This is a genomic window from Chryseobacterium phocaeense (assembly GCF_900169075.1).
GTDB lineage: Bacteria > Bacteroidota > Bacteroidia > Flavobacteriales > Weeksellaceae > Chryseobacterium > Chryseobacterium phocaeense.
In genome coordinates this window covers 3,170,825-3,286,167 of the sequence record NZ_LT827015.1, presented here as the reverse complement: position 1 = coordinate 3,286,167, position 115,343 = coordinate 3,170,825, and the positions used below count along the sequence as shown (strand labels likewise).

94 protein-coding genes, 2 tRNA genes and 1 CRISPR repeat array (2 of these 97 running past the window's edge) are annotated in these 115,343 nt (G+C 37.8%); of the genes, 47 read left to right on the top strand and 49 right to left on the bottom strand.

The genetic code is table 11. From position 1 onward, the window contains the following. The 12 genes from B7E04_RS21660 to cas2 form a co-directional block, all read left to right on the top strand. Positions 1-1,558: the end of a DUF5977 domain-containing protein gene (locus B7E04_RS21660; RefSeq protein ID WP_139785470.1), read on the top strand. 2,183 nt of this gene lie to the left of the window's left edge; 1,558 of the gene's 3,741 nt are visible here — the last part of the coding sequence; its start codon lies beyond the left edge, outside the window; the stop codon is at positions 1,556-1,558. A gap of 6 nt (positions 1,559-1,564) precedes the next feature. Then, a complete protein-coding gene (locus tag B7E04_RS21655) occupies positions 1,565-5,158 on the top strand; it encodes a DUF6443 domain-containing protein (protein ID WP_165439488.1) in 3,594 nt (1,197 codons plus the stop codon). Further along, the gene (locus tag B7E04_RS22045; RefSeq protein WP_139785469.1) at positions 5,155-5,520 is read left to right on the top strand and encodes a hypothetical protein; all 366 of its coding nucleotides are present in this window, start codon (positions 5,155-5,157) and stop codon (positions 5,518-5,520) included. Before B7E04_RS21655 ends, B7E04_RS22045 begins: the two co-directional genes overlap by 4 nt. A 430-nt stretch (positions 5,521-5,950) precedes the next feature. Beyond that, positions 5,951-6,838 (top strand): hypothetical protein, encoded by an 888-nt coding sequence (locus B7E04_RS21645; RefSeq protein WP_080780573.1) that lies wholly within the window; start codon positions 5,951-5,953, stop codon positions 6,836-6,838. Positions 6,839-6,970: 132 nt separating this feature from the next. Further along, positions 6,971-7,249 (top strand): helix-turn-helix transcriptional regulator, encoded by a 279-nt coding sequence (locus B7E04_RS21640; protein ID WP_080780572.1) that lies wholly within the window; start codon positions 6,971-6,973, stop codon positions 7,247-7,249. A gap of 10 nt (positions 7,250-7,259) precedes the next feature. Beyond that, positions 7,260-7,694 carry a hypothetical protein gene (locus B7E04_RS21635; RefSeq protein ID WP_080780571.1) on the top strand — a complete coding sequence of 145 codons (435 nt, stop codon included), beginning with the start codon at positions 7,260-7,262 and terminating at the stop codon, positions 7,692-7,694. A gap of 306 nt (positions 7,695-8,000) precedes the next feature. Further along, positions 8,001-8,813, top strand: coding sequence for a hypothetical protein (locus B7E04_RS21630; protein WP_139785468.1), 813 nt, complete (start codon positions 8,001-8,003; stop codon positions 8,811-8,813). A 119-nt stretch (positions 8,814-8,932) separates the two neighbouring features. Further along, positions 8,933-9,151: a hypothetical protein gene (locus B7E04_RS21625; RefSeq protein ID WP_080780569.1), complete on the top strand. Its 219-nt coding sequence runs from the start codon at positions 8,933-8,935 to the stop codon at positions 9,149-9,151. 274 nt (positions 9,152-9,425) lie between these two features. Beyond that, positions 9,426-10,010 (top strand): hypothetical protein, encoded by a 585-nt coding sequence (locus B7E04_RS21620; RefSeq protein WP_080780568.1) that lies wholly within the window; start codon positions 9,426-9,428, stop codon positions 10,008-10,010. Between the two features lie 272 nt (positions 10,011-10,282). After that, positions 10,283-14,575: a type II CRISPR RNA-guided endonuclease Cas9 gene (gene cas9, locus B7E04_RS21615; RefSeq protein WP_080780771.1), complete on the top strand. Its 4,293-nt coding sequence runs from the start codon at positions 10,283-10,285 to the stop codon at positions 14,573-14,575. Further along, entirely contained in the window at positions 14,572-15,465 is an 894-nt protein-coding gene (cas1, locus tag B7E04_RS21610) for a type II CRISPR-associated endonuclease Cas1 (protein WP_080780567.1), read from the top strand. Before cas9 ends, cas1 begins: the two co-directional genes overlap by 4 nt. After that, complete coding sequence (gene cas2 / locus B7E04_RS21605) at positions 15,462-15,800, top strand: CRISPR-associated endonuclease Cas2 (RefSeq protein ID WP_080780566.1); 339 nt, start codon at positions 15,462-15,464, stop codon at positions 15,798-15,800. The genes cas1 and cas2 overlap by 4 nt, the downstream gene beginning before the upstream one ends. A 57-nt stretch (positions 15,801-15,857) precedes the next feature. After that, a CRISPR array of direct repeats spans positions 15,858-21,910; the repeat unit is 47 nt; unit sequence GCTGTGACTGATCACTAAGATAATAATTTTTGAAAGCAATTCACAAC. Positions 21,911-22,086: 176 nt separating this feature from the next. On the opposite strand, the gene B7E04_RS21600 is transcribed toward cas2, so the two are convergent. Then, positions 22,087-22,157 (bottom strand) — tRNA-Gln (locus B7E04_RS21600). 99 nt (positions 22,158-22,256) lie between these two features. Between B7E04_RS21600 and B7E04_RS21595 the strand changes: the two genes are divergently transcribed. The 4 genes from B7E04_RS21595 to B7E04_RS21580 all read left to right on the top strand — a co-directional run bounded on the left by B7E04_RS21595 (position 22,257) and on the right by B7E04_RS21580 (position 25,568). Next, entirely contained in the window at positions 22,257-23,291 is a 1,035-nt protein-coding gene (locus tag B7E04_RS21595; protein ID WP_080780565.1) for an AMP-binding protein, read from the top strand. 54 nt (positions 23,292-23,345) lie between these two features. Continuing rightward, positions 23,346-23,738: an alternative ribosome rescue aminoacyl-tRNA hydrolase ArfB gene (gene arfB, locus B7E04_RS21590; RefSeq protein WP_080780564.1), complete on the top strand. Its 393-nt coding sequence runs from the start codon at positions 23,346-23,348 to the stop codon at positions 23,736-23,738. Between the two features lie 181 nt (positions 23,739-23,919). Further along, on the top strand, positions 23,920-24,567 hold the full coding sequence (locus tag B7E04_RS21585; RefSeq protein WP_080780563.1) for a hypothetical protein: 648 nt from the start codon (positions 23,920-23,922) through the stop codon (positions 24,565-24,567). A 26-nt stretch (positions 24,568-24,593) separates the two neighbouring features. Continuing rightward, complete coding sequence (locus B7E04_RS21580; protein ID WP_062649895.1) at positions 24,594-25,568, top strand: deoxyhypusine synthase family protein; 975 nt, start codon at positions 24,594-24,596, stop codon at positions 25,566-25,568. 220 nt (positions 25,569-25,788) lie between these two features. Here the strand turns inward: B7E04_RS21580 and B7E04_RS22300 are convergent, their stop codons facing one another. Further along, the gene (locus B7E04_RS22300) at positions 25,789-25,935 is read right to left on the bottom strand and encodes a hypothetical protein (protein ID WP_165439487.1); all 147 of its coding nucleotides are present in this window, start codon (positions 25,933-25,935) and stop codon (positions 25,789-25,791) included. A 114-nt stretch (positions 25,936-26,049) separates the two neighbouring features. On the opposite strand from B7E04_RS22300, the gene B7E04_RS21575 reads away from it, so the two are divergent. Beyond that, on the top strand, positions 26,050-26,346 hold the full coding sequence (locus tag B7E04_RS21575; protein ID WP_080780770.1) for an MGMT family protein: 297 nt from the start codon (positions 26,050-26,052) through the stop codon (positions 26,344-26,346). A gap of 173 nt (positions 26,347-26,519) precedes the next feature. On the opposite strand, the gene B7E04_RS21570 is transcribed toward B7E04_RS21575, so the two are convergent. From B7E04_RS21570 to B7E04_RS21545, 5 genes are all read right to left on the bottom strand, one after another. Beyond that, positions 26,520-26,909 (bottom strand): helix-turn-helix transcriptional regulator, encoded by a 390-nt coding sequence (locus B7E04_RS21570; protein ID WP_080780769.1) that lies wholly within the window; start codon positions 26,907-26,909, stop codon positions 26,520-26,522. Positions 26,910-27,238: 329 nt separating this feature from the next. Then, the gene (gene htpG / locus B7E04_RS21565) at positions 27,239-29,131 is read right to left on the bottom strand and encodes a molecular chaperone HtpG (protein WP_080780768.1); all 1,893 of its coding nucleotides are present in this window, start codon (positions 29,129-29,131) and stop codon (positions 27,239-27,241) included. A gap of 360 nt (positions 29,132-29,491) precedes the next feature. Then, entirely contained in the window at positions 29,492-30,496 is a 1,005-nt protein-coding gene (gene recA, locus B7E04_RS21560) for a recombinase RecA (RefSeq protein ID WP_040997229.1), read from the bottom strand. 203 nt (positions 30,497-30,699) lie between these two features. Next, positions 30,700-31,896 carry an oxygenase MpaB family protein gene (locus B7E04_RS21550; RefSeq protein WP_228440021.1) on the bottom strand — a complete coding sequence of 399 codons (1,197 nt, stop codon included), beginning with the start codon at positions 31,894-31,896 and terminating at the stop codon, positions 30,700-30,702. 232 nt (positions 31,897-32,128) lie between these two features. Next, a complete protein-coding gene (locus tag B7E04_RS21545) occupies positions 32,129-32,902 on the bottom strand; it encodes a LuxR C-terminal-related transcriptional regulator (RefSeq protein WP_080780561.1) in 774 nt (257 codons plus the stop codon). A gap of 422 nt (positions 32,903-33,324) precedes the next feature. Here B7E04_RS21545 and B7E04_RS21540 point away from each other — a divergent pair, with 422 nt between their 5' ends. Further along, on the top strand, positions 33,325-34,605 hold the full coding sequence (locus B7E04_RS21540) for a hypothetical protein (protein ID WP_080780560.1): 1,281 nt from the start codon (positions 33,325-33,327) through the stop codon (positions 34,603-34,605). A gap of 85 nt (positions 34,606-34,690) precedes the next feature. Here B7E04_RS21540 and gap read toward each other — a convergent pair whose 3' ends face one another. The 7 genes from gap to B7E04_RS21510 all read right to left on the bottom strand — a co-directional run bounded on the left by gap (position 34,691) and on the right by B7E04_RS21510 (position 40,522). Further along, a complete protein-coding gene (gap, locus tag B7E04_RS21535) occupies positions 34,691-35,695 on the bottom strand; it encodes a type I glyceraldehyde-3-phosphate dehydrogenase (protein ID WP_080780559.1) in 1,005 nt (334 codons plus the stop codon). 31 nt (positions 35,696-35,726) lie between these two features. Then, positions 35,727-36,713 carry a 6-phosphofructokinase gene (gene pfkA / locus B7E04_RS21530; RefSeq protein WP_080780558.1) on the bottom strand — a complete coding sequence of 329 codons (987 nt, stop codon included), beginning with the start codon at positions 36,711-36,713 and terminating at the stop codon, positions 35,727-35,729. 83 nt (positions 36,714-36,796) lie between these two features. Continuing rightward, positions 36,797-37,669, bottom strand: coding sequence for a DUF4846 domain-containing protein (locus B7E04_RS21525; protein WP_080780557.1), 873 nt, complete (start codon positions 37,667-37,669; stop codon positions 36,797-36,799). Positions 37,670-38,033: 364 nt separating this feature from the next. Continuing rightward, positions 38,034-38,102: a hypothetical protein gene (locus B7E04_RS22590; protein WP_262484675.1), complete on the bottom strand. Its 69-nt coding sequence runs from the start codon at positions 38,100-38,102 to the stop codon at positions 38,034-38,036. Positions 38,103-38,106: 4 nt separating this feature from the next. Continuing rightward, positions 38,107-38,235, bottom strand: a complete 129-nt coding sequence (locus tag B7E04_RS22585; RefSeq protein ID WP_262484674.1) for a hypothetical protein — start codon at positions 38,233-38,235, stop codon at positions 38,107-38,109. 105 nt (positions 38,236-38,340) lie between these two features. After that, entirely contained in the window at positions 38,341-39,099 is a 759-nt protein-coding gene (locus B7E04_RS21515) for a TIGR03915 family putative DNA repair protein (protein ID WP_080780556.1), read from the bottom strand. A gap of 163 nt (positions 39,100-39,262) precedes the next feature. Continuing rightward, positions 39,263-40,522, bottom strand: coding sequence for a putative DNA modification/repair radical SAM protein (locus B7E04_RS21510; protein ID WP_080780555.1), 1,260 nt, complete (start codon positions 40,520-40,522; stop codon positions 39,263-39,265). A gap of 198 nt (positions 40,523-40,720) precedes the next feature. Here B7E04_RS21510 and B7E04_RS21505 point away from each other — a divergent pair, with 198 nt between their 5' ends. The 5 genes from B7E04_RS21505 to sucC all read left to right on the top strand — a co-directional run bounded on the left by B7E04_RS21505 (position 40,721) and on the right by sucC (position 46,513). Then, positions 40,721-42,049 (top strand): hydroxymethylglutaryl-CoA reductase, degradative, encoded by a 1,329-nt coding sequence (locus B7E04_RS21505; protein ID WP_080780554.1) that lies wholly within the window; start codon positions 40,721-40,723, stop codon positions 42,047-42,049. A 166-nt stretch (positions 42,050-42,215) separates the two neighbouring features. Beyond that, positions 42,216-43,295, top strand: a complete 1,080-nt coding sequence (locus tag B7E04_RS21500; protein WP_228440019.1) for a DUF4163 domain-containing protein — start codon at positions 42,216-42,218, stop codon at positions 43,293-43,295. Position 43,296: 1 nt separating this feature from the next. Next, the gene (locus B7E04_RS21495) at positions 43,297-43,677 is read left to right on the top strand and encodes a DUF423 domain-containing protein (protein ID WP_080780552.1); all 381 of its coding nucleotides are present in this window, start codon (positions 43,297-43,299) and stop codon (positions 43,675-43,677) included. A gap of 236 nt (positions 43,678-43,913) precedes the next feature. Next, complete coding sequence (locus B7E04_RS21490; protein WP_080780551.1) at positions 43,914-45,191, top strand: chloride channel protein; 1,278 nt, start codon at positions 43,914-43,916, stop codon at positions 45,189-45,191. 131 nt (positions 45,192-45,322) lie between these two features. Further along, on the top strand, positions 45,323-46,513 hold the full coding sequence (gene sucC, locus B7E04_RS21485) for an ADP-forming succinate--CoA ligase subunit beta (RefSeq protein ID WP_080780550.1): 1,191 nt from the start codon (positions 45,323-45,325) through the stop codon (positions 46,511-46,513). A gap of 373 nt (positions 46,514-46,886) precedes the next feature. Here sucC and B7E04_RS21480 read toward each other — a convergent pair whose 3' ends face one another. Next, positions 46,887-47,771 (bottom strand): mechanosensitive ion channel family protein, encoded by an 885-nt coding sequence (locus B7E04_RS21480; RefSeq protein WP_080780549.1) that lies wholly within the window; start codon positions 47,769-47,771, stop codon positions 46,887-46,889. A gap of 94 nt (positions 47,772-47,865) precedes the next feature. On the opposite strand from B7E04_RS21480, the gene B7E04_RS21475 reads away from it, so the two are divergent. Continuing rightward, a complete protein-coding gene (locus tag B7E04_RS21475) occupies positions 47,866-48,501 on the top strand; it encodes a peroxiredoxin (RefSeq protein ID WP_080780548.1) in 636 nt (211 codons plus the stop codon). A gap of 102 nt (positions 48,502-48,603) precedes the next feature. Here B7E04_RS21475 and B7E04_RS21470 read toward each other — a convergent pair whose 3' ends face one another. Continuing rightward, a complete protein-coding gene (locus tag B7E04_RS21470) occupies positions 48,604-49,194 on the bottom strand; it encodes a hypothetical protein (protein ID WP_080780547.1) in 591 nt (196 codons plus the stop codon). Positions 49,195-49,558: 364 nt separating this feature from the next. Here B7E04_RS21470 and B7E04_RS21465 point away from each other — a divergent pair, with 364 nt between their 5' ends. Beyond that, positions 49,559-50,626 carry a Gfo/Idh/MocA family oxidoreductase gene (locus tag B7E04_RS21465; protein WP_080780546.1) on the top strand — a complete coding sequence of 356 codons (1,068 nt, stop codon included), beginning with the start codon at positions 49,559-49,561 and terminating at the stop codon, positions 50,624-50,626. A 152-nt stretch (positions 50,627-50,778) separates the two neighbouring features. Here the strand turns inward: B7E04_RS21465 and B7E04_RS21460 are convergent, their stop codons facing one another. Then, a complete protein-coding gene (locus B7E04_RS21460) occupies positions 50,779-52,668 on the bottom strand; it encodes an ABC-F family ATP-binding cassette domain-containing protein (RefSeq protein ID WP_080780545.1) in 1,890 nt (629 codons plus the stop codon). Between the two features lie 352 nt (positions 52,669-53,020). Between B7E04_RS21460 and B7E04_RS21455 the strand changes: the two genes are divergently transcribed. After that, positions 53,021-53,533, top strand: coding sequence for a 5' nucleotidase, NT5C type (locus tag B7E04_RS21455; RefSeq protein WP_080780544.1), 513 nt, complete (start codon positions 53,021-53,023; stop codon positions 53,531-53,533). Positions 53,534-53,680: 147 nt separating this feature from the next. Then, positions 53,681-55,327 (top strand): alpha/beta fold hydrolase, encoded by a 1,647-nt coding sequence (locus B7E04_RS21450; RefSeq protein ID WP_080780543.1) that lies wholly within the window; start codon positions 53,681-53,683, stop codon positions 55,325-55,327. Between the two features lie 114 nt (positions 55,328-55,441). On the opposite strand, the gene B7E04_RS21445 is transcribed toward B7E04_RS21450, so the two are convergent. Continuing rightward, positions 55,442-56,305: a glycoside hydrolase family 25 protein gene (locus tag B7E04_RS21445; RefSeq protein ID WP_080780542.1), complete on the bottom strand. Its 864-nt coding sequence runs from the start codon at positions 56,303-56,305 to the stop codon at positions 55,442-55,444. A 65-nt stretch (positions 56,306-56,370) separates the two neighbouring features. Between B7E04_RS21445 and B7E04_RS21440 the strand changes: the two genes are divergently transcribed. From B7E04_RS21440 to deoC, 5 genes are all read left to right on the top strand, one after another. Next, the gene (locus B7E04_RS21440) at positions 56,371-57,633 is read left to right on the top strand and encodes an NAD(P)/FAD-dependent oxidoreductase (RefSeq protein ID WP_080780541.1); all 1,263 of its coding nucleotides are present in this window, start codon (positions 56,371-56,373) and stop codon (positions 57,631-57,633) included. Beyond that, positions 57,630-58,301 (top strand): tRNA (guanosine(37)-N1)-methyltransferase TrmD, encoded by a 672-nt coding sequence (trmD, locus tag B7E04_RS21435; protein WP_080780540.1) that lies wholly within the window; start codon positions 57,630-57,632, stop codon positions 58,299-58,301. The genes B7E04_RS21440 and trmD overlap by 4 nt, the downstream gene beginning before the upstream one ends. 376 nt (positions 58,302-58,677) lie before the next feature. After that, positions 58,678-59,619 carry an endonuclease/exonuclease/phosphatase family protein gene (locus B7E04_RS21430; RefSeq protein ID WP_080780539.1) on the top strand — a complete coding sequence of 314 codons (942 nt, stop codon included), beginning with the start codon at positions 58,678-58,680 and terminating at the stop codon, positions 59,617-59,619. 18 nt (positions 59,620-59,637) lie between these two features. Further along, a complete protein-coding gene (locus B7E04_RS21425; protein WP_062649837.1) occupies positions 59,638-60,108 on the top strand; it encodes an Lrp/AsnC ligand binding domain-containing protein in 471 nt (156 codons plus the stop codon). Between the two features lie 4 nt (positions 60,109-60,112). Next, positions 60,113-60,856, top strand: coding sequence for a deoxyribose-phosphate aldolase (gene deoC / locus B7E04_RS21420; protein WP_080780538.1), 744 nt, complete (start codon positions 60,113-60,115; stop codon positions 60,854-60,856). Between the two features lie 37 nt (positions 60,857-60,893). Here deoC and dusB read toward each other — a convergent pair whose 3' ends face one another. Then, on the bottom strand, positions 60,894-61,892 hold the full coding sequence (gene dusB, locus B7E04_RS21415) for a tRNA dihydrouridine synthase DusB (RefSeq protein WP_062649833.1): 999 nt from the start codon (positions 61,890-61,892) through the stop codon (positions 60,894-60,896). A 246-nt stretch (positions 61,893-62,138) separates the two neighbouring features. Further along, entirely contained in the window at positions 62,139-65,330 is a 3,192-nt protein-coding gene (locus B7E04_RS21410) for a hypothetical protein (protein ID WP_080780537.1), read from the bottom strand. Positions 65,331-65,805: 475 nt separating this feature from the next. On the opposite strand from B7E04_RS21410, the gene B7E04_RS21405 reads away from it, so the two are divergent. Further along, a complete protein-coding gene (locus tag B7E04_RS21405) occupies positions 65,806-66,666 on the top strand; it encodes a T9SS type A sorting domain-containing protein (protein ID WP_080780536.1) in 861 nt (286 codons plus the stop codon). A gap of 312 nt (positions 66,667-66,978) precedes the next feature. On the opposite strand, the gene B7E04_RS21400 is transcribed toward B7E04_RS21405, so the two are convergent. The 8 genes from B7E04_RS21400 to B7E04_RS21365 form a co-directional block, all read right to left on the bottom strand. Continuing rightward, positions 66,979-69,801 carry an aminopeptidase gene (locus B7E04_RS21400; RefSeq protein ID WP_228440017.1) on the bottom strand — a complete coding sequence of 941 codons (2,823 nt, stop codon included), beginning with the start codon at positions 69,799-69,801 and terminating at the stop codon, positions 66,979-66,981. A 54-nt stretch (positions 69,802-69,855) separates the two neighbouring features. Continuing rightward, complete coding sequence (pyrF, locus tag B7E04_RS21395; RefSeq protein WP_080780534.1) at positions 69,856-71,235, bottom strand: orotidine-5'-phosphate decarboxylase; 1,380 nt, start codon at positions 71,233-71,235, stop codon at positions 69,856-69,858. Positions 71,236-71,358: 123 nt separating this feature from the next. After that, positions 71,359-71,700 (bottom strand): YkvA family protein, encoded by a 342-nt coding sequence (locus tag B7E04_RS21390; protein ID WP_062649823.1) that lies wholly within the window; start codon positions 71,698-71,700, stop codon positions 71,359-71,361. A gap of 84 nt (positions 71,701-71,784) precedes the next feature. Next, complete coding sequence (locus B7E04_RS21385) at positions 71,785-72,324, bottom strand: TlpA family protein disulfide reductase (protein WP_062649820.1); 540 nt, start codon at positions 72,322-72,324, stop codon at positions 71,785-71,787. A gap of 47 nt (positions 72,325-72,371) precedes the next feature. Then, positions 72,372-72,935 carry a thioredoxin family protein gene (locus tag B7E04_RS21380; protein WP_080780533.1) on the bottom strand — a complete coding sequence of 188 codons (564 nt, stop codon included), beginning with the start codon at positions 72,933-72,935 and terminating at the stop codon, positions 72,372-72,374. Between the two features lie 17 nt (positions 72,936-72,952). Continuing rightward, complete coding sequence (gene aroC / locus B7E04_RS21375) at positions 72,953-74,023, bottom strand: chorismate synthase (protein WP_080780532.1); 1,071 nt, start codon at positions 74,021-74,023, stop codon at positions 72,953-72,955. A gap of 50 nt (positions 74,024-74,073) precedes the next feature. Further along, entirely contained in the window at positions 74,074-75,708 is a 1,635-nt protein-coding gene (locus B7E04_RS21370; RefSeq protein WP_080780531.1) for an LIC_10190 family membrane protein, read from the bottom strand. 51 nt (positions 75,709-75,759) lie between these two features. Further along, on the bottom strand, positions 75,760-76,311 hold the full coding sequence (locus B7E04_RS21365) for a glycine zipper domain-containing protein (RefSeq protein ID WP_080780530.1): 552 nt from the start codon (positions 76,309-76,311) through the stop codon (positions 75,760-75,762). A 246-nt stretch (positions 76,312-76,557) separates the two neighbouring features. Between B7E04_RS21365 and B7E04_RS21360 the strand changes: the two genes are divergently transcribed. Then, a complete protein-coding gene (locus tag B7E04_RS21360) occupies positions 76,558-77,007 on the top strand; it encodes a hypothetical protein (RefSeq protein WP_080780529.1) in 450 nt (149 codons plus the stop codon). Positions 77,008-77,333: 326 nt separating this feature from the next. On the opposite strand, the gene B7E04_RS21355 is transcribed toward B7E04_RS21360, so the two are convergent. Further along, positions 77,334-78,161, bottom strand: coding sequence for a glycosyltransferase family 2 protein (locus tag B7E04_RS21355; RefSeq protein WP_080780528.1), 828 nt, complete (start codon positions 78,159-78,161; stop codon positions 77,334-77,336). 906 nt (positions 78,162-79,067) lie between these two features. On the opposite strand from B7E04_RS21355, the gene B7E04_RS21350 reads away from it, so the two are divergent. Further along, complete coding sequence (locus tag B7E04_RS21350; RefSeq protein ID WP_139785467.1) at positions 79,068-79,346, top strand: hypothetical protein; 279 nt, start codon at positions 79,068-79,070, stop codon at positions 79,344-79,346. Between the two features lie 253 nt (positions 79,347-79,599). On the opposite strand, the gene B7E04_RS21345 is transcribed toward B7E04_RS21350, so the two are convergent. From B7E04_RS21345 to thrA, 8 genes are all read right to left on the bottom strand, one after another. Further along, positions 79,600-79,845 (bottom strand): hypothetical protein, encoded by a 246-nt coding sequence (locus B7E04_RS21345; protein WP_080780526.1) that lies wholly within the window; start codon positions 79,843-79,845, stop codon positions 79,600-79,602. 265 nt (positions 79,846-80,110) lie between these two features. After that, positions 80,111-80,184: transfer RNA gene (locus tag B7E04_RS21340), tRNA-Cys, on the bottom strand. A 59-nt stretch (positions 80,185-80,243) separates the two neighbouring features. Beyond that, on the bottom strand, positions 80,244-80,732 hold the full coding sequence (locus B7E04_RS21335) for an RDD family protein (protein WP_080780525.1): 489 nt from the start codon (positions 80,730-80,732) through the stop codon (positions 80,244-80,246). A gap of 28 nt (positions 80,733-80,760) precedes the next feature. Then, on the bottom strand, positions 80,761-82,125 hold the full coding sequence (locus B7E04_RS21330) for a DUF4403 family protein (protein WP_080780524.1): 1,365 nt from the start codon (positions 82,123-82,125) through the stop codon (positions 80,761-80,763). 30 nt (positions 82,126-82,155) lie between these two features. Further along, a complete protein-coding gene (gene folB, locus B7E04_RS21325) occupies positions 82,156-82,527 on the bottom strand; it encodes a dihydroneopterin aldolase (RefSeq protein WP_080780523.1) in 372 nt (123 codons plus the stop codon). Further along, complete coding sequence (gene thrC / locus B7E04_RS21320) at positions 82,524-83,837, bottom strand: threonine synthase (RefSeq protein WP_080780522.1); 1,314 nt, start codon at positions 83,835-83,837, stop codon at positions 82,524-82,526. The genes folB and thrC overlap by 4 nt, the downstream gene beginning before the upstream one ends. 17 nt (positions 83,838-83,854) lie before the next feature. Beyond that, a complete protein-coding gene (locus B7E04_RS21315; RefSeq protein ID WP_080780521.1) occupies positions 83,855-84,784 on the bottom strand; it encodes a homoserine kinase in 930 nt (309 codons plus the stop codon). An 11-nt stretch (positions 84,785-84,795) separates the two neighbouring features. After that, the gene (thrA, locus tag B7E04_RS21310) at positions 84,796-87,246 is read right to left on the bottom strand and encodes a bifunctional aspartate kinase/homoserine dehydrogenase I (protein ID WP_080780520.1); all 2,451 of its coding nucleotides are present in this window, start codon (positions 87,244-87,246) and stop codon (positions 84,796-84,798) included. Positions 87,247-87,272: 26 nt separating this feature from the next. Between thrA and B7E04_RS21305 the strand changes: the two genes are divergently transcribed. From B7E04_RS21305 to B7E04_RS22295, 3 genes are all read left to right on the top strand, one after another. Beyond that, positions 87,273-87,515: a hypothetical protein gene (locus tag B7E04_RS21305; RefSeq protein WP_080780519.1), complete on the top strand. Its 243-nt coding sequence runs from the start codon at positions 87,273-87,275 to the stop codon at positions 87,513-87,515. Positions 87,516-87,626: 111 nt separating this feature from the next. After that, positions 87,627-87,824 (top strand): hypothetical protein, encoded by a 198-nt coding sequence (locus B7E04_RS21300; protein ID WP_080780518.1) that lies wholly within the window; start codon positions 87,627-87,629, stop codon positions 87,822-87,824. Between the two features lie 204 nt (positions 87,825-88,028). Continuing rightward, positions 88,029-88,199, top strand: coding sequence for a bacteriocin-like protein (locus B7E04_RS22295; protein ID WP_165439486.1), 171 nt, complete (start codon positions 88,029-88,031; stop codon positions 88,197-88,199). Positions 88,200-88,239: 40 nt separating this feature from the next. Here the strand turns inward: B7E04_RS22295 and nadA are convergent, their stop codons facing one another. The 3 genes from nadA to B7E04_RS21285 form a co-directional block, all read right to left on the bottom strand. Beyond that, complete coding sequence (gene nadA / locus B7E04_RS21295; protein WP_062649784.1) at positions 88,240-89,259, bottom strand: quinolinate synthase NadA; 1,020 nt, start codon at positions 89,257-89,259, stop codon at positions 88,240-88,242. Between the two features lie 119 nt (positions 89,260-89,378). After that, positions 89,379-89,942 carry a guanylate kinase gene (gmk, locus tag B7E04_RS21290; protein WP_080780517.1) on the bottom strand — a complete coding sequence of 188 codons (564 nt, stop codon included), beginning with the start codon at positions 89,940-89,942 and terminating at the stop codon, positions 89,379-89,381. A 108-nt stretch (positions 89,943-90,050) separates the two neighbouring features. Beyond that, the gene (locus B7E04_RS21285) at positions 90,051-90,908 is read right to left on the bottom strand and encodes a YicC/YloC family endoribonuclease (protein ID WP_062649780.1); all 858 of its coding nucleotides are present in this window, start codon (positions 90,906-90,908) and stop codon (positions 90,051-90,053) included. A gap of 132 nt (positions 90,909-91,040) precedes the next feature. Here B7E04_RS21285 and miaA point away from each other — a divergent pair, with 132 nt between their 5' ends. Both miaA and B7E04_RS21275 read left to right on the top strand, forming a co-directional pair. Next, positions 91,041-91,958, top strand: a complete 918-nt coding sequence (gene miaA / locus B7E04_RS21280; RefSeq protein WP_080780516.1) for a tRNA (adenosine(37)-N6)-dimethylallyltransferase MiaA — start codon at positions 91,041-91,043, stop codon at positions 91,956-91,958. A gap of 96 nt (positions 91,959-92,054) precedes the next feature. Beyond that, positions 92,055-92,672: a SixA phosphatase family protein gene (locus B7E04_RS21275; protein ID WP_080780515.1), complete on the top strand. Its 618-nt coding sequence runs from the start codon at positions 92,055-92,057 to the stop codon at positions 92,670-92,672. A 68-nt stretch (positions 92,673-92,740) separates the two neighbouring features. On the opposite strand, the gene B7E04_RS21270 is transcribed toward B7E04_RS21275, so the two are convergent. The 4 genes from B7E04_RS21270 to B7E04_RS21255 form a co-directional block, all read right to left on the bottom strand. Further along, complete coding sequence (locus B7E04_RS21270) at positions 92,741-94,153, bottom strand: efflux transporter outer membrane subunit (protein WP_080780514.1); 1,413 nt, start codon at positions 94,151-94,153, stop codon at positions 92,741-92,743. Positions 94,154-94,431: 278 nt separating this feature from the next. Further along, entirely contained in the window at positions 94,432-97,614 is a 3,183-nt protein-coding gene (locus tag B7E04_RS21265) for an efflux RND transporter permease subunit (protein WP_080780513.1), read from the bottom strand. A 246-nt stretch (positions 97,615-97,860) separates the two neighbouring features. Beyond that, positions 97,861-99,021, bottom strand: coding sequence for an efflux RND transporter periplasmic adaptor subunit (locus B7E04_RS21260; RefSeq protein ID WP_080780512.1), 1,161 nt, complete (start codon positions 99,019-99,021; stop codon positions 97,861-97,863). A gap of 357 nt (positions 99,022-99,378) precedes the next feature. Continuing rightward, complete coding sequence (locus tag B7E04_RS21255; protein WP_080780511.1) at positions 99,379-99,975, bottom strand: TetR/AcrR family transcriptional regulator; 597 nt, start codon at positions 99,973-99,975, stop codon at positions 99,379-99,381. Positions 99,976-100,131: 156 nt separating this feature from the next. On the opposite strand from B7E04_RS21255, the gene B7E04_RS21250 reads away from it, so the two are divergent. Beyond that, positions 100,132-100,686: a thioredoxin family protein gene (locus B7E04_RS21250; protein WP_080780510.1), complete on the top strand. Its 555-nt coding sequence runs from the start codon at positions 100,132-100,134 to the stop codon at positions 100,684-100,686. A 344-nt stretch (positions 100,687-101,030) separates the two neighbouring features. Here the strand turns inward: B7E04_RS21250 and B7E04_RS21245 are convergent, their stop codons facing one another. Beyond that, the gene (locus B7E04_RS21245; RefSeq protein ID WP_062649765.1) at positions 101,031-101,894 is read right to left on the bottom strand and encodes an AraC family transcriptional regulator; all 864 of its coding nucleotides are present in this window, start codon (positions 101,892-101,894) and stop codon (positions 101,031-101,033) included. 123 nt (positions 101,895-102,017) lie between these two features. Here B7E04_RS21245 and B7E04_RS21240 point away from each other — a divergent pair, with 123 nt between their 5' ends. From B7E04_RS21240 to B7E04_RS21230, 3 genes are read left to right on the top strand one after another with little or no spacing between them, the layout of a single operon-like run. After that, a complete protein-coding gene (locus B7E04_RS21240) occupies positions 102,018-103,247 on the top strand; it encodes an MFS transporter (RefSeq protein ID WP_080780766.1) in 1,230 nt (409 codons plus the stop codon). Positions 103,248-103,249: 2 nt separating this feature from the next. Next, a complete protein-coding gene (locus B7E04_RS21235; protein ID WP_080780509.1) occupies positions 103,250-104,728 on the top strand; it encodes a trehalase family glycosidase in 1,479 nt (492 codons plus the stop codon). A 21-nt stretch (positions 104,729-104,749) separates the two neighbouring features. Next, a complete protein-coding gene (locus tag B7E04_RS21230; protein WP_080780508.1) occupies positions 104,750-107,188 on the top strand; it encodes a TonB-dependent receptor in 2,439 nt (812 codons plus the stop codon). Positions 107,189-107,408: 220 nt separating this feature from the next. Here the strand turns inward: B7E04_RS21230 and B7E04_RS21225 are convergent, their stop codons facing one another. Next, the gene (locus tag B7E04_RS21225) at positions 107,409-108,047 is read right to left on the bottom strand and encodes an MBL fold metallo-hydrolase (protein ID WP_080780507.1); all 639 of its coding nucleotides are present in this window, start codon (positions 108,045-108,047) and stop codon (positions 107,409-107,411) included. Between the two features lie 71 nt (positions 108,048-108,118). Between B7E04_RS21225 and B7E04_RS21220 the strand changes: the two genes are divergently transcribed. Continuing rightward, positions 108,119-109,333 carry a type IX secretion system plug protein gene (locus B7E04_RS21220; protein WP_080780506.1) on the top strand — a complete coding sequence of 405 codons (1,215 nt, stop codon included), beginning with the start codon at positions 108,119-108,121 and terminating at the stop codon, positions 109,331-109,333. 549 nt (positions 109,334-109,882) lie between these two features. On the opposite strand, the gene hemH is transcribed toward B7E04_RS21220, so the two are convergent. After that, positions 109,883-110,935 carry a ferrochelatase gene (hemH, locus tag B7E04_RS21215; RefSeq protein ID WP_080780505.1) on the bottom strand — a complete coding sequence of 351 codons (1,053 nt, stop codon included), beginning with the start codon at positions 110,933-110,935 and terminating at the stop codon, positions 109,883-109,885. Between the two features lie 296 nt (positions 110,936-111,231). Next, entirely contained in the window at positions 111,232-112,110 is an 879-nt protein-coding gene (locus B7E04_RS21210) for a NifU family protein (protein ID WP_080780504.1), read from the bottom strand. A gap of 262 nt (positions 112,111-112,372) precedes the next feature. Here B7E04_RS21210 and B7E04_RS21205 point away from each other — a divergent pair, with 262 nt between their 5' ends. After that, the gene (locus B7E04_RS21205) at positions 112,373-112,906 is read left to right on the top strand and encodes a gamma carbonic anhydrase family protein (protein ID WP_080780503.1); all 534 of its coding nucleotides are present in this window, start codon (positions 112,373-112,375) and stop codon (positions 112,904-112,906) included. 270 nt (positions 112,907-113,176) lie between these two features. Here B7E04_RS21205 and B7E04_RS21200 read toward each other — a convergent pair whose 3' ends face one another. Then, positions 113,177-113,626, bottom strand: coding sequence for a hypothetical protein (locus tag B7E04_RS21200; protein ID WP_080780502.1), 450 nt, complete (start codon positions 113,624-113,626; stop codon positions 113,177-113,179). Between the two features lie 85 nt (positions 113,627-113,711). On the opposite strand from B7E04_RS21200, the gene B7E04_RS21195 reads away from it, so the two are divergent. After that, on the top strand, positions 113,712-115,343 hold the 5' portion of the coding sequence (locus B7E04_RS21195) for a helix-turn-helix domain-containing protein (protein ID WP_080780501.1). Its footprint extends 498 nt past the window's final position; 1,632 of the gene's 2,130 nt are visible here — the first part of the coding sequence; its start codon is at positions 113,712-113,714; its stop codon lies beyond the right edge, outside the window.

Here is a 115,343-nt window from a genome sequence, read left to right as displayed (position 1 = left end):
GAATGGACTAGTAAACAGAATAAAGTTATTTGATTCTAATGATACCTTAGTTAGAGAAATTGAGAATGAATATTCAAATTCACTTTCCAGCTTATTCTATGGCTCATCACTTAATATTTATTACAGCACTGCATACACAAATGCCTGTGTAATAGCGAGTTCATGTAATAACAACGGGGTTTATCAGCCTGATCTTGTAGATAATCCAGTCACAGCATTCAGCTTTTATCCTGTTTTTTCAAAACAATCCTTGTTGAAAAAAACGCAAACAAAAGATTATTTAAATAATAAATTACTTTTAACAAAAGTAGATTATATTTATAATAATTACAATTTGTTATGGAAGACAGAGACTCTGACACCTGATTCAGATTTAATTAGTGAATCCGCCGGGCAATCCAGTTCAATGAGTAGATTTCTTCAGGCTAATATTTTATCCGACAATACAGGAACCAGTATGTTTAAGAATGGGGTCCAAATTCTTAACCGTTCAATTAAATTTGATAATCTAACTCATTTCAATCCCACTTCAGTAACTACATATAATTTAAATGATCCAAATATAAACACCCCTGTAGACGGAACTTTTGATAAATATAACTCAAAGGGCAAAATCTTGCAGTATACTACCAAAGAAGGGTCACCAGTTACAGTTATCTGGGGATATAAGCAAACCCATCCAATTGCAAAAATAGAAGGAGGAACTTATTCACAGGTTATGCAGGCTTTTGGATTAGATACTAATGATAACAATTCATACCTGCAATTAAATATCGTTAAAAAATCAGATCTGGATACAGATGAATCTACTGAATCTAGTCTAATTGCTGAATTAGATAATTTTAGAAAGAGGGTGGAGTTTAAAGATTTCAAAATTACCGTGTATACTTATGACCCTTTAATTGGAGTTAAAACAATCACTTCCCCATCTGGCTTCAGAGAATTCTATAAGTATGATGCATCCAACAGGCTTATAAGGGTATTAGATAAAGAAGGTAATATCCTCAAAGATAATAAATACAATTTTACACCAACCAAGCATTATAGTTCAATAAAGAGTGGGACTTTTACACGTAATAATTGTGGTCCCAATGCTATAGGTGGTAACTATACCTATATTGTACCAGAGGGTCAGTATACCTCGATTATCAATCAGGATGATGCAAATCAACAGGCTCAAAATGATGTTAATAGCAACGGGCAAGCAGCTGCAAATCTGTATGGTACCTGTACTACGATGAATTGCTCTGTAACTAAGGGAAGCGGGATCAACCAATTTCATTATGGATCAATTTTTCTAAATAATACAAATGAGTTCAGAGTGCAGATGGGATTCAGATATTTTAGTAATCTTCCTTGGAGCACAGGAGTTGTAGTAGGAAAGATTAGTGGAAACTGTATACCTTCAGGGCAGCGTTCCAGTAGTACTTTTGCTAATGGAGTTTGGTTGTTAACAATTGATCCTAACGGAAATATCACGGCTAAGATCAGTTCTGCATCTCCCTCTCTGGTTAACGACATGAATATGGTTTTTGACTTTACCTTCTCTATAAATTAATTAATGATGAAAAAATTATTAAGTACGCTCATTTTACTCTCTGTTATTGTACAAAGTTATGGGCAAACAGCAACAGAAAATTATATACAATCAAGAAGTTATCTTGAACCTGTAACCGCTACAAGTACAACCGCTAAACAAATTAATACGGTTCAGTATTTTGATGGTTTGGGAAGACCGAAACAAGTGGTTAATGTAAAAGCATCCCCTTTAGGAAGAGATGTAGTTAATCATTTAGAATATGATGAGTTCGGAAGGCAGGTGAAATTTTACCTTCCGGTACCACAGTCGCTGACGCAAGACGGAGAGCTTTATTCTAATCCTTTGAGTAACGCAACACAATCCGATATATATGGATCGGAAAAGATTTATTCCGAGAAAAGGTTAGAAAGTTCTCCACTAGACAAAATGCTTCAGCAGATCAATGTTGGAAATGATTGGTCTTCAAAACCTGTAAAATTCGATTATGATACAAATACAGATGGAGAAGTCAGAAAGTACTTTACCACAACTACATGGGTAGAAAACAGAACCAGCTCTATTTTGAAAGTAGCTGTGACAAATTCATCAAACGGATTTTTTATAGCTCAACAATTATATAAAAATATCACCACAGATGAAGATGGAAATATTAGAATAGAATTTAAAAATCTGGAAGGGCAGACGTTACTTAGTAGAAATGTCTTAAGCCAAACAGAAAATGCAGATACTTATTATGTTTATAATGAGCAGAACCAAATCGCATTTGTAATTCCTCCCAAGGCTTCAGATATGATCAAAAGTTTGAGTCCCGGAACTGTAGTTCCAGATGCTGTTTTAAATGAACTATGCTATCAGTATCGTTATGATAAAAGACTCAGACTCGTTGAGCGAAAACTGCCAAATAAAGGTTTAGAATCCTTTGTTTATGACAGGCAGGATAGATTAGTTGCTACACAAGATGCTAATTTAAGGGAAAAGGGGCAATGGCAGTATTCGAAGTATGATCAGTTTGGAAGAATAGCTATTGTGGGAATTAATACTGGTGGATCAAGAATTGCAGAGCAAGAAATTGCAGACGGTCTAGCGTTTAATAACGTCAATAGATTGAGCACCGCTCTTTTTGAAAGACAGGGTATGCCAGTATACTACGGAAATCCAGATAATACATATCCCAATTCTTCTAAATGGGTTACATTACTTTCTTTAAATTATTATGATTCTTACCCACCATACAGCTTTAACCCGACTTTCCCAACATCTGTTTTAGGCCAGTTATCGTCTACGGATAGCCCTACAGCAGATGTCAGCACAAATAATCTTCCAGTTATGAGTTTTATAAAGAATCTTGAAGATGACAACTGGACAAAGAACTATAACTACTATGATAAAAAAGGCCGTGGAATTGGTACTTATTCCATTAATCATCTGGGAGGTTATACCAAAACAGAATCGAAACTGGATTTTACCGGGGTAGCACAAACTATGGTTACAAAACATAAAAGGCTGGATGCGGACACCGAAAGAGTGATTACTGAAAACTTTACATATGACCATCAGAACAGGCTTCTTGTCCACAAACATAAAGTAGACAGCAATCCTGAAGAAATCCTGGTACAGAATACCTATAATGAGCTTTCTCAGATTTCTAATAAGAAACTGGGAGGTATTACAGCTTCTGCCACACTTCAAAGCATTGATTACAAATACAATATCAGGGGTTGGATGTCCCAGATCAATGATCCGGCTAACCTTAACGGAAAATTATTTGGATATACACTAAGATATACTGATCCTGTTTATTCGACAATTGCTCCCGGCAGATACAATGGAAGTATTGCTGAAATAGACTGGAATGTGTCTACTCTCAATAATCTCAAAAGATATAATTATACTTATGATAAACTTAACAGATTAACTGATGCTGAATATGCAGAGCCAGAGACTACCAACCCGCATAATAAAAATTATGACGAGCGTTTAACCTATGATGTAAACGGAAATATTGCTTCCTTAAAAAGAAATGCAGTTCCTGTTTCCGGCACAACTGCCACAACAGTGGATAACCTAACCTATCAGTATACAGGAAACAGATTGGATAAAGTAACCGAAAGTGCGCTTAATGACACCGGATATGAGGGCGGAAATAACACCATTGATTATGACCTGAATGGTAATATGATCAATATGAAAGACAAAGGAATCCAGAGTATTGTGTACAATTATCTTAACCTGCCGGATAGCTTTTCCATTATCCTTCCCGACCCATTCATGTTGGGACAGCCTTCAAGTGCCACGTTAACTTATCTTTACCGTGCCGATGGAACAAAGCTTCGTAAGAATTATTACAAGCAAGGCCGTAGAGGCGCCTCAGGCTCCACCCATATTACAGATTATCTGGATGGTTTTCAATACAGCTATTTAGAAGGCGGAGGAATATGCCTGACCTGTAAAACGGATAATGCTTTTGAAGAGCAGGCGTACACCAACGTAGCAAAAACTTTTCCTGATATTGACTTAACACCACAATGGAAGCTGGATTTTGTTCCAACAGCAGAAGGATTTTACAGTTTCACGGAAAACCGTTATATTTACCAATACAGAGATCACCTTGGAAATGCCAGGGTAAGCTTTGCAAAAAACAGCGAAGGACTTCTGGAAGTAACGGATAAGAATGACTATTACCCTTTTGGATTGAACCATATTCAGGGGATTTTCGAAGGAGCTAATCTTGGAAGTTATTATAGTTACAAGTATAATGGAAAAGAACTACAAGAAACTGGGATGTATGATTATGGGGCGAGATTTTATATGCCGGATTTGGGTAGATGGGGAGTTGTTGACAATAAAGCAGAAAAATATTTTTCATTATCTCCCTACCATTATGCGGGTAATAATCCAATAATGTATTTTGATATTGATGGTAATGAATTCACAGAAGATGCTTGGATATGGGTTAATAGATTAATTGCTGATATTAATTCTAGGCAAGCCAAAAATAATGTTAAAATAACAGATTTTGAATCTAAAATAGCTGCTGGAGGAAAAGCTGGACAAATTAAGAGATGGAAAAGCAATATAGCTGATTTAAAAGCAAATAATGCTGATTTAGAGTCAGTTAGAGGTGAAACGGCAACTATGGCAGCTTCAAATCAAATTTATGATGTAATTGAAAATGATGACTTGAGTGATTCTAGTTTTAAAACTGGAGCCTTTGGATTTAATTATAATAATGGAAAAGCTTATATGGTACTCCCAAAAAATTCTGGTCTTGCAATGTTTGCCCATGAATTAAAACATGGTTATCAATTTGAAACAGGAGAAAGCGGAAGTGTAACAAGAGATCAAGACGAAAAAGGTGTTGCTTTTTTACATGATAAGACAGATGAAGTTGTTGGTTATCAGAGAGGTAAGTTGTTTGGGCAAAATGATTCATATAGTACAGGAAGTCTACCAGATGCATATAAAAATCTTCCTACTGGTCCAATAAATACAACTAATCACCCAGAAATATCCCGAGCTATGAAACTACCACCTGCTCAACGAAAAGTAGCTTTACAAAATATAGCGAATCAAGGAAAAGCATTTCGTGTTGAGGGGCAAACCTATTATAAAAAATGAGAAAACTAATTTTTATATTATTGTGCATTTTCCTAGTTAATTGTAGTTCACAGTTAAAATTAGGAAAATATGAGAATATATGTTATTCTACGGATGCACCAAGTAATATCTTATCACTAAAAAAAAATAATGTATTTGTATTAACCTATCCGAGTTCTATCGAGAGGTTGTCAGGAATTTGGATGATTAAAAAGGACACTTTATTTTTGAGTTCCCAATATCAGAGTTCATTGAAAGGAAGTGATAGTATTGCTTATGTAGAGGAAAAAAAATTTATTTTAAAAAGAAAAAAATTAATTAATCCTCTAAATGAAAAATGTTATTTAGTTTTAAAAAATAAAACAAACTCTTCACAAAAATAGACTGCACCAAAAGTTTAGACAAATTAAACAATATTTTGACAGAAAAGAGTTCGGTATTCCACCGGGCTCTTTCCTTTTACTTCTTTTTAAACTCTTCGATCTTTGTTAATTTTTTTTTATAAGATTTAGTGTTCTAAAAAAATTCGATTATGAGATTATCTAGGTTGTTCACTTTTCGTTATATACTCTGAATGATTCCTTTTTCTTTAGTATAAAGAGCATTTCGAAAAAATAAATACTTACAAAATAAATCGATTTAGAATCTTGGATAGCACAAACTGAGTCGAGGATTGAACCGCAATCTAAAAAGGAACTAGAAAACATTAACACAGTTCAAATTATGTTAACCGGATCCAAATACTTTTGAAAACTTTTAATGCGACACAGTTTGTCGCATCAGCTATTTAATTTAGTATTCTAAAAATTAAATATGATGAATATACCATTTTATTATTCCTTCAGAGAATTTACAGATCATTATAAAGCTGACCTAAAATATTGGTTAAGAGGGAACAAGGAGAGGAATGAAATAAAATATCTTAAAATCCTTTATTCCAGGGCAGGCTTTTTAGTAGGCTACAGAGAATTTAAATTCAAAGACCCCAAATATGCTGTAATAGATATGTCATTTGGTGTTGAAGGCATTACAACAGAATATGATATTCAGAATTATGTATCTATCTGTATAGGTGTTCTTGAAAGCAATTTTAGGAAAAAGTTCAATTTATGTAATGATAATCGGCTGGTAGAGTTTATTTACGATTTTGAAGATGATTTTATTAATTTTGTTCGGCATGAAAGGTTTTATTTTAATAATACCATTTATCAGCTGCTTCCATTCTTTAAGATAGGTAAGGAGATAGTAGAAGCAAGAGTTGTGTATGACGATAATAATGAACCTGTCAAAGATGGTGAAGGAAATACGATGTTTGAAGAAGGAAGATTTAAAATGGGTGTTATACTCTTTGATTACGATCAATACTTTGCTTTTTTAAATGAAATGAAACTCATCAATACATTTATTTTAGAAAAGATCACTCCTGAAATTAAGGAAGAAGCAGAGATGAAAAGTAACCTGACAATTCCTGAAAAAATAGCTCTTCTGGAGCACTTGGGCATGTTTGCCAAACTTGTTAAGGATGGAGTAAGCTCCGAAAATGAATATAAAATTATTTATAATCTGATTGGAGGAAGCTATACCAATGTAAAAAAATACTGTCTTAACAGAAGGAGCAATAATAAATCTTCCAAAGATTATCAGATAACCGAAAAACATAGAATGAAGATCAAAAATTTCTATAACTCAAAGAGCTACTGAAGCTATATTCTGAAATTATATTAATCCATCTACTACCGCAACACTACCTCAGATCTACCCCTATCAAGTAAAATACAGTAAGCATAATTTTAATCTTTGTATTGTGAAACAGCGATAAAAAATCACAATACAATGGAACAAATTAATTTTATCGGAGTAGAACCCGAAAACTTCATCAATGAAATCGTAAGTAAAGTAAAAGAATCCTTACTTACTGATTTGGAGAAAACCTTCAAAGAAAATGAACCCAAACGCTATCTCTCTGCTGATGAAGTATGTGAGCGTTTTGGTGTGTCTAAACCTACTATTCATGAGTGGCGTAAGCGTGGAATTCTGAAACCCCATAAACTCGGCTCCAGAGTTTACTATAGACTGGATGAGATAGAAAATGCAATGATTGTTAATGATTAAATTTTCTCTCATGCCATACTTAACAAAGAATCGCTATCAAACTATTATCTATAGTCTTGATGAGGTTAAAAAGACCTTCAGGCAATATAGAAGAAAAGATCTGAACTCAACCAGAAAAGATCATTTCCTGCCAGAATTGCTGCGCATTGAAAAGAATAATGGTTACAATACCTTTAGTGGCTTCAATAACCTTTTGAGGCTGCGGGATGCCTCCAGCTGGTCTGTCTGTACACGCCTGGGATTAAGACCTACCGGAGTAGGTAATTTCTATTGTACAGATGTAATTATAGAAGAGAGAAAACTTTTATGTATTGTCTATTATTCTAAAGATAATCAGTTTATTGAACTCAGTATTTTTCCTGAATTTTATCCGTGTGAGAAATCCGTTTTTAAGGAAAAGATAATACGGATTGTTCAAAGTGTAGCCCATAAAAAAGGGATATAAGAAGATATTATATGCCTTTTCGTTATTCAAACCTGACAAAGGTTTAACCTTTTGTCTTTACAAGGAAATGAAATTATGCCGATCGACTTTGTAAAACTCCAATATACAGATAAGAATTATGATCTGCCCACAGACAAAACTGATTTTATTATTACTGTCAATAATGAAACCGGAGAAACCGACAATAAAAAGGAGGGTGAATATTTTGGAATGCAGATCATTAAATATCCTTCCGGACGGATAATCGTAAAGGGTAGCATTCATAAATTTTTTAACCGGACAGATTTTAACGGAAATGATTTTGATTTGCAAAACTTTTCCTCAGCATTACAAAATCTTGAAACAGAACTCAGATTAAAGCCTGGGTATTGCAGACTGGAAAATATTGAAATAGGTGTAAACATTGAGTTACCTTTTGATCCGAATAAAATCCTTCAAAACCTTTTGTTTCACCGATCCGTAGAATTTAATAAAACCATTTCGGGGTCTTTTTATTACCAGTCAGCCAAAACAGAATATATCATTAAAATTTACAATAAAACTGCTCAGTATGAAAAGAAATTAAAGAAGATTGCCCCAAAACCAAATATAAAAAATAAGCAGGAACAGAAAGAAATCAACTTTTTGAAAACAACGATAGAAAAACAATTAAAGCCTAATATTTTACGGTTTGAGATTAAGTTTTTAAAAATGAATATACTAAATGATTTAGGGATTATGCATTTACCGGATGTTTTAAAGCCTGAAATAATTAAACCCCTCAAAAAGCTTTTATTAAAAGAATTTCATGAAGTTTATTTCTATGATTATACAATGGATGAAGCAAAGATGAAGCCCCTGGAGAGGAACAAGCTCAAAGATTATAGAAACCCTAATTACTGGATAAATCTCAGCAAGAAAGACAAATACTACCACAAGAATAGATTTGCGGGAATGACATTGAAATATTCTCAAAATTTAAAAGGCAAGGTTTCGGAATTAATAAAACAAAAAATGGAAGAATTAACAGGAAAAAGTTTAGACTTTTTTACCGATAATTTCAACGAAAACAAAAAACAAAAGTTTGGACTTTTTTACCGTTCAGATATAGGGTCGAAAAGTCCAAATATAATAGTCTGAATTGAAGGAAATGAAAAAGACAATTTCAGTAACGAAAAGAGGAACAAAATAAAGGTGCTGGGAATTATGATTCATCTAAAAATATGCATGAAAATAGTAAAGACCACAAATAGAAATATATGATTGAAAAAAATGAAACTGAGTTTTCAGATTTAGAAGTTGATTTTTTGTTTTTGGTAGACGCGGAAAGGAATATACCAAATATAGATCTACAGGAATTAAATATGGAACTGCCGGAATTGAGTAATAATTTTCCTGGTGTAGAATTCTCAAACATGGATATAGACTTAATGGCTTTACGAGTTGTATTAAACTTTGATATTGAAATTGTATTTTGACTTTATTGCCGATTAATAGGGTGTTTTAGAAATAGAATTAGGAAAAATAGCTGTTTTAAGTAGTTGTTATTTTTGGATATGTTCCAAAATGTCTCAGAAGTATTATGAATAGGGAGTTTGAAATGAAAGCCAAGTAATAGATTTAAAAAGTTCCTTAATAATTTAGGTTATTAATTTTAGTTGGGAAAGAGATGGAAATTTTATTGAGCTTCAGCAAAATTTAATAATGTGAATATAAAAGCAGTGATAAAAAGAATAACAAAAAATATAAATTATGGGAAGATGGAGCAGCAATCCCGATGAGGTTGAAAGTTTGAAACGCATAACTATTAATGATTTGAAAAAGCTGGGTTACTTAAAACCCAATGTGCATCTTAATCAAAATGTTTTCTGGACAGATCGGAATGGAGAAAAGACCAGTTCTATTACCGTTATAATTGAAACCACAGACACAGAAGGTATAGTTACATTTGATTATACCTGGCAACAGTCTCATATTAACTATAAAGTACGACTTATAACAAGACCTTCCAATCTTGGAAACGGACTGTTATGGTTCTTTGTATGTCCAAATACCCAGAAGGTATGTAGAAAGCTACATTTAAACAGTGGGTACTTTCTGCACAGGACAGCATTTAATGATGTCTATTATGAAAAGCAGCTGGAATCTAAAAAATGGAGGGAGTGGGGGAAAGTTTTTGGTCCTTTAGATGATGGAATTTATGAGAAAATATATAAAAAGAATTTTAAGAAATATTACAAAGGTAAGCCTACGAAAAAATATAAACAACTGATGAAAAGGCTGAACTCCAGACAACTTATAGATTTTGAAGATATTGAAAAGTTTTTGTTGGCGTAAAAAATAGTATAGATACTTTAGAAGTTTTAGAATTCCTGAAAAACTCTTATCTTAAGGAAGTAATAGAAGATGAAGTTATATGAAAAATGCCCCGAAGATAGTCGAGGCGCTAAATGTTTTCACAACGGTATAATCCTTATTGTGAATTGCTTTTCAAAATTATTAATACAAATATAAATTAAAAATTATTAGTTGATTTACGGAAACCCATAATTTGGATAACTTTTTTCTTTCTATTTTTATAAGACTATGAAAACTAAATGAATAATCATATGAAGACTATACTTGGATTGGATTTAGGAACAAACTCAATTGGATGGGCATTAATTCAACAGGATTTTGAAAATAAGCAAGGGGAAATTCTTGGAATGGGAAGCAGAATTATTCCCATGTCTCAGGATATTTTAGGTGAATTTGGAAAAGGAAATTCTGTGTCCCAAACGGCAGAGCGTACAGGTTATAGAGGGGTAAGAAGGCTTCGCGAAAGATTTCTATTACGTAGAGAAAGACTTCATCGGATTTTAAATGTCTTAGGATTTTTGCCGGAACATTATGCTGCTCAAATAGATTTTGAAAAGAGATTTGGGAAATTTAAAGCCGAAACAGAGCCAAAATTGGTTTATGATAGGAGTAGATTTATTTTTGAAAATTCTTTTGAAGAGATGCTGTCAGATTTCAAAAAGTATCAGCCTCTGCTTTTAGAAAATAGTAAGAAAATCCCTTATGACTGGACAATTTATTATCTTCGAAAAAAGTCACTTATTCAAAAAATAGAGAAAGAAGAACTGGCTTGGATTCTTTTGAACTTTAATCAAAAGCGAGGATATTACCAATTACGTGGTGAGGAAGAGGAAGAAAATCCTAATAAGTTGGTAGAATTTTATTCTTTAACAATTGTGAATGTTTTAGCTGATGAACCTCAAAGAGGAAAATCAGACATCTGGTATTCATTGATTTTAGAGAACGGATGGATCTATAGACGTTCGAGTAAAATCCCTTTATTTAATTGGAAAGATAAGACAAGAGATTTTATTGTAACTACTGATCTAAATGATGATGGAAGTGTCAAAACAGATAAGGAAGGAAATGAGAAAAGGAGTTTTCGAGCACCAAGTGAAAATGACTGGACGCTTGTTAAAAAGAGAACAGAACAGGAAATCGATAAATCTCATAAAACTGTCGGAACCTATATTTATGATACTTTGATTCAAAACCCCAAGCAAAAAATCAATGGAAAACTAGTTCGTACGATTGAAAGAAAATTCTATAAAGCTGAACTAAAACAAATCTTGGAAAAACAGAAAGAATTTCATTCGGAATTTCAGAATACTGATTTATATGATGACTGTATAAGAGAATTATACCGTAATAATGAGGCTCATCAGCTTACATTAAGCAAAAAAGATTTTGTTCATTTGTTTTTGGATGACATTATTTTCTACCAAAGACCTTTGAGAAGCCAGAAATCATCTGTTTCCAACTGTACTTTAGAGTTCAGAAAATATAAAGATGAAAATGAAGTGGAACAGATACAATATTTGAAAACGATCCCAAAATCAAATCCTTATTATCAGGAATTCCGTATCTGGCAGTGGATATTTAATTTGAACATTTACAAAAAAGATGATGATACGAATGTTACACAAGAGTTTCTGAGTAATACCAAAGACTATGAAGTTCTGTTTAGTTTTTTAAATAACAGGAAGGAAGTTGATCAGAAAGCATTGCTGAAACATTTTAAGTTAAATGAAAAAACACATCGATGGAATTATGTAGAAGACAAAAAATATCCCTGCAATGAAACTAGAACAATGATTTCAACGAGGTTGGAAAAGGTCGAAAATTGTCCGGTCGATTTTATGACAAGAGAAATAGAACAGAGTATTTGGCACATGATCTATTCTGTCAATGATAAAACAGAATATGAAAAAGCATTAAAATCATTTGCTCGTAAGAAGAACTTGGATGGAACATCATTTTTTGAATCTTTTAAAAAGTTTCCTCCTTTTAAAAGTGAATATGGTTCTTTTTCAGAAAAAGCCATCAAGAAACTCTTGCCCTTGATGCGTTTAGGAAAATATTGGAATTGGGAAAGTATTGCTGGAGAATCTCAGAAAAGAATTGAGAAAATAATTACAGGTGAATTTGATGAAAATATTAAAGATAAGGTCAGAGAAAAGGCATTACATCTTACACAAGAAAATCATTTTCAGGGTTTGCCACTATGGCTGGCCCAATATGTAGTTTACGGTCATCATTCAGAAGCTTCTGTTTTAGGAAAATGGAATTCTGCAGATGATTTGGAAGAATTTTTAAAAGGATTCAAACAACATTCACTTCGTAATCCAATTGTAGAGCAGGTAATTATAGAGACCCTTCGTGTTGTAAAAGATATTTGGGTTAAATATGGGAATGGAACAAAAGACTTCTTCAGTGAGATTCATATTGAATTAGGCAGGGAAATGAAAAATACCGCGGAAGAACGTAAAAGATTGACTAACATAGTTACGGAAAATGAAAGTACCAATCTTCGTATCAAAGCTTTGTTAGCCGAAATGATGAATGATAGTGATGTGGAAAATGTTCGTCCTTTTTCACCAATGCAACAGGAAATCCTTAAAATTTATGAGGAAGGAGTTTTAAATTCTGAAATTGAAATTGAAGATGAGTATTTAAAGATAAGTAAAACAGCACAGCCATCTTCGTCAGATTTAAAAAGGTATAAGCTTTGGCTCGAGCAAAAATATCGTTCGCCCTACACTGGAGAAATTATTCCATTGAATAAATTATTTACAACGGAATATGAAATTGAGCATATTATCCCCCAAAGTCGTTATTTCGATGATAGCTTTAACAATAAAATTATCTGCGAATCTGCAGTTAATAAATTAAAAGATAACTATATCGGACTAGGTTTTATAAAACAATTTCATGGAGTTACTGTAGAATGTGGCTTTGGAAAAACTGTGAGGGTATTTGAAGTGGAAGCTTATGAAGATTTTGTAAAGAAGCATTATGCTAAAAACCGGAGTAAAAGAACCAAGCTTCTTTTAGAGGAAATTCCTGAAAAAATGATTGAGCGTCAATTAAATGATACACGACATATCAGTAAATATATTTCAGGCGTACTTTCCAATATTGTTCGGGTAGAAGATGGAACTGATGAGAGTGTAAATTCTAAAAATATTATTCCAGGAAATGGAAAGATTACAACACAACTGAAACAAGATTGGGGTTTGAATGATATATGGAACGAATTAATACTTCCTCGTTTTGAAAGGATGAATCAATTGACTAATTCCAATAATTTTACAGCGTGGAATGAAAGCCACCAGAAATTCTTACCTACTGTTCCTATTGAGCTTTCAAAAGGTTTCTCTAAGAAAAGAATAGACCATCGTCATCATGCCATGGATGCTTTGATAATTGCATGTGCAACCAAAGATCATATTAATCTCCTTAATAACCAATCAGCTAAATCTGATATAAAAAGATATGATTTAAAAAGAAAGCTGATGAAGTTTGAAAAAGTAATTTATAATCATCCTCAAACTGGCAAAAAAACGGAGAAAGAAGTTCCTAAGCAGTTTTGGAAACCTTGGGATAATTTTACTGTTGATGCTAAAAATAAATTAGAGGCCATAATTATCAGTTTTAAACAGAACTTAAGAGTGATTAATAAAGCTACTAATTATTACGAAAAATGGGTTGAAAGAGAGGGAAGAAAAACAAAAGAATTAATAAAACAGGAAGGAATAAATTGGGCAGTACGAAAGCCCATGCATAAAGAAACTGTTTCGGGAAAGGTATATTTACCTTGGGTTAAAGTTCCCAAAGGAAAAATATTAACAGCAACAAGAAGGAGTTTGGATACTTCATTTGATGTGAAAACAATCAATTCAATTACAGATACCGGAATTCAAAAGATTCTAAAGAATTATTTAGAATTTAAAGGGAGCTCTGAAGTAGCATTCTCGCCGGAAGGAATTGAAGATCTGAATAAGAACATTGAAAAATTTAATGATGGCAAACCACATCAGCCCATTAATAAAGTTAGGGTTTTTGAATTGGGAAGCAAATTTCCTGTAGGCCAAACAGGAAATAAAAAGGCTAAATACGTAGAAGCAGCCAAAGGGACAAATCTTTTTTTTGCTGTATATACAGATGATAGAGGAAAAAGAAGCTATGAAACCATACCTCTGAATGAAGTCATTGAAAGGCAAAAGCAAGGGTTGGCTCCTGTTTCATTTAAGAATAAAGAAGATTTTTTACTTTCTCCAAATGATTTGGTCTATATTCCTTCGGAAGATGAGTTTGAAAATATGCATAATATCGATTTTAAGAATTTAGTAAAAGAGAAGCAAAAGAACATTTATAAAGTAGTCAGTTTTTCAGGAAGTCAAATATTTTTTATTAGACAAGATGTTGCCACATCTATTGCTAACAAGTTAGAATTCTCAACTTTAAATAAAATGGAACGTGCAATCGACGGATCAATGATTAAAGAGAATTGTATTAAGCTGAGAATAGATCGTCTTGGTAATATCTCAAAACATAATAAATGATTACCCGTACAATCTATATAGGAAATCCGGCATATCTGAAACTCAAAGATGAGCAGATGAAAATTCTTTGTCCTGAAACGAAATCGGAGAAAGGAAGTGTTCCTGTAGAAGATTTAGGATTATTGATGTTAGATCATTTTCAAATTACAATTTCACATAATCTAATTCAGAAAATGATGGGAAATAATGTTGTAATAATAAGTTGTGACGTTCATCATTTACCACACGGAATTATGTTGCCGCTTTATGGACATACGGAACATTCAGATCGGGTAAAAGATCAATTGGAAGCAAGTGAGCCACTTAAAAAACAGCTTTGGAAACAAACTATTGAATGTAAAATTGAAAATCAGAAAAATGTTTTGCTAAAGTTGGGGAATTATTACGAACCAATGATTGATTATCAAAATAACGTTAAAAGTGGTGATATTACCAACATGGAAGGGATTGCAGCACAGCATTACTGGAAATATCTTATTAGTCTGGATTTTTTAAGGCAGCGTTTCGGAGATTCACCAAATCAGTTTTTTAATTTCGGTTATGCGGTACTCAGAAGTATTGTAGCTAGAGCCATCGTTGAAACGGGTTTGCTGCCTGTTCTTGGGATTTTTCATAAAAATAAATACAATCCATATTGTTTGGCAGACGATCTCATGGAACCTTATCGTCCGTTTGTAGATTTACTGGTAGTTCAATGGTTGAAAATGAATCCTGAAACAGAGGAATTGACAAAAGAGTTTAAAGCTCATATTCTTCAGATAGCCACAAAAGATGTCCATATCGATGGTAAAACCAGGCTTTTGTTAGTTGCTGTTAAGACAACTGCATCATCCCTTTACAAATGCTACACAGGAGAAAAACGTCTGATCTCTTATCCTGAACTGATATGAATGCCGAAAGGTTTAATGCATACCGAATTATGTGGGTTTTAGTACTATATGATCTGCCAACTCAGACCAAAGCTAATATGAGGGATGTTAACCGTTTCCGGAAAGCGCTTATTGATGATGGATTTACATTGTTTCAATTCTCAATGTACGTGCGCCATTGTCCAAGTCGAGAAAATGCCGAGGTCCACATTAAAAGAGTAAAATTTGCACTTCCTAAAGCCGGAAAAGTAGCCATTATGTGTATTACAGATAAACAATTTGGTGACATTGAAATCTTTTTTGCCAGAAATAAAGAAGAGCCACCAGCAACCTTCCAACAGCTTGAATTATTTTAATTTTCAAATCCTAAATAAGAAATAAACCCACTGAATAACAGTGGGTTGTGTTTTGAGGCTGTGACTGATCACTAAGATAATAATTTTTGAAAGCAATTCACAACCAAAGAAGCGTATCAAAGAATTATGGCGATGCTGTGACTGATCACTAAGATAATAATTTTTGAAAGCAATTCACAACTGAATTCCAGCACACCCGAAAACAATCAATGCTGTGACTGATCACTAAGATAATAATTTTTGAAAGCAATTCACAACATTCTTCATTTTGCAGCTTTTTAACCTCAAGCTGTGACTGATCACTAAGATAATAATTTTTGAAAGCAATTCACAACTAATATTTTGACCGTTAATTTTTATGAAAAGCTGTGACTGATCACTAAGATAATAATTTTTGAAAGCAATTCACAACACAATTTTACGTCACGAAATTTAAGCTTCAGCTGTGACTGATCACTAAGATAATAATTTTTGAAAGCAATTCACAACGTGAAAGTATACCTATAAACAGAAGTTCAAGCTGTGACTGATCACTAAGATAATAATTTTTGAAAGCAATTCACAACATAGAATGAATGCTGGTGCAAGGTTTGTGAGCTGTGACTGATCACTAAGATAATAATTTTTGAAAGCAATTCACAACTGGAACGCATCCGGGAACCGAAAAAGAAGCGCTGTGACTGATCACTAAGATAATAATTTTTGAAAGCAATTCACAACAGATTTATATATTTTTCATATCTGAAATAAGCTGTGACTGATCACTAAGATAATAATTTTTGAAAGCAATTCACAACTCCCTTTCGGCATATAAACCTTCAGCCACTGCTGTGACTGATCACTAAGATAATAATTTTTGAAAGCAATTCACAACACAAAATTCATATACCTATTGATATTCATTGCTGTGACTGATCACTAAGATAATAATTTTTGAAAGCAATTCACAACAGGCATCGCTCATATTTGTAGACCACATCGGCTGTGACTGATCACTAAGATAATAATTTTTGAAAGCAATTCACAACGCTGTTTCCGGGTATTTATCAGAAAATTCTGCTGTGACTGATCACTAAGATAATAATTTTTGAAAGCAATTCACAACCATTTTGATAAGCAAGACAATACAAGCTATGCTGTGACTGATCACTAAGATAATAATTTTTGAAAGCAATTCACAACGGTAGTGTACTTCCAATGCGGGTTATTTCGGCTGTGACTGATCACTAAGATAATAATTTTTGAAAGCAATTCACAACACGCACTCATACCAATCCGCAACGCCATCAGCTGTGACTGATCACTAAGATAATAATTTTTGAAAGCAATTCACAACGCAGGAGGATTACGTAGAAGCGTACAGGGTGCTGTGACTGATCACTAAGATAATAATTTTTGAAAGCAATTCACAACTGGAACAAGCTCAGACACTCGCTAATGTAAGCTGTGACTGATCACTAAGATAATAATTTTTGAAAGCAATTCACAACACACCCTTTTTAAATGGTTTTGTGCTGAAAGCTGTGACTGATCACTAAGATAATAATTTTTGAAAGCAATTCACAACAGCATGGAGAGCGATATATCTGGACAGGCAGCTGTGACTGATCACTAAGATAATAATTTTTGAAAGCAATTCACAACAATTTGCGACACTGTAGACGTGCCAATATTGCTGTGACTGATCACTAAGATAATAATTTTTGAAAGCAATTCACAACAATCTTTCCCATGATAAAATAAAAAACCATGCTGTGACTGATCACTAAGATAATAATTTTTGAAAGCAATTCACAACAATATGATGGTTTGGCATAATGTCAACATTGCTGTGACTGATCACTAAGATAATAATTTTTGAAAGCAATTCACAACCCGGGGCGGGCTTATCTACTGGCATTTCAAGCTGTGACTGATCACTAAGATAATAATTTTTGAAAGCAATTCACAACTATCTCGAAGAGCATCTGACAGTAATCCAAGCTGTGACTGATCACTAAGATAATAATTTTTGAAAGCAATTCACAACTTTCACGATATGTTAATGGGTTATGGGATGGCTGTGACTGATCACTAAGATAATAATTTTTGAAAGCAATTCACAACCAATGGACATCGCTGAAAAACTTAAAAAAAGCTGTGACTGATCACTAAGATAATAATTTTTGAAAGCAATTCACAACCGTGTACGGCTGCAATCCGAAGAAATTATTGCTGTGACTGATCACTAAGATAATAATTTTTGAAAGCAATTCACAACCATTTTCCGTTCCTTCTGATCTGAATTTCTGCTGTGACTGATCACTAAGATAATAATTTTTGAAAGCAATTCACAACGGCGGTTCGCTTATCCTGTGCGTCTTCCATGCTGTGACTGATCACTAAGATAATAATTTTTGAAAGCAATTCACAACGTCGAATTGAAGCTGTGCTTCTTCCTTCGCGCTGTGACTGATCACTAAGATAATAATTTTTGAAAGCAATTCACAACCGATGTTTATGGGAAAGCGAGCCGAAGACGGCTGTGACTGATCACTAAGATAATAATTTTTGAAAGCAATTCACAACGATACTGATTAGTTTGAGCATAATCGCATGGCTGTGACTGATCACTAAGATAATAATTTTTGAAAGCAATTCACAACTAATTACGCCGATTGATAACTGGACGAATGGCTGTGACTGATCACTAAGATAATAATTTTTGAAAGCAATTCACAACATGCTTAATGTACCATTCAATCGTTTCCAAGCTGTGACTGATCACTAAGATAATAATTTTTGAAAGCAATTCACAACACATCGAAAGGGCAAACAAGCAAAAAGAACGCTGTGACTGATCACTAAGATAATAATTTTTGAAAGCAATTCACAACATAAATTGGCGTTCCACGGTATTCCTATTAGCTGTGACTGATCACTAAGATAATAATTTTTGAAAGCAATTCACAACTAATAGAAGTTTTGGCAGCTTTTTTCCTTAGCTGTGACTGATCACTAAGATAATAATTTTTGAAAGCAATTCACAACTAGAGATACAGATGAATTAGTAGATCTGGAGCTGTGACTGATCACTAAGATAATAATTTTTGAAAGCAATTCACAACAACATCTACTAAAACAACTACTGTACCATTGCTGTGACTGATCACTAAGATAATAATTTTTGAAAGCAATTCACAACAGTATCAGAGGAGTACAGCGATAGATTCCAGCTGTGACTGATCACTAAGATAATAATTTTTGAAAGCAATTCACAACCATCGTAGCCTGCTAATAAGCAGCTCGAATGCTGTGACTGATCACTAAGATAATAATTTTTGAAAGCAATTCACAACTAGAAAACATACTACCTGAATGGGAAGTAAGCTGTGACTGATCACTAAGATAATAATTTTTGAAAGCAATTCACAACAAGGTGCAGGAGAGGACGCCGGGGGATCAGGCTGTGACTGATCACTAAGATAATAATTTTTGAAAGCAATTCACAACAGCAGGAGAACCGGAATCTAAATACATTAAGCTGTGACTGATCACTAAGATAATAATTTTTGAAAGCAATTCACAACTAACGCTGCTATACTCCATGCTACCCATAAGCTGTGACTGATCACTAAGATAATAATTTTTGAAAGCAATTCACAACCCAAAGTAGATACATACGGCGGAAAGTTAGGCTGTGACTGATCACTAAGATAATAATTTTTGAAAGCAATTCACAACGTTTGGAGATCCTACCCCTCCTGGGGATGTGCTGTGACTGATCACTAAGATAATAATTTTTGAAAGCAATTCACAACGTTTCCTGAAAGCAATATTTATTCTCAAAAGCTGTGACTGATCACTAAGATAATAATTTTTGAAAGCAATTCACAACTAAAGGCTTTACCGTACTGCAGATGTATGGGCTGTGACTGATCACTAAGATAATAATTTTTGAAAGCAATTCACAACACAAAAGAACAAGCATTAGAAAAATTTTAAGCTGTGACTGATCACTAAGATAATAATTTTTGAAAGCAATTCACAACGACATGTGAGAATACCACAACTTACATTAAGCTGTGACTGATCACTAAGATAATAATTTTTGAAAGCAATTCACAACAATGAAACCCTATAAATGGGCTTTCATTGTGCTGTGACTGATCACTAAGATAATAATTTTTGAAAGCAATTCACAACTATTGGTGGTAAGACCTGGCTCAGTCGTCAGCTGTGACTGATCACTAAGATAATAATTTTTGAAAGCAATTCACAACAGTTTCCAGTAATAGGGATAATTCCAGTTCGCTGTGACTGATCACTAAGATAATAATTTTTGAAAGCAATTCACAACGGAATGAAGGTTTCCATGTTTCCCTTTGTGGCTGTGACTGATCACTAAGATAATAATTTTTGAAAGCAATTCACAACCAGATCCGTCCGCAAGACGTGTTTTAGAAAGCTGTGACTGATCACTAAGATAATAATTTTTGAAAGCAATTCACAACGTAAGTCCTCCACAGATATATCCCATGTAGGCTGTGACTGATCACTAAGATAATAATTTTTGAAAGCAATTCACAACACTCAGAAATAGAGCTTGGCAACATGATTAGCTGTGACTGATCACTAAGATAATAATTTTTGAAAGCAATTCACAACTCTTTGTCCCCCATAGAATTATATGGCAAGGCTGTGACTGATCACTAAGATAATAATTTTTGAAAGCAATTCACAACGTTATGGCAAGATTCAAACGCCGAGGCCGTGCTGTGACTGATCACTAAGATAATAATTTTTGAAAGCAATTCACAACCCCAATCTTGCCATATAATTCTATGGGGGAGCTGTGACTGATCACTAAGATAATAATTTTTGAAAGCAATTCACAACATGAAGCGATGAAGGAATATGAAACTAAAAGCTGTGACTGATCACTAAGATAATAATTTTTGAAAGCAATTCACAACCCGGAAGATTGCGGTCCGGGTTTCCGCTTTGCTGTGACTGATCACTAAGATAATAATTTTTGAAAGCAATTCACAACTCTCTGGACGGCCAGATGACAATTAATCTTGCTGTGACTGATCACTAAGATAATAATTTTTGAAAGCAATTCACAACACTAATTTGTCTTTGTACTCAGGAAAAACAGCTGTGACTGATCACTAAGATAATAATTTTTGAAAGCAATTCACAACCCATGTTGGCAATTGAGACTAAAACAAAGTGCTGTGACTGATCACTAAGATAATAATTTTTGAAAGCAATTCACAACACAATACAGTAAACAGTATAGATGTAAATAGCTGTGACTGATCACTAAGATAATAATTTTTGAAAGCAATTCACAACAGAACGATTAAAATTCCGAGGAGACTATTCGCTGTGACTGATCACTAAGATAATAATTTTTGAAAGCAATTCACAACCTAAGTCGCCGATATTAAATTTCATTTTATGCTGTGACTGATCACTAAGATAATAATTTTTGAAAGCAATTCACAACAGTCGTCATCTTCATCTAATTTTCCGGTTTGCTGTGACTGATCACTAAGATAATAATTTTTGAAAGCAATTCACAACAAAACTAATTGACATATGTCTATTAATAAAGCTGTGACTGATCACTAAGATAATAATTTTTGAAAGCAATTCACAACTAGGAGATTTCACAACTACACAGTTGGTTAGCTGTGACTGATCACTAAGATAATAATTTTTGAAAGCAATTCACAACTAATTATAACGTCACAAAACAAGGTAAAAAGCTGTGACTGATCACTAAGATAATAATTTTTGAAAGCAATTCACAACCACCTCTTTTATTCATCTTTCCAGCTGATAGCTGTGACTGATCACTAAGATAATAATTTTTGAAAGCAATTCACAACGCCCTATATAGACTGGGATTTTAACGACACGCTGTGACTGATCACTAAGATAATAATTTTTGAAAGCAATTCACAACTTAAATACTCAACGAAATAGCTGTACTGCTGCTGTGACTGATTACTAAGATAATAATTTTTGAAAGCAATTCACAACGCCATGCACTCGTTACAGGTGGACAGAGCAGTTGTGATTGATCACTAAGATAATAATCTTTGAAAGCAATTCAAAATAATGCGTCAAGTTCTGTCATCTAATGTTTTGTTGTGACCAAGATAAGCAAATTCTTAAAAAGACTGTAATGTAAATTTTGAATTTATTAAAATCATCTCAAAAATAAACTTATTGACTATGTGTTGACTAGAAAAATAAAAAAGCCTTGAAAATCAAATGATTAACAAGACTTTTGTAGACCCATAGGGATTCGAACCCCAGATGACTGAACCAAAATCAGTAGTGTTACCGCTACACCATGGGTCTTTGTTATTTCAGTGGGGCAAATTTACAGCTTTTTTCTCTAGATACAAGAACTTTTTAAACTTTTTTTTAAATTTACACTGGTTTTTATTTTACACAATCATGCTGCTAGACTTCAATAATCTCAATATTAATAATTTATCTTTTCAAACCGATTTTGAATATAGTATCAAAAATTTTTTAGAGGAATGGTTTTCTAATGGTGATCGGGTAAAAGTGCAGACTTCGGGTTCTACCGGCACTCCGAAAATTTTTGAAATTGAGAAAAAGAGAATGATCAATTCAGCTGTGATGACCTGTAATTTTCTGGGGTTAAAGGAAGGAGATAAAGCATTGCTATGCCTGCCGGTAGAATATATTGCGGGAAAAATGATGATTGTACGTTCCGCGGAAAGAAAATTAAAATTACAGATTACAAATCCCTCTTTGAAACCGCTTGAACATTTAAATGAGGAAATAGACTTCTGTGCGATGACGCCCCTTCAGGTGGAACATTCACTGGATAAATTACACTTGATTAAAAATCTTATCATCGGGGGAGCAGCGGTTTCCGAAAGTCTGAAGCAGAAAATGATCGATAATAAACAATTGTCCGGCACCGCAAACCGTTTTTTTGAAACATACGGAATGTCTGAAACACTTTCCCACATTGCCCTCAAGAAGCTGATGCCGGAACCTGAGGAAGTATTCACCGTTTTTGAAAACGTTTCCATTAGTCTGGATGAAAGGGGATGCCTGAAAATTTATGCTCCCGATCTGAATGCTGAGGTTCTGCAGACTAATGATTTAGTTGAAATTAAAAATGAAAACCAGTTTAAATTCCTGGGGCGCATTGATAATGTCATTAATTCAGGAGGCGTGAAAATTTTCCCTGAAAGTCTGGAAAATTTAGTAAAAAAAGAAATTCCCAATGAAGCCGTTTTTGTGGGAATAAAGGATGAAAGTTTGGGCCAGAAATTGATACTGGTTATTGAAGGTGAAGAGTCCGGGGATATAGCAGAAAGAATATCAGCCATTCCATTTGAGAAAAAATTTCACAAGCCGAAAGAAATAATTTTCATCGAGAAAATTCCCAGAACCCCAAACGGAAAAGTAAGTAGGATGGAACTCCATAAAATAATAGCCCATGGTTCATAATTATTACCTAAGTTGTATCTTGGTTCTTGATTCTTGATTCTCAAATAAAAAAACATGAAAGATTTTTCAAAGGAACTTAGTTTCAGAACTTCCCGGAGCAGCGGGGCAGGAGGGCAGAATGTCAATAAAGTGGAAACTTCTGTTACCGTGCTGTGGCCTGTTGCAGCATCTGAGTTTTTCAATGAACACCAGAAGGAATTAATTCTGAATAAATTAAAAAACAGGATCAATGCTGAAGGCTACTTATTTCTAACGGTTTCAGAGAGCAGAACCCAGCTGATGAACAAGAATAAAGCCACTGAAAAGATACTGGAACTTGTAGACAAAGCTTTAATCGTTCCCAAGAAAAGAGTGCCTACCAAACCTTCAAAAGGGCAAAAACAGAAACGGCTGGATACCAAAAAGAAAATTTCTGAGAAGAAAGAGAACAGGAAGTTTAGGTTTTAGGGAAGAGATATGAGGAATTAGGGTTAAGAATTAGAGAATTATCAACTATAGCTGCTTCGTTTGGTAAAATTATATTTCTTTTTTGATGATTTTAGGTGGATAAAAATAATCAAAATAGAGTTTGTTTTCTGGTTGTATTTTTTTGATCAATAAAAATCTTATTTTTGGGCGAAAATTTCAAATGATGATTAAAAAAACACTAACATTCGTATTCTTTTCTTTCTCTGTAATGTCTTTTGCCCAGCAAAAATTTTCAATTGTACCGTCTGTAGGCTATGCCTGGAGAACAGCTTCTATGCCTAAAGGAATCAGCAGAGAAGAAAGAGAGTATATTAAGGGGCTGAAAAGTGGAGTGAACTTCGATGTTGCGGCCTACTATAATCTGAAAAATATTGGAATTGGTTTCAGATATTCCAATTACAGTGCTTCAAGCGACGGCATATTAAGGGTGCAGGGACAGAATGGAAATACAGTTTCAGCTAATGTAAGCACAAAAGATCATATTACCTTTTTTGGGCCTTCAATAATGTATTCCAACTACAATGAGGATACAAGGCATAAATTATTTATGGATTTCGGGCTGGGTGTCATTTCTTATAAGACCGTTACCGGATCTGTTAACGGAAAAGGATCCAGCTTAGGTTTGGAAGCCGATTTCGGGTATCAGTATGCTGTGACAGACAATATTCTAATTGGGCCGAAACTTGGATTTACGGCCGGAACTTTATCCAGCATGACATTCAATGGTACGAAAGTTGAGTTTCCGGAAGATCAAAAAGAAGGTTTACACAGAGTTTCTTTAAGTGCGGCTGTCTCATTCCGTTTTTAAGTTTTATCTTTGCAAAAAATAAAATAATGAGCAAACCGATTTCTGAATTTATAGAGAAATATTACCTGCACTTCAATGCGGCTGCATTGGTGGATGCATCTAAGGGGTATGTTGCACATCTTAAAGATGGCGGAAAAATGATGATCACTTTGGCGGGAGCAATGTCTACTGCCGAATTGGGAAAGATTCTTGCAGAAATGATCCGTCAGGGAAAAGTTGATTTTATCTCTTGTACAGGAGCCAACCTTGAGGAAGACCTGATGAACCTTGTGGCACACTCTCACTACGAAAGAGTTCCTCATTACAGAGACCTTACAGCCCAGGATGAGTGGGACCTTTTAGAAAGAGGCCTGAACAGGGTTACAGATACATGTATTCCTGAAGAAGAAGCATTCAGAAGACTTCAGAAGCATATTGTGGATATCTGGAAAGATGCGGAAGCCAAAGGTGAGCGTTATTTCCCACACGAATTTATGTACAAAATGATCCTTTCAGGGGTGCTTGAGCAGTATTACGAAATTCCAAGAGAAAATTCCTGGATGATTGCAGCAGCAGAGAAAAACCTTCCGATTGTAGTTCCGGGCTGGGAAGATTCTACCATGGGTAATATCTTCGCTTCTTACTGTATCAAAGGGGAACTGAAAGCAACCACGATGAAATCAGGGATCGAATATATGATGTATCTTGCAGACTGGTATACTAAGAATTCAGCTGGAAAAGGAGTTGGTTTCTTCCAGATCGGGGGAGGAATTGCAGGAGATTTCCCTATCTGTGTGGTACCGATGCTTTATCAGGATATGGAAATGCATGATGTTCCTTTCTGGTCTTATTTCTGCCAGATTTCTGATTCTACAACATCATACGGTTCTTATTCAGGAGCAGTTCCCAATGAGAAAATTACCTGGGGTAAACTGGATATCACCACACCGAAATTCATCGTTGAGAGTGATGCAACCATCTGTGCTCCATTGATGTTCTCTTACATTTTAGAAAATTCTTAAGAATTTAATTTCTTATTAAAATACAAAGCGTTTCAATTGAGTTGGAGCGCTTTTGTTTTTCACCACGGATGGTACATTTACACAGATAATAACCATGTTGGGCGTGTCCCTCGCCATCTTATCTCCCACATCCCGGGTCGGGCTGTTCCGGGCTCCACTTCGTTCCGGTACACAGTACCGCTTGCTTACGCTCGCGCCCTCCATATCCCTAACGCGAAGGTCAGTCTAGAGAATTCACCAGCACGAAATACCGGTAAGCCAGAATTCCCTTTTCAATTTTAGTTAGATGGTTCGGATCTTTGTTACTAAGCTTGGGAAGCACCTTTTTATTCACTGTATTCAGCAGTTTGAAAAATGATTTTTTCATATCTTTATATTTAAAATGAAACATCATTGAGCGGTTTAGAATCCAAAAATGATGCAGAACTGCTTATCAATTCAGAAAAACAGTGTTTCAATAACAAAAACAGGTTACAGAACAATGGATGAAATTTTCAAACAACAGGTATACGAGGTCTCAAGGCTGATTCCCAAAGGCCGGGTTTCCTCTTACGGAGCCATTGCAAAAGCTGTGGGATACCCGAACCACTCCCGCCATGTTGGAAAAGCTATGGGAGGATGCCCTGAAGATGTGCCCGCACACCGCGTCATATCCAGTTCCGGGGTTTTGTCCGTTCCTGAATTCCAGAAAAGATTGGAAGCAGAAGGAATTGTTGTAGAAAATCTGAGGATAAAAAACTTTAAAAAACGGTTCTGGGACCCGATGGAAGAGCTGTGAGAGTGAGAGGGCTTAAGGGAAGGAGTGTTTGTAATTCTGGTTATGAGTTATGAGTTATGAGTTGCGGGTTTGTAATTGCAATTTCATTGGTTTCCATCAACAAAAAATGCCATTCATGTTTTTCTCATGATGACATTGATTATCGACATAATAAAAGGGCAGGGTTTAATCTGCTACTTTTTGCTTTTTAAACTTTTCAGTTCTTCTTTAAGTCTGTCATTTTCTTCTTTTAATAAAGCGATGTAGCCTTGAAGATTTTCAATAACATCTCCCGGAATATTATCATAATTATTCTGGTTGGTGATTGATCCCGCGGAAATAGACTTGTCATTAAAAACAGGATGATCATAATTAACCACAACCTTTGCTTCTTCATCTTCATAAATTTCCTCCACGGGAACTTCCAGAAAACGGGCAATTTTATCCCATTCATCCCGGACGATCTTTACATCACCGCTTTCCTTTCTGCTGTAGTTGGATACATCCGTTGCGATAATATCAGCGATCTGCTGCTGGGTATAGCCTTTTTGTTTTCTAATAGTGCGTAGTTTTTCTTTTTGCATATCCGGCATTTTATACAAAAATGGAAAAAAAGCACAATGTGTACAATAAAAAACATAAAAAATGTACACTAAAACCCTGGAGTATTTAAGTAATAACAGAAATTTTATCCGGGATTATATTTAAATTTTTAAATTAAAGATTTATCATTTAAAATAAAAACCATTAAAAAATAGTTTAGAGGTTAAGAATATTATGATATTTCTTCTCTTTGCCATATTGACTTACCGTGTACAAATTCGTCGGGATACAATCTATTCGTCCTAAAAAACAGTACACAAAAAAGACTGCTCCCATAATGAGAACAGTCTTATTTTTACTGTATGATGTATTATTTCTCCAGCTGCTTATAGCTTCTCTGGATAAAATCTGTCAGGTCTTTTCCTTTCAATAGGTTTTGGGAAAGCTTGGCAAGATCCAAAGCGTGTTTGATCAGCGTTTCCTTTTCTTCAGAATTTTCTGTCTTTAAGATCTGGTTGGAAAGTTCACTGTTGGAATTCACCACCAGGTTGTACATTTCCGGGAATCCTCCCATTCCGAACATTCCGCCGCCGCCGGTTGCCTGCATCTCTTTCATTCTTCTCATGAATTCGGGCTGGGTAATGGTAAACGGAGCATCACTGCTGTCAAGGTCTTCAAGCTGTACCGTGAATTTTGCGTCTTTCACAGCATCTTCCACATCTTTCTTTAAAGATTCTTTTTCAGTTTCGGTTAATTTTGAAATTACGGGTTCGTCTTTTTTGATCAGATTATTGATGTGGTCTGCATCTACTCTTGCAAATGAGATCTTCTCTTTTGTAGTTTCCAGCTTCTGGATCACGTGGGAAATTACCGGGGAATCCAACAACAGAACGTCATAACCTTTATCATTCGCTGCCTGAATGTAGCTGTGTTGTTCATCCGCATTGGTGGCATACAGGATGACCGTATTACCGTCTTTATCGGTGTGCAAAGGCTGGATTTTTTCCATTAATTCATTCCACAGGAAGTATTTTCCGTCTGTAGTAGGATATAGCGTGAACTTATCAGCTTTTTCAGCGAATTTCTCTTCAGTGATGATTCCATATTCAATGACAATCTTAATGTCATTCCATTTTTTCTCATAATCCTCACGGTTTTCGTTGATCAGGGAAGACATTTTATCAGCCACTTTTTTAGTGATGTAAGAAGAGATCTTTTTCACTGCGCCGTCTGCCTGAAGATAAGAACGGGAAACATTCAGCGGAATATCCGGAGAATCAATTACCCCTCTTAAAAGCATCAGGAAGTCAGGAACAATGCCTTTCACTTCATCCGTTACGAATACCTGGTTCTGGTACAGCTGGATTTTATCCTTATCGATATTCAGATTATTGCTCAGTTTAGGGAAGAATAGAATTCCGGTAAGGTTGAAAGGATAGTCCACATTCAGATGAATATTGAATAAAGGCTCCTCAAATTGCATTGGATAAAGCTCGTGATAGAACTTCATATAATCCTCACTGTTCAGTTCGCTTGGCGCAATCGTCCATGCCGGTGTAGGATTGTTGATGATATTGTCTACTTCCTCAGTTTCTGCAACTGCATCTTCCGGTGCGTCCTCAGGTAATGGAAGCGTATGTGTTTTTGTTCCGAATTTAATAGGAACAGGCATAAATTTATTATATTTTGAAAGCAGCTCACGGATCTTCGTTTCTTCTAAAAATTCTGTAGAATCTTCTGCAATATGAAGAATGATTTCCGTTCCTCTGTCTGTTTTATCCGTTGTTTCCTCAAGTGTGAATTCAGGGCTTCCGTCGCAGATCCAACGAACTGCCGGCTCATCTTTATAAGACTTGGTAAGAATTTCCACTTTTTCCGCTACCATAAACGCGGAGTAGAACCCAAGGCCGAAATGACCGATAATTCCAGAGTCTTTGGCCGTATCTTTATACTTTTCAAGGAATTCTTCAGCTCCGGAAAAAGCAACCTGGTTGATGTACTTTTCAACTTCTTCACCTGTCATCCCGATTCCCTGGTCGATAATACGTAGCGTTTTCTGCTCTTTATCGATTTTCACCTCAAGTTTAGGATTTCCGTATTCCAGTTGAGCTTCCCCGATGCTGGTCAGATGTTTTAATTTTAAAGTAGCGTCAGTAGCGTTGGAGATCAGTTCTCTTAAAAATATTTCGTGATCACTGTAAAGAAATTTTTTAATAAGTGGGAAAATGTTTTCCACCGATACATTAATATTTCCTTTAGTCATAATAATTTTTGTTTTTAATTTTCTATTCCAGCTCAAAAAAAATACCATGCAGGAGAATGTGACAGAATGGCATAAGAGTTTTTTTAATTAAAAGATTAAAAGATTAAAAGATTAAAAGATTAAAAGATTAAAAGATTAAATGATTAAATGATTAAATCACTGTCATAAAATTCAATCGGGGCGGGCTTTAGTCCGACTTCACAAATACAATTTCGACAAGTTTTAGCCGAAACTTAAGTTGAAAAGCTCAAACTTCACAAATGTTTCAGCGTATTATTCGGATTTATATAATTTAGAGATTCAGTTCAACAAAAAAAGACAGCCCGAAAGCTGCCTTTTAATATTGTAGAATCTGAAGAATTATTTCTTATTCTTCATTTCTTCTTTGATTTTGTTTTCCAGTTCCTCAGCAAGTTCAGGATTATCTCTTAAAACATCCTTCACTGCATCACGTCCCTGACCTAATTTAGTCTCTTCATAGCTGAACCATGAACCGCTTTTCTTCACAACGCCCATGTCCACAGCAGTATCAAGGATTTCTCCTACTTTTGAAACCCCTTCACCGTACATAATGTCAAATTCTGCCTGTTTGAATGGAGGAGCTACTTTGTTTTTCACAATCTTCACTTTCACGCGGCTTCCGATAGCTTCATCACCGTTTTTAATAGGTGCACTTGCTTTTCTGATATCCAGTCTTACAGAAGCATAGAATTTCAGGGCATTACCACCGGTTGTAGTTTCCGGATTCCCGAACATTACCCCGATTTTCTCTCTCAGCTGGTTGATGAAGATTACCGTACATTTTGTTCTTGAAATAGTAGCGGTAAGCTTTCTTAGTGCCTGTGACATTAATCTGGCGTGAAGACCCATTTTGGAATCTCCCATTTCCCCTTCAATTTCTGCCTTTGGCGTAAGAGCAGCTACCGAGTCAATAACCACGATATCAATAGCGCCCGAACGGATCAGGTTATCGGCAATTTCCAATGCCTGCTCTCCGTTGTCCGGTTGTGAAATAATAAGGTTTTCCAGATCAATTCCCAGCTTGGCAGCATACGTTCTGTCGAAAGCGTGCTCCGCATCAATAAATGCCGCAATACCCCCTGCTTTCTGAGCTTCAGCAATAGCGTGAAGGGTTAATGTTGTTTTACCGGAAGATTCAGGACCATATATTTCAATGATTCTTCCTCTCGGGTAACCGCCAACGCCTAATGCGATGTCAAGTCCTAAAGATCCTGAAGGAATTACCTCTATCGTATTGTCTACAGAGTCATCTCCCAGCGTCATTACAGTTCCCTTTCCGTATGTTTTATCTAGCTTGTCAAGCACCAGTGCCAGTGCTTTTTTCTTATCATCAATGTTACTCATCTCTATTAAAATAATTTCTCAAAAATACATAATTTTAAGATCAAAAGCTAATATTATTTGGAGTGAAAACAGGTTTTTAGAGTTAAAAAATAATAAAATTTTACAACTGATATTATTCATTACTAACGGGATGCAGGATTTTATGATCCTGAACATAAAAACGAAATTTTTTGCTCCTCAGTATATTTTTTATTCAGTATTGATTAATGGAAATTTGAATTTTTTGTGATCTTCAGATAGTCTTCCAGTACTTTCATCTGGTCTTTATCTCCTTTTCTTATCCGGGCATCGCGGCTTACCAGACGGTCATAAATTGTATTGATGAAAATCTTTGTTTTTGGAAACAGGTTCTTGTTGGAGACTTCAGGAATCTGTAATCTTTTGCATACTTCATCGTCCAGAAGAAACCATGTACAGCAAATGTGGAGATACCTTAAATTTTTTCTTTGAAATTTAAATTTTAAAATTGGATTTTCCAGAGATTCATCCAACAATGAATGAGCCAGCAGAATAGAATCTTTATCCGAAGGCGGCTGTACCGATGTCCAAAGATAAAAATATTCCGTTGCTTGTTTTTTGTTGTCCGGAAGAATATGTTCAGGAATTCCCAGTAAGTATCCCACATATTTCCATAGGTGAAAAATTCCTTGTTCCTCCTCAATGGAGAACGTATTGCCCAGCTTTTGAAGGCTGTGAAGAAAAACCAGACTGAATCCGATATAAGTAGCCATCATATCCCATGAATTGATGGGCTCGCCCCAGTTTTCCGTGTCCCACTGCTTATAATGCTTCTTAATGGAAAGCCTCGCATAGGAATGGATAAGCCGTGTTTTTATGGCAAATTCATACCCTTTTGCATGGAGCTCCAAGGCATTATAACGGGTGGCATTCACCCAAAAGTCCAGCGTTTCGGAAAGGCGTTTCACCGCGCCTTTTTTCAGGGCTTCCGTAGCTGTAAGCGGTTTATTGAGGTAAGAGTAATCGTAACCTCCCATGAGACAGTAATCTCTTAGTGAGATCAGTGAGTCCAGGTTGCTTCGCATGCACAGCTCGGCACCGCTTTTCAGGAGATTGTAATCAAGCCAGTCGGGAACATTTTCTGTTTGGGCAAAAAGCTTTTTTACACTGTCTGGAACCTGATCTGCTTCTGTAACTCCATTTCGTATATAGCCCTCAATTTCTCTGGATGCTTCGTGGAATTTTTTGACAAAGTAGACGTCCTTCACTACCTGATCACCCATCTCGTCTACATGGTAAAAATAGGATGAAAATTTTTCAAAGTCTTTGAAGCTTACTTCGGCACCGGAAAAATCAATCAGCTGTTTTCCATTACCATTTTCCCAAAAACTTCTGAAGTGGGGCGCATCTTTAAAACGGGGTTGTATGGGTATTCGTTCCATGGATTATAAAAATACAAGTTTTGCGCCGGAATTCCCTGGTGAGATTTATCAGTCTTTCATCGGAACTGAAAAAAACGAAGCAACAAAGAGCCAGGACGTCTGAAGCATGATGAGGGAAGTATAGAAGTTCAAAGATTGAGATGCAGGCTGGCTTTATTGAAACGGATTCAATAAATATGATTGACAAATACTAACTTCCAGCCTCCTTCTTCCGGCTTCCATCCTGATACTCTTAAATAAGCCCTTTTTCAAAAGCTTTTTTTACCAGCTCTTTACTGTTTCTGGAATCTGTTTTCCGGAGGATATTTTTCCTGTGTGTACGTATGGTATGTTCAGACAGAATGAGGGCCTGGGCTATTTCGGGAGCGGAGTAGCCTTTGGCGATCAGGGCAAGAATTTCCATTTCTCTTTTGGTTAAATGTTCAGAAAAATTCTCAGGCTCTGAAAAGCAGTCGAATTTCACCTGGTGAAAATCATTTCTCGGACCTATCCCGGAAACCAGAACGGTATACGGATTTATTTTTGTAATATGGTTAATGTTGGTATGTATATTTATGGCCTGTATCGGGATGCCGGTCTCATCTTCCATCGTGATGACCGACTGATGGTGGAAGAGCTCGTATTTTCCTTCTGCAGTTCTCATTCTGAAGCAGTAGCTGCATTTGATATAAAGCTGGTGCTCAAGACCTATCTCTGTCATTTTGTCAATCAGGGTCTGTTCGGCTTTTATTACAAATTCAATATCATCAGGGTGGGTAAGATCAATCACCTCCTTTAAATTTTCAGGATAGGAAGACAGTCCATGGAGCCTGAGAATATTTTCATGATGGTGGGAAAGGGTACTGTTGGTAAGGTTTAAAGCATAATAATAAAACTCGCCGATGGCGAACATTTCACCAATAATCCTTTCTACAGGTGGTTTATCCAGAATCTTTCTGTCTCTTCTTGTACCAGGGTACGTATTCCAGACCTCAATAAGAGGGTGCTTTTTTTCTGAATTTTCCATGGATAATAGTTTTATGCTAAAATAACCAAAATACTTACAAAATACCACAAAAGGGGGATTTTTTTACTTTGATAAAATTCCAAACTTTGTAGTAACTAATAACCATGAAACGCTCATTTTAATCTGTCCCGTTTTGTTTTTATGATTTAATATTTTACTCTGCTACTAAGAAGGATATTGATCACCAGATAATTGGAAACTGTCCGTACAGACAGTTCTTACCGTAAATTTATTAATGAATGTTATAAAATCAGTTTACTCTTTTTCTTTTTAGTTGTTTGAAAATGATAAACGAATTGCCTCCCGTTGCTGTGGAGGCATTTTCTTTTTACAGAACAACCCTCTTTTGAGCATCAAAATCACCCGAAAGGGTAATTTACTTGTCTTTATATATTTCCAAACTTTGTACAAAACTAATAACCATGAAAACTTATGTATTACTGCTGTTCCTGCTTTGGATGGGGATGGCAAATGGACAACAGAAAAAAGATACAATAAATCTTAACAATGTTCTTGAGAGACTGGTGAAAGCGGATAAGGAATATATTACAACCAGTGAGTCTCTTGTGTCTACCTATACATTTACACAACTGGTAAAAAAAGATTTTTCTTTGCTGGTAACAGGGTCTGCGGAAAACACCCAAGTGGGAAAATATGCAGCACTTTCTGTTGATAGAAATGAACAAAGCTTCGCATTTAGTCCCATTAATTTTATTGTTAATGAGAATAATCCAACAAAACCGTTTAGGCATGTATTGGCAATTAATGCCAGTGGCAAACTAAACAATAATGGTTTTTTTGATTTTTCTGATAGAAAAAAATTACAGGTAGGAGGGAGCTGGACAGCTTTATGGTTCTCAGGATATAATTTTCCTACTAAATTCACTCCTTACCTGGAGATATTTGATCTAGCGAAGGATAAAGTAACAGGCCAATTTAATAGTGATAAAAAATTCAGGGACATTCAAAAAAAAGAAACAGATACAGTCTATTATAAAAAACTATATCATCAGGAAGCAGAAAAATATGAAAATGAAGCCTATAAAAGTATCTGGACTTCGAAATTTCTCATCTGGACAAAACTTGATATTGGATATGCCGAAGATAGACTTAAAATAATAGATAGCATTAATGTCCAAAATTCAGTTGTTGAACCTATGACAAAAGGTATAAGCGGAGGTTACTTTTCATTATCAGGAAATCTTTTTTATGGGCTGAGAAATGGGTTTGGAGTTTATATTAACGCCCAGCTTTCTTACTCGAAAAAAACTTCTCTTTCGGAAATATTTTCAACAGTAGAATGGAATAAGGTTCAATATGAAAGCGGAACCAACAATACCGTTTATTATGATGTGGAAGAGCAGAGTGTATATATTATCAATATGAATACGCTTAAACAAAAGTATAAAAGGGATATATCTGTGCAGATTTTGGGGTTTATACCTCTGGGCCAGAATAATTTAATAGGTTTGGATATAGGCTACCAGAATAAAGAATTTATTACACCGGGGACCACCACTTTTACAAGCAACAAAAATATTCTCAGTGTAGGCATTATGTTCCCGTTGCGGGATAAGAATGGAAAAACTACGATCAATATAGAACCTTTCTGGAGAAATACATCTTTTACCAATTATGATGAAGGAAAAGAAGAAAGTTTCTGGGGCGTGAAATTCGGAGTTCCTTTGAATCAACTTTTCTAGACCCTGATTTCACTACGATATAACAACAAAAAACCTTCCCATCGGGAAGGTTTTATATTACTCATTGCTTATCGCTCATTACTGATTACAAAGAAGCAGCGTGTACAAGCATATCTACCAGTTTGTTGGAATACCCCATTTCATTGTCATACCAAGAAACAAGTTTTACAAAGTTTGGAGAAAGCATGATACCGGCATCTTTATCGAAGATAGAAGTTCTCTTATCTCCTACGAAATCCTGAGAAACCACTGCATCTTCAGTGTATCCTAAAATTCCTTTCAATTCACCTTCAGAAGCCGCTTTAATTACTGAACAGATTTCTTCATAAGAAGCCGCCTTTTCAATTCTCACGGTTAAATCTACTACAGAAACGTCAACAGTTGGTACTCTGAAAGACATACCTGTTAATTTTCCGTTTAATGAAGGGATTACTTTTCCTACTGCTTTGGCAGCACCTGTAGAAGAAGGGATAATGTTGTTCAGAGCAGCTCTACCTCCTCTCCAGTCTTTCATTGAAGGACCGTCAACTGTTTTCTGAGTCGCTGTTGTAGCGTGTACTGTCGTCATAAGACCCTCAACGATCCCGAAGTTATCGTGGATTACTTTAGCTAAAGGAGCCAAACAGTTGGTTGTACAAGAAGCGTTTGATAAAATTTTGATATCGTCAGTAAGTTCTTTGTGGTTTACACCCATAACGAACATTGGCGTATCGTCTTTAGATGGAGCAGAAAGGATTACTTTTTTGGCACCGGCGTTTAAGTGAGCAGCAGCACTTTCTTTATCAAGGAATAAACCTGTAGATTCTACTACATAATCAGCACCTACTTCGTTCCACTTTAGGTTGTTCGGGTCTCTCTCGGCAGTTACTCTGATTCTTTTTCCGTTGACCACAAGGTCGTTACCTTCTACAGAAACTTCTCCCGGGAAAATACCGTGTACAGAATCATATTTTAACATGTAAGCCATGTATTCTGCGTTGATTAGGTCATTGATTCCTACTACTTCAATGTTATCTCTTTCAGTCATTGCTCTGAAAACAAGACGTCCAATTCTACCAAAACCGTTGATACCTACTTTGATTGTTGACATAATACTTTGTTTTAGATTATATAAAAAATAATTAGATTGCTAAAATTTCGGAAATCAGTAAAAGATCTTTATTGATTTCGTTATGTTTTTTAATGGCTTCTTCAATAGCGGTATACACCACATCATTGGAACGCATTCCTGCCATTACATTGGTTTTTCCTTCCATTAATCCAGTGACTGCACCGTAGCCTAATCTGCTTGCCAGCACCCGGTCTGCACAGCTTGGAGAACCTCCTCTCTGCATATGTCCCAAAATCGCTACACGAATGTCATAGTCAGGGAAGGTCTGTTTTGTTTTTTCTGCAAGTTCATAAACGTTGGCTAGTTTTTCACCTTCCGCTACCACTACAATACTGGATGCTTTTCCGGTTTTCTCTGCACTTCTGAATTTCGTGAAAAGCTCATCAATGCTATCTTTTTTCTCTGGAATTAAAATATCCAGTGCTCCTGTGGCCAATCCGCTGTTTAAAGCAATAAAACCGGCATCACGGCCCATTACCTCCACAAAGAAAACTCTGTTGTGGGATGTTGCTGTATCACGGATTTTATCAATGGCATCCATTGCAGTATTCAGTGCAGTATCATATCCGATGGTATTATCCGTTCCGAAAATATCATTGTCGATAGTTCCCGGTACTCCAATCACTCTGATTCCGAATTCTTCATTAAAGATTTTTGCACCTGTGAATGTTCCGTCTCCTCCAATACATACCAATCCGTCTATTCCCAGCTTTAAGCAGTTGTCATACGCTTTCTGACGGCCTTCTTTAGTTCTGAATTCAGCGGATCTGGCAGACTTTAGAATGGTTCCACCCTGGTTGATTATATTTTTTACGGAACGGGGACCCATTTTAAGGAAATCATCATGGATAAGGCCGTTATAGCCTTCCCTTACTCCGTAGCATTCAATATTATAATAGTTTGCGGTTCTCACTACCGCCCTTAATGCCGCATTCATACCCGGAGCGTCACCTCCTGAAGTAAGAACTGCAATTTTTTTTACAGCACTCTCTTTCATCAAGTAAAAAGTTTCGATCACAAATTTACAAAAACAAGTTCAGATAATGGCAGTAAGTTGAGAAGAGTTTTGAATATATATAATTAAAAGCTCCTGAAATTTGTAGGCTTGAAAAAATATCTCGCAGTTTTTGTTTCATCCTCATTTACATCTAGATCGTACCACGGCGAAATATTTTTATCAAAAGGATTGGAAAGAGTATGGATAGATTGGGCAGGAGTAAAGCCTTCGCTTAATAAAAATAACTTTTCCCCTTGTTGATTCCTGCATACCCCGGAAATAAAAACAATATGCCCGGGACTTCCCGGTGTGATGAGAATATCACCCGTTTTAAGATCTGAAGTTTTGGTGACCGGTTTTGTTTCTTTGTTTAATGAAATGGTTCCGGCATAATTAAAGATCAGATCAAGATAATTCCTGAAACTCGGGTAAGAATCATCAAAACCGGCCGTCTTTCTGAAACTGACGGAATTTCCCTTGACGAAAGCCCGGATACCGCTCTTGTAATCGTTCCATGAAACCAGATCTCCGCTTGTAAAATGAAATTTAATCTCATCAAACCTTTTGGCTTTATACAGGTATTCCGCTCTCAGGCGGATGGCGGCATCAGCACACTGCTGCAGGTCTTTGGTTCCTGTATCAATATCAAATACAGCTTCATGAAGGTCCTGTGTAGCGATAGGTGTCCCGTCGTATTTCAGGATCTGGCTGCCGTAAGGTTTCAGTTTAAAGTTTTCAATGAAATATCCAAAGGAATCAGGTTTTTCCTCACTCCAGGTGTAGCCTTCAGGTGTAGAAAATCTTTCTTTTAAAGTATTTTTATCTTTATTGATCTGAACATGTTTTTCAGCAACAGCTACGCCGGCCATTGTAGTTTTACTTCCTGACACGGCTTTGTCATTGCTGCAGGCTGAGGTCATGAAGGCAACCGTGAGGATGGAAATAGTTTTTTTCATGTGATTATATTGGACTATAAATATCCGGGTTTTTCTTCTGTAAACAATAAATTTTCTCACAGATAACACAAATTCCCACAGATGTTTACGTTTTTTTCACAATTATCTGTGAAAATCTGAACAATCCCGTTGGAGATAAAATTATTAACCACAAAAGTGACAAAAGTTTTTAAACACTTTAGTAATTTGAAGTTTAATATTAGAGTGCATAAAAGTTCACATAAGCTTTAGAAAAAATCAAAGATTTTTAATCAGATCAGACCTTATATTCAACATTTGGAAAATCTGCGCTATCTGCCTGATCAGCGAGAAAAAACATTCTGTCATCAACATTTTTATAAACAGTCTGTGCTTAGAAGAAAGATTAAACTTCAGTATTTTCCGGAATCAAAAGCTTTCCCCAATCGTTCAGCTTCCAAAGAATCTGTTCCAGTTTTTCACCAGGCTCCGTCAGCGTATAATTCCACTCTCGGTAGCAGTTCGTTGAAAGATGCTTTTATTAAAATCCCATCATTCACCATTTCACTCAGTTGCTGGTTTAAAGCCCTCCGGTCTAATTTTGCAATGCCACGCAGAAATTCACTGGGACGTTTTTTTCCTTCATGGACATCAATACATTAACGTACCATCAAATCGTCACATTAACAAATCATCTCATCATCACATCAAATTCACCATTTCTCCGTCAGATACTTCCAGTACCGTTTCGGGACATGCTGGGTATGCAGTTTTAAATTTTTTCTTTCTGTGATATTGGTCCGGGTAAAATACCGTTGCCACAGCGTCTGGTAATTTTGTTCCTCATCATGGAACTTCTGCCGGTACTGGTGAAGATCCAGTTTTTTCTCAGGATAAAAGAAATCGCAGTTTTCCATGTCATAAAGTATTCCGTAATTTCTTCTGAGGTCATAAATCATCCATTTCTGATCCCGGTAGCGGTCTTTGAAATGTTTCCGGATGAGTGGAAGAACATCAAAGTCCGGATCTGTTTTTGCAAAGTAAACACCGTCCTGCATTTTTTCAAACCTTACAAATGCGGTCATTCTGTGGCTTTCCCGGCCCACAGATTTATTGATTTTTGAAATTTTCAGCATATCCGGATCTGCATAGTTTTGAAGAATATTTTCTCCCGGATGCTGAACAGACTGTTTCACTGCGGATAAAATCAACTGTTCCAGTTCGGAATCTTCAGACAAATAAACTTTCAGCAGCTGATGAATTCCCTGTCTGCCTATATTCTGTTCCAGTTTATTTAAAACACGTTCTGCTTTTTCATGTTGGGTAATAACTTCGTGAATGTCTGCAAATATATTTTCCTGATGGAATCTGTCCTTGCTTACAATGTCCACATCTTTATAACGGTATTCGAAAACTTCAAATATCGCGGTGAAAAGGCCGTCAAAACTTCCGTCGTAGAGGAGTGTAGTCATGGTGATGATGGGGTGATGAGATGATTTGTCGATGCGTTGATGGGTGAATTTGAAAATTTGAAAATGAATTAATTTGAAAATGAAATGATGGTCAGGTCAATAAATTTTCGGCCCATAATTTCTAAATTTCTGAATCTTTTAATCTTCAAATTTTTTAATTAATTTAAAACAAACTCAGCTGTTGTGAAAACTGATTGTGAAATTTAGAAGAGCTTCCACCTACCAGGAGCTTTCTGAAATTTTTATCCGTTAAATATTTCAAATAGGCATTCCCGGCATTAAAATCAATAAAATATTTTGCACGGTTGACAGCGGCGCCCAGTTTTTTCAAATGATCCATATTTAAAACCTGGAAACGTCTGGCCTGAACGATCTTTTGCGCGGTTTTTACCCCGATGCCCGGAATTCTTAAAATCATCTGATAATCGGCGGTCTGAAGGTTAACCGGAAACTGATGGAGATGTCTCAGTGCCCAGCTGAGTTTGGGATCAACTTCCAGATCCAGGAACGGCATATCCGGATCCAGGATTTCCTCTGCTTTAAAACCGTAAAATCTCATCAGCCAGTCCGATTGATACAGCCGGTTTTCACGAAGCATGGGAACCTCTGTTGTCAGGGCGGGCAGTCTTTTATCTTCCAGAACAGGAACATACCCGGAGTAATAGACTCTTTTCAGGCTGAAGTTTTTGTAAAAATGATCCGCTACTTTGATGATCTGCAGATCGTTTTCCTGGGTGGCTCCCACAATCACCTGTGTAGATTGTCCTGCCGGAGCGAACTTCGGAACTTTTCGGAAAATTTTCTTTTCATCTTTATATTGGGCAATTCCGTTTTGGATATACTTCATAGGGTTCAGCATATCCTGACGGTTTTTTTCAGGAGCCAGTAGTTTCAGTCCGCTTTCCGTAGGGATCTCAAGGTTTACGGAGAGCCGGTCTGCATACAAAGCAGCCTCCTGCATCAGCTCATCGCTGGCTCCGGGAATAGATTTTAAGTGAATGTAACCGTTGAAATTTTCTTCCAGCCTAAGTTTTTTGGCTACCCTCACGAGACGTTCCATCGTGGTGTCCGCATTTTTGAAAATACCGGAACTCAGGAAAAGTCCTTCAATATAATTCCTTCTGTAAAAATTAATCGTTAAATCCACCACTTCTTCTACTGTGAAAGCTGCTCTTTTGATATCATTGGAGCTTCTTGATACACAATAGGCGCAATCGTAGATGCAGTGATTGGTCAGGAGTATTTTAAGCAGGGAAACACACCGCCCGTCTTCCGTATAGGTATGACAAATCCCGCTTGCAGAGCTGTCTCCCAGGCCACCTTTTTTGTTCTTTCTGGTTCCTCCGCTGGATGAACAGGAAACATCATATTTCGCGGCATCAGCAAGGATCTCAAGCTTTTCTTTCAGACGTTCAAAGTTCATGTTTTTTGGAGGATGTTATAATTTGTATCTAAATTGATGTCAAAAATAGTTCCAAAATTGATAAATATCAACCTTTTTCGATTGAAGTTATCAACAATTAACACTTACAAAATTACTATCTTTACGCATATTAATTTATGAGTGAAATCGCAAATCTGCGGTGACCTCTTACCTGTAATACAAAATAAACTTATCTGTATGAATCATAAACCGGTAGAAGGTTTCTCCAAGCTGACCAAGCAGGGGAAAATAGATTGGCTTGTCAACGAATATCTTGAAGGAAACGAGGAATATCAAAATATATTAAAACAATACTGGAACGAAAATGCTGAGCTTCAGAAGCTTCATGAGGAATTTTCTGAGAACACAATTTCCAATTTCTATATGCCTTACGGAATTGCCCCGAATTTCCTGATTGACGGGAAATTATTTGCCCTTCCGATGGCGGTTGAAGAAAGTTCAGTAGTGGCTGCCGCTTCAAAGGCTGCTAAATTCTGGATCGATAAAGGCGGTTTTAAAACAACCATCATCAACAATGAAAAACTGGGCCATACCCATTTTATATTCAATGTGGAATCCCATAAGCTTCTTCATTTCTTTAATTTCAATTTAAAGAAGAAATTACTGAGCGCTACTGAAGATATTACGGCCAATATGAGAAAACGTGGCGGCGGGATTTTAGACATTAAATTAGTGGATAAAACTGCTGAAATGCCTAACTATTATCAGCTTAAAGCAAGTTTTGATACCGTAGATTCCATGGGTGCGAATTTTATCAATTCATGTCTGGAACAGTTCGGTAAAACCATGAAGCAGGAAATTGCTGTCAGTGAAGATTTCACACAGGAAGAAAAAAACTCACTGCAGATTGTAATGAATATCCTTTCCAATTTTACGCCCGATTGTCTTGTAAGAGCTGAGGTATCCTGTAAAATTGAAGATTTAAAGGATGACAGCGGAATTTCCAATGAAGAATTTGCCGCAAAATTCAAACAGGCAGTGACCATCGCTGAAATCGAGCCTTTCCGTGCAACGACCCATAATAAAGGAATCATGAATGGAGTAGATGCCGTAGTGATTGCAACAGGAAATGATTTCAGGGCAACGGAAGCCTGTGCCCATGCCTATGCAGCGAGAGACGGACAGTATAGATCACTTACGCACTGTACCATAGATAACGGAATTTTCAGATTCTGGATCGATCTTCCGATTTCTGTCGGGGTAGTAGGAGGGCTTACGAATCTCCATCCTCTTGTAAAATTTTCTCTGGCGCTTCTTGGAAAGCCTTCCGCGCAGGAACTGATGAGTATTCTTGCCGTTTCCGGTCTGGCTCAGAACTTTGGTGCACTTCGTTCTCTGGTCACTACAGGGATTCAAAAAGGCCACATGAAAATGCACCTGCTGAATATTCTCAACCAGATGGGCGCTACAGAAGACGAAAAACAGCACTTTGTAACGTATTTTAAAGATAAAACGGTGAGCCACCATGAGGTGATCAGTGAGTTTAACAGATTAAGAGGCCAGTAATGCTGCAGATTATTTTACCCGTTATCTTCATCATCTTTGGAGTCTTTTTAAAGAAGACCACCCTAAGAGGCTTTCAGGGATCAAAAAGATTTTCCACAATGTTTATCATATTGGGAATATCAACACTGGTGGCAAAAATGATTTTAATCTACATGCATTCGAAATAATGAAAAAAATAGTATTCTTCCTTTTGATTTCAGGATTAAGTTTTTCCCAGCAGAAAAATGTAAAAATCACGAATCTGCTGCCGGAATCCGGAGATACTGTTTTCCCTGTGGTTACCTCCTCGGGAAATCCTCTGGTAGGAAAAAAGATCAATGCTTTTTTACAGGTTGATCAGCTGGAATTTGTCCCGGAATCAGGCGGAAATCCTTTTAAGAAGGTTTCTGCAGGAAACACCTCGTATTCCAGCTATGTGCATTTTTATAGCTGGGAAAAGATGGACAGTCCAAAGAATATTCTGAGTATTACAATGGAGGGGGAAGCTTCAGGAGCGTATCCTGAGAGTTTTTTTATTGCCAGGAATTTTGACCTGAGGACCGGAAATTACATCAATGTACAGGATCTTTTCAAACCGGATGCCTTAAAAGTAATTCAGGATCTCATTAAGAAAGAAATCAGGAAGCAGGTTGCTGACTTTCTGGCCATTCTAAAAGCGGAAAAGAATCCTTCAAATGAGGTGCTGGGGCAGATTGGTCTTTACGAGGGCTGCTATACGGATTATGGTTTAGACTCTATGGAATATTATTTCGGAAATGGTAAGCTGAAGTTTATTGCCCCACGATGTGCCAATCACGCCATGAGAGCACTGGATGAGCTGGATAGTCATGTGGTTGAATTTCATTATCAGACCCTGGAAAAATACTGGAGTCCGTATGCAAAAAATTTAGTGTCCGGTTCTGAGCAGACAGATCAGACAAGCGTCAGGAATAAGCTGTACAAAGGGAAAATTGATGGAAAATACCCGGTTACAGTTTTGATTAAGCGTTTGTATGATGAAAAAGATGGTGAGGCCAGCTTCAGCGCATCGTACTGGTATGATAAAAACAAAAAGCTGATAGAATGGAACGGGAATATAAAAGGAAATCATATCTCTGCTACCGAAAGTGAATACTACAGCGAGGAAGCCAGACAGTGGATGGTGACAGGTCTTGTAGAAGCCGATATTAATGGAAAAAAGATCACCGGTACCTGGCAGGATTATAAAACAAAAAAATATTTAAATCTCGAATTAGAAGAATTATAAAATGAAAACAATTACTTTAATTTTTGGTGCTGCATATGGAATGCTGTCTGTTATTTTAGGAGCTTTCGGGGCACATGCTTTAAAAAAGATCCTTTCGGTGGAAAGACTGGAAAGTTTTGAAACGGGAGTACGATATCAGATGTACGCTGCATTTTTTCTACTCATTATCGGGTATATTTTAAAATTTGAAACTTCATCTGAAAAATGGACATCCATTCTGATGATTGCAGGAACCATGCTGTTTTCTTTCAGTATTTATTTTCTGAGTCTGCAGGATTATCTGGGTGCAAACCTGAAATTTTTAGGGCCAATCACCCCGCTGGGAGGTCTTTTGATGATCCTGAGCTGGGGAATGCTTATTCTCTATTTTGCTAAAAAATAAAATTTAAAATAAAATATAAAACTTCCTGTTTGTAAACTATTCGGGAAGTATTGTATTTAGACCTAAAATACTGATGTTTTTAAAACACAAATAGCACAAATAATTCACTACGATCACTATTAAGAGACAGCATATTTGTGGAATTTGTGAAAAAACTAGTGGCATTAGTGTTTTGAAACATACATAAGGGTCAGAAATTAAGGCACAAATGATGACCACATTCAAAATCAATTTAAATGAAAATCAATAGAAGAAGACGGTTAATAAGAACATTCAATCTTCTGGATCAACCTATAAGATTTAATCCTTTTGTATTCAGCCGTACCTTTTTCATGTGGGCCTTCACCGGTCTTGTAGGCGGTGCTATTGCGGGTGGCTACTGGATTGTGCTGGAACATTTTACTGAGTTTTTAACGGAGTTTCAGGGCTGGATGGTGATTCCAACCATGGCCATTTGTGGTCTGATGGCCGGGCTGGTGATTCATTTTATCGGAGATCCCGGGGAAATTCACCTGATTGTTAACAATATCCGTTTTAATAAAGGGAAATTAGACCCTAAAAATAATCCTTCGATGATTCTTTCGTCACTATTTTGTGTGGCATCGGGAGGAAGCCTTGGGCCGGAAGCTCCATTGGTTCAGGTCACAGGTTCTACGGGGACCTATCTCGGGAAATTATTCAGGTTGAAAGGAGAAGAGCTCCGTTCGTTGAGTATTGCCGGGATGGCTTCTGGCTTCACCGCTCTTTTTGGAGCGCCGCTGGGGGGAAGTCTTTTTTCACTTGAAATCCTTCACCACAAGCATGCGGTGGAATATTATAAAGCCATTATCCCTGCCTTAGTAGCCAGCTGTTTCAGCTATGTGATGTTTGCGCTGATCATTCATCTGGGGATAGGTGCCACATGGAATCTGAAAGCCTATCATTACTCAGGAGTGTATGATTTCATCTATGCATTTTTATTCGGGGTAGTAGCTACTGTTTTTGGATGGATCTTTATTTTTGTGGTAAAATTTTTCAAAAAAGTTTTTGAATACAGATCATTCCCGATTTACATTAAAACCCTGACCGGAGGAATTATTCTGGGAATTATTGCCTATTATTTCCCGCTTACCAGATACTTCGGGCATCACGAAATCAATGAACTGATCAACGGGAATTTTGCGCTGAACTTTTTGATTCTGATTCTGGTGTTTAAAATCATTGCTATTGCTGTCACGGTAACTTCCGGATGGAGAGGCGGTTTCATTATTCCTTTGTTTTTCGTGGGAACTACTTTAGGATTAATCATTCATCAGTTATTTCCCAATGTAGATACCACTCTGGCGATTGTAAGCTGTATGGCCGCTATTAATGCCTGCGTAACAAGAACTCCGATGAGTACTACCATTATTCTGGGAACTTTAACGGGATTTACTTATTTTGTGCCGATCCTGTTCGCGAGCTTAACCGGCTATTTCCTTGCTCCGAAAATTCCGTTTATCGGCTCGCAGTCTGAGAAATTATCCGAAGAATAAGGCAGATTTCGCAGACATGTTAAAAATCAAGTTTCTTCCACTTTAATTTTTAAGTCAATAAACTTGAACTTCCATGTCTTTTTAGTAAATTTGTCAACCTTTAAATTTTAAAATAAAATAATAAAAATAATATGAATCTTCACGAGTATCAATCAAAAGAGATTTTATCAAAGTATGGAGTAGCTATCCAACGTGGTTTCGTTGCAAATAACGTAGACGAAGCTGTAGCTGCTGCTGAAAAGCTGACTGCTGAAACCGGAGCTCAGGGATGGGTTGTAAAAGCACAGATCCACGCAGGTGGACGTGGTAAAGGTGGTGGTGTAAAGTTTTCTCCAAACATGGATAAATTAAAAGAAAACGCTCAGAACATCATCGGAATGCAGCTTATTACCCCTCAGACTTCTGCTGAAGGTAAAAAAGTAAATTCTGTTTTGGTTGCAGAGGATGTATATTATCCGGGAGAATCTGAAACAAAGGAATTCTATGTTTCCATTCTTTTAGACAGAGCTGAAGGTAAAAATACCATCGTATATTCTACTGAAGGCGGGATGGATATCGAGCACGTAGCTGAAGTTACTCCTCATTTGATCCACAAAGAAATTATTGATCCGGCTTTAGGTCTTCAGGGATTCCAGGCCAGAAAAATTGCTTTCAACTTAGGTCTTGAGGGAAATGCGTTCAAAGAATTCACAAAATTCATCGCGTCTCTTTACAATGCTTATACAGGAATTGATGCTTCTCTTTTCGAGATCAACCCTGTGTTGAAAACTTCTGATAATAAAATTATCGCTGTAGATGCTAAAGTTACTTTGGATGACAACTCATTGTTCCGTCACAAAGATTTAGCTGAACTTAGAGATACAAGAGAAGAAGATCCAATGGACGTAGAAGCTGGTGAAGCTGGTCTTAACTTCGTAAAACTTGACGGTAACGTTGCCTGTATGGTAAACGGTGCCGGTCTTGCAATGGCAACTATGGATATCATCAAATTATCAGGTGGTAACCCAGCCAACTTCCTTGACGTAGGTGGTACTGCTGATGCTCAGAGAGTACAGACGGCTTTCGGAATTATCCTTAGAGATCCGAATGTAAAAGCGATCCTGATCAACATCTTCGGAGGTATCGTAAGATGTGACAGAGTGGCTCAGGGAGTTGTAGATGCTTACAGAGCAATGGGTAGCCTTCCGGTTCCATTGATCGTAAGATTACAGGGAACAAACGCTGTAGAAGCTAAACAATTAATTGACGAATCAGGTCTTCCTGTACATTCTGCAATTACTCTGGAAGAAGCAGCCAACAAAGTAAAAGAAGTTTTAGCATAAGCCTGAACTTTTAAATAATACAGAAAACCGTTTCATTTTTGGAACGGTTTTTTCTTTTTCTTTTTAACCGCAAAAGTCACAAAAGTTTTTAATGTTCAACACTTTAGAACATTTTAGTTTTAAAAGTTTTTTATCGTTCCTGAAAATCAATAAGATCACATAAGCAGAAAATCAAAGATTTTCATAAGTACTTATGTGTACTTCTATGTGTACTCTACTTATCTTTAAAATAACTTACGTGTCAAAAAACTTTTGTGACTTTTGTGGTTAAAAATATCTTTTTGTCATATGAACAGCCAAAGAAGGATCATTCAAAGGCACAAAAGAAACAAATGAAGTAAAAAAACCGCTTAAAAAAAGCGGTTGATATTTGTTATTTATCCTGATGTTCGGGGGGAAGACTTTCACCATTGGTAATGCTGATGCTTGTAGGCGTTACCAACTGAATATTATCCGCATCCAGGCGTTCCTTGATCTTCAGATAGGCCTCGCTTTTCAGCTGAACGATATTGGCCCCTATTTTCATCCAGAATTTAGCCTGTAAATTGAAATTTCCCTGCTTCAGATCTGTAAAAATAACCTCAGAAGTATCCAGCCGGTCTACACCCTCCAGATTTTTAATCACATCCAGCATTCCTTTCTGGGCTTTCGTGATATCTTCATCGGCAGGAATTTCAAAATTTAAGATAATCCTGCGCTGAGGTGATGCGGTGATGTTGTAAAACGGTGCATTAAAAATCACCTGATTGGGGATGTATGCCTTTTTGCCATCGTCAGTAATAATTTTGGTGGTTAAAAATCCTATTTCCTGAACCGTTCCCGAATGATTCCCGATGGTAATATAATCACCCACTTTAAAAGCTTTATCAATCCCGATCAGCATTCCTGAAAAAATGCTGGATACCAGATCCTTCAAAGCCACCCCGGCAATAACCCCGGCTACCCCTAAACTTCCGATAAACTTCCACAGGAAGCCGCTGAAGCCCATAATTTCAAGGGCAATAAAGGTCCCCATCAGCATAATCAGAAATCTGAAAACGCCTATCAGAGTAACCAGAGAACTTTCTTTTTTGCTTTTCGGGAAAAACTTGTGAAATAATCTTACGGCGCCTAAACTTAGGTATTTACTGGTAATAAGAAAAAAAGAGAAAACCAGAATCCCCACGATCAATTTAGGGGTAAGCTCGGCAAACCTCATGTACCAGCTTTCCAAAACCCTGTAAATAACGTCTACATAGCTGTGCTCAATGTTCTGCATGAATAAAATTTTGATTAAATATATAAATTTTCAACAAAAATTTTGCCAGTTTCAAAAAGTCTACTAAATTTGTAGACTAACAAAGCAGAATATTATGTCAATCAAACTAGGAGATACCGCACCGGACTTTCAGGCAGAGACGTCTTTAGGGGATATTAAATTTCATGATTTTTTAGGAGATTCCTGGGGAATCTTATTCTCACATCCTGCAGATTATACGCCTGTATGCACTACAGAGCTGGGTTACACTTCAAAACTGAAATCGGAATTTGATAAAAGAGGAACCAAAGTTATTGCTTTAAGTGTAGATGGAGTAGAAGACCATCAGAACTGGATTAAGGATATTAACGAAACCCAGGATACAGAAGTGCAGTTTCCCATTATTGCAGATAAAGACAGGAACATTTCAGAATTGTATGATTTTATTCACCCGAATGCATCGGTAACCGCTACAGTACGCTCATTATTGATTATAGATCCGAACAAAAAAGTAAGGCTTATCATTACCTATCCGGCGTCTACCGGAAGGAATTTTAATGAGATCCTGCGTGTACTGGATTCTCTTCAGCTGGTTGATTCGCATAGTATAGCTACTCCTGTCAACTGGGAACAGGGTGAAGATGTGATTGTACCGCCTGCCATTTCTACAGAAGATGCCAGAAAAATATTTCCGAAAGGAGTGACCGAGATAAAGCCGTATCTGAGATATACGCCCCAACCCAATACATGATTTATTTGATTTTTTATAGTTTAGTTTTAATTTGTACGAAAATCGCCCCGAAAAATTTTTCGGGGCGATTTCAATTTTTTTATTTCGGTAAATGTAAAGTGACTAGTTTACGTCTCTTGCAATGTCTTTAGCCTTCGAAGTCGGTAAATAAATACTGAATCCTACGTTGAACGTAATATTGGAGTTAAGACCTTCGCTACCAAATCCGGTTTGACCCTGATATTTAACAAGACCTTCAAGACCAATGTTTGGAGTGATAAAGTAAGAGTAACCAGGACCTACACCAAAGTCAAGACCTGTTGTAGAATTACCATTTTCAACAGATGATCCTCCGATACCTACGTTACCTTCAAAGAACCAACGTCCGTGATTCAATAAATTATCTACTCCTTTTTCACCCGGAGAAAGATAGTAACGGCCTAAACCACCTACTGCATAGTCAAATCTTGTAGGGCTTCCATTGGTTACTTTGCTGATTCCTAAATTAACATATCCACCCACGGCAACATTGTCTTCTATGAAATAAGCTCCTTTAGGCTGAATGGCAATACTGTATCCTCCACCGGTGTTTAAACCGAAGTTACTTGTTAAAAGGCTACTTCCTACCAGCCAGTTACCTTTTTGAATCTGAGCGTTAGCAGTTGCAGTTAATCCTGATACTGCCAATATTCCTGCAAAAATTAGTTTTTTCATAATTTATTATTTTAATAATTAAATGTTATCATTTGTAGATTAAAGAAAAGACAAGAAATGTGCCAGACTTCTTAATTTAAGATAAAAACTCAGAATATGTGTTAATTCCGGGATGATAGGAATGTGAATTATTTGGTCATTATTTTAACGATAATATAATTCTAATAAATCAGACGGACACCGGAATGATAAGGGCTGCAACGGTAAATCTGATTCTTCTTTCAGACTTACTTATTTAGGACTAACCGGAGGATGTAAAATACCGATAACTTTATCGCTTTTTTACAGCAGAAAATTATTTCTATACAGCTCAGATGATGGATCAGGTTTCTTTTATGAATATATTTGTTTAAAAATTAAACATATGCAATTGGTAAAAGCAGGACTTTGTGCCTTTGGAATGAGCGGAAAAGTGTTCCACGCTCCGTTTTTGAAAGAACATCCCGGATTTTTTATGGCGGCGGTAGTAGAAAGAAGCAAAGATGAATCTAAGGAAAAATACCCTGAAGCTACGATTTACCGTTCCGTAGAAGAAATGCTTCAGAGTGCAGATATAGAACTGGTGATCATCAATACTCCCGTGCAGACCCATTATGAATATGCAAAGATGGCTCTTGAGGCGGGGAAAAATATAATTGTTGAGAAACCTTTTACCGTAAGTGTTTCGGAAGCAGAAGAGCTTGTGAATCTGGCGGAATCCAAAGGACTGTTTTTAAGTGTGTATCAGAACAGAAGATTTGACCGTGATTTTTTACAGGTGCATAAAATTCTTAATGACGGAACACTGGGAAGCATCAAAGAAGCAGAGATCCGTTTTGACAGATTCCGGACCACACCAAGCGGAAAACAGCATAAAGAAGACCCTCAGCAGACAGGTTCTGGTTCCCTGCACGATCTTGGAGCCCATCTTGTAGACCAGGCGGTACAGTATTTCGGATATCCTGAAAAGCTTTTTGCCGATGTGTTTTCCATGAAAGGAGAAGAATATGCGAACGATTATTTTGAAATTCTGTTATACTATAAAGATAACCTAAGGGTAAGACTTAAATCATCTGTTTTCACCAAAGAAGCACATTATGCGTATTCTGTTCACGGAGAAAAAGGGAGCTTCCTTCAGGAAAGAACCGATAATCAGGAAAACGAACTGGTGGCCGGTGTAATTCCTGTATATGGAACAGAATGGACCGAGCCTTTGCAAGGAACGGATGGAATCCTGAATTTTTTAAACGAAAATTCAGAGACAGAAAGAATTCTTACCTCCAGTGAACCCGGAAATTATATGAATTATTATCAGCAGATCTACGAATATATCGTCTTCGGATATGCGCTGCCGTCCCAGGGAAGGGAAGTGGTGCAGAATATGAAGATCATTGATGCCTCGCTGGAAAGCTCAAAAGGAGGGAAAATAGTGTATTTAAGTGATGAGTTATAAGTTATGAGATTCTGGATTGAGATTCTGGTTAACAAAAAGGAAAATTTATAAATTTATGTGAGAGTTTAAAAATGCTTTAAACTCTCATTTTATATCTTGAAAACCTCTATTTTCTATAACTTATAACTCATAATTTATAACTTCTAACTTTTTTAAATCTCCTGAAGCTCCAGCCATCTCATCTCATATTCCTCAAGCTTTTCAGAAACAGTCTCCAGCTCGGCGGAAAGTTGGGCTACTTTCTCATATTCTGTTTCGTTATTCAATTGGTCCATGATCTTTGCGCGCTGTTGTTCAAGTTCAGGCATTTCCTTTTCTATGGTTTCCAGTTCCCTCTGTTCCTTAAAGGTCATTTTTCTTTTTTTCGCAGAAGCCTGGGAAACTTCCGGAGCTGCTACAGTTTCTTTTACCGGTTCCGGTTTGGATGCTGTATTTTTTTCCATAGCATCTTCGCGGCTCTTGGCTTCCCTGTATTCCGAAAAGGTTCCAACAAAATCCCTGATCTTTCCGTTGCCCTCAAAGGCGAGAACGTGATCTACAATTCTGTCCATGAAATACCTGTCGTGAGAAACAATGATCAGTGAACCCTGGAACTGCTGAAGGAAGTTCTCAAGAACGGTCAGCGTAGGAAGATCAAGATCATTCGTAGGCTCATCAAAAATAAGGAAATTAGGATTCTGATACAGGATGTACATCAGGTGAAGCCTCCTTTTTTCGCCGCCGGATAATTTGGAAATCGGCGAATACTGGGTCTGGTCATCAAACAGGAATAATCTCAAAAACTGTGATGCGGAAAGACTTTTTCCGTTGGCAAGAGGGTAATATTCTGCAATTTCTTTGATGAAATCTATCACACGCTCATCCTCTTTATACGTAAGTCCCTTTTGCGAAAAATACCCGAAAGAAATTGTTTCTCCTGTTTCAATAGCACCGCTGTCATATTGTTCAAGTCCCTGGATAATATTTAACAGTGTGGATTTTCCCGCACCGTTTTTTCCTACAATTCCAACCTTTTCGCCGCGCTGGAACTGGTAGCTGAAATCCTTTAGTAATAGTTTGTCTCCAAAGCTTTTGTCGATATTTTTCAACTCAAGGATCTTATTCCCGAGGCGTTTCATTTCAAAATCCAGTTCAAGTCCCTGTTTGCTGGTGTCAGTTTTAGCTACTTTTTCTGTTTCATAGAAAGCATCAATCCTACTTTTTGACTTTGTGGTACGGGCTTTCGGCTGTCTGCGCATCCATTCCAGTTCCTTTCTGTAAAGGTTGTTGGCCTTGTCGATGGTCGCATTCATATTATCCTCGCGGATCATCTTATTTTCAAGATAGGTTGCATAAGATCCGTTGTGAAGATAAAGGTTCTGATCTTCCATTTCCCAGATAATATCGCAAACGCTGTCCAGGAAATAACGGTCGTGAGTAACCAGCAATAAGGTAATTTTTGCTTTGGTTAAATAATTTTCAAGCCATTCTACCATTTCCACATCCAGGTGGTTGGTGGGCTCATCCATAATCAGAAGGGTATGCTTGTGTTCCGCTCTGGTTTCCGTTAGAAGTTTGGCCAGGGCCACACGTTTTACCTGTCCTCCGGAAAGGGTTCCCATTTTAGCCTCAAGATTGGTGATTTTAAGCTGGGAAAGGATCTGCTTCATTTCGTTTTCAAGATCCCAGGCTTTGTGGGCTTCCATATCATTCAGTGCCTTTTCAATAAAAGCATCATCAGTAGAATGAAGGGATTTGTGGTAGTTTTTAAGCGCAAGAATCGGTTCCGAATCCAGCGTCATCATAAACTCATCAATCGTAAGATCAGGATTAAAATCAATTTCCTGGTCAAACAAAACCACCTGGATATCCTTATTAATAGCTACCGTTCCACTGTCTGCAATTTCTTTCCCCATTAATATTTTAAGGAGGGTAGATTTTCCGCTTCCGTTTTTGGCAACAATGGCTATTTTGTCTCCTTCATTAATGTGAAAGGAGATGTTTTTAAATAAAAATTTGATGCCGTAAGATTTGGTAAGATTTTCTGCAGAAACGTAATTCATTGGAAGGTAGGGTTTGATATTGATTTTGTATCGAGCCGCAAAAATACGAAAATGTACGCAGAAAAGTTTTACAGAATTCAATTTGTCAGGAAGTTCGAAGAAAGAGGGCTATTGGATAATGATATCGGAACTTTATCATAGTTTATTAAACTTTAAATACGGATCCGTAGACCTGTATATCAAGTGTTACAATTGACTGCAAAGCAACTTCCAGCCTCCTTCTTCCCACTTCCAGTCATTAATTTTTAAGATTTATTTAATACCTGAAAACCGATATTTTGAAAAGACATTAACTACATTTGAAAGAGCATTTGCTCAAATTTTAATAGAATACTAAATCAGAGGTCAGAAAATGAAAAAAGTAATTGTAGATATGGACGGGGTAATGGCGGATGTCTACCACCAGCTTGTGCAGTTTGAAAAAAGAGATTCAGGTACTGAAATAGAAATCAGCCGTCTGAAGGGACAACCGGAATTAGAATCTTTTCCCAACGGTAAAAAACACGTGAATGAGATCGGTTTTTTCAGAACGCTTCCTGTTATGGAAGGAAGCCGTGAAGCGTTGGAATATTTAAATAATAAATACGAACTGTATATTGTTTCCGCAGGAATGGAGTTTCCCAACAGCTTACGGGAGAAATTCGACTGGCTGGCGGAACATTTTCCTTTCATCAGCTGGGAACAGATTGTTCTCTGCGGCAGTAAAAAAGTAGTACATGGCGATGTCATGATTGATGATTATCCTAAAAACCTGGATCATTTTGCAGGAGAAAAACTTATTTTTACCCAGCCGCACAACGAGCTGATTGAAAATGAAAATTACAGAAGGGTGCACTCCTGGGAAGAAATTATGAATATTCTTTAAAAACAGAAAAAGTTTATCATTTTTTTAGAATTACTGTCACGAACAGAAACTGTTTTACCATAAATTTAACTAAACCGGTTTAAATTTTAATAAGGTATTGTGAGTATTCAAGGGAGGAAATAAAGAATTTTGCACCAAACTTATACTATGAAAAAACTCAATACCTTACTATTCCTTTTAGGGGTTTATTCTTTCAATGCCCAGGTGATTTCCGGAACTATCATTTCCAAAAATGAGAACAGACCGGTTCCTTACGTAAAGATTGGTGTGGAAAAGGAAAATGCCGGAACAGTTTCCGATGAAAAGGGAAATTATTCCATTGACCTTACCAGATTTGATGCCTCAGGGAAAATTAAGATAGAGGTTCCCGGATATGAACCGTACATCCAAACCGTAGAGTTTTTCAGAAAGCAGGATAAGCAACAGATATTTTTAAAAGAAAAGACTAAAAATATTAAGGAGGTCAGCATTAAAGTTAAAAAGCTGGTAGATAAAAACTGGGGAGTAAATACCAAAACAAAACATGTTCTGTATTCCGTGAATCCCCAATTCAGAAGGGAGGATTTTCTTGGAGAGACTGCATTGGAATTCAATGCCAGCAAAAGATCCAAAATTAAAAATATCAATCTGAATATTGCCAGCTATACTTCCGACAGGCCAGTATTGATGAGGTACAGTATCTACTCAGAAAAAGATGGTTTCCCGGATAAAAATATCCTGGATGAAGAAATCACTGTAGAACTTACGCAGGATATGATCAAAGACGGAACCTATACCCTGGACGTTAATCATCATAATATCTGGGTGCAGGGGAAATTTTTTATCGGAATCCAGTTTCTGAAAGAATTTGAAGGCAAGATTAATATCAGTGCAGCCCTTTTCAGAACAGGATTCATGAGAAAATTTTACGGGGACTGGCATAAAATGACTCTGGCAGCACCGGCCATTAATATTGATGTAAAAGTGGATAAAAGCGCAAAGAATATTAAAGATGAAACAGCAGCCGGAGGAGATGACCTTGAAGGCCTGATCTCAGATGTTTCACAATATCAAACGGAATCAGGGAATTCTATCTACGGGAAAAATACTGCTGCAGGCGCCTATCTTCCCTTAAAAGATACCCGGCTTTATTACGAAGTTTACGGCGAAGGAGAGCCGCTTTTCCTGCTTCATGGAAATTCCGGCAGCATCAGGGATTTTTACCAGCAGATTCCGGTGCTGGCCAAACAGTTTAAAGTGATTGCAGTAGATACCCGCGGGCAGGGGAAAAGTATCGATACATCCAAAAAAGATTTCAACTACACTCAGTTTGCAGAGGATGTGAAAGCCCTTGCAGATCAGCTGGGTCTCAAAAAAATAAATATTGCAGGATGGAGCGACGGCGGGATCACAGGCCTTGAATTCGCTTTAAAATATCCTGAAACCTGTCAAAAAGTGATTGCCATCGGTGCCAATGCCTTTCCCGAAGGTGTTGATGAAAGACTTGTTTTGCATATGAAAAACCAGTTGTTGGTACTTCAGGCTGAGAATGATCCTCAGAAGTTCAATGAAAAAAGACTGGTGAAAATCATGCTGAACGAACCTCATATCTCTGAAAAAGACCTTACAAAGATCAAAAGTCCGGTATTGGTAATTGCAGGGGATAAAGACGTTATTAAGCAGGAGCATTCGGAAATGATGGCAAAACAAATCCCGAATGCAGAACTCAAAATCTACAAAGATGCAACCCATATGATTCCATTTGAGAAAGCGGATGAGCTGAATGCGGATATTGTGAGGTTTTTAGAGAAATAGCGAATAGGCGAATTTGCAAAAGGGCGAAAAGGCAAAAAAGCAAAAGGGCGAAAAGGCTAAAAGGCAAATGCGTGAGTGATCATCATTTATCATCCATCAATCATCAATCATCATTTAGTCCAGTGTCAACCTCTTCAAGGACCAGGAATTTCCGTTGTAAATGTCCAAATCTACTTTCGTATTAATGCCGTGAACGATGCCGTTTTCCGTGAACTGCCAGAAATCCCAGTGGTCATCGGGAGTGGGAGCGGGAACGTCATTGTAATTGGCCAGCCATAGTGGATAATCATCAAATTCTCCTTTCAGAAAATCCTTGTAGTAATGGTAGTACGTGTAGATAATTGGTTTTTCCCCATAAGTTTCCTCTACGATTTTGCACCATACTTTAAGGTCTTCTAGCAGTTTTTTATTGGTTTTTCGTTTGGGGATTTTTTCAATATCTAAAATAGGAGGAAGGTCGCCGCTTTCCAGTTTTACATTCGCTAAAAAATTATTGGCCTGGATTACGGGATCTTCATCTGCTCTGTAAAAATGATAGGCTCCGCGGATCAGATTGTGTTTTTGAGCTTTTGCCCAGAATTCATCAAAATGTTTGTCTGCATTGCGGTTTCCCATTGTGGCACGCATCACTACAAATTCCAGGGGAATTGTTTTGTTTCCGATGCTCAGGCTGTCCCATTTGATATCTTCCCTGTTCTGGTAATGGGAAATATCAAATCCGTAGGTTTTATCCAGGTTGTTGGTGAGGATCTTTTGAATCCTGGCCGCTTCCACTTCGCTGTTATGAAGCTTTTTATGACTGAATTTATTAAAGTATAAGGCGTAGTAATAACTGATCGATTGCTTCAGGTAAAAGCCGGTACCTATTAATGCCACAATCAAAACAGCCAATATCACTTTTCTCCGGAAAAAATAATTCTTCCGGCGGGTTTCATGCACTTTTTTGGCAGTTTTTTTGGTATACTTTTTTGGGGTCATAAAGTTTTGCAAAACTAACTTATTTCACTACTAAATGCTAAATAAAATCAGTAAATTTGTGTATTATGGAAACACGCGAAAAAATCATCATTATAGGAGGAGGATTTGCGGGGCTGCAGCTTGCAAAAACATTGAATAACAGGAACAAAAAAGTAATCGTTCTGGACCGGGTGAATCATCATATGTTTCAGCCGCTTTTTTATCAGGTTGCATGTGGGAGGATAGAACCCTCCAATATTTCCTTCCCGTTCCGGAAGATTTTTCAGCAATCCAGAAATACGCAGTTTCGTCTTACCGAAGTGAAAGAAATTGATCCTGTACACAACAGGGTGATCACTGATGAAGCTGAATTTACCTATGACAAACTGATCATTGCAACAGGATGTAAAACGAATTTCTTCGGAAACAAAGAACTGGAATCAAGAGCTTTCGGGATGAAAAATACCCAGGAAGCGATAGGCATCAGAAATCATGTGCTGATGACGTTTGAAAAGCTGATTCTGGAAAAAAGCAGAAGTGATGACGGGAACTGGAATATTGTCATCGTAGGAAGCGGCCCAACCGGTGTAGAACTGGCCGGTGCTTTTGCTGAAATGAAAAAAGAAATTCTTCCGAGAGACTATCCGTATATGAATTTTGATCATCTTAAAATTATTCTGGTGAGTTCCACCGAAAAGCCTCTTGCTGTGATGAGCAGTGAAGCCCAGGAAAAGTCTGAAAAATATCTGAAGGATCTTGGCGTGACTTTCATGAGTGGGGAGGTAGTTACAGAATATGATGGTGATAAGGTACACATGAAAAGCGGAAAAACAATTCCATCCAATAATGTGATCTGGGCAGCCGGGGTTACAGGAAATGTGGTGGCAGGATTTCCGGAAGAAAAATTAGTAAGAAACAGGTATATAGTAGACCGGTTCAATAAAATAAAAGGTTACGACAATATTTATGCAGTAGGGGATATCGCTTATATGGAAACTCCCAAGTATCCGCAGGGACATCCGCAGGTGGCCAACGTAGCCATTAATCAGGCGAAAAATTTAGGGAAAAATTTTCTGAAGAAAAATGCAGGTGACTGGGTAGAGTACGAATACAAAGACCAGGGCTCACTAGCAACCATAGGAAAACACAGAGCTGTGGTGGATCTTCCGTTTATCAAGTTCCAGGGATTCCTGGCGTGGTATTTTTGGATGTTTTTGCACCTGATGCTCATTCTGAGTGTAAGGAATAAACTTGCCGTCTTTTTCAACTGGATGTGGAGCTATTTCAATAAAGACTCTTCCTTAAGATTAATTATTTCGCCTAATAAGAAAAACAGTACAGTACAATGAGAATTGATATTATAAGCGTGCTTCCGGAATTAATGGAAAGTCCGTTTCAAGCTTCTATTTTGAGAAGAGCAGTGGATAAAGGAATCGTAGAAGTTCATTTTCACCATTTGAGAGACTGGGCTATTAATAAGCACAGACAGATTGATGATGAGCCTTATGGAGGTGGTGCAGGAATGGTGATGATGATAGAACCGCTGGATAAATGCATTTCTGAACTTAAAGCTCAAAGGGAGTATGATGAGGTGATCTATCTTACCCCGGACGGCGTTACGCTGAACCAGAAAATTGCCAATTCTCTTTCGATTAAAAAAAACCTGATCTTTTTGTGTGGTCATTACAAAGGGATCGACCAGAGGGTGCGTGATCTTCATATCACCAAAGAAATTTCAATCGGGGATTATGTTCTTACGGGAGGTGAGCTGGCGGCATGCGTGCTGGCCGATTCCATCATAAGACTGGTTCCCGGAGTTCTGAATGATGAGCAGAGTGCACTGACAGACAGTTTCCAGGATGATCTTCTCTCTCCACCTATTTATACAAGGCCTGAAGTGTACAAAGGTCTGGAGGTTCCCAAAGTACTTTTAAGTGGAAATTTTGCGAGGATTGAAGAATGGCGGCATGAAGAAGCGGTAAGAATCACACAAGAGAGACGTCCTGATTTACTTTAAAAAAGATAACTGAAACCAATCAATCCTATGCTTTTTTTTTCGCATATCTGTAAAGTTGTGGGAAAAATGGAATAAGTAGGGATACAAAAGTTAAAATAACAGAAAAATATTAGCTTATTTCTATTTTTTTTGTAGATTTATTCTTTTTAATTTAAAAAACAAGTATCGTTTTAATGTCCTTTTGGACTTAGACAGCTTTAAAAAGTTTAAATTTTTAACCATGAAATGCTTTTCTGGTAATGTTTTTTATTCACTTGTTATATTTATTGTATAAGATTAGTTTAAAAATATTATAAATAAATTAACGTCATTTGAAAAAAAATAATAAATTTACAACGGAAAAGAAAATGATAATTTTAAGATAGCAATTGTGCAGATGGAGATGTTCTCTTTTTACAATGTCGAAAATCTATTTTTACCTGATCCCAAACCTGTTCACAGGTTAGATCCTACAAGATCGGGACTGAGGAACTGGGACGAGAAGAGATATAAGAATAAGCTGTTTAAAATTTCACATGTTTTCCAATTGATGAAGGAGGAAAATGGTGTTCTTCCATTTTTAATCGGTTTGTCCGAAGTTTCCGGAAGGAAAGTACTGGAAGACCTGGTAGAAATGGAACCTTTTAATTCGGAATATGGAATTGTACATTATAATTCTATGGATGAGAGAAAGGTAGATGTTGCACTGTTATATGATAAGAGCAAAGTAGAAATTATAGATTCAGAAACTATTACCTTCTTCTTTGAAATTATAAATAAAAAAAACACAGAAAATTACGACACAACCAGAGACGTATTATTTTCTAAAATTAAATATAAAGGAACTGTTATTAATGTTTTTATCGCCCATCTTCCCTCCAAGCGAGAAAAAGACGTTAATAAACCCAAAAGAGACTTTATTCTTAATGAGATCCAGGCAAGGATCGTGAAAATTATACATGAAGAAAAGGAACATGTGATATTGTGTGGTGATTTTAACGAAAACCCTGATGATGAAAAATTAGTAAAAATTCTCTATGACAACGATCATGAGAAGGTCTTGGTAAACCCTTTTCTAGAGTTGTTCTCTACAAGAAATTATTCTACTTTTCATTATAAGTCGGGTCTGCTTTATGATCAGATTATCATGTCCGAATCCCTCTTTGGTAATGATACCCTGGTGTTTCAGAATGCACAGATTTTTAATTCTGAAAAAATAAGCAGCCGGACAAGAAATTTTGAAGGACGACCCTTCCGAACCTATGCCGGTACACGGTACTTGGGCGGATATAGCGACCACTTTCCGGTTTTTGTAAAATTTAAAGAAGCAAAAACATAAATAATAAAAAAGTAGAAAATGAAAAATTCAAGCAACACAAGTTATCATTTAGATTCAATTGACAAAGAGATCATTTACATGCTCATGGATAATGCGAAAACTTCGCTGGCCCACATTTCAAAAAATGTTGGAATTTCCACCACAGCTGTACATCAAAGAATCAAAAAACTGGAGCACGCCGGAGTTATCGAGAACTCTATTTCTTTTCTTAATCCTAAAAAGATCGGGTATAAGGTCATTTCGTATATCGGGGTATTTTTAGACCAGCCAAGTCATTATCCCGAAGTTGTAAAATCCCTGCATGATGTGAATGAGGTTGTAGAAGCTCATTATACAACAGGAAACTACACGATATTTTTAAAAGTCCTTTGTAAGGATAATGACCATCTGATGCAGATTCTGAACAAACTTCAGAAGCTGAAGGGGGTAACAAGAACTGAAACTTTCATATCTTTGGAGCAAGGTATTTACAGACAACTGAAAGTATAACGATATGAACATTGCCCAATATTTGGATTCCACCTATTTGAAAACACCTGCACAGTCAGGAATCTCAAACGAAGAAACATTACAAGTAGATAAAGATCTTGCTCAGGAAGCCATAGACCATGGTATTTTTGCAGTGATGATCCGGCCGGAGTATGTAGCGGATATTAAAAAGTATATTCAGGGAAAAAATTCAAATGTTGCGGTAGGCACCGTGATAGGTTTTCATGAAGGAACCTATACGATTGACGAGAAGCTTGCGGAAGCCTCAAAAGCAATTGAAGACGGAGCAGATGAACTGGATTTTGTTATTAATTACAAAGCCTATCTTGAAGGAAATTCCGGACAGGTAAAAGAAGAGTTTGTGAAATGTACGCAGCTTGGTCTTAAGCATCATAAAGTGGTGAAATGGATCATTGAAATAGCGGCACTCACAGACGGACAGATAGCAGATATAACCAAAAATATTTCAAACTGGGCAGAAGAAAATTTCTCTGAAGCCGATCTTCCGAATATTTTTGTGAAATCTTCTACAGGCTTTTATCAGACAGAAGGTGGAAAACCCAACGGAGCTACCTTTGAAGGCATTAAAATCATGCTGGATAACGCAGGGAAACTTCCTGTAAAAGCGGCCGGAGGAGTAAGAACCCCCGGAGATGCTGAAAAAATGATCAGCATGGGAGTGAAAAGAATAGGAACTTCCTCCGCACTGGCACTTATTAAAAACGAATCCTCATCAGACGGATATTAGAACATAAAAAAATCATCAGATTCTGATGGTTTTTTTATTATGCCTGTTGTGCCATGTATTCTTCGTAAAACTGCTGCGTTTCTTTAATCAAGGCATCCATTTCTTCCAAAGTAAAAACTTCCAGGAATTTTTTCCGGAATTCTTTAAAATGAGGAACACCACGGAAATAATTGCTGTAATGCTGTCTCATTTCAATAAGTCCTAATTTTTCCCCTTTCCATTCTGCACTCCATTCCGCATGCTGGCGGACAGCCAGTAAACGGTCTGCTATAACAGGTTCAGGCAGATGCTCTCCTGTTTTGAAAAAATGTTTGATCTCATTAAAAATCCATGGATATCCAATAGCTGCACGGCCAATCATGATCCCGTCGCAAGCATATTTCTGCTTGTATTCAAGGGCTTTTTCAGGAGAATCGATATCTCCGTTCCCGAAAATAGGGATCTCAATATTAGGATTCTGTTTAATTCTTGAAATATGTTCCCAGTCTGCTTCCCCTTTGTACATTTGCGCACGGGTTCTTGCATGTATGGTGAGTGCTTTAATGCCGGTTTCCTGCAAACGTTCCGCAACTTCATCAATATTGATGCTGGTGCTGTCCCATCCCAAACGGGTTTTTACAGTAACTGGCAGATGGGTAGAACTTACAACCGCTTTCGTAAGACGTACCATAAGGTCAATATCCTTAAGAACTCCTGCTCCCGCTCCCTTACATACTACTTTTTTTACAGGACATCCGAAATTAATATCCACCAGATCCGGATTTACCGTCTCTACAATTCTTGCGGACATCGCCATTGCTTCCTCATCACCGCCAAAGATTTGAATACCTACCGGTCTTTCATAATCGAAAATATCCAGCTTCTTGCGGCTTTTCATTGCATCACGGATCAAGCCCTCAGACGAAATAAATTCTGAGTACATCAGATCTGCCCCATGCATCTTGCACAGCCGTCTGAACGGAGGATCACTTACATCTTCCATCGGAGCCAGCAAAAGCGGAAATTCCGGCAGTTCTATATTGCCTATTTTTACCATGCCGCAAATTTACGAAATTCTAAACATTTAGGAGTATGATAATATCTATGGTGTGGATAGAGTGGAAAAGAGGGGGATGGAGAGTAATGAACCAAGATTTTAGATGAGATATTAGATATCAGATAACAGACATCAGATTTCAGACCGGAGTATGATAGAAAAAGTTGTATTGATTTTAAAAACTTATAACTCATAACTCATACTTCATAACTCTAAAACGCTAACACCCTCAAAATCTCAAACCCGTTAAAAACTCGCTTTCACCTGCATACTTCCGATATGAATGGTTCTGTCCCCGGAATTTCTGCCTTCATAATTTAAATTCAGCTGAAGGAAAGAATTGATGGCCTGCTGAATAAAGACGCTCCATACCTGGTTTTTTCCCGGTTTAAGACCGTCCAGCATCTGGTTTCCTACAATACTGAAATTGTTCCCCGTAAAATCGTTGTTGATAAAAGAGAAGTTCCCTCTGATAGAAGTTTTCTTTCGCTCCCATTGAATGGTTCCTGTAATATCAAAAGCTTTCAGGAGTTCTTCTCCGTCTGCTCTCTTTTTCTGACGGTAGGCCGAGGAAAGTTCAGCCTGGATGGCATCTGTGAATTTATAGGTTGCTTTCGGTTTCGTTTCAATATTATTCAAACGGTAATCCCTTGTTGCAAATAGCTGGGACGAGTTTTTAAGTTCATGGACTGAGTTTTCCCAATCCACCCTGAATTCTTTATTGAACCAATAGCCAATATTGACAAAATGAGACGTCTGCTGACGTTCCTCATTACTGAAGTTGGCATTAATGAGATTGTCGTTCGTAATGAAACGGTAATTTCCATTCCATCCGGATTTTTCAGTTGGGTTAAACTGTACGGAAGCTAAAATATTCTGATTTTTAAGGATCTGGTCACTGTTCTTTTCAAAAGGATTCAGGACCAGAACCTTGTCTTTCTTGTAAAATGAGTTTTGCGAATTTAAGGAAACATTGAAATTCCAGCGCTTTAAAAATGCATTCTCGGAATTAAAAACAATAGATGGATTCACAAATAAAGCGAGCTGAATTTTATTTTTATTGGAAGGAATATACCTTACCGAATTCGTATAAATCCTGATGTACTGGGCCAGATCGGAATATTCTGCAATTTCAAATTCATCCAGCTGCTGGATGCCGTCGCCATTGTAATCGGTCCATTTATAAACACCCTGTCCGTCCGTTACTTTAAGGTATTGGAATTCTCTTTGAGCCTCCTGTCCGTTTCCAAGCTCATAAAATGCCTGAAGACGCATCCCGTTTCTGAACAGCTGCTGGTTATAAAGAATATTTCCTACCACAAAATCATTATTTCGTGTCATGTCCGCGTCGTCACTTTGGTAGAAGAACTTTCTGTAATGGATCAATGCATTTAAGGTGGTTTTATCCGTTTTAATAAGCTGGCTTTCTGCCATAATCCCCAGAATATTGTTCATACTCTCAAGCCTGTTGTTACGCACGGAATCATTGTCCCTCATATAAACCTTTGCAAGTAATTTGGTACGTGTACTGTCACCTATTTTTTTCTGCACGAAAAGTTCTTTCCAGCTGAAACTGGTGACATCCATGAGCTGGGTATCATTATATTTTTTCTCGTTATGTTCCATGCTTCCACCTACAGCCCAACTTCCTTTTTTGCCGGTAAACTCTGTGGAAACCCCACCCCGGATAAATTTAGTATCCTGAAGGGTGGCGGTGGTATTCAGATAGGAAAGGTTTCCTTTTGTGAAGAATTTTCCGGTGATCCAGCCAAAATCAAGATCATTTTTTATTCCTTTGTACGTATCCTGCTCATCCAGATAATTGATCCTGTAATTTAAGGTAGACTTATTATTCCATTTATTTAAAAAACTGAAGATAAACCTGTTTTGAGTCCTTTGGCTGAACTCCTGAACCAGGTTAAAATCCCTTGAGAATTCCACATCATTGATACGGTCTAAAATATGGAACTGCTTATCAATATATTGGTATTCAAAACTTGGAGTTCCTTTCCATGTGTTTTTTGTAAAGGTCTTATTTCCGAAAACACGCCATGCATAACCTATATTCTCGGCTGCATCCTTTGAGGAAAACAGGTTCAGGTCATAATTGCTCAAAGAGAAATCAGCCCCTATTTTCCCTTCCTTTAAAAGATATTCGGAATTCACTGAGTATACCTGCGATTTTTGTGGGGAAGGGAGTTTCCGTACAGCTTTGTAATCTCCAAGATTAGTTCCTACGTACTCGAAAACACGACCATTGTTGGTGGTTTGCGTAATTTTATAATCTCCCTGATTGATCCCAAAATAGGTGAAAGATACCTGATAAAGTGTTTCATTCTGATCCGTGGAAAATTCATAGAAGTTTCCGGCAGGATTTAAACGATATAAGATTTTGTTGACATCATATTCAGTTACCACTCCGGACGGCGCGTACATTAAATTAGGGTCATTCCCGGCATTGGCAAGAATCTGCTCATCTTCTTTTGAAAGGTTTAAAGAAAGCGGAGCATTTTTGTTGTCATTCTCCATGAACCAATTCAATCCTACTTTAAATTTCTCTCTCTGATGTTCAAGTTTCCCCGTAAACAGGTATCTTGAATAATTTCTGTTTGTATAGTTATAGGAAATGGTAATGAAATTCTGCTGGAAAATCGGACGGAAACTGGTAAAAGTTACTTCTCCGGTATTATAATTAATAATATAATCCTGGTTTTCTCCACGCTTCATCAGGATACCGTCAATAAAGACCTGCTCTGAACCTGAGATCAGGGTGATAAACTGCTCACCGTTTTTACCGGTTAAACGGTAAGGTCCCTGGTTTCCTTCCACCCCCTGGAAACGGACCCTGTGGAATTCACTTCGCGCCACCCCCATAGAAACATCTACAAAAGTCTTATTGTCCTTTCCGAATTCTGTCTGGAATTCAAGACCCATGCTTCGTCTCTGGAATTTTGCAAAATAGGTTTTGGAGTCTACAAGATCAAGATGTCCTGCTCTAAGGATTGATTTATCCTTAATATTGAGCTGCATATAGATCTTGTCAAATTCTTCCAGAGTCTGTGTATATCCGTCAGCCTGAATCGGTAAATTATGATCCGAAATACTGGCTAAAATAGTAACGTCCTTTGAAAGACGGCCTGAAATCTGTAGGTCCATGGAACTCTGTACAGACTGTCCCTGGTTATTCCCGAAAGTAATTCCGCGGATAATGGAACCTTTGGAATTCAGTTCTCCTAAAAATCTTTTTTTGTCGTTTTTGGCCAGTACTGCTTCGTCTACAATTATTTTATTGTTGGTTTTTACAAAATCAAGGGTGTCTTTTGCAAAAATATCCTGTTCAAACCTGGCGGCAAGAATGCTGTCTTTTTTTATACTGTCCTCAGGAATGTTTGGGTTTTTCCATGAAAATATCTGCGCATGAGCCGAAAATATGCCCATGAAAAACAAACCGATCAGAAGAAAAAGATTGCGCAAGCCTTTCAAAATAATTCGTAAAAATAACTAAAAAATGTTAATGGAAATAGGTTTCGCATTATTAACAGAAAATTAATGCAATTATTGTAAATACTTGAAAATTACAGTTGATTTTAGAGTGTAAATTATGAATGATAAAATTTCATAACCCTGAACATTGCGGACAGAAAAAATATTTTTTAAGCACAATCGGTGGTTACGATTTTCAGTCTAAACCTTGCAGTATGCTCAATTGATGAATTGATGACAGGAGAATCTTATAGATGATTAGATCCTTGTAGTGGGATTTATATGACGGCTAAAAATATGAATGTTAATGCGGTTTTTGAGAGAATATTTAAAAAAGTAATTTTAACTTATTGTTAATTATATACCACTATTTTACTAGAGTGATGGTTTTTTTGTACTTTTACCCAGTAAATAAAAAAAACTTTTTGTAATGAAAAAAATCTTTACTATTTTGGGGATAGCAGCGCTATCGACGATGAATGCACAAAGCTTTACGGCTACTTATGATTTTGAAGGGACACCTCCTCCAACAACAGGAGCTGTAGCAGGAGCCGGAAGTTCCAATATTGCTGCCGGAAACTTTACAACAACAGGATATACACAAACGGGAACGGGAAACAGATTTGCCCATAGCAATGCTCCTACAGCAACGAACCCTGACCTTTCAAAGTATTTACAGGTTACTATAACTCCTAATGCAGGTGTAAGCCTTTCCGTATCTTCTGTTACGTTCAGAAGCCAGAGATCAGGAACAGGACCTAGATTCTATGTGGTAAGATCAAATGCAGATTCTTATGCTGCTAACTTACCGGCATCAATCAGCCCGGCTAATGCAGAACTGGAAGTGGTAGGAACCAATGAATTTCATTTTGTAAATGACTGTTCAAGCTGTACAGGACAAAATGGAAATACTTTAGCGACGGCTATTTCCAATGTAACCACCCCTGTAACTCTAAGATTCTATTTTTACGGAGCTGAAGCTTCCGGAGGAACGTTCAGTGTTGATGATGTTATCATCAGCGGAACTGCTACAACAGGAGCATTAGGTACTTCTGAAAACTTCAGAACCAAACTGAACCTTGTAAAAAACACTTTCGTGAAAAGCGACGAGATTACTTTCGGTGCTGATGTGAAAGATGTTAAAGTATACAATATGATGGGACAGGTAGTGAAGTCTGCTTCTGTAAAAGAAAACGGTACGGTTAACGTTTCTGACCTTTCAAAAGGAAACTATATCGTGACAGGAACAGTAAACAACGAGCCTGTATCTCAGAAGATCCTGAAAGACTAATTTTTCAGTTTCTTTATAATATATGAGTTGCGGCCATTTCGAAGAAATGGCCGCAACTTTTTTGTGTAATTATTTGTCATATTGTTGTTTTCATTGACATAATTCAAATAATTCAGTGAATTTGTAAGTTGTTTTTTGTTTTGTGCGTAAATCTTTAGTCAGTTTAATTTTGTGGTATTCTTTTTGATATTTAAGTAATATAGGATAAGCGGATTCAATATTGATAAACCACTTATTTCTTATAAAGGCAAAAGTTAGTTTTCAATATAACATGTTAAAAGAAGCAGCTGTATTCTCAGTTGCTTTTTTATTTTAGTACCAGCCTCTTCTGGCAGCATTGATCACTGCTCCAAGATTAAGTACTAAAGTATATCTGATCCGTTTCGCATAATCCTTAAAAGAAGGCTCAAAGCCCAGCGAAGATTGAATAGGGAAATAAATCTCAAGGAAATCCGGAATCAGTCTCACTTTAATCCCGCTGTCCCAGATAAACTCTGCAGGACGGTTTTTATTTTTATAAATTCCGGCATCTGCATACACATGGAATATTTTCCATACACTGGAATCCACATTGAAAGAAGTGATCCACTGATTAACAGATCCGGGAATAAAAGATTTAAAACCACCGTCAGCAAGGATAAACTGTTGGGATAAAAGACCGCTGTTCGCACTTTCCCCCAAAAGATTATAAGAGAAAGAATAATTCGATACCCTCGAAATCCCGTAATTGAATGTATTGTTCCGGGTTTCGTTTCTTAAAAAATAACCGGCGAATAACCTGACACTCAGTTTCTGTTTAGGTGCAAACTCCCACCGGTAGAATCCTTCAGCAGTTATCTTGTTGAAATCTTCCATTCCTTGGGTGCTGAGACTTAAACTTTTTTCGTGAATCATCTGGCTGTCACTGTAGCCATATCCTGCGCTCCACAGATTATATTTCTTGTAATCTCTGTTAGCGATCATTCTTGGGCTCAGATCTCGTTCCAGATAATTGTAAGAAAGTCCGATACTTCTGCTCACTGTACTTCTCGGGTTTTTCCTGAAATTGAAATTGGAAAATAGGGAAGTTTTGGTATAAGCCAATCCGTAATCATAATGGAAATAAGATCCTGACACTCCAAACGTAATACTTCTGAAAACACTTTCAGCAGGGAGAAAAGAGTAGGAGATCGCTCCCGACCCTGTCAGCTTTCCGGTTCCGGTACTGTAGGTTGGGGTAAATGAATACAGGAACTTTTGATCAAAGAAGGACTGGTTCTTCAGGTTCACTCCAAGGAGGAATTTATCATAAGTATTATTAAAACGCACCCTTGGACTGATGTATACTTCGTTGTATTCAGGATTCGGAATATCCTTGACCAGTTTGAATTTTATCTTTTTTGCATTCGAGAACAGACCTTTCGCATATAAAAAGTTGTCCCGGTATTTGGATTCAGGGAAAATATAATCTGTATTGAGGGTCACTTTATGAATCTCTTCTGAAGCGGGAAGCACAAAATTGGTCGTCCTTTCATTTTCTTCCGTCTCTATCCAGTAATATTTCTTTTCGCCTTCCCGGGTTTGGGTCTCAAGTTTTACGGGAATGGAAGAGTCTGTGTTTTTTCCGATTCTGATGTTCAGGGATTCATCGTCTTTCCGTACATTTTTGAGTCTGAAATTAACCCTGTTTTTATGCTTTAGAAAATCAGAGAGATAACCTGAATTTTTATCTTTTTCAGCCAGCTCTTTAAGGAACTCTTCCGGATCAATCTTCTTGTCTGTATTTTTGAAGATATAATCTTTTAAAATAGTATCGAAATGATCGTAGCCCATTTTCTGTGCCGTATAATTAAACAGGCTTCCTGTTTCAAAGCTGCTCACTGCCATAACATTGAAGTTGCTCAGGACCGCAAACTTCTCGTCGATCTTCTGGTCAAGATTCTGGGACATGATATATTGATAAGACAGTCCATAACGGTCAATAAGCTTTACCTGTGATGCATGGAAGAGTTTCAGGGGCTTAACCCCGAAAATGCGTGTTTCCGGTAAGTTGCCCAATAATTTGGTCTCTTTATAAAACTTTTGAAGATATTGAATTTCCAGATAAGATTTTAAACCGTTTTTAAACCAGTGATTGGTCTGTTTATCGGCAATAATGCCTTCATCAAGCACTTTTTTTGCAATAATTCCGAAGTAATCAAGATCTGTTTTCTCAGCATCCGTGAACAGTTGAAACCGGAATTTCCAAAAACTAATATCATTATTTCCGAAAAAGTCTTCCGAAGATCTGAATTTTTCAGAAATAAAAAGATTTCTCGGCAGGAAACCGGTTTTTTCCTTGACGAATTTTAAATGCAGGGGAAGATAGAACTCCAGATTCTGTTTTTCTTCCGGTTTCAGATTGTATCCGAATTTGACCTCAGTATCATCTCCATCCACATTAACTTTTATTGAAGGAAGTCCGTTTTGTGCAATCACAAATTCAGGATCAGAATCAAGATAACCTTTAAATGCATTCATCTGGATCTGAGGAAGATTACTTTCGATAAAACTGTTGGGAGGAAGGTCAAAATTTACAGTCCAGTACGTATTGAAATTTACCGACTCTTCAATGTCGTGATAATTTCTTTTGGAAATATTGTCCGGATCAAAATGATCCGGAACAATAAAGAAATATTTTAATGCCGTCAGTTGATCGGATGTTCCGTAGCCCGTAAATTTCTTATCGGGAAGCTCCATCTTATACTGAAGCTTTAATTTAATGCTTTCACCAGGCCTTAAAGCCTCTGTCAGGGGAAGAAAAAGGTTCTCATCGGCCATAGATTTAACCGGAACGGACTCCTGTGCTGAAGTTTTAATCTCCAGGTTAAGAAGCTTACCCAGCTGTTCCTGTTTTGCAAAATGCAGGTCGCTACTTCTGTCCTCCAGCTTTCTGTAGACCAGGGATGTTCCTCTTTTATGATAAGCGGAAACCCAGTTGAGGAGTTTCACCGAATGAAGGTCCTTATCCGAATGATTGTAGTACACAATCTCCTGATTCACCTCCAGTATTTTTCTGTCGGCAGATAATTTTGCTTCAATATAAATGCTGTCTTTCTGCCCGGAAACCTGTACAATTCCCCAAAACAAAACTAGGCAAGTGGTGATCTTTTTCAATATCCTGTGATAAAGCCCAAATATAAACTTATTTTGAATAAATTCAACAGGGTTTTAACCTTGGATGGTGTTTTTTTGCAAAGAATTAACATACGCATTCCAACCTGTATTTTTGTAGGTAATGGCGGCGGTTTCCGGATCTGCAGATTTATAAATTCCTCTTCCCACGATAATGAAGTCGGTATGAAGCATTTTGAAAACATGCTCAGGAGTGTTATACTGCTGGCCCTTTCCGTCTCCCGAATCTGCAAGATTAACACCCGGAGTGAAAAGAAGAAGTTCCTCTGGAAGCTGGTTCTGGGATACTCCGCCAATCACGTTTGGATGGGATAAGGCCACTTTTAATGCTTCCTCACGGTAGTTCGCGGTAGTAAGCGTTCCTTTGGAAGACATTCCAACAATAGCAACTACGCCTACATTTTTAAAGCAATCTAAAGATTCAAATCCTCCGATGACCTGTGAGGTTACGAAATCTGCCCAGTTTGTAATTTTAAATACACCGCTGGTAAACTGAAGTTCCTGGGTGTTGCCGATGTCAGCAAACTTTCGGTCTTCCATCAGTAAAAATCTGTGCTTTTCAGCCAGTGCTTTAAGAGGAGTAATGGTTTTTTCGTAGTCAAAATCCGAAATGATATCAATATGCGTTTTCAGTGCAATCACGTGTGGGCCAACTTTTTCAGCTAAATCAAGCAATTCCTGTGTTGTGGTCACATCCGCAGATGCAATCAGGTTTGATTGTTTTGCCAGCGCCGTTTCTAACAGCTTTTTAGAAACTGAATGTTGCGCGTGCTCTAATTTTTGCTCGTAAGAACTTCTCGTTTTTTCTTCAAACTGGATATGGTTTCCCTGAAGAAAATCCTGGATTCTTTTTACTTCTTCGTCAGACAGTTCCCCGGTTTCCTGAAGAATAGCACATACTTCCGAAATATTGAAAAGCGTATGAACTCTGTAACCTTTGCTTTCCAGCAGCTGTTTTCCGCCCTGTTCCCTGTCAAGAACCACCACGATATCTGCTACCTTAAGGTCTTCCTGTTCTACCTCTGCAATAGTTTCTACAAGAGATTTTCCTGAGGTGATCACGTCTTCAACCAAAAGACAGTTCTGGCCTTTCTGGTAAATTCCTTCGATCAGTTTTTTAGTTCCGTAATTTTTGGCTTCCTTTCTTTTAATAATTAATGGAATATAACTTTCCAAAGACATTGCAGTAGCCATCGGAAGGGCTGCATAAGGCACTCCGCAGATCAAATCGAAATTATCCAGTGGAAGCATTTCCAATAAATAATTGGCCAGATTTTTTAAGATTTTAGGGTCCGAAGCCAAAGGTCTCAGGTCTACATAAAACGGACTTTCGATCCCGCTTTTCAAGGTAAACCTTCCAAATTTGATGATGCCCAGCTTGTAGCATTCTAAGAAAAATTCTTTTTTACTTTCCATTATTTTTTATTAGATACTGCAAATTTAATCATTTGAAATAAGGCTTAAAAATTTATCAGCAATTTGTAAATAAAAAACCATCCCGAACGTTTCAGGATGGCTTAAGAATATTTCTGTAAATTATTATTTTACAATTTCTGCGTCAATGACTTTTGTGCCGTTCAGCCTTTGTTCTGCTTCCCACAGGAGGAATTTATCCACTTCCTTGATCAGCTTTGGAATCGTAAGTGATAATACCGCAAGGTCATCCATGACACCCAGTACAGGTACGGCAAACTCAGGAAGAAGGTCTATAGGTGAGATCACATACAAAATCCCGAGTAATGGAAGGATAATGTCAATAGATTTCATCGGGTAAAGACCTTTTCTCCAAAATTTTACCATTCTGAAAATATCAGGGATTTTTTTTACGAAACCTTTATGGCTGATGGCTTCTTTTGCAAGATTCAATTTAGAATATTTCATTTTGTGTTTAGTTTTAATGAGTTCTTCAACGGAGTAAATTTCGCAAATTTTATACCAATAAACTATAAAATTTAGTTAAAAAAATTACTTAATTATATTGTCAATGAACTGATGCACAGTCTCTGTGTTCCAATCTCTGTAGGCATCCTCCTTAATGATAATTCTTCCATGCTGGTCTATCAGGAAAGTAGTAGGGAATACTTTCGGAAGAATTTTTTCGGAAATAGGGCTTTGCGCAATGTAAACAGGAACCGTATAATTATTTTCCTTTAAAAATGCTCTTACCGCATCTTCCTTGTCATTCATAGCAATCAGGATAAAATCTACATTTCCTTTTCTGGAATCATATAATTTCTGAATGGTAGGCCATTCTTTTCTGCACGGCGGGCACCATGTTCCCCAGAAATTCAGGAAAACAGGTTTATTTTTAAAAGCTTTAAGATTGGTACTCGGCGCATTGATCCCCTTCAGTTCAATGTCATAATCCTCCTCACTTACATGTACCGCATTTTCAATGGTAGCGATCGGGAAAAACTGGTCTCTCAGGTATTCTTTTACACCAGGAACAAAAGCCACCACTCCAATAATGATGATAAGCACAAGATAAATGATATTCTTTTTCATGGGTTGATCTTTACTGTTATTTTTACTGTAAGGGATTCAATGTTAAATTACAATAATTCCAGGATCTCCCGGATGGAGTCTTTGCCTCTGTTTTTTGCATAATACAGCTGCAGGTCATTGTAAAAGTTATCTTTCGGATAAGCCTCAGGGTCTGCTTTATGCTTCATTAATAATTCATAGCCATATTTCGGACGCGGGCCCCAGGAATTTTTTACGTTGAAATCTTTATCCAGGATAATCACTTTAGGGATAGATTCCGTACCGTTTGTCAGGAATTGATTAATCAGGCTTTTGTCACTGTCTCTCAGGAAAACTCTTACTTCATTGTGTCCTTTGAAAAAAGTAACAAGGGCCGGGACGGTGGCACTGGCGTCTCCGCACCATGCTTCTGAAATGATCAGGATTTTTCCGTCAAAATTCTTAGCAGCCAATTCTTTCAGCTGTTCTTCATCCGGAACATACTTTTTTAATGTTCTGTCCATCCTCTGAAGCCCAAGCTCATAATATTGTTTGTATTCTGTCTCCTGCTGACTGGAAGGATGTTCTAATCTTTCTCTTCCAATGCGGATATATTCTTCAAAAGAAATACCCTGATCCCAGTAATTTTTCATTACTAAAAATATTTTTGTTAAAAATTATTGATGTTTCTTGTCTTGTTGATTAAAAACAGATCAGCCAGTACAAATGCCGCCAGACTTTCCACAATAGGAACAGCTCTTGGCACTACACATGGATCATGACGGCCCTTTCCTTCTACGGTAACAGGATTTCCATATTTATCAACACTTTCCTGAGGTCTTAAAATAGTGGCCACAGGCTTGAATGCCGCACGGAAATAAATATCCATACCGTTTGAAATGCCCCCCTGAATTCCTCCGGAAAGATTGGATTTTGTGGTGAAATCCGTATTGAAAGCATCATTATGCTCTTTTCCGGTCATTTTTGCACCGCAGAAACCGCTTCCGTACTCAAATCCTTTGCAGGCATTGATGTTCAGCATTGCTTTACCCAGCTCAGCCTGGAGTTTGGAAAATATAGGCTCGCCGATTCCTACGGGAACATTTTTAATGACACAGGTCACTGTTCCGCCAATCGTGTTGCCTTCTTTTTTGATCTCTTTAATTCTTTCGATCATTTTTTCGGCAGTTTCGGCATCCGGACAACGTACCGCATTGCTTTCTGTCTTCGAAAAATCCAGAGCCTGATATGGCTTTTCACAGAAAATCTCACCTACGGAAGAAACGTAAGCATTGATCTCAATACCGGACAGCAGCTGTTTCGCCAAAGCACCGGCTACCACCCAATTGATGGTTTCCCTTGCTGAAGATTTTCCGCCTCCGCGATGGTCCCTGATTCCGAATTTCTGATCATACGTGAAATCTGCATGGCTCGGACGGAACGAATCAGCAATATGATCGTAGTCCTTGGATTTCTGATTTTCATTTTCGATGATAAAACCGATAGGGGTACCCGTTGTTTTTCCTTCAAAGATTCCGGAAAGAAATTTTACTGTGTCACTTTCTTTTCTTTGCGTGACAATAGCAGACTGGCCAGGTTTCCTCCGATCCAATTCATATTGAATTTTATCGAAATCTACCGTTAAACCTGCCGGGAAATTAGTGATGATACCGCCGTAAGCCACACCGTGACTTTCTCCAAATGTTGTAAGACTGAGAAGATTACCTAATGTATTGAACATAGTACAAAATTACCTATTTTTCTCCAGATAATAAAGTTTTGGGATTTGTTCTATTTATCAGTGTTTTTGATGGTATTGATAATGTGTTCGGTTTCCGTTTCTTCCCGGGGAGTAAGTTTTCTCCACATAAATCCTTTTCTGATGTTTTTTTCATCCACATACTGCGGGAAAATTCCTGATTGTATATCGTCCAGAACATATCCTGATGAAATGGCAGGAAGGGGAGTGTCAAAATTAAAAGGATAATCTTTTGATATATTGAATTTTAAATTTCCGGTTTGGAAGGTATCAAACTTATTGTAATGATAGGCCGAAGGTTGGCACAGCTGTTCTTTCTTTAATCCGGTCATAAAACTTCCGGGCCTGAAACTTGGAATGTATTTCTGTATAAAGCCAGGGAAACTTAAAATTCCAATTACGGCTAAGCTTAAAACGGAAAAAACGGCAAGTGATTTCTTTTGGCTAAAGTGAATCAATAAAATAAAAATTAACACAAAAAACACATCAATAAAAAAACGGTATTGTGCTGAAAAGCCCAGAACGAGTATGCTTTTAACGGCTATGGAAATAAAGACCAGCGTTATGATCTTTTTCTTTTTAATGAAGGCGAAAACAGCCAATCCCACCAGACTTATAATGAAGAGGATATTGATCTTGGATTTAATTCCTTCGAGGGTCAGCCAGTTTTTCACACTATCATAAGTAGAAAACTTTTGAATTTCTTCGTAGCTGTACTGCATATCATAGGTTTTCTGAACGGCATATTCCGACGAAATTTTCAGTACTTCAGAATTTGGTCTCCAGCTGAACCCAAAATCAGCCACAGCAACTGGAAAAATCGGGTATCCGAATGTCCAGATATTTTTAATGATAAAAAGCAGAAGAATAATTCCTCCAAATATCATAGTCTTAAAACTGGTTTTATAGTGAAAAGCGGAGCAAAGAACTCCCAGTAACGGAAGCCAGATCATAGTAGGTTTTATTGAAAAAACAAAAACAGAATAGGCAAACAGGAGCGGTATATTTTTATTTCGGGATAAAATTTCATTTAAAATAATCAGTGAGAATGTGATCACCGGAAGGTCAGGGCTTGGTGACTGTGAAAAAAGCAGAAGCACCGGAATAAAGCACACCTGGATCCAGCTTTTCCGTTCAAAAATATACAACGTATATATAATAAGAAGAATAGCATTAATCCTTAGAAACGGATCTGAAAAATTGGAAAATCCTGCCTGAAAAATATGCCATACCGACATTTGCCCCAGAGTAAGGTCAAGGTTGGAAATGCCTCTCACCAGACCATACTCTGTAAGCCACTTAATCGTAGGAACATAATATCCGAAATGATCTAAAATAAAGGGATAAAAAGAACTGCTGAATATAATAATCACGGAAATACCGCTTATTAAAATAGCTTCTTTTTTTGAAAAACGACTAAATTCATGGTATAACCTTTCTTTGAAAAAGAAGAAAATTCCGGTGAGAATCACAGGGATTTCTGCATATAAATCAAGAGGGATAAAAAATGCCAGAACCGTCCAGATCAAGCTGAGTCCTAATATCCCGGTCAGGATATTTCCTGAAATCCCGCAAGACAAAAAGTTCCCGGTATATTTTTCCATGATCTTTCCCCAGCCGGCAAGAACTGATAGAATAAGGGCCGAGGAAAACAGAAGTAATATCATAAAAAAAGATTGCCTAAAAATAAGCAATCTTTAAATGGTATCGTGAAAATATTAATTACGCGGCTGAACTCTTCCATCTTTTCTGTCTCCTGCTCTACCGATCGTATAACCGGTTGCACCACCTACTACACCACCAATCACGGCGCCAAGACCTCTGTTTTTCTTAGCAACAATAGCTCCTAATGCAGCACCACCCACGGCACCAATGGCAGTTCCCTTAGCGGCCTTACTCCATCCTTTCTTCTGTTGTGCGGTTGTTCCCTGTGAAGAGCTGTTTCCGTTATTTGCATAAGTTCCGCCTCCTGAATTAGAGTTGGATCCTCTGTCTCTGTATACTGTTTTTGTTTCTCTTATGATCTGAGGTTTTGAATTGGCTGCAGCCGTTGCTTTGGATTTGCTTTCTGCAATGCTGTCTGCTTTTTTCTGGGCCTCATATACTATTCTTTCTTTCTCAATAGCCAGTTTTTGTTTTTCTATATCAAGCTGTCTTGCCTGAAATTCAAGCTTTTGCTGTTCTAAAGATTTTTCAGCTGTCCTGTCGTCTTTTTTGCAGGCAGTCATTAAAAAGACTGATAAAAAACCTGCTAATACTATCTTTCTCATAATTCAAATTTTAATAAGTCTAAGCCAAAACGGCGGCAACTTTCTATGTATTTTCAATTATGAAGCCAAAATTAAGTTAAGAAACGTTAAAATAATGAATATGAAGTTAAACTTCCTTTTAGATGGAAGATAAGGAATAACTGAAGCCGCTTATTGATGGGGATGTAATGTAATTTTGAGTTAATTTATGATTTTTATACAGTTCATATGAATTGGTTACTTTTGAAATACCAAAATTACATTCTTATGAAAATATCAATTTTAAAAACAATGGCTTCGGCAATTTTTCTGGCCGCTGCTGTTTCATGCTCTTCTCATGATGAGATGATGGCGGACGCCCAGACACAGACAAAATCTGATTCTTCCAAAGAAGCTTTAAAGACAAAAACCTATAAACTGAGATTCGGGCTTATTTCTTTAGATGGGACCAAAACTCTTTCAGGAAATCACGACGTAGGAAGCTTTCTGGCTGAGAATACAGTGACAGGAGAGGTATATGACACGTATTATGGAGGTGGATTTCAGACTCTTCCGGGGTATTATGACGGAATTCCGGCCGGTGATTATACGTTTTCTGCAATGCAGGGTCAGGGAGGCTGGACTGGCTACGGATCTGTGACAGGAACCGTATCTGATGCCCAGGTAGATGCGGATGGCTATGTTACGGTATACATTCCGGTAACCTGGGCTGAATAGTTGTGACATGATTTAGCGTTGATGTCATCAATTTCAACTCAATTTTTATATGAATTTAGCAGTTCGTAGATTGTATTTACATCGCGTGGAAATTTGTGTTAAATTTAAAATATAAAATGAAAGAAACTGGTTTAAGAATCTATCATTCTTATTAAAACCGGAAAAATATTAGGACAGTATTGTCTACGAGATTCTGTTTGGATTTTTCTAAATAGATTTTTTCATCATTTGTGTTTTTAGGCCTCCTTACCAGAGGCCGTTTTTATTTCTTAAGTTGAAAAGGAAAAGCTTCCCATTTCTGAGAAGCCTTTATTAAATATTGAATGTTAAATATTGAATGTTACTTTTACTTTATTAATGATCCTGTGAAGTTTTTGAGTCTGGTAATTCAGGAGCTCATAGATTTCGTAAGGGCTGGTGTATTCTTCCGGGACTGTTCTGTTGTTTATTTTTGTAATCCCCCGTCTTTTCATGGTATCATGAATTACGCGGGCAAAAGATTCTTTGGCTCCCTGTTTGGAAGAGTGCTGTGAAATTCCGTTAGAATGCAGACGATATAAGTAAAGAGGTTCTTTAATATATTTTACGCTGCCATGCTCCAGGATCTTCAGGTAGAGATCCTGGTCTACAGCACTTTTCAGATTGGGATTGATGCCGGAAGTTTTCAGATAAGTTTCTTTTTTAAAGGTGAAGAAATGTGCAAACTGGGTAGGGCAGTTGAAAAAATACCTGTTGTTACAGATCTGCTTAGTACTTGCAAAAACTTTTTCCGGAGTCAGGTTTTCATTGCAGAGCATCATCTGAGAATAGGCAGCTGCAATATCGTTTTTAGCAAATTCTTCAGTCATTTTTTTCAGGGTATCCGTATACAGGGCGTCATCAGGATCCAGATAAGCACACAGTTCTCCTTCTGCATATTTCATGCATTCTCTTTTTGTATAGCCGCAGCCTTGATTTGTGGCATTCCTGTACAGCCTGAACCGTGAGTCATTCTTAATAATATCCTCTATTATTTCCAAAGAATTATCTGTAGATGCATCATCAACAATAATGACCTCCCAGTTTTCATAAGTCTGGGCAATCAGTGAGTTATAGCAATCTCTGAAGTATTTACCATTATTGTAGTGGGCTACAAGAATAGAGAATTTGATCACGGTTTATTGAATTAAATTAGTAGTGAATAAAACTAAGCAATAAAACATTGAGAAAATTTAACATAGATCATAGGATATGTGATTAATTTTTCATATAATTAACCATTATGTTGAGTAATTTTTATTTTAAATATTTTATTAATGTAAATATTTAAAGTGATAAATGTTCACCAGTATATTGATTTGATAACAAAAAATGAACTTTATGACTGCAAGCATAAAATGGTAGCCTGAAAGGGATTAAATTTGGGTTCAAGATTAAACGATAGATAATTATTTATAAATTATAAAAATTTTTTTTTCATCATTTGTGTTTTTGAGGCCTCCATTATGGGGGCTTTTTTTGTCTTGATATTTGAATTTTAATAAATCCTGTAAAAAATAAAACTCTCCGTGAAAGGAGAGTCAAAAAAGTATATGGCTAAAAAAAGTATCCTGTAACAATTACATTTCTTGGTGTGTTGTAAGTATATTCAAATATAGATGAAAAGAACAGCCGGATATATGATCCTGATCATAAGACTAAATAATGCATTATTTTAAATTTGAAATTGGACCAGAATATCATAAGTTTTCATCATTTATTATCATACTTAAGCTTCCCTTTTATCGGGGAAGTTTTCTGTTTTTAAGATAGAACCAGTCTTGTTGTTCGAATCGTCTGATAAATAAACGATTAGAAAAAATATGAAAAAGTATTTTAATTCAAAACAACTTTGGCACGATTTTTCAATATATGAAGCAACTCATGTTTAATTTGAGTTTTCATGGTTATTAGTTTTTATCCTCAGAGCAATCTGGGGATTTTTTTTTGCAAAACTTTAATTCGTAAAATTATCAATCAATGTTAACGCAATGAATACTAAGATTCAAAAAGAAGATCTGAAGAAAATTATTCTTATTTTAATGAATAAACTGGAAACTTCAACAGAGGATACCTTTATATTGGATGAGGATTTGTATTGGAACATTTTGGATGAAGAATTGTACGATCCATATAAAAAACCGGAGAATTTTACCATGGGAAGCCTTGCAGATGATTGGGCTTTTTTGCAAAATGTGCTAGAAGGGAATAGAGAAATGATTAATTATGACCTGGTTAAAATTGCGGCCATCCTGAAATTTTTAGCACAAAAATATTGTGAAAATAGAAAACGCAACCTTATGATCAGAGTCATAATTTAAGATTCAGAAACTGGCTATATTTAAAAATCTTAAATACATTCATATTTCTGAAATTTACACTTTTCACCTCTTGCCTTTTGCGGGAGGTTTTTTAATGCTGAAAATAAAACCTTTCTTTGATAGGTAAGTAAAGAACAACTCATTATTAACTGAATTATGAACGTCAAAAAGCCTCTCGTTATGAAAGGCTTTTATGAACTGAACTGAATTGAAAATAGAAAGTATATAATAGTATTTGGTGTGTCGGTTAGGGTTAATATAACATATGATCACCTGCTTTTCCGGTCAAATTAATGCCTGACAGGACTTTGTGACCTAAATAGAAAAGCAAATGGACCGAATCTTTTGGAATATGCAGCTGTAAATTATGTGAACTGATCATTTCAAATTTCCATTGATACTGCATGCAGTGAATCATCATTTCTTGTAAATCTTTATCCAACAGCGCAAGCGTTACAGTAACCTCATTATTGTTTAATGCTTCTTGACTCGGTTTCATTATTATTTCCAATTATGTTTTATGCAGTAACAAGCAATATGCCACAACAGGGAGAAATTTTGTGACGTGGTATCTGTTTTTTTATTTTTTTGCCGGAGTAGAAATAAAAAATGAAACGATATATGCTTATAAGGATCAGTAGGTATTTTTAAACTGTAGCTGATAAAATTTTTACACTCAAACTTACAGCTTATATTCAGATGATTGATATAAAAGAAAAAACCTTTCTATAGTCCACTGAAATTCAGTTTTATATAGAAAGGTTTGGAGGTACCTAGCGGATTCGAACCGCTGTAGATGGTGTTGCAGACCACTGCCTAGCCGCTCGGCCAAAGTACCATTTTTACCATTTTTGAGGTGTGCAAATATAGCAAAAATTCTTTATGGACCAAAGTTTTTTATACAATTTCTTTAGTTCCGATGCTGTTGATATCGCTTTTTAGCTGTCTTTCAGCTTCATAATCTTTTATCTTTATAACACAGGTATTGCTCCAGCTGTCATGGAATCCGTTTTCACTCAGAAAAGACAATTGATCAATCAGAATTACTCCCCTGATAATATTTCTTAAAAAATAGTTTCCCGCAGAAGGTTTCTGCCCGTCTGTCATAATGACTCTGGTACCAGTGATCAGTTTTCCAAGGCTTCTTCCACCCGTTACGGTTTCCATAAAAAAGCAAAATAAAAGGTAAGAAGTGATTCCCATCAGCCTTTGCGTGATATCGCTGCTATTGGCAACCCAGCCTCTGTAAGCGGGACTGATGATCATAAGCAAAGTAAGGATCATAAAAAATACGATGTAAAAGGCCACAAGGTCAATTAAATAATTTGCCAGCCTCGTTCCTTTTGAAGCTCGATGTCTGTCGACGATCTGTAAATACGGTCTCATTGATTTTAGTTATTAGTTTTTTATAAATTTAAATTCCGTTAAGCGTTAATTTTAAAGTTGCGTTGGTTTCTATTACTGCTGTGATGCCATATTCGTTGAGAAGAACGCTGCCAGGCTTCAGGTTGAAAACTCTTCCGTTCATTTTTAAGCCTTTGTAATATTCTTTGTTGAAAGCTTCCTCTATGCTTTTCTTCGAGGCCAGCTCCAGGTCCTGAGTCGGAATTCCGTATTCCTCTTCGATCATTTTTACAATTTTTCCTTTAAAAATAAGGGTAGCAGTTTTCTGGAGGATATTGGCTGTCTTTAAATTGAATTTAGTGGCAGACAGAACAATTTTCTTTTTTGTCTCGTCATACACCGGAATTCCTGAAATAATGGCTTTTCCATTCACATAGCCTTCCGTTTCCGCTTCGATGATCACCCTGTCGTCTGCTCCGTATACCCGGATGTCTTTGATCTTTACTTTAGAGCCGCGGACATCGTATTCCTTATTCATAAACATATTCCTGGCAATATTCGTTGCTTCGGAAAAAGGAACATTGGCAGTGGTCTGCAGAAGGAATTTATCCGCCAGTACCGGAACCACTGCGAAATTATTGACGGATTTTACTGTGGCTGAGGCCGCCGGTTTGCTCCCCGTAAAGGTTTCCGAATAAATATCCATTCCGATATTCGTAGTGATTTCATTTCCGTAGAATTTCAAAGGAGTGATGTTCACACCCACCGGGCTGATTTTAAGCCACGTGTTGTATTCCTCCGAAATATTAAAAGGTTGTGAAAAAACATTCCACGCCATGACCGCATACTTCTGAAAATTCAGCTGGGTAGCCATTTGCTGGTCAATGGTTTTAGCAAATTTTTCCTGCTGTTCCCTAAGACTTTTTTCTACGAGGGAGGTAATAGGAATCTGTATTCTTCCGTAATCCAGAACCGGTTTCGTAACCCATCTGAAACCATTGGGCTGTGTGGTAGTAACGATGGTCCAGTTATTTTTAAAACTTAGTGTTGTGTTAAAAGACATGACCGTTTCAAAGGTAGTGTTCTGATAGGAATATACCCCAAGGGTACCGATTCCTTTCTCAGCCCATATTTTTAAAGGAACCTCAATCAGGAGATTCTGGGTGGTTCCGCCTACCAGACGGATAGGGCGGGTTTTCCATACCTTCACTTTAAACTGGTCATTATTATTATCCGTATAAGAATCATCCTGATATACCAGCTCCTTTACCGATGCATTGATCATATTGCTGATCTCTGAAAGCGGGATGGTTACAGGCATCGTGATGCTGGATTTTATCTTTGGAAAATTGTAAACAGGGGATGGGGTATCAACCGCAGTCTGGCCAAAAACCATGGCACAACTCAATAAAAAAAATAATTTGATGGATTTCAATTCTTTATGTTTTTGTTGTCAGTAATAGATTTAATGCTCATCAGGTTTGAAGCTTTTTTCCAGTTCAATACTTGCGCCCTTCATTTCACCTTGCATCGGTGGGGAAGTCTTCGTAATCTTCAGTTTAATGTACGAAATCTGTGGAAAAGCGCGATGAATTCCGGTGATCATTCTCCCTGCCACGTGTTCCAGCAATTTGGATTTAATGGACATTTCCTTATGCAGGATAGCATTAATATCTGCATAGCTGATCGTGTCATTCAGATCATCTGTTTCTGCAGCTTTCCAGAGATCGGTGTGCAGTTCTGCATTTAAAATATAGTAAGTCCCGATGATATTTTCTTCGGGAAGAACGCCGTGATAAGCATATATTTTTACCTCTTCAAGAAAGATCTTACTCATTGTTCCTGATTTTTATTCAGCAAAAATCGCTTTAATTCTTCAAAATCTGCATGTATTTCTATAGTTTTTTTCTCTGTATTCATCAGATCTTTTAATCCGGAAGGAATCTCCACTTTAATATTTGTTGCTTTCTCCACAGCATCAGGGAATTTCACCGGATGTGCAGTTCCGAGGATCAGGCCTTTTTTGCCCGGATGTTCAATCAAGTATTGTTCCAGAGATGCATATGCTACGGCACCGTGGGGTTCCAGAAGGTATCCGTATTTTTTATGAACCTCCTGTATGGTCTGTAAGGTGAGTTCATCGTTAATGGAATACCCCGAAATCATATCTTTCAGCTGCTCAAACTGCTGCCCGAAAAGTTCCAGAATTCTTGTGAAATTGCTGGGATCTCCCACGTCCATAGCATTTGAAAGTGTGGATAAGGCTTTCTTAGGATGATACTGCCGGGTTTTCAGATAATCCGGAACAACATCATTCTCATTGCAGGCTGCGATGAAATGCTCTGCGGGAAGCCCCCGGAAATGAGCCAGAAGTCCCGCACAGATATTTCCGAAATTTCCACTCGGGACGCAGATGACAGGATTTGTGTTTTCATGCTGTTGCCAATGTTTTAAAGCCAATAAATAATAGATCTGCTGCGGAAGCCATCTCGCAATATTGATAGAGTTGGCTGAAGTGAGAAACAATTCGGAGTTAATACTTTTATCTGCGAAGGCCTGCTTGACAAGACGCTGACAATCATCAAAACTGCCATTGACTTCCAGTGAAGAAATATTTCCACCCAGTGCCGTAAGCTGTTTTTCCTGAACCGGACTTACTCTGTTTTTAGGATAAAGAATCACCACGTTAATGCCCGGAATATTATAAAATCCATGGGCAACGGCTCCTCCCGTATCCCCGGAAGTGGCCACAAGAACCGTTACTTTTTTGTTTTCATCTTTTAAAAAGTACGAAAGGCAGAGGCTCATAAACCTTGCCCCCACATCTTTAAATGCTAAAGTAGGCCCGTGAAAAAGCTCCAGCACAGCAATATTTTCATTGATTTTTTTTAAAGGGATCTCAAAACTGATGGTTTCCGCAGCAATTTTCCTTAAAATTTCTTCAGGAATTTCATCGCCTGCAAAGTCTTTCATACACCTGAAAGCGATTTCTTGGTCAGAATATAAATGAAGGTTTTGAATAAAATCATCATCAAACTTGGGAATATATTCAGGAAAAAATAACCCTTTGTGGTTCCCCTGGCTTTTTATAGAGGCCGTTTTGAAATCAACAACCTCTTCTTTATCTTTTAAATTATAATAATTCATTGTCTTTAATTTCCTTTTTAATATTCTTTTTCTACGATTTCGATTCCTACAGGATTTATTTTTGATACATAGATAAGACTTTCAACCTCAATGTCATCATATACTGATTTCATCATGCGGGCAATATCCTGAGCGGCTTGTTTTCTTTCAGTCAGCATAAAAATGGAAGGCCCCGAGCCGGAAATTCCTCCTCCAAGCGCACCCATCTTAAGACTTTTAGCTTTGATTTCTTCAAATTTTGGAATCAGAATGCTTCTTACCGGTTCTATGATGACATCATTAAGGCTTCTCCCGATCAGCGGAATATCATTTTTAAGAATTCCTGTGACTAATCCTGCAATATTTCCCCACTGTTCAATGGCGTCTTTCAACAGGATATTTTTCTTTAGGATCTGTCGGGCATCTGAAGTTTTGACTTCTACCTGCGGATGCACGGCAGCCACAAATAAATCCGGAGTGCTCAGCGGAATAATATCAATAGGAGATGAGGACTTTACAAGGGTAATTCCGCCATAAATACAAGGTGCAATATTATCTGCATGCCGTACCCCGGAAGCAAGTTCCTCCCCGAACATCGCAAAATGAACCATTTCCTCTTTGGATAAAATGTTTCCCAGTAATGCATTGGCCCCGAAAGCAGCTCCGGCGGCACTTGCCGCACTGGAGCCGAGCCCGCTTCCCGGCTTGATATGTTTACGGATCGTTACTTCAAAACCCGTAGCCAGTTTCAAATGCTGCTGAATATGTTGAAGGACAACACCTGCTACATTGTTTGACGGATCTTCCGGAAGCCCGAACCGGTCTTCATGTTTAATGATAATCTCCGGACTGTCCAGTAATTTCAGTTCCATTTCGTCATAAGGTTCATGGATGGCCATTCCGAGGATATCAAATCCGCAGACCATATTGGCAACGGTGGCCGGAACTTTTATTTTTATTTTTTTCATATTTTTTTAATTTAAACGGATCGGATAATATCTGCAAAAACACCGCTGGCGGTCACTTCAGCGCCGGCACCGGCTCCTTTTACGACAAGAGGCTGCTCAGAGTATCTCAAGGTTTTGAAAATAACGATATTGTCTTTGCCATACAGATGAAACAGGTCGCTGTCCGGTGCTACATGCTGAAGGCCTACTTTTGCTTTTCCATCTTTAAATTCGGCGGTATATTTTAAAATCTTCCCGTTTTTTTGCGCATCATCCACCAGCTTTTTAAAGTGATCTTCATACTCGCCCAGCTTTTGATAGAAATCCTCCACGCTTCCCTGGAGGCATTCTTCAGGCAGGAAACCTTGATTCTCAATATCCCCGAACTGAAGCGGATAACCGGCTTCCCTTGCTAAAATCAGGATCTTGCGCGCTACATCTGTTCCGGTAAGATCCAGGCGGGGATCCGGTTCTGTGAAACCTTCTTTCTGCGCCTGAGCTACGACTTCTGAAAACGGCCTGCTTCCGTCATAATTATTGAAGACAAAATTCAGGGTTCCGCTTAATACCGCCTGGATCGAAGTGATTTTGTCACCGCTTTTGATAAGGTCATTAATGGTCCCGATTACAGGAAGTCCTGCGCCTACATTGGTTTCAAAATAAAAACGGCAGCTATGGTTTCGGGCTGTATTTTTTAAGGTTTTATAAATTTCAAAATCTGAGGAAGCCGCAATTTTATTACAGGCTACAATATTGATGCTTCTTTTGAGCAGACGTTCATATATTTCCGGAACTTCCTGACTGGCAGTGATATCAATGAAAATTGAATTCCTCAGATTTCTTGAAATGATCTCCTCTGCAAACCCATGAATGGAAGCCGGGACCCCTTTTTCGCTCCAGCTGTCATAATCTTTTTCAGAAATTCCCTGGTCTGAAAAAAACATTTTTCTGCTGTTGGAAAGCCCTGCGATCCTTAAATTGATCAGGTTGTTTTCCCGAAGGTAGGCATTCTGCTCAAAAATCTGCTCTACCAGCTTTGAACCTACATTTCCGGTTCCGCACAGATAAAGATGCACCTGCTTGATTTCAGATTCAAAGAATTCTTCATGAAGAACATTGACCGCTTTTTTTGTATCCTTTTCTGAAATTACAATGCTGATATTCCTTTCAGATGATCCCTGCGCAATGGCTCTGATATTAATGCCATTATTTCCCAGGCATCCGAACATCTTCGAACTGATCCCACTTCTGTTTTTCATATTTTCTCCTACCAGTGCGACAATTGAAAGCCCGGTTTCTATTTTTACCGGAGCAGTTCTCTGAAGTTTGATATCATCTGCAAATGAAGAATTGACCGCTTGTTCCGCATGGTACACCTCTTTTTCATCAACGGCTACAGTAATGGAATGCTCAGAAGATCCCTGGGTAATGAGGATAACATTTATTTTTTCATTGCTGAGACACTGAAAAAGCCTGGCGGAAGTTCCGGGAATTCCTACCATGCCGCTGCCTTCCAGAGTAAGAAGAGCAATTTGGCTCATATTGGAAACTCCAACCGCAGCTTCCCGGTTTTCATCCATGGATTTTTTTAAGTGGTGAGAAACCAGAGTTCCAGGAGCATCAGGATCAAAAGTGTTTTTGATTTTCAAGTCTATGTTTTTTGCCATAACAGGCTGTATGGATGGCGGATACAATACTTTTGCCCCAAAATGGGACAGTTCCATCGCTTCATGGTAAGAAATTTCCGGGATAGGTTTTGCATGGGAAGCAAGTCTCGGATCAGCAGTCATCATACCGCTGACATCTGTCCAGATTTGGAGTTCTCCGGCAGAAAGAGCAGCGGCGATAATAGCAGCCGTATAATCCGAGCCGCCTCTTCCTAATGTGGTGGCATTTCCGTTCTGGTCTTTCGCAATAAAACCGGGTGCTATAATGATCTGGTTTGGATTCTTGGCTGCAAAATTCTTTATATTGTTCTCAGTAACTTCAAAATCTACTTTTGCATGGGTAAAATTACTGTCTGTCCTGATCTGCTCTGCGGAATTCATCCAAAGGCAGTCCAGGCCTTCATACTGAAGTCTGGCTGCGATGATATTGGACGAAAGGAATTCGCCATATGACGTGATTCTGTCTCTGATTTTGTCTGTGAATTCACCCAATACAAAGATTCCGTTGTAGATATCTTCTATGTCGTTAAAATGTTTTTTCACGAAACTTAGCCAGGAGCTCTGGGCTGAAATGGGGATAAGTTCTTTGACGAGTTCCAGGTGTTTTTCTTCCAGTCCTTTTATGACCGGGATATAAGCCGCATCTTTAGAAGAAGCATACTCAGCCGATCTGATCAGATTGTCTGTTACACCGTGAAGGGCTGAAACTACAACAATAATTCTGCTCTGTAAAGATTCTTTTTTAAGAATATGTTCTGCCAGAAGGATATTCCGGGCGTTGGCAACAGAGCTGCCACCGAATTTTAAGATTTTCATCTGTTATTTATTTGAATTTGGGAAAAATGAGATTTTTACTCTTTAAAAAAAGAGTACACGGGACGGAAATAATATGTGAAAATATACCCCGTTATGGGGTAGTAGTTGTAGTTGTAGTTGTAGTTGTAGTTGTAGTTGTAGTCGTGAAAATGGAAACAGCAGAAATGCCCGGAATAAGTAATTCAGGTGCAGAAATATCTGATATGTTTCTTAGAAAGTTCATTCTTGACAGGACAAATGTACAAATTATTTGGAAACAACAAAATTAATTGGTCATCATTTCAATATGTTAATAATTCATAATCTTGAGATTTATTCCGTGTGAAACTCCTTTTTTTATCCATAGAATAAGTATATTTAGATGCTAAAATAAAATTGCTATGAAAAATTTAAAGAAAATGACCCGAAAAGATTTAGGAATGATTAACGGAGCTGTTTCCAACTGTAACGGATGTCCTAAAGGTGGATATGGTCCGGGTGGTACTTCTGCAGGATATGATTTTTCTTGTGAAGATTACTATGTACTTCCTGGCCGATGCAAAAGCTGCGTTTTTGTGAGTTCCGAATGTCTTCAATAATCTGGAGAAGAAAGAATGGTAAGAGCTGTCAGTAAAGATGGCTCTTTTTTATGCCGATTAACAGAAACCATTTGAAAAGACTCACTTACTCAAAATCTAGCTGCATCTGCTAGTTTATGTTTTGTTTTTCAAACTTTACCGCTCATATTTGTTGAGCCTATCAAAGGTAGAGGCAGCAAAATTTAATAATCAAATCTAAAACATATGAAAAATTTAAAAAGACTTTCGAGAGAAGAAAAAAGCAAGATCAGTGGCGGATTTACAGAGTTTCAGATCGAGACTTGTGGTGGAGCTGCCTATGTATGTTTCCGTGGAGGCGGAGCTTGGGGCTGCTGGAGAAATCCTGGCGGTACCTGCTATCCACCAATGGTGTAATAAAAAGAGGCTGACTCATTTTGAGGCAGCCCCTTTTTTGCTATTTTATGCTTTTTGAAAGATCCAGCATGGCTTCAATCGGTTTCAGGGCTTTTAAACGAAGCTCTTCGTCGATAAGGATTTCCGGAAGCTCATATTTCATACATAGGTACAATTTTTCCATTGTGTTGCGTTTCATGTAGAAACATTCCGAGCAGTTACAACTTTCATCAAAAACAAGGGCGGGAATAAGCTCTTTATGCGGTGCACGTTTTTTCATTTCGTGAAGAATACCTTCCTCAGTGGCGATAATGAATTTCTGGCAGTCATCTTTCTCCACAAAATTCAGCAGGGCTGAAGTGGAGCCAATAAAGTGTGCCAGTTTTAAAACGGCTTCCTCACTTTCCGGGTGGGCAATTAATTTCGCATCAGGGTTGTCAGCAAGCTGCTGGGCAATTCTTTCCATAGAAAATGCTTCATGCACGATGCAGCTTCCATCCCAAAGGATCATGTCACGCCCGGTTTTCTTAGATAAATATCTTCCCAGATTTTTATCCGGTGCGAAAATAATAGGTCTGTCTTTTGGTAGGGCTTCAATCACGGTTTCAGCATTGGAACTGGTTACGATGATATCACTTTCTGCTTTCGTTTCAGCGTTGCAGTTGATATAGGTGGCAATCAGAGCATTGGGATGCTGTTCGCGCATTTTTCTGAGGCCTTCTCCCGAGCATCCGTCCGCCAGAGAGCATCCTGCCATGGTATCAGGAAGCACTACTTTTTTCGTTGGATTCAGGATTTTAGCTGCTTCTGCCATGAAATGTACCCCGCAGAATACAATCATGTCTGCATTGGTGTCTTTGGCCTGTCTTGCCAGCTGAAGAGAATCTCCCAGGAAATCTGCGATATCCTGAATTTCTCCCGGCTGATAATAATGGGCAAGGATCACCGCATTTTTTTCTTCTTTAAGTTTCAGAATGGCTTTTACCAGTTCTTCTCCTTGAGGGATTGCTATATCTTTTATATCCAGAAACCCTCTTACAGGGATGGCAGATTTAGCTTTTTCTAATGTTTCGGTACTCATATCAACCTCAATTTTTTTTTCATCAGAAACTAGAAGTTAGAAATTAGAAGTTAGATGGGGGAGCTTGAATTATTACAACTTTTCAAAACTTTCATCTTCAGACTTCCATCTTCCATTCCTTAATTCCCAATAAATTTTTTTATTAAACTTTCTATTTCTTTTTTTGCTTCGTCAAGATCGGTATTGATGACGATCCTGTCAAATTCTTTTGCAAAGGTCATTTCTTCTCCTGCCTTTGCTACACGGGTTTTGATGGTTTCCGCATCATCCGTGTTTCTGGAGATCAATCTTCGTTCCAATTCTTCAATGGAAGGCGGTTCAATGAAAATAGAAAGGGCTTTTTCTCCAAAATATTTTTTTAAAGAAATTCCTCCTTTCACATCCACATCAAAGATCACCACTTTTTCCTGATTCCAGATTTTTTCCACTTCAGATTTTAAAGTCCCGTAATATTTGTCAGTATACACTTCTTCATATTCTACAAAAGCGTCTTCTGCTATTTTCTGTCTGAATTCATCAGGACTCAGAAAATGATAGTCCACAGCATGCATTTCACTTCCTCTGGGCTGTCTTGTGGTGCAGGAGATGGAAAATGCCAGTTCAGGAAATGTTTCCAGCGCATGTTTTACCAATGTAGTTTTTCCGCTTCCGGATGGTGCTGAAAATATGATTACTTTATTCATTTATTAATAGTTATGAATTATGAGTTATGAACTATGAGTTATTTTCAATCTGCAACAATAGCAAGTGATGCAGGAAACTTATAACTCATCATTGACAACTTATAACTTTTACAAAACGTTTAACGTCTGTTCTTTTATTTTTTCCAAATCATCTTTCATCATCACTACCAGCTTCTGGATCTCGGCATGATTGGCTTTTGAACCTAATGTATTGATTTCTCTTCCGATTTCCTGAGAAATAAATCCAAGTTTTTTCCCGTTGAAATCTTCATTGTCCATTACTTCCTGATAGTATTTAAGATGCTGGGTCAACCTTACCTTTTCTTCTGCAATATCAAGTTTTTCAGTAAAATAGGCCATTTCCTGGTAAAAACGGGTTTCGTCTACATTTTCAAATTCCTTTAAAGATTTCTGATACCGCTCTTTTACCGCAGTGATTCTTTCTTCTTCAAAAGGAATAACCGCCGAAAGATACTGGTCAATATTCTGGATATTTCTGGCCAGCTCTTCATGAAGAATTGTTCCTTCTGTTTTTCTGAATTCCGTAAAACGGTCCACTGCCGCATGAACGATAGCTGCGAGAGCTTCCCATTCTCCTTCTGTCAGTTCGTCAGGTCTTGAAGTGATAGCATCCGGAAGCCTTACCGCCATTTTCAGGTATTCGAAGTCCGGGCCGTCTGAAGCGATGTTGCGAAGCTCATTGATATAAGAATCTATTAAACTCTTATTGATTTTCACATCATTCGATTCTTCAAGGTTCTCCAGATTGATGTAGCAATCCACCTTTCCACGGATAATTCTGTCGTTAAGAATTTTTCTGATCTCGAATTCTTTTTCCTTATACCGTAAAGGTACTTTGATATTTAAATCAAAGCTTTTGCTGTTCAGTGATTTAATATCTATTGAGATCTTTTTACCTTCAAAAACACCTTCGGCTCTGCCGAATCCCGTCATTGATAAAATCATAGTTTTTTATTGTTGTACAAAGATAAACATTTAAATTAGCACAGTGAAATTGCAGTGGTTGGGAAACCACAAATAAATGCTGAAGATTTAAGATTCCCCATGACCTTTAGAAAACAAACAGATGCGCTACATATGAAAAATTTGATTTCTGTTGTAGGCCCCACCGGAATAGGCAAAACGAGACTGGCCATTGATCTGGCCAACCATTTCAGGACAGAAATTGTTTCCTGTGATTCCCGGCAGTTTTTTAAGGAAATGAAAATCGGTACGGCATCGCCTTCTGAAGAAGAGCTGGCCCAGGCTCCCCATCATTTTATCGGAAATCTTTCAGTAGAGGAATATTACTCTATCGGGCAGTATGAAGAAGATGCCCTGAAAAAACTCAGCGAGCTTTTCCTGAATCATGATACCGTTATTTTAGTGGGTGGAAGCATGATGTACGAAAAAGCGGTTATTGAAGGCCTGAATGATCTCCCGGAAGCGGATGAAACCAATCAGAAAAGGCTTCAGGCAATTTTTGAAACCGATGGGATTGAAAAACTGCAGGATATTTTAAAGGAACTTGATCCCGAATATTTTGAAGTGGTGGATTTTCACAATCACAGAAGGCTTTTACGCGCTATTGACGTGATCTGGCAGACGAATAAAAAATATTCCGAACAGATTGCCGTTTCACAGGATTCCCGGGATTTCAATGTGATCCGAATCGGAATTGAAGCGCCTAGGGAAGAACTGTATGACCGGATCAACAGAAGGGTGGATATTATGATGGAGAAAGGGTTGCTGGCTGAAGCAGAAGGTCTGGAGAAGTTTAAACATTTAACTGCTTTAAATACTGTTGGGTACTCAGAACTTTTCAAATATTTTGACGGAGAATGGGACCTGGATTTTGCCGTTTCCGAGATTAAAAAAAACAGCCGCAGATATGCAAAACGTCAGCTGACATGGTACCGGAAGGCAGATGATATTCACTACTTGCCATTAGGATATTCTCAGGACGATTTTGACAAATTAATTGAATTTATTTCTATATCTAATCAGAAAGATTAATTCTATTTTTTACCATAATCTTATTTATAAAAGTTTTGTCATTTTTTAGTTAAATTGTGTTTAAAAATATTGACAATTTCTAAACACAATTTAATTATGAAAAAACTAATTATATCGGCTTTGGTTCCTATAATATTTTTCACGAGCTGGGAAAGAGTTTCCGGCCAGGAAACCCAAAAGGAAAATCCTGGAAATAATGTTCAAAACACTGACAATCCACTAGGAATTCCGCTTCCTTCAGAAATCAGGAGTACAGAAACAGTGTGTATTCTGTTGCGTCATGCAGAAAAGGAAAATTCCGGAACTGATCCTGATCTCAGCGCTGCCGGTAAGCAGAGGGCAGAAGAATTGAAACGTCTGCTGGAAAATGTTCATATCGATCATATTTATACGACGGCATATAACCGGACACAGCAAACCGCCATTCCAGTGGCCGTAAGTAAAGGAATTGTTATTAAAGAATATGTGCCGGCTGCCACTATTGCTGCCACTCAATTATTTATCAACAACATTCTTGCAGAGAATCAGGGAAAAATTGTGGTTATTGTTGGTCATTCCAATACCATTCCTGAAATGGTAAAAGTTTTGAGTAATAATACGTTGAATGTGACCATTAGTGAGACGCAGTTTGACAATATATTTATCACGAAAAACTCGGCAGCAGCGGGATCGGTGTTTGCTGTTCAGAAAAAGTACGGGCAGAGTACACCATAAAATTTTAGGTATTAAAAAACGGTCCCTGAAAATCAGAGACCGCACTAAAAACAATATAATTAAATTTACTACTTCCAACCGCCGCCAAGCGCTCTGTACAGATCTACAATGCTGCTCAGTCTCTGTCTTTTTACGGAGGCCAGATTCAGTTCAGCCTGCAGGGAATTTCCCTGAGCTGTAATCACTTCCAGATAATTGGCCATACCGCCTTTGTAAAGCATTTCGGCACTTTTTATTCCGTTTTTTAAGGTAGCTACCTGTTCTGTTGCTTTTTGTTCCTGAACTTTCAGGCTCTCATTGGAAACCATCGCATCAGAAACCTCACCTACTGCATTTAATACAGACTGGCGGAAAGCCAGCACGTTTTTCTCTCTCTGGATCTTAGCCACATTAAGATCCGTTTTCAATTGTCTCTTCTGGAAAATAGGCTGGGTAATTCCTCCCAATACAGACCCGAACAAAGATGCAGGGATCTGGAACCAGTTATCAAATTTGAAAGAATTCACTCCTCCGCTGGCTGTAATTTTTAAAGCCGGATACATATTGGCCTGGGCAATTCCCACCATTGAGTTGGACTCCAGAAGAACCAGTTCCTGCTGACGGACATCCGGACGACGGCTTACCATGGCTGCGGGAAGTCCCGCGGAAATTTTCTGCGGAAGGGAAGTATCAGACATTTCAATCGTTCTGCTGATTTTTGTCGGATTTTCGCCTACCAGAATACTCAAAGCATTTTCCTGGATGGCAATATTCTGCTCCAGCTGAGCGATTAAAAGTTCAGTGGACTGCTTTTGTGCTGTTGCCTGCTGAACACCCAGAGAAGTGGTATCACCGCTTTGCCACATTTTTTCTGTGATAGAAAGGGTATTGGTGCTTAATTCCAGGTTGGCTTTTGCGATCTGGATCTGCTTGTCAAGCATCAGCAAGTTATAGTAACCCTGCGCAATGGCTGCTACCACCTGGGTCTGTACTGCTTTTGTCGCTTCATAAGTCTGCAGGTACTGCATTCTGGAAACTTCCTGCTGGTTTTTGATTTTCCCCCAGATATCAGCTTCCCATGAAAGGTTGAATGCTGCATTGTAATCTTCCACGTGGCTTTGGCCTAAAAATGAATTTAAGCTTTTCCCGTTCATGCTGTTCTCAGAAGGTTTTGAAATCTGTGCAGAAACAGCGAAACCTACATCAGGGTACTGAAGAAATTTAGCCTGTTTTAACTTTTCCTGCGAAGATGCGACCTGTTTTAATGCAATTTGAAGATCATAATTGTTCTTTATTCCTTTTTCGATCAGATCCTGTAAAATAGGATCGTTGAAAAACTGTTTCCATTGCAGGTTGGCGATGCTTGCTGTATCAGCAGTAGCCGTGTACTGGAATTTTTCCGGAAGCTGCAGATCCGGCTCCGTGTAGGCCAGTTTAGACACACACGAAACCGAGGCTACAGCCAATATAAAAGTTAGAAAAATATTCTTTATTCTTTTCATAGTTTTTAATCTACTTTTAATTGAATACAAAACTTTGAGAAACCGTTTGTCAAAGCTGTCTTTAGTAGGAGAGTGCTTTGTTTTTTTTTATTTGACCACAGATGATACAGATTTTCACAGATGCTTATGTAGATGATTCTGATAAAAATCTTTGATTTTTTTAAACTTATGTGAGCTTCTATTCATTTCAATAGTAAACTTCAGATAACTTAATGTTTAAAAAATTTGTGTGGCTTTTGTGGTTTAAAATGTTCCCAAAGTTTTGTAAATCATTTTTATTAATGAGCCGTTGCTAAAAGTTCCTCCTCCTGTAATTTTTTCAGAAGTCTTTTCTTTTTTCTGCTCGGCATTTTTTCATGCAAATACTGGAAGATCACATACATTACCGGAATAATAAAAATCCCGAAAACTACTCCTGTAAACATTCCTCCCACGGTACTGATCCCGATGGAGTGGTTACCTTTTGCCGCTGCACCCTGAGTCCATACCAATGGAAGCATCCCGATGATAAAGGCAAATGAGGTCATCAAAATTGGTCTCAAACGTAATCTTGAAGCCTGAAGTGCTGATTCAACCAGGGTTTTCCCTGCTTTTCTTCTCTGAACGGCAAATTCCACAATCAAAATCGCGTTCTTCGCCAATAGTCCGACAAGCATGATCAAACCTACCTGAACGTAAATATTGTTATCAATTCCAGCTAATCCCGTGAATGCGAATACCCCGAAAATCCCAGTAGGAACTGTAAGAATTACTGCAAACGGAAGAATATAGCTTTCGTACTGTGCTGCTAACAGGAAGTACACGAATAATATACTTAAAAGGAAGACAAATGCAGTCTGACCACCTGTTTTAATCTCTTCACGCGTAATTCCGGTCCATTCATAGCCAAAACCTCTTGGCAGTGATTTCTGGGCAACTTCTTCCACCGCTTTAATGGCATCTCCGGTACTGTAACCAGGTTTCGGAGTTCCGTTAATGGTAACGGCAGTAAACAGGTTGTTTCTCGTCACGGTTTCAGGTCCGAAAGTTCTTTTTAATGTCACTAAGGTCTTTACAGGAACCATTTCACCGGCATTGTTTTTCACATAAATTCCTTCCAGGGAATTGGCATCCGTACGGTAAGGAACATCAGCCTGAGCCATTACCCTGTAGTATTTCCCGAATCTGTTGAAATCCGAAACGAAGCTACTTCCGTAATAGATCTGCATCGTCTGCATCAGTTCTGTGACGGAAACTCCCAGCTGATTGGCCTTATCGGTATCCACATCAATGGTGTACTGCGGATTTCCGGCGGCATACGTGGTAAATGCAAAAGCAATTTCCGGACGTTTCATCAGTTCCCCGATGAATGCCTGAGTGGTGGTTCCTAATTTTTCGTAAGAGCCATTGGTTTTATCCTGAAGCATGAACTCAAAACCGGAAACGTTACCAAATCCCTGTACAGTAGGGAAGTTGAAGAAGAAAGCATTGGCATCTTTCACCTGGGCAACTTTTCCTGTCAGTGCAGCGGCAATCTGATCGGGATCTTTCATGTCACCACGGTCTTTATAATCTTTAAGTTTAATGAAACCTGCAGAATAAGGGGAGGCATTGGCATTACTGATGAAGTTCATACCATCGGCTACCCAAAGGTGATTCATGGCTTTTTCGCTTTTTACGATCTTATCAATCTGCTCTGTTGCTCTGTTGGTTCTTTCAAGTGAACTTCCTGGAGGCGTATTCACGGCATAGAGAACAAATCCCTGGTCTTCCGTTGGAATAAATCCTGTAGGAGCCTTTTTAATCAGGAAAATGCTGGCTGCAATAATTACGGCTAAACCTCCTACAGCTACCCATTTGTTTTTAATTAAAAATTTAAGGCTGTAGATATATTTTCGGGTCATATTGTTAAAGGCCACATTGAAAGCGTTGAAAAATCTCGCACCAAAACCTTTTTTCTGACCGTGTTCTCCATGTTCTCCCTGAGGATCATTCAGGAACAGAGCACATAAAGCAGGGCTTAATGTCAATGCGTTCACTGCGGAAATCATAATGGCAATTACCAGGGTGAAGGCAAACTGTCTGTAGAAAACTCCCGCAGGACCCTGCATGAAGCCCACCGGAATAAATACCGCACACATCACCAGGGTAATGGATATAATAGCTCCGGAAATTTCACTCATAGAATGGGTGGTTGCCTGCTCTACCGGCATTCCCGTATGCTCCATTTTGGAATGGACGGCTTCCACCACCACAATGGCATCATCCACTACAATACCGATGGCGAGCACCAGGGCAAACAGAGTTAGCATATTGATGCTGAAACCGAATAACTGCAGGAAAAAGAAGGTACCGATAATGGCCACCGGAACCGCAATGGCCGGAATCAATGTAGATCTGAAATCCTGAAGGAAGATATACACCACAATAAATACGAGGATAAATGCAATCACCAAAGTTTCAACAACCTGGTGAATAGAAGCATCCAGGAAGTCTTTGGAGTTGTACATAATGATCGGTTTTACGCCTTTCGGGAGGGTAGTGGAAAACTGATCTACCTGTTTTTCAATCTCAGTCAGGATGTCATTCGCGTTGGAACCTGCGGTCTGCAAGATTGCGAAACCTGCTACAGGTTTTCCGTCAACTCTGTTGGTTGCCGTATAGGTATAGGAACCGAATTCTACTCTGGCCACATCTTTTAATCTCAGGAATGAACCGTCATTATTAGCTTTGATGGCAATATTTTCATAGTCTCCGTTCTGGTTTAATTTACCTTTATACTTTAAAATATATTCGTAGGTTTCCTTACTTCCCTGTCCAAGACGTCCCGGTGCAGCTTCAAGGTTATGGTCTTTGATGGCCGCCATCACTTCCTGTGGAGAGAGGTTATTGGCTGCCAGACGGTCCGGCTTCAGCCATATTCTCATGGAATAGTCCATGGTTCCGAACACCTGTGCCTGTGCAACCCCCGGGATACGCTGTATCTGCGGGATGATGTTTATTTTAAGGTAGTTTTGCAGGAAAAGTTCGTCATACTGTTTAGGATCGTCACTGGATAATCCCATGAACATGATCATACTGTTCTGCACTTTCTGCGTGGAAATTCCGGCCTGAACAACCTCCTGCGGAAGCTGGCTCATAGCTTTGGATACCCGGTTCTGAACGTTTACAGCAGCATTGTCAGGATCTGATCCCTGCTTGAAGAATACGCTAAGGGTCATGGTTCCGTCGTTACTTGAGTTGGAAGTCATGTACGTCATGTTCTCAACCCCGTTTACGGCCTCTTCAATAGGCGTTGCTACTGATCTTGCCACTACTTCCGCGTTCGCTCCCGGATAAAAGGCCGTTACCTGAACACTTGGCGGTGCAATGTCCGGAAACAGCGTAATCGGCAGGTTGAAAACCGAAAGAGCTCCCAGCAATAGCAGTATGATGGAGATGACCGTTGAAAGTACCGGTCTTTCTATAAATTGTTTTAACATAAGAAGTTTATTTTTTTATTTGCTTAAACTTTTATCAATTGATTTTATAAGACTTAAATTTTCTTAGTTTTAAAAATGTGAATCTGGAGTACAGATGAAAACCGGAGATTTTCGAAAACTTATGTGTTCTTAGCTAGTTCATCAGATTTACTTAAAAAAACTAAAGTGTTTAAAAGCTTTTGTGACTTTTGTGGTTACAATTGATAAGTTTAAGCCGTTCTTATACATAGTTCGTATCAGGAATACTTACAAAGGCTTAGCTCTCAGCAGGCTGTCAGATGAAATCGCTTTCGGCTTGATGGAAGCGCCATCTTTTAATGCTCCGATTCCGGTGTATACGATTTTCTCTCCGGGAGTAATCCCTTCTGAAATAAAATAGTAGCTTTCGGTTTTTCCTGAGATTGTCACAGGTTTGCTGGTCACTTTGTTATCCTTTCCTACGATATATACATAGGTTTTATCCTGAATCTCAAACGTTGATTCCTGTGGAATAATCAAGGCGTTGGAAAGCATCTGAGGCATACGCACCCTTCCCGTATTTCCTGTTCTCAAAGCACCCTGTGCATTAGGGAAAACAGCACGGACACTTATGGCTCCAGTGGTTTTATCAAACTGCCCGTCTACAATGCTCATCTTTCCTTTTTCAGGATAAATGCTGTTGTCTGCGATTACCAGGTCTACCATTGGCATATTTTTCAGTTTTTCATCCAGACTTGCCCCGGGATATTTTTTCTGAAACGCGATAAAATCCAGTTCGCTTAAAGAGAAATACGCGTAGATCTCACTGATATCGGATAATAATGTTAATGGATTAACGTCTGTTCTTGAGATAAGACTTCCTTTTTTGTAAGGAATCCTTCCGATATATCCGCTTACCGGTGCTGTAATCGTTGTAAATCCTATGTTGATTCTCGCGTTTCCTACCGAAGCTCTGGCCTGAGAGGCAGCAGCTACAGCGGCGGAATAATTAGCTTTTGCCGTTTTTAGCTGTACATCAGAAACTACTTTTGCAGCTACCAGTGGCTGAAGTCTGTCTACTTCCACTCTTGCCTTTTCAATATTGGCATTGGCAGCCTGCAGATTGGCCTGCGCCATGTTCACCTGTTCGCCATAGCTTCTTGAATCTATTTTAAACAGGGGCTGTCCTGCTCTTACGTAAGCGCCTTCCTCTACATAGATCCTGTCCAGGTATCCGTCTACCTGAGACCTGATCTCTACGTTATTTTTACCTTCCAGTGCGGTAGGGAATTCCTGATATGTTGTCGCTGGAGAGGTGATCACGGTATAAACCGGCAGCTCCGGGGCAGGCGGTGCCGCATTGGAACCTTCTGCTGCTTTGGTGCAGTTCTGCAAAAGGATAATACTTGATATAAGTACGATGAACCTTATTTTTCCAGGTATTTTCATTGTGGGTTTAATTTTTTTAATGAAGTGTTAGATTTAAGTAATAGTGTTCTTTTAAATAAATTCGTTATTTTTCCTAACAGTGTTAATAATCAGTTCAAAAAAAAATTCAGAATTTTTAATACAGAAGTCAGAACGTCATTTTCATAATAGTTGTCTGTTTTTAATGTTGATATGTATATATAATGAGGTGTATTAATTGTGCGTTAATTTATCTAACGGTGTTAAGTAAGTGTCAGGAACTTTCCGGAGAATTATGAATGATCGTTTCCATGGTTATTTTTTAGTTTTTAAATTGAATTTATACTGATATTCAATGTTATTTTTCCTAACGGTGTTAATTTTGAATTCAAAAAAAATTTACAAAGACTTAACGAAAGCAGAAACTGTCTCGTCCAAAGTTGTTTTATTCATTGTAGAAGGTATATCTGCATTTCTCATCATCATAATGGAGATCAGTCCGTGCACCGCTGAAAATAAAGCATGTGACATATGGCAGGCATTCTCCGTATTGTTTCCGTTCTTCTTGATAATGTTGTAGGTACACTCATAAATCAGGTCCTGAAATGAAGAAAATTCTTCTTTCATCTGGCCCTTACCGCTGCACTGCATTCCCAAACCAAACATCAGCTGATAGTATTCTTTATTTTTAAAAGCAAAATTCCAGTAGGCATCTACTATAGCAGTAAGCTGCTCTTCCGGAGTATCAAATTTTCTCTGTGCTTTTAATAATTCTATATGAAGACAGTGGAAACCATTAATGGAAATTTCATACAAAATGGCTTCTTTGTTTTCAAAATAATCATACACCACGGGAGCACTGTACTCAATAGCATCTGCTATTTTACGCATCGAAAGTGAAGCCCAGCCCTCTGTTTTAGCCAAACCAAAGGCAGCCTGCAAAATATTTGCACGGATGGATTCTTTTTCTCGTTGACGGCGTTCATGTAAGCCCATGATTTTTATTTACTAACAGTGTTAGCAAAACTACAAACTTTTTAATATATCTTCCAAATGGTATTTGATATTTAACATTTAACGCAAGTTTATAAATTCCTGAATTGGCTTATATTAAAAGAAATTTTATCTTTGCGTATAAAGAAAATAAAGGATATGAATACGCCCTCAAATATGCTGGCCCTAGGAACCAAAGCTCCGTTTTTTGAGCTTCCGAATCCATCAAAAACCAATGAAATTCAGTCTCTGGACGAGCTGAAAGGAGAAAAAGGAACCCTGGTGATCTTCATGTGCAACCATTGTCCGTTTGTTCTTCATGTGATTGACAAGATCAATGAATTGTATGAAGATTATAATGATAAAGGAATTGAATTTATTGCCATCAATGCCAATGATGTAGAAAAATATCCGGCGGACGCCCCGGAAAAAATGATCGAATTCCAGATTGAAAGAAAATTTGATTTCCCCTATTTATATGATGAAAGCCAGGCCGTAGCTAAGGCTTATGATGCAGCATGCACCCCGGATTTCTATTTCTTTGATGATAAACTGGACCTGATCTACAGAGGACAAATGGATGATTCAAGACCCGGAAACAGTAAGGATGTCACCGGAGAAGACCTGATCATTGCTTTTGAAAACCTTTTGCTGGGAGAATCTCAGGAGGAAATCCAGAGACCGAGTATGGGATGCAATATCAAGTGGAAATAATAAGGTTTAAGGTTTAAGGTTTAAAGTTTAAAGTTTTTGGCCGATACATATATAAGCTGTTCTTTTGGGAGCAGCTTTTTTATTTTGTATCATGGAGTACTTATAGTATTAGCAATGTCATGCTGAGTGTATTTACCATTCTTAAGAGCAATCCGCTTAATCTGCAAAATCTGCGTGAAATTGCTGACTTCGCAGATTATGCAGATTTTTATTCTCAAGCATCCGCGTGATCTGCGGGAAATAAATACCATGATTTTACTATATATGAAATGCTACGTGAACCTCCGTTCGCAGATCTTCTATCTGTGCTCAGCATGACATTTTATAATCATCAGTGGCATAACTCACACACTCACCTTATTATGCGAATAATTTTTAATAAACTCAGAAGGCGTTTTCTCCGTATATTTTTTAAACATCCTGTTAAAATACGTCACATTATTAAAACCACAGCTGTAACTGCATTCCGAAATACTTTTATCCTGTGCCATCAGCAGGCAGGCTTTATTAATTCGGTAACGGTTGACAAATTCCGTAAAAGTAATCTGAGTGGCTTTTTTGAAAAAATTGCAGAAAGCCGGCAACGTAAGATTGGCAAGCTTTGCCACATCTTCTATATTGATTTCTTTATCGTAATGATGTTCTACGTACGTGAAAATATTTTCCAGCCTTGTTTTATTCTTTGAAATAATGGTGTACGGCATAATTTCCTTGTTAAGAAGATCATAATCTTTACATTTCGAAAGCTCAAACAGGATTTCGAGGAGGAGCAGATATCTTTTATAGCCTTCGGATTCCAGCATCAGTTTCAGTTTGGGAAGCATCAGTTTTTTGATCTTATGATGAAAGTGAATCCCATATTTTGAAAGCTCCAACAGGTTTTTTATAGACCGGGCTTCCACTTCCTGCTGGGGAAACTGAAGAATCTCTTCCCTGAACTGAAGTACAATTTCCTCATGTGGATCGGTAGAGTTCAGTCCGAAGCCGGAATGCGGAATATTGGACCCAATTAATACCAGATCACCATTAGTATAATTGCTTTTATGGTAGCCCACATGGCGGGTTCCGTTTCCGGAAATAACGCAGACCAGCTCAATCTCCGGATGATAATGATATTCCCATTTGAACTCGCAGATCGGGGAATTGTTGTGAAGCGTACGAAAAGAGCTTTTCTCACTGGGAATTATTCGTTCAAAACTAACTTTCATCTCATTAATCGTATTTATTCAATAAAAATACTAAATATATTAATATTGTTCAAATATTGATTTATTGTGTTAAATTAATGTTAAGTGAAATGCTTTTATCTTAGCCGACAAGAAATGATCTCCATGAAAAATTTCAACATTAAGGCTGTTTTGTTCTTGAACTATTTTGTTTTCGCGATTCTTTTGAATTCCGTGGGAACAGTGATTTTACAGGTTCAGCAGAACTTCGGCATTTCAAAATCTTCAGCCAGTGTGCTCGAAGGTTTTAAAGACCTTCCGATTGCCATCTGCTCATTTATCCTTGCATCATTTCTGCCCAAAATCGGGATCAAAAATTCCATGCTGATTGCCCTTTTTCTGGTGAGCTGCATGTGTTTTGTGATGCCTTTTGCCGATGATTTCTGGTTTTTCAAATTACTGTTTGCTATTGTAGGAATTTCTTTTGCTTTAATCAAAATCTCGGTTTTTACTTCTATAGGCCTTGTAACCAATACGGATAAAGAACATTCAAGCTTTATGGGATTCCTGGAAGGTTTCTTTATGATCGGGGTTTTGGCGGGAAATGTCCTTTTCAGCTTATTTATTGATGATCACAATCCCAAATCTACCCATTGGATGAATGTATATTGGGTGCTGGGAGCACTTTCTGCCTTATCATTCCTGTTTTTATTCTTTTCAAAACTAAATGAGAGTGAAGCAAAAAGTGAAAAAACGGATTTGTTAGGAGATTTAAGGAACAGCATCAGCTTATTCAGCTATAAGAAAGTACTGTTTTTTCTGCTGTGTGCCTTCCTGTTTGTTCTGGTAGAGCAAAGTTTTCAGACCTGGACACCTACTTTTTATAAAGAAATTCTGAAACTTCCTACCTCAATGAGTATCCAGGCAGGAGCGGTTTTAGCAGGAGCTTTTGCACTGGGAAGATTTTTATCAGGCTTTTTCTCGAAGAAATTCAGCTGGATCTATGTGGTTTCGTTTTGTGTGATAGGCTTTGCAGTAAGCATTCTTCTGGTTCTGCCTTTAACCCATAATATTCAGATCAATAAAGGAACGGGCTGGTTCAATGCCCCGCTGGTAGTCTATTTATTCCCATTGATGGGCGGTTTGCTGGCACCGATTTATCCAAGCATCAATTCTGTGATCCTGGCATCCATTCCAAAATATTTACACAGCGCCATGTCCGGACTTATCGTGGTGTTCTCTGCCATCGGGGGAACCATCGGGTCTATGATTACAGGTTTTGTGTTCCAGGAATTCAGCGGCCAGCAGGCGTTTTATCTTTCATTGATACCGCTTTCACTGCTGATCATTTCCGCTATTTTCATGAATCAGTTAAAAATAAATCCTAAGAAATAATAATGAATAAGCAGCTATACATTAACGAAATCCAGGTTCTTTTTGATGATGTTCAGAGAGCCAGAATCTTTGAAGACCAGAAGATGATGACCGATGCGGTTCCTTTGTTTCCTGTTTCGGAGATCAATGCGAAGTATGAAAAGAAGAAGGGAAATGAAGGATTTGATCTGAAAGATTTTGTCATGACCAATTTTGATTTCCTGGGTGCCAGAGTTTCAATCCGGAGAGAAGAGCAGCTGCCGATACAGCAACACATTGAAAAACTTTGGGATGAACTGACCCGTACGGCGTATGAGGAAAAAGGAACATTGCTGAAGCTTCCGAAGCCATACATTGTTCCCGGAGGCCGTTTTAACGAATTTTTCTACTGGGACAGCTATTTTATTATGTTGGGGCTGCAGGTTTCCGGAAGAACGGAAATGATGGAAAATATTATTGAGAACTGTTCCTATCTGATTCAGAATGTAGGTTTTGTTCCCAATGCAAGCAGAACCCATTTCCTGAGCCGTTCGCAGCCGCCATATTTTTCGCTGATGCTGGACCTGCTTTTTGAAACAACGGGTGATGAAAGCATTTATAGTAAATACCATGATACTTTAGAGAAAGAACATGCTTTCTGGATGAATGGTGAAGAATGGCTGGAAAATGATTCCACCGTGAAAAGAGTGGCAAAAACAAAGAATGGAGATCTTCTGAACCGTTATTACGATGCAGAAAATGCACCGCGCCCTGAAAGCTACCTGATTGATATTGAAGACAGCGAAAACACTGGAGAGGAATTTTACAGAAATATCAGAAGCGCCTGCGAGTCTGGCTGGGATTTTTCCAGCAGATGGTTTGCAGACGGAGAACATATACAGACGATAGAAACACTGAATATTGCAGAAGTAGACCTGAACAGCCTTTTATGGCATTTGGAGCATACTCTGGCAAAATCTTCAGCGCTTCAGAATCTGACAGAAAAAGAAAAATATTTTACTGAAAGAGCAGCAAGACGCAGACAGATGATCAACACCTACTTTTGGGATGAAAACACTGAATGTTTTAAAGATTATCATTTAAAAAAACACAAAAACACACCGTCTGAACATATTGCTGCTCTTTACCCTTTATTTTTAGGACTTGCAGATGCTCAACAGGCAGAATCTGTTGCTAACATTATAGCTGAAAAGTTTCTGTATCAGGGAGGCCTTGTAACCACCACCAAAAACAGCGGCCAGCAATGGGACCTTCCGAATGCCTGGGCACCTTATCAGTGGTTAGGTTTTAAAGCCATGAAAAACTACGGCTACGATGAGCTTGCCGAAAAAATAAAAAATAACTGGTGCGGAAATGTGGAAAGGGTATACAGCAACACCGGAAAATTAATGGAAAAATATAATGCATTAGACACTGAAACCATTGCAGGAGGCGGAGAGTACCCGAATCAGGACGGATTCGGCTGGACAAACGGGGTCTATCTCAAATTAAAACAAAACTAACTCTATAAAAAATCATATGCTATGAAAAAGAGATCGATATTTTTAATGGCCGCCACCGCTACGCTTTATTTTAATAATGCGTATGCCCAGGAAACTCCGCAGGATTCCATCAAAACATCTTCTATAGACCAGATCGTCATCACCGGAAACTCCGGCCCAAAAAAGAAAATAGAATCCAGTACGGCTATTTCCACTTTTACGGCGAAAGAAATTCAGAAACAGAACCCGATCAGTGCGGCTGCACTTTTACAGAGGGTTCCTGGTTTTGCCGTGGAAACTTCTGGAGGTGAGGTTGGGAACAACCTTTTTGCAAGAGGAATTCCTTCTGCAGGTGCTTACGAATTTGTTCAGGTTCAGGAGGACGGTCTTCCTGTTTTTGAGGACGGAGCACTTCAGTTCGCGAATGCAGATAATTTTTTCCGTGTAGATAACTCGGTGAGCCGTCTGGAAGCCCTGAGAGGGGGTTCAGGATCCATTTATGCCAATAATTCTCCCGGAGGTCTGATCAACTTTATCACCAAAGAAGGGGGGAATGATTTTAGAGGAACCGCTAAGCTTGAAACCAGTACCTATGGCCTGATGCGCACCGATGTGAATGTAGGGGGCGCTCTTATTCAGGATAAGCTTTTCTTCAATGTCGGTGGTTTCTACAGATCTGATGACGGAATCAGAAAAACCGGATTTAAAGCAAATAATGGAGGACAGATCAGAATGAATCTTAAGTATGTCTTTGATAAAGGCTATGCTAAAGTATATTATAAAAAGCTGGATGACAGGAATACATTCTACCTTCCGATTCCTTTATTACAGGATGGTAATGATCTGAAAGAATTCCCGGGCTTTGATGCCAATTACGGAACCTACAGCTATCGTGCAATTGGCCAGCTGAGCATTCCGCAGGCAGGCGGCGGTTTTTTCAGAAGAGATCTTGAAAACGGAATCCATCCGAAAGTAGACGTGGTAGGTGCAGAATTTAAATATGATCTTGGAAATAATTTCAGCGTTCTGAACAAAACAAGATATACGAATATCAATATGGAATATACAGGGATGTTCCCTGCTGGTGCTCCTAAACTGGCTTCTGACTATGCAAATGAGCTTGGCATGAGCAATTATCAATATTCATTGGTGAGCAATGGTGCGGTAGTGAATCCTCAATATATACAGAAATTAGGGTTCTGGGCTATTGACAAGCAGATGAATAATTTCGTGAATGATTTGCAGTTCAATTATAAATTCGACCAGGGAAATATAACGGCAGGTTTCTATAAATCCAACTGGAAATCCCATCAATACTGGAACTGGAGTAATATTTTGACAACCGCTACAGACCGGCCACAGCTTTTAAATCTGGTGAATCCCTCCATGGCGCCTTCAGCTACAGGATATTCCCAGACCTACAATGGAGTTAAAGATATGTCTTTCCTGATCAGAGATTCACAGATCCAGGGAAGTCTGAATGATGTGTATTTAAATGTGGATTATAATATCACCGATGCTTTAAGTGTGAATGGAGGGATGCGCTACAGCCGTGATTTCTACAAAGGCTACGGAGTTAACACCACCACTGCCAATCTGAACAATTCAGGACTGACTACTGACGGTACCCACGGTTTTGATACCACTACGGCAGATGATAATATGGCAGTACTGGGGAATAAATACACATACTGGTATTATGATATTAACAAAGTATCCTATACATTGGCTTCCAATTATAAAATCAACAGAAATAATGCGGTGTACGCACGTTTCTCACATGGTTTCAGATCTCCGAATGAAGAGGCCTATTACAATAATATGTCAGATCTGAGCGCCATTAAAGCGGTAGATACCAATCAGCTGGAAGTAGGGTACAAGTATTACTCGCGTACATTTGATATCGGAATCATTCCTTTTTATTCTACACTTAATAACCTTTCGTTCACAGATGTATTCTCAGACGGGACTTCAGAAAATAAATTCGCAAATACCACGAATTTCGGGGTAGAGATTGAAGGGTACACCAGATTGTTCAATAATGTTCTTGAAGTGACCTTTAACGGAACTATCCAGAGCCCGAAATACAAGGACTTTACAGGAAAGAATGCGGACGGAACTACTTTCGATTATGATGGAAACACGGTAAGAAGAATGCCTAAATTCTACTTTAATATTTCTCCTGCCGTAAACATCACCAAGCAATGGAGAGCTTACGTAAGCATGAATTATTATGGAAAACGTTTCCAGAACGAAGGAAATACGGATGATAATATCCTGCCTTCATTCACAGAAATGGGAGCGGGGATGTCTTACCAGTTAGGAAAAATACGTTTCGCCGTAGACGGAACGAATATCTTCAACACCATCGGAATTACCGAAGGAGACCCAAGATCACAGACTACAGCCGGAACAAACATCAGAATGGCAAGACCAATCATGGGTGCGGCTGCAAGAGCTTCTATCACATTAGATTTCTAAACTTATATTTATTTTCTTCATAAAAAAACCGTCAGGAACGTTTCCGGCGGTTTTTGCTTTTTGGGGAAATGAGAGTGGAGAATCAAAATTTTAGATGCCAGATATTAGATGTCAGATAACAGACATCAGATTTCAGACCAGAGTATGATTGTCTAAACTATTTACATTAATTTTAACTAATAACTAATAACTAATAACTAATAACCAGCAACTCTCCAACCTATTTAAAAAACGGATTATACTGCTTCTCAAAGCCAATCTTCGTAGGATTGCCATGACCGGAGAAAACCTGGGTTTCATCGTCCAGGATAAATAATTTGTTGGTAATGCCGCTGATCAGTTGTTCGTGGTTTCCTTTGTAAAGATCAGTTCTTCCGATACTTCCTTCAAACAAAACATCACCGGAGATCATAAATTTCTGGTCTTCATTATGGTAAACAACGCTTCCCGGAGAATGCCCAGGAACGTGGTATATATTAAACTTTTCTCCGTCCAATTCCAGAACTTCACCCTCGTTAACGTATACGATATCTACTTTCACAGGATCAATAGAGAATCCGAATCTCATTCCGCTGGCCTGAAGCATATCCAGGACCTCCTGATCCTCCTGATGAAGATGAACCGGAACTTTAAAGGTATCAAAAGCCCACTGAAGCCCAAGAACATGATCTATATGGGCATGCGTCAAAAGAATCTTCTGAATCTTTAATTCGTTTTCAGAAATAAAGCTTTCTATCGCTTTGGTTTCCTGTTCATTCATATTTCCCGGGTCAATCAGCCAGGCGTTTTTATTTTCGTTGTAAAGGATGTAGGTATTTTCGCTGGCGAAATTGAAGACGAAGCCTTGAATCTGAAGCATAACTGGTATTTTTTTATTTCAAAAATACGATATTATTAAGAAAATCCCGATTTTTCGTTATCTTCGTCATAATGAAAACATTGCGAATACTTTTACTTTCTTTGGGCGGACTGGTATTTGGACAGAATATCCAGAGCATCCAGCTTTTTAATCCGCAGACAAATGACGAAACACCTGTGATCAGGTTTGGTGAACAATTGATTTTAAGCTTTGACGACCTTACCAATTCCAGCGAAATCTATAGGTACACCATTAAACACTACGACAGAAACTGGAATGATGACAACCTGTTTTTTACTGAGATTGCCACAGGAAGTCTGAACGGGCTTTTAGATAAATTCGAGTATTCTTTTAATACCATACAGGCTTATACCCACTATAAACTTACATTCCCCAATGATAAGATGCAGCCGAAGATTTCAGGGAATTTTGAATTGATTGTTTACAAAGATTCGGCAGAAAAGCCTCTTTTCAAAAGACGTTTTTATCTGGTAGAAGATGCAGCCACTGTTGCTTTAAACATCTCAAGGATCGCAGATGCCAAAAACCCGAATGTCAATCAGCGGGTAGAAGTAAAAGCAGCTTCCAAAGCCGGAGACCTTTCTTCCAATGTGAATTCTATGACACTGAATGTCATGCAGAATAATAACCCGAATGTAGTAATCAGCAATCAAAAACCGAGCGCTACTCTGGGTAATCAGCTTCTTTTCCAGCAAATGAATTTAACATTCCCGGGAAATAACGAATTCTACTATTTTGATAATAAAAATATGAATATGGCCGCCGATATGGTGAGTGCTACAGAACTAAAGGACGGGGTCAACCAAACGTACCTTCACCCGGTATGGGCTTTTCCTCTGAATTACCAGTATCAGCCGGACGTGAACGGAGCATGGTATTACAGAAGGAATGATTTGGGGCTGGAAAGAAATGCAGAGCGGGAAGCAGATTATTCGTGGGTTTATTTTTCATTGGAATCTGATCCTGTGGATAAAGAAATTTATGTATTGGGAGGCTTCAATGATTTTAAACCGGGCAAAGAAAACCAGATGCAGTACGATGCAGCCAATAAAAAGTATGTAGCCAAAATATTCCTGAAGCAAGGTTTTTATAACTATATTCTTGCCACGAAAGAAAGCAACGGATCCTTAAATTTCGGAGAGGTGAACGGTAATTTCTGGCAGACGGAAAACCTGTACCAGGCATTTTTATACTATGCGCCTTTCGGACGAAATTATGACGGACTGATGGGATATGGGGAGTTCAGAACGCCTATTGGGAAATAGTTCAGACATAAGATCTTTTTATAGTACAGCCTTCATTTTTAGGAGGGCTTTTTTTATGATAAATCTCTCGCAGATTAAGCAGATATTGCAGATTTTAAAACTTGGTACGTGTTTTTTGAAACATTAAGAATTAGTTAAGGAGATAAGAATAGTTAAGGAAAAACCTTTGATTTTTTTTAAGCTTAAGTGCACTTTACTCACGGATCATTTAACTTAAAATTTTAAAGTGTCAAAAAAACTTTTGCGCCTTTTGTGATTAAAATTTCCTACAGATTGCACGGATTTTCACAGATGTTTGTGCTGTTTTTGGTTGAATTATTAATATAAAAATCTTTGATTTTTTCTAAACTTATGTGAACTTCTACGTACTCCCATATTAAACTTCAAATGACTAAAGTGTCAGAAAACTTTTGTGGCTTTTGTGATTAAAAATTTCCCACAGATTGCATGGATTTTCACAGATGTTTGTGGTCATTTGTGAAATCATTCGTGTTATTTGTGTTTAGTATGATAAAAAAAGGAACTGTATTGTACAGCTCCTTATATATTTTAAACCAGATAAAAATCATTCAGTTTTTCTTCGCAGAGGGTCTTTACTACCTCAATCCACCGGTCTTCATCATTCAGACATGGGATGTAATGGAAATTTTCTCCGCCGCCCTGCTGAAACTGTTCTTTTCCTTCCACAGATATTTCTTCCAGGGTTTCAAGACAGTCGGAAACGAAAGCCGGACATACAATCGCCAGGTTTTTTATTCCTTTTTTAGGAATGGTTTCCAACGTTTCATCAGTATAAGGCTCAATCCATTTATCTTTTCCTAATCTTGACTGGAAAGAGACGATGGTTTTTTCTTTAGGAAGTCCCATTTTAGCGATGACAGCTTCTGTGGTTTTATAACACTGATGTCTGTAGCAGTATGCATTGTGACTATCAACCTGGCTGTTGATACAGTTGGCATCATCAATTTTGCATGTGTCTGACGGATCCGTTTTATAAATATGTCTTTCCGGAACTCCGTGATAGGAGAACTGTAAGGCATCAAAATTTTCAGGAAGTTTTTCCTTAATACTTTCTGCCAGGCAGTTGATGTAAATATCCCGGTTGTAAAAAGGCTGGATATAATTGATTTTTACGGCCGGGAATTTCTTTTTTCTTACTTCCTCAGCTTTTTCAATCACCGTTTCCGTAGTACTCATCGCATACTGCGGGTATAATGGAAAAAGAACGATCTCCGAAACGCCCTGATCCACTAGTTTTTGAATTCCGGTCTCAATGCTTGGTTCTGCGTATCTCATCCCGATTTCCACGGGAACATCCACTATTTTCTGTAATTTCTTCTGAATCTTTTCAGTGATTACAATCAGCGGTGAGCCCTGATCCGTCCATACGGTTTTATAAGCTTCTGCAGATTTTGCCGGTCTTGTATTTAAAATAATTCCGCGGACAAGAAGTGCACGGAAAATCCAGCGGTAATCAATAACTCTTTCATCCATCAGGAACTCATCAAGATATTCCTTTACATCTTTTACCGCCGTTGATCTTGGCGATCCCAGGTTGACTAATAAAATTCCTTTTTTTGAGCTTAGGGATTCTTTCTGCAAAACTTTATTTTTTAATTATAATAATTTCAATTGACAGGGTGTGATTCAGGATTGGAGAACCAGGAATTTAGATATCAGATAACAGACATCAGATTTCAGACCAGAGTTACGATAGAATAAAGTTATATTAATTTTAATAACTAATAACTAATAACTAATAACTAATAACTAATAACTAATAACTAATAACTAATAACTAATAACTAATAACTAATAACTAATAACTAATAACTAATAACTAATAACTAATAACTAATAACTAATAACTCTAATAAAACTCTCCAACCCAAAAACTCCTATCCGTTCACCGCTTCCACTCTCTCCACCAGGTCCGGAACGAACTGTTTTAAAATATTTTCAATTCCGTTTTTCAAAGTAGCTGTAGAGCTTGGACATCCTGAGCACGCTCCCTGTAAAAGCATTTTAGCGGTTTTATGTTCCTGGTCGTATTCCATCAATGAAATTTTTCCACCGTCGTTTTCCACTGCAGGGGCTACATATTCGTTCAAGATATCAGAAATTTTCTGTTCGTCGTCGGTATATTCTCTGTTGATAATTTTCTCAACAGGGTTTTCATGTTTCTGAGCTTCAATAGTTGAAATTTCTCCTCCGTTCTGAAGGTATTCCGCAATAAAACCGCGTACCGCCATCATCACCTGATGCCATTCTACAGATTCATCTCTGGTTACGGCCACAAAATTGTCAGAAATAAAGATTTCTTTAGCGAATTCAAATTCCTTAAAAATAGCCTCTGCTAAAGGAACGCCGGCTGCGGTTTCTCTTGATTTTACTTCCACAAAACCTTCAATCAGCATTTTATTGGAAACAAACTTCATCGCATTTGGATTAGGCGTCATTTCCGCATAGATCTGATACATTTCCTTCTTTTTCTGAAGGTAAATTCTCGGGTTGGCCAGCAATTCATCTTCAATTACATTTTTCAGGCTTTCTGCTACATGTTCCCATTCTACAGTGTCCTGTTTTGCTACTGCTACAAAATTAGCCGTAACAAAAATTCTTTCCACAAAAGGATAGTTGAAAAGTTCCTGAGCTAAAGGAATTTCTGAAATATCTGAACTTCTGTCCAACTCTAAAGAGCCCGGGATCAGGTTATAATCCGCGACAAATTTCATCACTTTCGGGTTTTCAGTTGGTTCTATAAGTATCGTACGCATTTTTTCGTTAAATTTGAGATACAAAAATACGCAATTAGAAATTAGAAGTTGAAGATTAGAAATTAGATTTTTGCTATCACCGTCATTTAGAAATAGAAATTTGAGGTTAGATGTGAGATTGCAGATATCAGATATCAGACTTTAATGGTATTATTTTTTCAAATAAGCTTATTTTTATTCAAATAAAATATCAGAAGTTATAGAAAGCCGGCAGAATCTGCATGTTCAAATTAACTTATTTTCAAATTTTCAAATTAAAGCTATGGCAATTGTAAAAGAACTTTTAGGGAAAACACCTCAGATAGGGGAAGGTACATTTTTGGCAGAAACGGCCACCGTTATCGGTGACGTTACCATGGGAGTCAACTGCAGCATCTGGTATAATGCAGTGATCCGGGGTGATGTGCACTACATCAGAATGGGCGATAAAGTAAATGTTCAGGACAATGCTATGCTGCACTGTACCTATCAGAAACACCCTTTAAATATAGGAAACAATGTTTCTATCGGACACAATGCAATCGTTCACGGCTGTACCATCAAAGATAATGTTCTGATCGGGATGGGCGCTATCGTAATGGATGATTGCCTTGTAGAAGAAAATTCTATTGTGGGCGCAGGTTCCGTAGTAACACAGGGAACCCACATCAAGTCCGGAGAAGTATGGGGCGGGGTTCCTGCCAGGAAAATAAAAGATATTTCAGCCCAGCTGCTGGAAGGTGAAGTCAACAGGATCGCAGATAATTATGTGAAATATTCTTCATGGTATAAGGAGAACCTGGAGGTAGGTAGCTAGTTTGAGTGGGAGAGTTTTAGAGTTATGAAGTATGAGTTATAAGTTTAGAGTTATTAAAATTTAACACAACTTTTACTTTATCATACGCTTGTCTGAAATCTAATGTCTCATATCTGGCATCAAAAATAATCATTAATACATTTTACTTTTTACATCTTACATAATACAATAAAGCTCCATCATAACCGATAGAGCTTTTTTCAATCCTTAGTATCAACTCCTGAGTTGAGTTTTGTGTTGGATATATAACCTTTGCTTTGATTTTTTCTTTTATTGTTCTGCTGTGATCAGCTGGACCTTTCCATTGATGCATTTAACGGAGGTAGGCGGCATAATCATCATACAGTCTGATACAATATTATATTTTTCATTGAAAGCCTTTACTTTCTGAGTATATTCTTCGATTCTCGGTAGCAGGGTAGTTTCCATTTTTTTAGGAAATGCGATGTATTGCTGAGGTCCTCCACAGGCTTTCGCACCCATAGGGGCAAATGTCCATTCTGATGCATTGGCGCATTTTTCCCTGGATGATTCAGATTCAATGGCCGCCTTTAATTTATCCAGCTGAGCCTGCTCATATTTCTGGCTATCTTCATCTGCGGGTCTTTCTGCAATATCTTTAGGAAGATTCGTATCCATATTTTTGGATGAAGTACATGAAATAAAGGTAAATGTAGTAGATAATACCAGTAATGGAATGTGGATTAGGAATTTTTTCATTTATAAATTTCTTTTCTGTTAAAGAATTTTCAAAAGTTATGCCAAGGTAAGAAATTCAAATTCATTTCCGTAATTTTGGAGCACGATGAACAATCATTTTTTTGACTTAATAGAGCATACCAACAGAAGCGTTTTTCTTACGGGGAAAGCCGGAACCGGAAAAACAACTTTCCTTAATGAATTTGTAAAGAAAACAAGGAAAAAGTATATTGTAGTGGCACCTACGGGAATTGCTGCAATCAATGCCGGTGGAGTAACCATTCATTCCATGTTTGGGCTGCCTTTAAGAACTTTTTTACCGACTACAGACCGTATTGACGGAAGTTTGGCGAATAATATTGCTGATCTGATGCCGCATTTCAAATACAGAAAAGATAAACTGAAACTTTTACGCGAAGTGGAGGTCCTTATTATTGATGAGGTTTCTATGTTGAGAGCTGATGTCCTTGATATGATGGATTTTTCGCTGAGATTTATCAGACGGAATAACCAGCGGTTTGGCGGGGTTCAGATGTTGTTTATCGGGGATCTGTACCAGCTTCCGCCGGTGGTCCGGGATGAGCATATTTTAAAGATCTGCTATCAGTCGCCCTTCTTTTTCGACAGTCTGGCGGTGAAAGATATTCCGCTGCTGACCATTGAACTGACCAAAGTGTACAGGCAGTCCGATGAAAAGTTCCTGGAAATCCTGAATGCTATCCGTGACGGTGATGTGGCCAATATCAATTTTGAAGACCTGAATGAACGATATGATCCTGATTTCAAAGCAGGAACAGATTCTTACGTTTATCTGTGTTCACACAATAAAATGGCGGATGAAATCAATCAGGAAAAGCTGGAGGAAATCAATCTGACCGTTAAAACTTATGAGGCTAAGCTCTTCGGGGATTTCAAGGAAAACCAGTTCCCGAATGAACAGTTTTTAGAATTAAAGGTGGGTGCACAGGTCATGTTCATCAGAAATGATATTACCGGAGAAAAAAAATATTTCAATGGGAAATTGGGGGAAATTTCTTCTTTGGACGATAATGAAATAAAAGTGGTCCTTGAAGGCAGTGAAAGGGAAATTACCGTTAAACGGGAAGTCTGGGAACAGAAAAAATATTTCCTGGACACTGAAAAAAATATCAAAGAAGAAGTTCTGGGAAGTTTTGAGCAGTTCCCGATAAAACTGGCTTGGGCGGTTACTATTCACAAAAGCCAGGGGCTGACGTTTGATAAAGTGATCATAGATGCGGGAAAAAGCTTTACAGCCGGCCAGGTGTATGTGGCGCTGTCCAGATGCCGTACGCTGGAAGGGATTGTTTTAAAATCTAAAATCACCCCTGAAGTTATTTTTAAAGACAACAGAATCCTGCAATTCCAGGGGAATACCTTTGCAAATGATAACGTAGAAGCCATCCTGAACCGTGAAAAATATGACTACAGCATCAGGAAAGTGCTTCGTACCGTGAATTGTCTGTGGTTTCTGAATGAAGTGGAAGAATGGAATAAACTGTCCATCACCACAAAAAATATTGACCACGTAAAAACCAATCAGCTTTATCTTCAACTGAAACATGAAGTCGTTAATCTAGGAAAGATCTTCGAAAAACTGGAACGGGTCATTTCCCAGAAGGTCAATAATTTTATTGAGAATAAAGAAGAATGGTCAGAAATTGAAAGCAAAACCAAAGGAGCGGTTAATTTTTTCTTTACAGAGATCCGGGATAAAGTT

Bases quoted from the DNA above. Each gene is read 5' to 3' on its own strand.
- B7E04_RS21365 (WP_080780530.1), bottom strand. From the start codon at position 76,311: ATGAGAAAGATAGTATTAGCAGGTTTTTTATCAGTCTTTTTAATGACT.
- B7E04_RS21350 (WP_139785467.1), top strand. From the start codon at position 79,068: ATGAATAAACTGGAAACTTCAACAGAGGATACCTTTATATTGGATGAG.
- gmk (WP_080780517.1), bottom strand. From the start codon at position 89,942: ATGAATAAAGTAATCATATTTTCAGCACCATCCGGAAGCGGAAAAACT.
- B7E04_RS21425 (WP_062649837.1), top strand. From the start codon at position 59,638: ATGAAAAATTCAAGCAACACAAGTTATCATTTAGATTCAATTGACAAA.
- B7E04_RS21450 (WP_080780543.1), top strand. From the start codon at position 53,681: ATGAAAAAACTCAATACCTTACTATTCCTTTTAGGGGTTTATTCTTTC.
- B7E04_RS21655 (WP_165439488.1), top strand. From the start codon at position 1,565: ATGAAAAAATTATTAAGTACGCTCATTTTACTCTCTGTTATTGTACAA.
- B7E04_RS21380 (WP_080780533.1), bottom strand. From the start codon at position 72,935: ATGAAAAATTACTGGGATCAGGGTATTTCTTTTGAAGAATATATCCGC.
- B7E04_RS21370 (WP_080780531.1), bottom strand. From the start codon at position 75,708: ATGATATTACTTCTGTTTTCCTCGGCCCTTATTCTATCAGTTCTTGCC.
- B7E04_RS21460 (WP_080780545.1), bottom strand. From the start codon at position 52,668: ATGAATTACGTTTCTGCAGAAAATCTTACCAAATCTTACGGCATCAAA.
- B7E04_RS21620 (WP_080780568.1), top strand. From the start codon at position 9,426: ATGGGAAGATGGAGCAGCAATCCCGATGAGGTTGAAAGTTTGAAACGC.
- nadA (WP_062649784.1), bottom strand. From the start codon at position 89,259: ATGAGTACCGAAACATTAGAAAAAGCTAAATCTGCCATCCCTGTAAGA.
- folB (WP_080780523.1), bottom strand. From the start codon at position 82,527: ATGAGTAAGATCTTTCTTGAAGAGGTAAAAATATATGCTTATCACGGC.
- B7E04_RS21210 (WP_080780504.1), bottom strand. From the start codon at position 112,110: ATGCGTACGATACTTATAGAACCAACTGAAAACCCGAAAGTGATGAAA.
- B7E04_RS21245 (WP_062649765.1), bottom strand. From the start codon at position 101,894: ATGAAAGTTAGTTTTGAACGAATAATTCCCAGTGAGAAAAGCTCTTTT.
- B7E04_RS21500 (WP_228440019.1), top strand. From the start codon at position 42,216: ATGAAAAAAATAGTATTCTTCCTTTTGATTTCAGGATTAAGTTTTTCC.
- B7E04_RS21345 (WP_080780526.1), bottom strand. From the start codon at position 79,845: ATGAAACCGAGTCAAGAAGCATTAAACAATAATGAGGTTACTGTAACG.
- dusB (WP_062649833.1), bottom strand. From the start codon at position 61,892: ATGGTAAAAATAGGCAATATAGAACTGCCGGAATTTCCGCTTTTGCTG.
- B7E04_RS21270 (WP_080780514.1), bottom strand. From the start codon at position 94,153: ATGAAAAGAATAAAGAATATTTTTCTAACTTTTATATTGGCTGTAGCC.
- B7E04_RS21515 (WP_080780556.1), bottom strand. From the start codon at position 39,099: ATGACTACACTCCTCTACGACGGAAGTTTTGACGGCCTTTTCACCGCG.
- B7E04_RS21360 (WP_080780529.1), top strand. From the start codon at position 76,558: ATGAAAATATCAATTTTAAAAACAATGGCTTCGGCAATTTTTCTGGCC.
- B7E04_RS21440 (WP_080780541.1), top strand. From the start codon at position 56,371: ATGGAAACACGCGAAAAAATCATCATTATAGGAGGAGGATTTGCGGGG.
- gap (WP_080780559.1), bottom strand. From the start codon at position 35,695: ATGTCAACAATCAAAGTAGGTATCAACGGTTTTGGTAGAATTGGACGT.
- B7E04_RS21495 (WP_080780552.1), top strand. From the start codon at position 43,297: ATGAAAACAATTACTTTAATTTTTGGTGCTGCATATGGAATGCTGTCT.
- B7E04_RS21265 (WP_080780513.1), bottom strand. From the start codon at position 97,614: ATGTTAAAACAATTTATAGAAAGACCGGTACTTTCAACGGTCATCTCC.
- B7E04_RS21505 (WP_080780554.1), top strand. From the start codon at position 40,721: ATGAATCATAAACCGGTAGAAGGTTTCTCCAAGCTGACCAAGCAGGGG.
- miaA (WP_080780516.1), top strand. From the start codon at position 91,041: ATGAAAAATTTGATTTCTGTTGTAGGCCCCACCGGAATAGGCAAAACG.
- B7E04_RS21550 (WP_228440021.1), bottom strand. From the start codon at position 31,896: ATGGAACGAATACCCATACAACCCCGTTTTAAAGATGCGCCCCACTTC.
- B7E04_RS21430 (WP_080780539.1), top strand. From the start codon at position 58,678: ATGGAGATGTTCTCTTTTTACAATGTCGAAAATCTATTTTTACCTGAT.
- B7E04_RS21255 (WP_080780511.1), bottom strand. From the start codon at position 99,975: ATGGGCTTACATGAACGCCGTCAACGAGAAAAAGAATCCATCCGTGCA.
- B7E04_RS21260 (WP_080780512.1), bottom strand. From the start codon at position 99,021: ATGAAAATACCTGGAAAAATAAGGTTCATCGTACTTATATCAAGTATT.
- B7E04_RS21510 (WP_080780555.1), bottom strand. From the start codon at position 40,522: ATGAACTTTGAACGTCTGAAAGAAAAGCTTGAGATCCTTGCTGATGCC.
- B7E04_RS22300 (WP_165439487.1), bottom strand. From the start codon at position 25,935: ATGAAAAAATCATTTTTCAAACTGCTGAATACAGTGAATAAAAAGGTG.
- B7E04_RS21390 (WP_062649823.1), bottom strand. From the start codon at position 71,700: ATGAAATATTCTAAATTGAATCTTGCAAAAGAAGCCATCAGCCATAAA.
- B7E04_RS21455 (WP_080780544.1), top strand. From the start codon at position 53,021: ATGAAAAAAGTAATTGTAGATATGGACGGGGTAATGGCGGATGTCTAC.
- B7E04_RS21235 (WP_080780509.1), top strand. From the start codon at position 103,250: ATGAATAAGCAGCTATACATTAACGAAATCCAGGTTCTTTTTGATGAT.
- B7E04_RS21250 (WP_080780510.1), top strand. From the start codon at position 100,132: ATGAATACGCCCTCAAATATGCTGGCCCTAGGAACCAAAGCTCCGTTT.
- B7E04_RS21635 (WP_080780571.1), top strand. From the start codon at position 7,260: ATGCCATACTTAACAAAGAATCGCTATCAAACTATTATCTATAGTCTT.
- thrC (WP_080780522.1), bottom strand. From the start codon at position 83,837: ATGAATTATTATAATTTAAAAGATAAAGAAGAGGTTGTTGATTTCAAA.
- B7E04_RS21300 (WP_080780518.1), top strand. From the start codon at position 87,627: ATGAAAAATTTAAAGAAAATGACCCGAAAAGATTTAGGAATGATTAAC.
- B7E04_RS21225 (WP_080780507.1), bottom strand. From the start codon at position 108,047: ATGCTTCAGATTCAAGGCTTCGTCTTCAATTTCGCCAGCGAAAATACC.
- aroC (WP_080780532.1), bottom strand. From the start codon at position 74,023: ATGTTCAATACATTAGGTAATCTTCTCAGTCTTACAACATTTGGAGAA.
- B7E04_RS21205 (WP_080780503.1), top strand. From the start codon at position 112,373: ATGGCAATTGTAAAAGAACTTTTAGGGAAAACACCTCAGATAGGGGAA.
- B7E04_RS21475 (WP_080780548.1), top strand. From the start codon at position 47,866: ATGTCAATCAAACTAGGAGATACCGCACCGGACTTTCAGGCAGAGACG.
- deoC (WP_080780538.1), top strand. From the start codon at position 60,113: ATGAACATTGCCCAATATTTGGATTCCACCTATTTGAAAACACCTGCA.
- B7E04_RS21445 (WP_080780542.1), bottom strand. From the start codon at position 56,305: ATGACCCCAAAAAAGTATACCAAAAAAACTGCCAAAAAAGTGCATGAA.
- cas1 (WP_080780567.1), top strand. From the start codon at position 14,572: ATGATTACCCGTACAATCTATATAGGAAATCCGGCATATCTGAAACTC.
- B7E04_RS21595 (WP_080780565.1), top strand. From the start codon at position 22,257: ATGCTGCTAGACTTCAATAATCTCAATATTAATAATTTATCTTTTCAA.
- B7E04_RS21220 (WP_080780506.1), top strand. From the start codon at position 108,119: ATGAAAACATTGCGAATACTTTTACTTTCTTTGGGCGGACTGGTATTT.
- B7E04_RS21335 (WP_080780525.1), bottom strand. From the start codon at position 80,732: ATGAGACCGTATTTACAGATCGTCGACAGACATCGAGCTTCAAAAGGA.
- arfB (WP_080780564.1), top strand. From the start codon at position 23,346: ATGAAAGATTTTTCAAAGGAACTTAGTTTCAGAACTTCCCGGAGCAGC.
- trmD (WP_080780540.1), top strand. From the start codon at position 57,630: ATGAGAATTGATATTATAAGCGTGCTTCCGGAATTAATGGAAAGTCCG.
- B7E04_RS21315 (WP_080780521.1), bottom strand. From the start codon at position 84,784: ATGAAAAAAATAAAAATAAAAGTTCCGGCCACCGTTGCCAATATGGTC.
- thrA (WP_080780520.1), bottom strand. From the start codon at position 87,246: ATGAAAATCTTAAAATTCGGTGGCAGCTCTGTTGCCAACGCCCGGAAT.
- sucC (WP_080780550.1), top strand. From the start codon at position 45,323: ATGAATCTTCACGAGTATCAATCAAAAGAGATTTTATCAAAGTATGGA.
- B7E04_RS21545 (WP_080780561.1), bottom strand. From the start codon at position 32,902: ATGGAAAATTCAGAAAAAAAGCACCCTCTTATTGAGGTCTGGAATACG.
- htpG (WP_080780768.1), bottom strand. From the start codon at position 29,131: ATGACTAAAGGAAATATTAATGTATCGGTGGAAAACATTTTCCCACTT.
- B7E04_RS21580 (WP_062649895.1), top strand. From the start codon at position 24,594: ATGAGCAAACCGATTTCTGAATTTATAGAGAAATATTACCTGCACTTC.
- cas9 (WP_080780771.1), top strand. From the start codon at position 10,283: ATGAAGACTATACTTGGATTGGATTTAGGAACAAACTCAATTGGATGG.
- B7E04_RS21405 (WP_080780536.1), top strand. From the start codon at position 65,806: ATGAAAAAAATCTTTACTATTTTGGGGATAGCAGCGCTATCGACGATG.
- B7E04_RS21305 (WP_080780519.1), top strand. From the start codon at position 87,273: ATGAGATTTTTACTCTTTAAAAAAAGAGTACACGGGACGGAAATAATA.
- B7E04_RS21410 (WP_080780537.1), bottom strand. From the start codon at position 65,330: ATGGGCATATTTTCGGCTCATGCGCAGATATTTTCATGGAAAAACCCA.
- B7E04_RS21525 (WP_080780557.1), bottom strand. From the start codon at position 37,669: ATGAAAAAAACTATTTCCATCCTCACGGTTGCCTTCATGACCTCAGCC.
- B7E04_RS21240 (WP_080780766.1), top strand. From the start codon at position 102,018: ATGAAAAATTTCAACATTAAGGCTGTTTTGTTCTTGAACTATTTTGTT.
- B7E04_RS21645 (WP_080780573.1), top strand. From the start codon at position 5,951: ATGATGAATATACCATTTTATTATTCCTTCAGAGAATTTACAGATCAT.
- recA (WP_040997229.1), bottom strand. From the start codon at position 30,496: ATGAGTAACATTGATGATAAGAAAAAAGCACTGGCACTGGTGCTTGAC.
- B7E04_RS21540 (WP_080780560.1), top strand. From the start codon at position 33,325: ATGAAAACTTATGTATTACTGCTGTTCCTGCTTTGGATGGGGATGGCA.
- B7E04_RS22295 (WP_165439486.1), top strand. From the start codon at position 88,029: ATGAAAAATTTAAAAAGACTTTCGAGAGAAGAAAAAAGCAAGATCAGT.
- B7E04_RS21470 (WP_080780547.1), bottom strand. From the start codon at position 49,194: ATGAAAAAACTAATTTTTGCAGGAATATTGGCAGTATCAGGATTAACT.
- B7E04_RS21480 (WP_080780549.1), bottom strand. From the start codon at position 47,771: ATGCAGAACATTGAGCACAGCTATGTAGACGTTATTTACAGGGTTTTG.
- pyrF (WP_080780534.1), bottom strand. From the start codon at position 71,235: ATGGAAAGTAAAAAAGAATTTTTCTTAGAATGCTACAAGCTGGGCATC.
- B7E04_RS21625 (WP_080780569.1), top strand. From the start codon at position 8,933: ATGATTGAAAAAAATGAAACTGAGTTTTCAGATTTAGAAGTTGATTTT.
- B7E04_RS21640 (WP_080780572.1), top strand. From the start codon at position 6,971: ATGGAACAAATTAATTTTATCGGAGTAGAACCCGAAAACTTCATCAAT.
- B7E04_RS21585 (WP_080780563.1), top strand. From the start codon at position 23,920: ATGATGATTAAAAAAACACTAACATTCGTATTCTTTTCTTTCTCTGTA.
- B7E04_RS21200 (WP_080780502.1), bottom strand. From the start codon at position 113,626: ATGAAAAAATTCCTAATCCACATTCCATTACTGGTATTATCTACTACA.
- B7E04_RS21285 (WP_062649780.1), bottom strand. From the start codon at position 90,908: ATGATTTTATCAATGACGGGATTCGGCAGAGCCGAAGGTGTTTTTGAA.
- B7E04_RS22045 (WP_139785469.1), top strand. From the start codon at position 5,155: ATGAGAAAACTAATTTTTATATTATTGTGCATTTTCCTAGTTAATTGT.
- B7E04_RS21465 (WP_080780546.1), top strand. From the start codon at position 49,559: ATGCAATTGGTAAAAGCAGGACTTTGTGCCTTTGGAATGAGCGGAAAA.
- B7E04_RS21385 (WP_062649820.1), bottom strand. From the start codon at position 72,324: ATGAAAAAGAATATCATTTATCTTGTGCTTATCATCATTATTGGAGTG.
- pfkA (WP_080780558.1), bottom strand. From the start codon at position 36,713: ATGAAAGAGAGTGCTGTAAAAAAAATTGCAGTTCTTACTTCAGGAGGT.
- B7E04_RS21570 (WP_080780769.1), bottom strand. From the start codon at position 26,909: ATGCAAAAAGAAAAACTACGCACTATTAGAAAACAAAAAGGCTATACC.
- B7E04_RS21275 (WP_080780515.1), top strand. From the start codon at position 92,055: ATGAAAAAACTAATTATATCGGCTTTGGTTCCTATAATATTTTTCACG.
- B7E04_RS21230 (WP_080780508.1), top strand. From the start codon at position 104,750: ATGAAAAAGAGATCGATATTTTTAATGGCCGCCACCGCTACGCTTTAT.
- B7E04_RS21575 (WP_080780770.1), top strand. From the start codon at position 26,050: ATGGATGAAATTTTCAAACAACAGGTATACGAGGTCTCAAGGCTGATT.
- cas2 (WP_080780566.1), top strand. From the start codon at position 15,462: ATGAATGCCGAAAGGTTTAATGCATACCGAATTATGTGGGTTTTAGTA.
- B7E04_RS21490 (WP_080780551.1), top strand. From the start codon at position 43,914: ATGAAAATCAATAGAAGAAGACGGTTAATAAGAACATTCAATCTTCTG.